The sequence below is a fragment of the Bythopirellula sp. genome (genome assembly GCF_041737835.1).
In the GTDB taxonomy this organism is placed as follows: Bacteria; Planctomycetota; Planctomycetia; order Pirellulales; family Lacipirellulaceae; genus Bythopirellula.
This window is the reverse complement of record NZ_JBGSQY010000021.1, coordinates 1-115343: the sequence shown is the minus strand read 5'-3', so window position 1 is coordinate 115343 and position 115343 is coordinate 1. Positions and strand designations below refer to the sequence as shown.

General features: G+C 55.0%; 101 protein-coding genes, 2 tRNA genes and 1 pseudogene (1 of these 104 running past the window's edge). 48 read left to right on the top strand and 56 right to left on the bottom strand.

Annotation, left to right across the window (positions count from 1 at the left end; translation table 11 throughout):
- Positions 1 to 1552: the 3' portion of an FAD-dependent monooxygenase gene (locus tag AC6T8Q_RS05205; RefSeq protein ID WP_500678061.1), read on the top strand. It extends 83 nt beyond the left edge of the window; only the last 1552 of its 1635 coding nucleotides appear in the window; the start codon falls outside the window, past its left edge; it ends in the stop codon at positions 1550 to 1552.
- A gap of 99 nt (positions 1553 to 1651) precedes the next feature.
- Here AC6T8Q_RS05205 and AC6T8Q_RS05200 read toward each other — a convergent pair whose 3' ends face one another.
- A complete protein-coding gene (locus AC6T8Q_RS05200; RefSeq protein ID WP_500678060.1) occupies positions 1652 to 1870 on the bottom strand; it encodes a hypothetical protein in 219 nt (72 codons plus the stop codon).
- Positions 1871 to 2231: 361 nt separating this feature from the next.
- On the opposite strand from AC6T8Q_RS05200, the gene AC6T8Q_RS05195 reads away from it, so the two are divergent.
- Positions 2232 to 2414, top strand: a complete 183-nt coding sequence (locus AC6T8Q_RS05195) for a hypothetical protein (RefSeq protein WP_500678059.1) — start codon at positions 2232 to 2234, stop codon at positions 2412 to 2414.
- 49 nt (positions 2415 to 2463) lie between these two features.
- On the opposite strand, the gene AC6T8Q_RS05190 is transcribed toward AC6T8Q_RS05195, so the two are convergent.
- Positions 2464 to 3168, bottom strand: coding sequence for a class I SAM-dependent methyltransferase (locus tag AC6T8Q_RS05190; RefSeq protein WP_500678058.1), 705 nt, complete (start codon positions 3166 to 3168; stop codon positions 2464 to 2466).
- 384 nt (positions 3169 to 3552) lie between these two features.
- On the opposite strand from AC6T8Q_RS05190, the gene AC6T8Q_RS05185 reads away from it, so the two are divergent.
- The 4 genes from AC6T8Q_RS05185 (at position 3553) to AC6T8Q_RS05170 (ending at position 8643) form a co-directional block, all read left to right on the top strand.
- On the top strand, positions 3553 to 4539 hold the full coding sequence (locus AC6T8Q_RS05185) for a PEP-CTERM sorting domain-containing protein (protein ID WP_500678057.1): 987 nt from the start codon (positions 3553 to 3555) through the stop codon (positions 4537 to 4539).
- A 582-nt stretch (positions 4540 to 5121) separates the two neighbouring features.
- Complete coding sequence (locus AC6T8Q_RS05180) at positions 5122 to 6948, top strand: 30S ribosomal protein S1 (RefSeq protein WP_500678056.1); 1827 nt, start codon at positions 5122 to 5124, stop codon at positions 6946 to 6948.
- Positions 6949 to 7324: 376 nt separating this feature from the next.
- On the top strand, positions 7325 to 8188 hold the full coding sequence (locus tag AC6T8Q_RS05175) for a sigma-70 family RNA polymerase sigma factor (protein ID WP_496919648.1): 864 nt from the start codon (positions 7325 to 7327) through the stop codon (positions 8186 to 8188).
- 104 nt (positions 8189 to 8292) lie between these two features.
- Complete coding sequence (locus AC6T8Q_RS05170; RefSeq protein ID WP_496919649.1) at positions 8293 to 8643, top strand: hypothetical protein; 351 nt, start codon at positions 8293 to 8295, stop codon at positions 8641 to 8643.
- Between the two features lie 23 nt (positions 8644 to 8666).
- Here AC6T8Q_RS05170 and AC6T8Q_RS05165 read toward each other — a convergent pair whose 3' ends face one another.
- The 9 genes from AC6T8Q_RS05165 to AC6T8Q_RS05125 all read right to left on the bottom strand — a co-directional run bounded on the left by AC6T8Q_RS05165 (position 8667) and on the right by AC6T8Q_RS05125 (position 18256).
- Positions 8667 to 11780: a POTRA domain-containing protein gene (locus AC6T8Q_RS05165; protein WP_500678055.1), complete on the bottom strand. Its 3114-nt coding sequence runs from the start codon at positions 11778 to 11780 to the stop codon at positions 8667 to 8669.
- Positions 11781 to 11939: 159 nt separating this feature from the next.
- The gene (dnaB, locus tag AC6T8Q_RS05160) at positions 11940 to 13361 is read right to left on the bottom strand and encodes a replicative DNA helicase (RefSeq protein ID WP_500678054.1); all 1422 of its coding nucleotides are present in this window, start codon (positions 13359 to 13361) and stop codon (positions 11940 to 11942) included.
- A gap of 114 nt (positions 13362 to 13475) precedes the next feature.
- Positions 13476 to 14012: a 50S ribosomal protein L9 gene (rplI, locus tag AC6T8Q_RS05155; RefSeq protein ID WP_500678053.1), complete on the bottom strand. Its 537-nt coding sequence runs from the start codon at positions 14010 to 14012 to the stop codon at positions 13476 to 13478.
- A gap of 77 nt (positions 14013 to 14089) precedes the next feature.
- Positions 14090 to 14539: a single-stranded DNA-binding protein gene (gene ssb / locus AC6T8Q_RS05150; RefSeq protein WP_500678052.1), complete on the bottom strand. Its 450-nt coding sequence runs from the start codon at positions 14537 to 14539 to the stop codon at positions 14090 to 14092.
- A gap of 44 nt (positions 14540 to 14583) precedes the next feature.
- Positions 14584 to 14988, bottom strand: a complete 405-nt coding sequence (rpsF, locus tag AC6T8Q_RS05145) for a 30S ribosomal protein S6 (RefSeq protein ID WP_496919654.1) — start codon at positions 14986 to 14988, stop codon at positions 14584 to 14586.
- A 47-nt stretch (positions 14989 to 15035) separates the two neighbouring features.
- Positions 15036 to 15692: an aminoacyl-tRNA hydrolase gene (gene pth / locus AC6T8Q_RS05140; RefSeq protein ID WP_500678051.1), complete on the bottom strand. Its 657-nt coding sequence runs from the start codon at positions 15690 to 15692 to the stop codon at positions 15036 to 15038.
- A gap of 67 nt (positions 15693 to 15759) precedes the next feature.
- Positions 15760 to 16389 carry a 50S ribosomal protein L25 gene (locus AC6T8Q_RS05135; RefSeq protein ID WP_496919656.1) on the bottom strand — a complete coding sequence of 210 codons (630 nt, stop codon included), beginning with the start codon at positions 16387 to 16389 and terminating at the stop codon, positions 15760 to 15762.
- 169 nt (positions 16390 to 16558) lie between these two features.
- Entirely contained in the window at positions 16559 to 17503 is a 945-nt protein-coding gene (locus tag AC6T8Q_RS05130; RefSeq protein WP_496919657.1) for a ribose-phosphate diphosphokinase, read from the bottom strand.
- 15 nt (positions 17504 to 17518) lie between these two features.
- Complete coding sequence (locus AC6T8Q_RS05125; protein ID WP_500678050.1) at positions 17519 to 18256, bottom strand: NTP transferase domain-containing protein; 738 nt, start codon at positions 18254 to 18256, stop codon at positions 17519 to 17521.
- 276 nt (positions 18257 to 18532) lie between these two features.
- Here AC6T8Q_RS05125 and argB point away from each other — a divergent pair, with 276 nt between their 5' ends.
- From argB to rph, 4 genes are read left to right on the top strand one after another with little or no spacing between them, the layout of a single operon-like run.
- The gene (argB, locus tag AC6T8Q_RS05120) at positions 18533 to 19381 is read left to right on the top strand and encodes an acetylglutamate kinase (protein WP_500678276.1); all 849 of its coding nucleotides are present in this window, start codon (positions 18533 to 18535) and stop codon (positions 19379 to 19381) included.
- Positions 19382 to 19435: 54 nt separating this feature from the next.
- Complete coding sequence (locus tag AC6T8Q_RS05115; protein ID WP_500678049.1) at positions 19436 to 20641, top strand: aspartate aminotransferase family protein; 1206 nt, start codon at positions 19436 to 19438, stop codon at positions 20639 to 20641.
- Positions 20642 to 20679: 38 nt separating this feature from the next.
- On the top strand, positions 20680 to 21597 hold the full coding sequence (gene argF, locus AC6T8Q_RS05110) for an ornithine carbamoyltransferase (protein ID WP_500678048.1): 918 nt from the start codon (positions 20680 to 20682) through the stop codon (positions 21595 to 21597).
- Positions 21598 to 21646: 49 nt separating this feature from the next.
- The gene (gene rph, locus AC6T8Q_RS05105) at positions 21647 to 22381 is read left to right on the top strand and encodes a ribonuclease PH (RefSeq protein ID WP_500678047.1); all 735 of its coding nucleotides are present in this window, start codon (positions 21647 to 21649) and stop codon (positions 22379 to 22381) included.
- Positions 22382 to 22406: 25 nt separating this feature from the next.
- Here rph and AC6T8Q_RS05100 read toward each other — a convergent pair whose 3' ends face one another.
- Positions 22407 to 26351, bottom strand: a complete 3945-nt coding sequence (locus AC6T8Q_RS05100) for a vWA domain-containing protein (RefSeq protein WP_500678046.1) — start codon at positions 26349 to 26351, stop codon at positions 22407 to 22409.
- A 479-nt stretch (positions 26352 to 26830) separates the two neighbouring features.
- Between AC6T8Q_RS05100 and AC6T8Q_RS05095 the strand changes: the two genes are divergently transcribed.
- Positions 26831 to 28003: a S1C family serine protease gene (locus AC6T8Q_RS05095; RefSeq protein WP_500678045.1), complete on the top strand. Its 1173-nt coding sequence runs from the start codon at positions 26831 to 26833 to the stop codon at positions 28001 to 28003.
- An 84-nt stretch (positions 28004 to 28087) separates the two neighbouring features.
- On the opposite strand, the gene AC6T8Q_RS05090 is transcribed toward AC6T8Q_RS05095, so the two are convergent.
- Entirely contained in the window at positions 28088 to 28450 is a 363-nt protein-coding gene (locus AC6T8Q_RS05090; RefSeq protein ID WP_500678044.1) for a hypothetical protein, read from the bottom strand.
- A gap of 284 nt (positions 28451 to 28734) precedes the next feature.
- On the opposite strand from AC6T8Q_RS05090, the gene AC6T8Q_RS05085 reads away from it, so the two are divergent.
- From AC6T8Q_RS05085 to AC6T8Q_RS05070, 4 genes and pseudogenes are all read left to right on the top strand, one after another.
- A complete protein-coding gene (locus AC6T8Q_RS05085) occupies positions 28735 to 29361 on the top strand; it encodes a hypothetical protein (protein ID WP_500678043.1) in 627 nt (208 codons plus the stop codon).
- A 190-nt stretch (positions 29362 to 29551) separates the two neighbouring features.
- Positions 29552 to 30340: a PEP-CTERM sorting domain-containing protein gene (locus AC6T8Q_RS05080; RefSeq protein WP_500678042.1), complete on the top strand. Its 789-nt coding sequence runs from the start codon at positions 29552 to 29554 to the stop codon at positions 30338 to 30340.
- A pseudogene (locus tag AC6T8Q_RS05075) lies at positions 30337 to 30540 on the top strand (type II secretion system protein); the annotation flags it as partial. The gene AC6T8Q_RS05080 and the pseudogene AC6T8Q_RS05075, both read left to right, overlap by 4 nt.
- A gap of 479 nt (positions 30541 to 31019) precedes the next feature.
- Positions 31020 to 31973 (top strand): PEP-CTERM sorting domain-containing protein, encoded by a 954-nt coding sequence (locus tag AC6T8Q_RS05070; protein ID WP_500678041.1) that lies wholly within the window; start codon positions 31020 to 31022, stop codon positions 31971 to 31973.
- Here AC6T8Q_RS05070 and AC6T8Q_RS05065 read toward each other — a convergent pair.
- Positions 31917 to 32390 carry a flavin reductase family protein gene (locus AC6T8Q_RS05065; RefSeq protein WP_496919668.1) on the bottom strand — a complete coding sequence of 158 codons (474 nt, stop codon included), beginning with the start codon at positions 32388 to 32390 and terminating at the stop codon, positions 31917 to 31919. The two genes, AC6T8Q_RS05070 and AC6T8Q_RS05065, sit on opposite strands and share 57 nt — an antisense overlap.
- A gap of 24 nt (positions 32391 to 32414) precedes the next feature.
- Positions 32415 to 32723, bottom strand: a complete 309-nt coding sequence (locus AC6T8Q_RS05060; RefSeq protein WP_500678040.1) for an MTH1187 family thiamine-binding protein — start codon at positions 32721 to 32723, stop codon at positions 32415 to 32417.
- Positions 32724 to 32917: 194 nt separating this feature from the next.
- Between AC6T8Q_RS05060 and AC6T8Q_RS05055 the strand changes: the two genes are divergently transcribed.
- Genes AC6T8Q_RS05055 through tsaD form a run of 3 tightly spaced genes read left to right on the top strand, consistent with a single transcriptional unit; the run spans position 32918 to position 35849 of the window.
- Complete coding sequence (locus AC6T8Q_RS05055) at positions 32918 to 34075, top strand: DUF1207 domain-containing protein (protein ID WP_500678039.1); 1158 nt, start codon at positions 32918 to 32920, stop codon at positions 34073 to 34075.
- A gap of 51 nt (positions 34076 to 34126) precedes the next feature.
- Complete coding sequence (locus AC6T8Q_RS05050; RefSeq protein WP_500678038.1) at positions 34127 to 34819, top strand: class I SAM-dependent methyltransferase; 693 nt, start codon at positions 34127 to 34129, stop codon at positions 34817 to 34819.
- A gap of 1 nt (position 34820) precedes the next feature.
- On the top strand, positions 34821 to 35849 hold the full coding sequence (gene tsaD / locus AC6T8Q_RS05045) for a tRNA (adenosine(37)-N6)-threonylcarbamoyltransferase complex transferase subunit TsaD (protein ID WP_500678037.1): 1029 nt from the start codon (positions 34821 to 34823) through the stop codon (positions 35847 to 35849).
- 248 nt (positions 35850 to 36097) lie between these two features.
- Here the strand turns inward: tsaD and AC6T8Q_RS05040 are convergent, their stop codons facing one another.
- The gene (locus tag AC6T8Q_RS05040) at positions 36098 to 36607 is read right to left on the bottom strand and encodes a thioredoxin domain-containing protein (RefSeq protein ID WP_496919673.1); all 510 of its coding nucleotides are present in this window, start codon (positions 36605 to 36607) and stop codon (positions 36098 to 36100) included.
- A gap of 551 nt (positions 36608 to 37158) precedes the next feature.
- Between AC6T8Q_RS05040 and AC6T8Q_RS05035 the strand changes: the two genes are divergently transcribed.
- Complete coding sequence (locus AC6T8Q_RS05035; RefSeq protein ID WP_500678036.1) at positions 37159 to 37815, top strand: hypothetical protein; 657 nt, start codon at positions 37159 to 37161, stop codon at positions 37813 to 37815.
- A gap of 58 nt (positions 37816 to 37873) precedes the next feature.
- Here AC6T8Q_RS05035 and AC6T8Q_RS05030 read toward each other — a convergent pair whose 3' ends face one another.
- From AC6T8Q_RS05030 to AC6T8Q_RS05000, 7 genes are all read right to left on the bottom strand, one after another.
- Complete coding sequence (locus tag AC6T8Q_RS05030) at positions 37874 to 38872, bottom strand: acyl-CoA desaturase (protein WP_500678035.1); 999 nt, start codon at positions 38870 to 38872, stop codon at positions 37874 to 37876.
- A 449-nt stretch (positions 38873 to 39321) separates the two neighbouring features.
- A tRNA-Pro gene (locus tag AC6T8Q_RS05025) sits at positions 39322 to 39396 on the bottom strand.
- Positions 39397 to 39598: 202 nt separating this feature from the next.
- The gene (locus AC6T8Q_RS05020) at positions 39599 to 40573 is read right to left on the bottom strand and encodes a ParB/RepB/Spo0J family partition protein (RefSeq protein WP_500678034.1); all 975 of its coding nucleotides are present in this window, start codon (positions 40571 to 40573) and stop codon (positions 39599 to 39601) included.
- Positions 40566 to 41312: a ParA family protein gene (locus AC6T8Q_RS05015; RefSeq protein WP_500678033.1), complete on the bottom strand. Its 747-nt coding sequence runs from the start codon at positions 41310 to 41312 to the stop codon at positions 40566 to 40568. The genes AC6T8Q_RS05020 and AC6T8Q_RS05015 overlap by 8 nt, the downstream gene beginning before the upstream one ends.
- 255 nt (positions 41313 to 41567) lie before the next feature.
- Positions 41568 to 42929 carry a DUF1015 domain-containing protein gene (locus tag AC6T8Q_RS05010; RefSeq protein ID WP_500678032.1) on the bottom strand — a complete coding sequence of 454 codons (1362 nt, stop codon included), beginning with the start codon at positions 42927 to 42929 and terminating at the stop codon, positions 41568 to 41570.
- 137 nt (positions 42930 to 43066) lie between these two features.
- On the bottom strand, positions 43067 to 44422 hold the full coding sequence (ahcY, locus tag AC6T8Q_RS05005) for an adenosylhomocysteinase (RefSeq protein ID WP_500678031.1): 1356 nt from the start codon (positions 44420 to 44422) through the stop codon (positions 43067 to 43069).
- 145 nt (positions 44423 to 44567) lie between these two features.
- Entirely contained in the window at positions 44568 to 45254 is a 687-nt protein-coding gene (locus tag AC6T8Q_RS05000; RefSeq protein ID WP_500678030.1) for a phosphoribosylanthranilate isomerase, read from the bottom strand.
- Between the two features lie 221 nt (positions 45255 to 45475).
- On the opposite strand from AC6T8Q_RS05000, the gene AC6T8Q_RS04995 reads away from it, so the two are divergent.
- The 3 genes from AC6T8Q_RS04995 (at position 45476) to AC6T8Q_RS04985 (ending at position 48046) form a co-directional block, all read left to right on the top strand.
- Positions 45476 to 46948, top strand: coding sequence for an ExeA family protein (locus AC6T8Q_RS04995; RefSeq protein WP_500678029.1), 1473 nt, complete (start codon positions 45476 to 45478; stop codon positions 46946 to 46948).
- A 27-nt stretch (positions 46949 to 46975) separates the two neighbouring features.
- Complete coding sequence (locus AC6T8Q_RS04990; RefSeq protein WP_500678028.1) at positions 46976 to 47704, top strand: polyprenol monophosphomannose synthase; 729 nt, start codon at positions 46976 to 46978, stop codon at positions 47702 to 47704.
- A gap of 144 nt (positions 47705 to 47848) precedes the next feature.
- On the top strand, positions 47849 to 48046 hold the full coding sequence (locus tag AC6T8Q_RS04985; protein ID WP_500678027.1) for a hypothetical protein: 198 nt from the start codon (positions 47849 to 47851) through the stop codon (positions 48044 to 48046).
- Between the two features lie 10 nt (positions 48047 to 48056).
- Here AC6T8Q_RS04985 and AC6T8Q_RS04980 read toward each other — a convergent pair whose 3' ends face one another.
- The 6 genes from AC6T8Q_RS04980 to AC6T8Q_RS04955 all read right to left on the bottom strand — a co-directional run bounded on the left by AC6T8Q_RS04980 (position 48057) and on the right by AC6T8Q_RS04955 (position 51829).
- Positions 48057 to 48314: a type II toxin-antitoxin system RelE family toxin gene (locus tag AC6T8Q_RS04980; protein WP_500678026.1), complete on the bottom strand. Its 258-nt coding sequence runs from the start codon at positions 48312 to 48314 to the stop codon at positions 48057 to 48059.
- Positions 48311 to 48508, bottom strand: a complete 198-nt coding sequence (locus AC6T8Q_RS04975) for a hypothetical protein (RefSeq protein WP_500678025.1) — start codon at positions 48506 to 48508, stop codon at positions 48311 to 48313. Before AC6T8Q_RS04975 ends, AC6T8Q_RS04980 begins: the two co-directional genes overlap by 4 nt.
- Before the next feature lie 290 nt (positions 48509 to 48798).
- Positions 48799 to 49824, bottom strand: coding sequence for a glutaminase A (glsA, locus tag AC6T8Q_RS04970; protein WP_500678024.1), 1026 nt, complete (start codon positions 49822 to 49824; stop codon positions 48799 to 48801).
- Positions 49825 to 49862: 38 nt separating this feature from the next.
- The gene (locus AC6T8Q_RS04965; protein ID WP_496919688.1) at positions 49863 to 50633 is read right to left on the bottom strand and encodes a MinD/ParA family ATP-binding protein; all 771 of its coding nucleotides are present in this window, start codon (positions 50631 to 50633) and stop codon (positions 49863 to 49865) included.
- A 49-nt stretch (positions 50634 to 50682) separates the two neighbouring features.
- The gene (locus tag AC6T8Q_RS04960) at positions 50683 to 51225 is read right to left on the bottom strand and encodes an FHA domain-containing protein (RefSeq protein WP_500678023.1); all 543 of its coding nucleotides are present in this window, start codon (positions 51223 to 51225) and stop codon (positions 50683 to 50685) included.
- A 118-nt stretch (positions 51226 to 51343) separates the two neighbouring features.
- Positions 51344 to 51829, bottom strand: coding sequence for a VOC family protein (locus AC6T8Q_RS04955; protein WP_500678022.1), 486 nt, complete (start codon positions 51827 to 51829; stop codon positions 51344 to 51346).
- Positions 51830 to 51912: 83 nt separating this feature from the next.
- Here AC6T8Q_RS04955 and AC6T8Q_RS04950 point away from each other — a divergent pair, with 83 nt between their 5' ends.
- The 7 genes from AC6T8Q_RS04950 to AC6T8Q_RS04920 all read left to right on the top strand — a co-directional run bounded on the left by AC6T8Q_RS04950 (position 51913) and on the right by AC6T8Q_RS04920 (position 58548).
- Positions 51913 to 52446, top strand: coding sequence for an RDD family protein (locus AC6T8Q_RS04950; protein WP_500678021.1), 534 nt, complete (start codon positions 51913 to 51915; stop codon positions 52444 to 52446).
- A gap of 92 nt (positions 52447 to 52538) precedes the next feature.
- Positions 52539 to 53141 carry a hypothetical protein gene (locus tag AC6T8Q_RS04945; protein WP_500678020.1) on the top strand — a complete coding sequence of 201 codons (603 nt, stop codon included), beginning with the start codon at positions 52539 to 52541 and terminating at the stop codon, positions 53139 to 53141.
- 94 nt (positions 53142 to 53235) lie between these two features.
- Complete coding sequence (locus AC6T8Q_RS04940; RefSeq protein WP_500678019.1) at positions 53236 to 53868, top strand: DUF2934 domain-containing protein; 633 nt, start codon at positions 53236 to 53238, stop codon at positions 53866 to 53868.
- A gap of 332 nt (positions 53869 to 54200) precedes the next feature.
- Positions 54201 to 55127, top strand: a complete 927-nt coding sequence (locus tag AC6T8Q_RS04935) for a hypothetical protein (protein WP_500678018.1) — start codon at positions 54201 to 54203, stop codon at positions 55125 to 55127.
- Between the two features lie 283 nt (positions 55128 to 55410).
- Positions 55411 to 57366 (top strand): acetate--CoA ligase, encoded by a 1956-nt coding sequence (gene acs, locus AC6T8Q_RS04930; protein ID WP_500678017.1) that lies wholly within the window; start codon positions 55411 to 55413, stop codon positions 57364 to 57366.
- Between the two features lie 130 nt (positions 57367 to 57496).
- Entirely contained in the window at positions 57497 to 57799 is a 303-nt protein-coding gene (locus AC6T8Q_RS04925) for a hypothetical protein (RefSeq protein ID WP_500678016.1), read from the top strand.
- Positions 57800 to 57906: 107 nt separating this feature from the next.
- The gene (locus AC6T8Q_RS04920) at positions 57907 to 58548 is read left to right on the top strand and encodes an SOS response-associated peptidase (protein ID WP_500678015.1); all 642 of its coding nucleotides are present in this window, start codon (positions 57907 to 57909) and stop codon (positions 58546 to 58548) included.
- 411 nt (positions 58549 to 58959) lie between these two features.
- On the opposite strand, the gene AC6T8Q_RS04915 is transcribed toward AC6T8Q_RS04920, so the two are convergent.
- A complete protein-coding gene (locus AC6T8Q_RS04915; protein WP_500678014.1) occupies positions 58960 to 59124 on the bottom strand; it encodes a hypothetical protein in 165 nt (54 codons plus the stop codon).
- Between the two features lie 202 nt (positions 59125 to 59326).
- A complete protein-coding gene (locus AC6T8Q_RS04910) occupies positions 59327 to 59542 on the bottom strand; it encodes a hypothetical protein (protein WP_500678013.1) in 216 nt (71 codons plus the stop codon).
- A gap of 186 nt (positions 59543 to 59728) precedes the next feature.
- Between AC6T8Q_RS04910 and AC6T8Q_RS04905 the strand changes: the two genes are divergently transcribed.
- The 4 genes from AC6T8Q_RS04905 (at position 59729) to AC6T8Q_RS04890 (ending at position 64589) form a co-directional block, all read left to right on the top strand.
- A tRNA-Ile gene (locus AC6T8Q_RS04905) sits at positions 59729 to 59802 on the top strand.
- Between the two features lie 322 nt (positions 59803 to 60124).
- Entirely contained in the window at positions 60125 to 60538 is a 414-nt protein-coding gene (locus AC6T8Q_RS04900) for a hypothetical protein (RefSeq protein ID WP_500678012.1), read from the top strand.
- Between the two features lie 12 nt (positions 60539 to 60550).
- The gene (locus tag AC6T8Q_RS04895; protein WP_500678011.1) at positions 60551 to 62125 is read left to right on the top strand and encodes a DUF7125 family protein; all 1575 of its coding nucleotides are present in this window, start codon (positions 60551 to 60553) and stop codon (positions 62123 to 62125) included.
- Positions 62126 to 62168: 43 nt separating this feature from the next.
- Positions 62169 to 64589, top strand: coding sequence for a hybrid sensor histidine kinase/response regulator (locus tag AC6T8Q_RS04890; protein WP_500678010.1), 2421 nt, complete (start codon positions 62169 to 62171; stop codon positions 64587 to 64589).
- On the opposite strand, the gene AC6T8Q_RS04885 is transcribed toward AC6T8Q_RS04890, so the two are convergent.
- Positions 64555 to 66060 carry a glycoside hydrolase family 16 protein gene (locus tag AC6T8Q_RS04885; protein ID WP_500678009.1) on the bottom strand — a complete coding sequence of 502 codons (1506 nt, stop codon included), beginning with the start codon at positions 66058 to 66060 and terminating at the stop codon, positions 64555 to 64557. The two genes, AC6T8Q_RS04890 and AC6T8Q_RS04885, sit on opposite strands and share 35 nt — an antisense overlap.
- A 271-nt stretch (positions 66061 to 66331) precedes the next feature.
- Here AC6T8Q_RS04885 and AC6T8Q_RS04880 point away from each other — a divergent pair, with 271 nt between their 5' ends.
- Positions 66332 to 67243 (top strand): carbohydrate kinase family protein, encoded by a 912-nt coding sequence (locus tag AC6T8Q_RS04880; protein ID WP_500678008.1) that lies wholly within the window; start codon positions 66332 to 66334, stop codon positions 67241 to 67243.
- Between the two features lie 74 nt (positions 67244 to 67317).
- On the opposite strand, the gene AC6T8Q_RS04875 is transcribed toward AC6T8Q_RS04880, so the two are convergent.
- Positions 67318 to 68043 (bottom strand): hypothetical protein, encoded by a 726-nt coding sequence (locus AC6T8Q_RS04875; RefSeq protein WP_500678007.1) that lies wholly within the window; start codon positions 68041 to 68043, stop codon positions 67318 to 67320.
- Positions 68044 to 68316: 273 nt separating this feature from the next.
- On the opposite strand from AC6T8Q_RS04875, the gene AC6T8Q_RS04870 reads away from it, so the two are divergent.
- Complete coding sequence (locus AC6T8Q_RS04870; RefSeq protein WP_500678006.1) at positions 68317 to 70743, top strand: alpha/beta hydrolase family protein; 2427 nt, start codon at positions 68317 to 68319, stop codon at positions 70741 to 70743.
- 33 nt (positions 70744 to 70776) lie between these two features.
- Here the strand turns inward: AC6T8Q_RS04870 and glmS are convergent, their stop codons facing one another.
- A complete protein-coding gene (gene glmS, locus AC6T8Q_RS04865) occupies positions 70777 to 72642 on the bottom strand; it encodes a glutamine--fructose-6-phosphate transaminase (isomerizing) (protein ID WP_500678005.1) in 1866 nt (621 codons plus the stop codon).
- A 188-nt stretch (positions 72643 to 72830) separates the two neighbouring features.
- On the opposite strand from glmS, the gene kdsB reads away from it, so the two are divergent.
- Together kdsB and AC6T8Q_RS04855 are read left to right on the top strand one after the other, a co-directional pair.
- On the top strand, positions 72831 to 73613 hold the full coding sequence (gene kdsB, locus AC6T8Q_RS04860; protein WP_500678004.1) for a 3-deoxy-manno-octulosonate cytidylyltransferase: 783 nt from the start codon (positions 72831 to 72833) through the stop codon (positions 73611 to 73613).
- Positions 73614 to 73649: 36 nt separating this feature from the next.
- Entirely contained in the window at positions 73650 to 74669 is a 1020-nt protein-coding gene (locus AC6T8Q_RS04855; protein ID WP_500678003.1) for an SDR family oxidoreductase, read from the top strand.
- An 86-nt stretch (positions 74670 to 74755) separates the two neighbouring features.
- Here the strand turns inward: AC6T8Q_RS04855 and asnS are convergent, their stop codons facing one another.
- From asnS to AC6T8Q_RS04840, 3 genes are read right to left on the bottom strand one after another with little or no spacing between them, the layout of a single operon-like run.
- Positions 74756 to 76165, bottom strand: coding sequence for an asparagine--tRNA ligase (gene asnS / locus AC6T8Q_RS04850; RefSeq protein WP_500678002.1), 1410 nt, complete (start codon positions 76163 to 76165; stop codon positions 74756 to 74758).
- A 19-nt stretch (positions 76166 to 76184) separates the two neighbouring features.
- Positions 76185 to 76706: a YfiT family bacillithiol transferase gene (locus tag AC6T8Q_RS04845; RefSeq protein ID WP_500678001.1), complete on the bottom strand. Its 522-nt coding sequence runs from the start codon at positions 76704 to 76706 to the stop codon at positions 76185 to 76187.
- Positions 76707 to 76761: 55 nt separating this feature from the next.
- Positions 76762 to 77808: a thioredoxin-disulfide reductase gene (locus AC6T8Q_RS04840; protein WP_500678000.1), complete on the bottom strand. Its 1047-nt coding sequence runs from the start codon at positions 77806 to 77808 to the stop codon at positions 76762 to 76764.
- 203 nt (positions 77809 to 78011) lie between these two features.
- On the opposite strand from AC6T8Q_RS04840, the gene AC6T8Q_RS04835 reads away from it, so the two are divergent.
- A complete protein-coding gene (locus AC6T8Q_RS04835; protein ID WP_500677999.1) occupies positions 78012 to 79748 on the top strand; it encodes a carbon starvation CstA family protein in 1737 nt (578 codons plus the stop codon).
- A gap of 4 nt (positions 79749 to 79752) precedes the next feature.
- Here AC6T8Q_RS04835 and AC6T8Q_RS04830 read toward each other — a convergent pair whose 3' ends face one another.
- The 7 genes from AC6T8Q_RS04830 to AC6T8Q_RS04800 form a co-directional block, all read right to left on the bottom strand.
- Entirely contained in the window at positions 79753 to 80106 is a 354-nt protein-coding gene (locus AC6T8Q_RS04830; RefSeq protein ID WP_500677998.1) for a hypothetical protein, read from the bottom strand.
- Between the two features lie 346 nt (positions 80107 to 80452).
- Positions 80453 to 81502 (bottom strand): flagellar motor switch protein FliM, encoded by a 1050-nt coding sequence (gene fliM / locus AC6T8Q_RS04825; RefSeq protein ID WP_500677997.1) that lies wholly within the window; start codon positions 81500 to 81502, stop codon positions 80453 to 80455.
- Between the two features lie 31 nt (positions 81503 to 81533).
- A complete protein-coding gene (locus AC6T8Q_RS04820) occupies positions 81534 to 82823 on the bottom strand; it encodes a glutamate-5-semialdehyde dehydrogenase (protein ID WP_500677996.1) in 1290 nt (429 codons plus the stop codon).
- Positions 82824 to 82881: 58 nt separating this feature from the next.
- Positions 82882 to 83814, bottom strand: coding sequence for a dihydropteroate synthase (gene folP / locus AC6T8Q_RS04815; protein WP_500677995.1), 933 nt, complete (start codon positions 83812 to 83814; stop codon positions 82882 to 82884).
- A gap of 58 nt (positions 83815 to 83872) precedes the next feature.
- Positions 83873 to 84409, bottom strand: coding sequence for an LPS assembly lipoprotein LptE (gene lptE, locus AC6T8Q_RS04810; RefSeq protein ID WP_500677994.1), 537 nt, complete (start codon positions 84407 to 84409; stop codon positions 83873 to 83875).
- Positions 84387 to 85781: a tetratricopeptide repeat protein gene (locus AC6T8Q_RS04805; RefSeq protein ID WP_500677993.1), complete on the bottom strand. Its 1395-nt coding sequence runs from the start codon at positions 85779 to 85781 to the stop codon at positions 84387 to 84389. Before AC6T8Q_RS04805 ends, lptE begins: the two co-directional genes overlap by 23 nt.
- A 395-nt stretch (positions 85782 to 86176) precedes the next feature.
- Positions 86177 to 86323, bottom strand: coding sequence for a hypothetical protein (locus tag AC6T8Q_RS04800; RefSeq protein ID WP_500677992.1), 147 nt, complete (start codon positions 86321 to 86323; stop codon positions 86177 to 86179).
- A 258-nt stretch (positions 86324 to 86581) separates the two neighbouring features.
- Here AC6T8Q_RS04800 and AC6T8Q_RS04795 point away from each other — a divergent pair, with 258 nt between their 5' ends.
- Both AC6T8Q_RS04795 and AC6T8Q_RS04790 read left to right on the top strand, forming a co-directional pair.
- The gene (locus tag AC6T8Q_RS04795) at positions 86582 to 87475 is read left to right on the top strand and encodes a type I restriction enzyme HsdR N-terminal domain-containing protein (RefSeq protein ID WP_500677991.1); all 894 of its coding nucleotides are present in this window, start codon (positions 86582 to 86584) and stop codon (positions 87473 to 87475) included.
- Between the two features lies 1 nt (position 87476).
- Positions 87477 to 88046, top strand: coding sequence for a hypothetical protein (locus AC6T8Q_RS04790; RefSeq protein WP_500677990.1), 570 nt, complete (start codon positions 87477 to 87479; stop codon positions 88044 to 88046).
- A 687-nt stretch (positions 88047 to 88733) separates the two neighbouring features.
- Here AC6T8Q_RS04790 and AC6T8Q_RS04785 read toward each other — a convergent pair.
- From AC6T8Q_RS04785 to AC6T8Q_RS04750, 8 genes are all read right to left on the bottom strand, one after another.
- The gene (locus tag AC6T8Q_RS04785) at positions 88734 to 90032 is read right to left on the bottom strand and encodes a hemolysin family protein (RefSeq protein WP_500677989.1); all 1299 of its coding nucleotides are present in this window, start codon (positions 90030 to 90032) and stop codon (positions 88734 to 88736) included.
- Complete coding sequence (gene ybeY / locus AC6T8Q_RS04780) at positions 90029 to 90538, bottom strand: rRNA maturation RNase YbeY (protein ID WP_500677988.1); 510 nt, start codon at positions 90536 to 90538, stop codon at positions 90029 to 90031. The genes AC6T8Q_RS04785 and ybeY overlap by 4 nt, the downstream gene beginning before the upstream one ends.
- Before the next feature lie 75 nt (positions 90539 to 90613).
- Positions 90614 to 92884 (bottom strand): HD family phosphohydrolase, encoded by a 2271-nt coding sequence (locus tag AC6T8Q_RS04775; protein WP_500677987.1) that lies wholly within the window; start codon positions 92882 to 92884, stop codon positions 90614 to 90616.
- A 57-nt stretch (positions 92885 to 92941) separates the two neighbouring features.
- Positions 92942 to 93886 carry a PhoH family protein gene (locus tag AC6T8Q_RS04770; RefSeq protein WP_496919739.1) on the bottom strand — a complete coding sequence of 315 codons (945 nt, stop codon included), beginning with the start codon at positions 93884 to 93886 and terminating at the stop codon, positions 92942 to 92944.
- Between the two features lie 269 nt (positions 93887 to 94155).
- Positions 94156 to 95067, bottom strand: a complete 912-nt coding sequence (locus tag AC6T8Q_RS04765; protein WP_500677986.1) for a phosphatidate cytidylyltransferase — start codon at positions 95065 to 95067, stop codon at positions 94156 to 94158.
- Positions 95068 to 97359: a glycoside hydrolase family 18 protein gene (locus tag AC6T8Q_RS04760; RefSeq protein WP_500677985.1), complete on the bottom strand. Its 2292-nt coding sequence runs from the start codon at positions 97357 to 97359 to the stop codon at positions 95068 to 95070.
- A gap of 233 nt (positions 97360 to 97592) precedes the next feature.
- Positions 97593 to 98336 (bottom strand): undecaprenyl pyrophosphate synthase, encoded by a 744-nt coding sequence (gene uppS, locus AC6T8Q_RS04755; RefSeq protein WP_500677984.1) that lies wholly within the window; start codon positions 98334 to 98336, stop codon positions 97593 to 97595.
- Positions 98337 to 98351: 15 nt separating this feature from the next.
- On the bottom strand, positions 98352 to 99668 hold the full coding sequence (locus AC6T8Q_RS04750) for an adenylosuccinate synthase (protein ID WP_500677983.1): 1317 nt from the start codon (positions 99666 to 99668) through the stop codon (positions 98352 to 98354).
- A gap of 128 nt (positions 99669 to 99796) precedes the next feature.
- On the opposite strand from AC6T8Q_RS04750, the gene AC6T8Q_RS04745 reads away from it, so the two are divergent.
- Together AC6T8Q_RS04745 and AC6T8Q_RS04740 are read left to right on the top strand one after the other, a co-directional pair.
- Entirely contained in the window at positions 99797 to 100342 is a 546-nt protein-coding gene (locus tag AC6T8Q_RS04745; RefSeq protein WP_500677982.1) for a DUF456 family protein, read from the top strand.
- Between the two features lie 93 nt (positions 100343 to 100435).
- Positions 100436 to 101770: a dicarboxylate/amino acid:cation symporter gene (locus AC6T8Q_RS04740; protein WP_496919745.1), complete on the top strand. Its 1335-nt coding sequence runs from the start codon at positions 100436 to 100438 to the stop codon at positions 101768 to 101770.
- Between the two features lie 4 nt (positions 101771 to 101774).
- Here the strand turns inward: AC6T8Q_RS04740 and AC6T8Q_RS04735 are convergent, their stop codons facing one another.
- On the bottom strand, positions 101775 to 102269 hold the full coding sequence (locus tag AC6T8Q_RS04735; RefSeq protein ID WP_500677981.1) for a TrmH family RNA methyltransferase: 495 nt from the start codon (positions 102267 to 102269) through the stop codon (positions 101775 to 101777).
- Positions 102270 to 102363: 94 nt separating this feature from the next.
- On the opposite strand from AC6T8Q_RS04735, the gene AC6T8Q_RS04730 reads away from it, so the two are divergent.
- From AC6T8Q_RS04730 to AC6T8Q_RS04720, 3 genes are read left to right on the top strand one after another with little or no spacing between them, the layout of a single operon-like run.
- Positions 102364 to 104241, top strand: a complete 1878-nt coding sequence (locus AC6T8Q_RS04730) for a peptide ABC transporter substrate-binding protein (protein ID WP_500677980.1) — start codon at positions 102364 to 102366, stop codon at positions 104239 to 104241.
- Entirely contained in the window at positions 104238 to 105155 is a 918-nt protein-coding gene (locus AC6T8Q_RS04725; protein WP_500677979.1) for an ABC transporter permease, read from the top strand. The genes AC6T8Q_RS04730 and AC6T8Q_RS04725 overlap by 4 nt, the downstream gene beginning before the upstream one ends.
- 4 nt (positions 105156 to 105159) lie before the next feature.
- Positions 105160 to 106419 (top strand): ABC transporter permease, encoded by a 1260-nt coding sequence (locus AC6T8Q_RS04720; RefSeq protein WP_500677978.1) that lies wholly within the window; start codon positions 105160 to 105162, stop codon positions 106417 to 106419.
- Between the two features lie 656 nt (positions 106420 to 107075).
- On the opposite strand, the gene AC6T8Q_RS04715 is transcribed toward AC6T8Q_RS04720, so the two are convergent.
- The 3 genes from AC6T8Q_RS04715 to AC6T8Q_RS04705 form a co-directional block, all read right to left on the bottom strand.
- Positions 107076 to 108773 carry a DUF7453 family protein gene (locus tag AC6T8Q_RS04715; protein WP_500677977.1) on the bottom strand — a complete coding sequence of 566 codons (1698 nt, stop codon included), beginning with the start codon at positions 108771 to 108773 and terminating at the stop codon, positions 107076 to 107078.
- Between the two features lie 891 nt (positions 108774 to 109664).
- The gene (gene rdgB, locus AC6T8Q_RS04710) at positions 109665 to 110285 is read right to left on the bottom strand and encodes an RdgB/HAM1 family non-canonical purine NTP pyrophosphatase (protein ID WP_500677976.1); all 621 of its coding nucleotides are present in this window, start codon (positions 110283 to 110285) and stop codon (positions 109665 to 109667) included.
- A gap of 142 nt (positions 110286 to 110427) precedes the next feature.
- Positions 110428 to 111624: a hypothetical protein gene (locus tag AC6T8Q_RS04705; protein ID WP_500677975.1), complete on the bottom strand. Its 1197-nt coding sequence runs from the start codon at positions 111622 to 111624 to the stop codon at positions 110428 to 110430.
- 323 nt (positions 111625 to 111947) lie between these two features.
- On the opposite strand from AC6T8Q_RS04705, the gene sppA reads away from it, so the two are divergent.
- The 3 genes from sppA to AC6T8Q_RS04690 all read left to right on the top strand — a co-directional run bounded on the left by sppA (position 111948) and on the right by AC6T8Q_RS04690 (position 115257).
- Positions 111948 to 113858, top strand: coding sequence for a signal peptide peptidase SppA (gene sppA, locus AC6T8Q_RS04700; RefSeq protein ID WP_500677974.1), 1911 nt, complete (start codon positions 111948 to 111950; stop codon positions 113856 to 113858).
- Between the two features lie 204 nt (positions 113859 to 114062).
- The gene (locus AC6T8Q_RS04695; RefSeq protein ID WP_500677973.1) at positions 114063 to 114473 is read left to right on the top strand and encodes a hypothetical protein; all 411 of its coding nucleotides are present in this window, start codon (positions 114063 to 114065) and stop codon (positions 114471 to 114473) included.
- A 145-nt stretch (positions 114474 to 114618) separates the two neighbouring features.
- Positions 114619 to 115257 (top strand): SHD1 domain-containing protein, encoded by a 639-nt coding sequence (locus AC6T8Q_RS04690; protein WP_500677972.1) that lies wholly within the window; start codon positions 114619 to 114621, stop codon positions 115255 to 115257.
- Positions 115258 to 115343 lie beyond the last annotated feature (86 nt).

Sequence of the window (115343 nt, the reverse complement as noted above, 5' to 3'; positions counted from 1 at the left end):
CACCTGCCGGCTGATCGACAAGGCTCCCGCGCCCAGCGACAAATCCAAAGCTTTGGTCGTTTGGAGCCGCACGCTCGAACTCCTGGATAAGTTTGGATTGGCCCAGACATTTATTAACGACGGCCTCAAGCTCAAAGGGGCCAGCATTCGTAACGAGGGGAAGCAAATTGTTCATCTGGCCATCACCGGGCTCGACAGCCCTTACTGCTTCCCCCTGATGATTCCGCAGAACGAAACCGAGCGATTGCTTGCCGAACATCTCGCCGCGCGAGCTATTACCGTCGAGCGCCAAGTCGAACTGGTCGCCTTCGGCGAGAAAGCCGACGGCGTGAGTTGCACGCTCCGCTTCGCCGATGGTCACGAAGAAACGGCCGACTATCCCTGGGTCGTCGGCTGCGACGGCGCGCACAGCACCGTTCGGCACACGCTCGGCGTGCCGTTCACGGGTGCAGCCGAGCCCAACGACTGGATCCTGGCCGACGTTCATCTGCACGGTAATATGTCGCGCGATGAAATTAGCGTCTTCTGGCATACAAAAGGGGTGCTGGTTTTTTTTCCGATTGGAGACACCCGATTTCGGATGGTCGCCGACCTCGGCATGGCCCAACCAGGGGGCAAACCGGCCGATCCCACGCTCGCCGAAGCGCAAGCCAAAGTCGACGAACGGGGGCCCGGTGGAATCACTCTCACCGACCCGATCTGGCTGGCCGGCTTTCGCATCAACGAACGCAAGGTCGATCAATATCGCCACGGCCGCGTGATGCTCGCTGGTGATGCCGCGCATATTCATAGCCCTGCCGGCGGCCAAGGTATGAACACCGGCATGCAAGACGCATTTAATCTCGCCTGGAAATTGGCCCTCGTTCATAAAGGCCAAGGTCAAGCGGAACCGTTGCTCGGCAGCTATTCACACGAACGGAGTAGCGTGGGCGATCAAGTCCTCCGCGGTGCCGCTACGATGACCACCGTGGCGACATTGCGTAACCCGGTCGCGCAGTTCATGCGGAATCACATCGCCCCGATCGTCACATCGTTTGGCATTGTGCAAGACAAAATCAAGAATGCCATCTGCGAACTCTCGATCAATTACCGCGATAGTTCGCTCTCCGCCGAAGATTGGCCCATGCTGGGAGGAGGCCTGCCCGCGGGTGATCGCCTCCCCGACAGCCCGCTCACTTCGGCCGTAACGGGTCAGCCGACAAGCCTCTTCACGGTGACAAAGGGGACACAACACGACCTGCTGCTGTTCCCCGCCGCAAACGACGCCACGGCAATCGCCACACTCACGCAACTTGCCGAAGACGTTCAGCAGGCGTTCCCGATTATTTTCGCCACGCATGTGATCTTCAAACCGACCGACAAACCCACTGCACCCGTCGGGGGCAATTCCCAGGTTTGGATCGACGTCGATGAACTGCTCGATAAGAAACTGAGCATCACGCACCCGACGGTGATCGTGGTCCGCCCCGACGGATACATCGGCTACCGCGGCCAACCCGCGGAGAGCGCGAAAGTGATGAACTATCTGCGAAGTTATCTAGTTGCTGGATAGTCGTGGCCGGACCGAGCAACGCGAGTTCCGGCAATGGCCTCATCATAAATTGCCGGAACTGCGTACGATCTAACGCAGGAAGGCTAGCGACAAACGGCGTCACGGCCTGGGACAGGATTTTCCCGAGTGAAACATCGTCCAAACTCCGTACACGAACAACACCCCTGCCACGCCATACATCATCGTGTCGTACGATCCCAACCAAGTGCCAACGACGGTTCCTCCCGTGAGAAACAACAGCATGCCCACATGGCAAGGACAGGTCAACGCCGCAAGATAGGCCCCCGCCTTATTCCGAGGAGTTAACTCGCGAAACATCGCTTTTTTCAATCCCTCCATCAATCGCCCCCCTATTTGCAGCATGCGATTCACTAAGCCTCAAAAGACTTCACGGATTGAGAAATCGACCTTCGCCGCATATTTAAGTGTACTGCGCTATTTGCAAGGGCCCTTTAGAGCACCTAAACAACTAGAGGCTTTGTCGAAATCGCCCTTCTATTGCTCGCTGCGCCAATCAGCCAAGGTCAAATTTGGTACCCAGTCGAAATGCCGTATATTTCCCGTGCTGAGCGTGACTTTAAGAACCAGAGCCGTGGCGGCTATGAGGAGATCGGCATCCCCACTGGGATGACCTCCCTGCCGAGCTTGACCGCATCGTTTACCAAGACTCCCAAATAAGATGGTCTTCTCCGATCATCCTGTCCAATGTCATGAACTTGATCGACAAACAGCACGTTTGGTTGAGAACTATCTGGTCCAAGGCAAAAAAGAGTCTGAATCGCTGGCCGCCAACAAGGCTTCCGTGACAATCTTTATCTTCAACCAAAAGTATGGCGGAGAACTCACGAAGGTCACTGTGTAAAGTCTTGCGAGAGCCAGCCCAACTTGAATTTCCAAAGTGACTGGAGAACCTATTGGATCTGGTTCCCCTCTTCCTTCTCAAAAAACATCAAATGCTGCCACGGCAGTTTGTCGTATTCCTCGACGAGCTTAAAACCGTTCGCTGGGAATTCTTTCATGATCTGCGCCTTACTCATTTTGTGCAGCGGCTTGATCGGCACGAGGGGATCCTCCTCGCGAAATTCTACGAGCGCCACCCTACCCCGCGGCTTGAGACTCGCATGTATCGCGGCGAGCATCTGCTCGGGATGCGAGAATTCGTGATAGACATCCACCAACAGCATCAGGTCGACCGACTCCGGTTCGAGCCGCGGATCGACGGGTGTTCCTAGCAGCGGCTTGATGTTCTTAATTCTGTTTTTGCGCATCTCGGCCCGTAGCATCGCCAGCATGGGGCTCTGAATATCAACGGCGAACACTTTGCCGTCTGACCCAACAAGCTCGGCTAGCTGGAGCGTATAAAAGCCGTTGCCGCAGCCCATGTCGCACACGGACTGTCCGGGCCGCACATGGAGAGCTTTCAGAAGTTGCTCGCAATCTTCCTCGCGCTGGCGAGATTCACGCACAAGCCATGGCGCGCCGGTGTAGTGCATCGTGACGGCAATCTCGCGCCCCATGTACTCAGTGAGCGCGGGAGGGATTGGTTCCTTGGCGACGGAGAATTCGCTAAGGCACAATCCCATCAAGCACACTGCTAAGAAGATCAATTTGTTCATAACATTAAAATTTGAATCGCTAATGATCGCTAATGAATTTCTGCTCTTACGCGTTTATTAGCGGCAATAAATCTATGGCATTGAATTGCTCGTCAAACCAATTGGACAAAGTACGAGAGGCCAAAGACGGTATGTTTAAATTGCTGCCGCGCTACTGGACTTTCTTAACCAGAATAACTTAACCGTCTCAGTTTTTTGCAAAAATGCCAACTTGTTTTTTATTTACTGCGTTGTCATAAAGAAAAACGTTTGTCTGGCAGGTTTCCTACTAAGAGAATTTCATTTCGAGATTCTGGAAAGGATGAGAAAAGGTTCCTGAAAGAAGGTGCAACTGTCACTGATATAATATCGCTGCTTTTCACTCTGAATGGGAGGACTCGTCTAATGTTTCAGACTTTTTCCAATTTACGTCTCGCCTCCTTGAGCCTCGTCGCTGGGGCCGTATTTGTCGTCGCTATGTATGCCGCGACTGCAAGTGCAGAACTACTTGTCTATGATCCGTTTGGGGTCAGTGGGGGTCCCGGTGATTATCTTCCGGGCAACGATTCCACGGGTCTTAATGTCTTAGGTGGTCAGAACCCGGTCGCCAGTCCAACTGCCTTCTACTCGTCCGGATGGATTCAAAGTGGTGGCGACGCTCAAGCAGTATTCGCGCTTCCTGCAGGTGGACTGCCCGTAGGTGTGATGAATTACCCTAGGTTTCCACGACAAGGAGGACTTGTTACCGACTCCGTACAGTTTAGCTGCTGCTCCTTCGGGCGCAATGGTCGTGAGATTGCTGGTGGACTCGGTGGTGGCCGCGTTCCTCAAACGATCTACCAGAGTTTCCTCGTTGACTTCGGGAATCAGGGCACTGATGATCCTACACAATTCGGCAAAAGAGGTCTGGAGTGGTGGAATGGTGGCATAGGGGACTCTTTTCTAGCCGTCGAATTGTTTGTCAATAGCTTTAGTGGCACAAATGATTTCCGTCTGGCTGTTACCACTGCTAGCGGTACCACCTTTGCTGATCTCAATGGTGGTGGACTCAATCTGTCCAACATGGCTGGTCCTCACTTGATTGTGATGAAGTTCGAGTTTGATCCTGCCTTGGCTGATACTGTGTCTGTCTACCTCGACCCCACTGATTCTGTCGAGAGCAACTACACTCCGTCTGCTGTGGTGTCAGCTCCAAACTCAGATCTGTTTATTTCTCACCATGGCGGGTTGGCCAATTTTACTTTCTCGGGAGCTGGTCACGTTCCTGGTCGGTTCGATGAAGTCCGTTGGGGCGATACCTTCGCAGACGTCACTCCTTTCGTGCCAGAACCAACTTCGCTCTCTCTCATGGGCCTGAGTCTGGCTGGTCTGCTATTGCGACATCGCCGTTAAAGTTTTCTTTTGATACGTCACGCTCTCGCGGTTCTTCCATCCGCGAGAGCGACTGACCAATTCGCTTAAGCACGGAGATAGACCGGCCAAAGATTTCGCTCGCAATTGGCCACTAAAATCACGACAATCAGTGCCTACGCACACCGTGCGGTGCCGCCGCTCGTATCAAGCTGGCAGTTTTGGAACACCACTCTTGTATCAAATCAACCAAAAGTCTCCCTATTTTGTCACATGCCGCATCGATTTCCCCTTTGTCTGACGAGAAATACGCAAAACAGGGGTGCCAAAACCGGGGAGTTTCGTCGCAAAAGTTGGGACCCCGGGCGACGTTCCAAAAGTCTGGCCAAAAGGTCGCCCAAGAGTCCGCCGCCCCGGTCAACTAACTCCAGACAGCGGGCCAACTTAACCCGATTGTCACTGGCCGCCTTCATCGTTAAAATGTTGGATTCCCATTCGCCGGATACCCCCACACAGATTGTCAGCGTTGGCAATCGAGTAGACGGCGGTCACCTCGTTTGTTTGGATCGAACTCAGCAGCCAGGGCAATCCGCCGAGCGACGTCCCCGATTGGTTTTTTAATTCATGGTCAACCGTAACTTAATTCGCGAATTCGACATTACTGATGAAGATTGGGAACTGGCCGTTGGTGAGCTCGCCGACGAGGATGCCGGTTGGTTAGATGCCACCGACGTCGATGTCAACCAAATCGTAGAAGGCAAAATCATCCGCATCGACGAAGAGTATGTGCTCGTCGACGTTGGCTATAAGAGCGAAGGCACGATCGCCCGCAACGAATGGGAAGAAGGCGAAGAGCTTCCCGAAGTGGGCCAAACGATTCGTGTGCTCGTCGAAGACGTGGAAGACAGTCACGGGTTGCTTGAAGATCGCGGCATGATCGTGCTCAGCAAGCGCAAGGCCGAGAAGATCGAAAAGTGGATGAAGGTCATGGAGACCGTCCACGAAGGCGACGTCGTCAAAGGCGAAGCGGTCCGCAAGATCAAGGGTGGTTTGCTGGTGGACATCGGCGTCAACGTGTTCCTGCCCGCGAGCCAGGTCGATATCCGCCGTCCGCACGACATTGGCGAATACATCGGCAAGACGATCGAGTGCATGGTGCTGAAGATCGACGAAGCCCGCCGCAACATCGTGGTCAGCCGCCGCAGCCTGATCGAAGCCCAACGCGAATCGAAGAAAACCGATTTGCTCAAGGAATTGCAGGTTGGCCAACTCCGCAAGGGTATGGTCAAGAACATCGCCGACTTCGGCGCGTTCGTGGACCTGGGCGGCATCGACGGTTTGCTGCACATCACCGACATGAGCTGGGGTCGCATCAATCACCCAAGCGAGATGGTCAAGATCGACGACGAGCTCGAAGTGCAAATCCTGCACATCGACTACGACAAAGAAAAGATCGCGCTGGGCCTCAAGCAGAAGCAAGCCAGCCCGTGGGAGAATGTCGCCGGCAAGTACCCGGTCAATTCCGTGGTCAAGGGCACGGTCGTCAACGTGATGAGCTACGGTGCTTTCGTGAAGCTCGAAGACGGCATCGAAGGCCTGGTTCACATCAGCGAGATGTCGTGGACCAAGCGTATCAGCCACCCCAGCGAATTGGTGAACATCGACGACGTGATCGACGTGGTCGTACTGCGAATCGACGAGCAGAAGCAGGAAATTTCGCTCGGCATGAAGCAAACTCAAGACAATCCTTGGGAACGCGTGGCCGACAAATATCCGACCGGCGCGTTGGTTAAGGGTAAGGTTCGCAACCTCACCAACTACGGTGCGTTCATCGAAATCGAAGAAGGCATCGACGGCTTGCTGCACGTCAGCGACATGTCGTGGACCCGCAAAATCAGCCACCCCAGCGAAGTGGTCGAGAAGGGCCAGGAAGTCGAATGCAAGGTGTTGTCGGTCGACCAAGAACGTCGCCGCATCGCCTTGGGCCTCAAGCAAATGGACGACGATCCTTGGGCCACCGACATCCCCAACCGCTATCAACAAGGTCAGCTGGTGAAGGGCAAAGTGACAAAGATAACCAATTTCGGAGTCTTTGTCGGTTTGGAAGATGGTTTGGAAGGCCTGTTGCACATCTCAGAGCTTTCTGAACACAAGGTTGAGAATCCTCAGGAAGTGGTCAACGTCGGCGACGACATCGAAGTGAAAGTGCTGCGAGTCGACTCCGAAGAGCGTAAAATCGGGCTGTCCCGCAAACGCGTGGAATGGGCCGAGGAAGACTTCGCTGCTGCTGCGGAAGCCGAAGCTGCGGAAGCGGCCGCAGCAGCCGCTGGCAAGGCCGATCCTTCGGAACTTAAGGGTGGTATTGGCAGCGAATCGGGGCCGCTTTTCAAGTCGGCCAGCGAAACCAATGGAGCCGCTGAAGAGGATGCCGTTGAAGCAACGCAAGAATAAGTTGCCTGGCAGTTTGAATGTGTCACAACTAGGGCACGGTGGAAACTTTCCACCGTGCCCTGTTCTTTTTAAAGTGATGCCGTGGCAATCGTTACGGTCGGCATCATGCGTACAGCCGATCCACTTCAACATCAGACGCCAAAATTGCAGGCACATTCCCCCCTACGTCGATACTTCTTGTGCAACAGGACGTAAACCAGGCGGGTGGAAGTTCGCTGGCTTTGTTGGCCAGAACCACAAACTCGGACCGGTTAAGAGTGGCGCCAAAAACCCTGCCCGCAACAGGACGTGGGGGGTGGTCTGCAGCCCCCAGGCTTGCGGATCACAGTGGAACGGCGAGATCGCATCCCCCACCCAACAACGGTTCAAGTTACCTATGGCAACTACGTCCAAAACCCGCCGAAGCTCCTCAGCCGTTCAGACCCCGCTGGAAACCTACCTGCGGGAGATCAATGAAACGGCCTTACTGAACGCCGCCGAGGAAAAAGAGCTCGCCGTGCGGATTGGCCAAGGCGACGCGACAGCCCGCGACCGCATGGTCCGCGCCAACCTGCGTTTGGTGGTGAACATCGCCCGCGGCTATTCGGGCAAAGGCTTGAGCCTGCAGGACCTGATCGAAGAAGGCAACCTTGGCTTGCTGCGTGCGGTCGAAGGCTTCGACCCCGCGATGGGCACTCGCTTCAGCACCTACGCCAGCTATTGGATCAAGCAGTCGATCAAGCGGGCCCTCATCAACACCGGGAAAACGATCCGTATTCCGGCGTATATGGTGGAACTGCTCTCCAAGTGGCGACGGGCGACGGCACGGTTGACCGAAGAACTCGATCGCAGCCCCACTCCTGAAGAAATTGCCCGCGTGCTTGGCCTGCCGAAGAAGAAGCTGCCGATCATCAAAAAGGCGATCAAGATTTACAACGCAACGCCGCAGACCGACCAAGCCGACGCGGGTTGGACGCTGGGCGACATGGTGATGGATGAGCGGCAACTGAGTCCGGACGATACGCTCGTCGAAAGCGACAGCCTCCGGCACGTGATGGAAATGCTCACCACGATGGACGAACGGGAAGCTACCGTTCTCAAGATGCGGTTCGGACTCGACAATCACGAGCCACGCACGCTTAAAGAGATCGGCGAGCAATTGGGACTCACCCGCGAACGCGTACGGCAGATCGAAACCGAAGCTCTCAATCGCATGGCCGATAGCCTGGAAGATCCTCGTGACCGGGTGATGCGGCACTAAGATTCACAATAAACATCGGGAATCTCGCGAAACTTGACGATCCGGAACGCACCTGCCTAGCATGGAAGTGGTGCTGATTCCCCCCTGTTTCAAGGATTTTCCGCGTGGCTCTGCGATTACTTCAAACCTGCTTGGTCGTGCTCGCTCTTGGGCTTGCCGTCGATGTGCTGGCTGAGGATACCGTCCCCGCTGTCTATCAGCGTAGTCGTGAAGTTGAATTTGTGAATCACGGCGGCGGCTGGCAGGGCGGACAACGTGGCTGGGGAAATTGGGGCGGCGGGTTCTATAACCCATGGTTCGGCCCGCAATTCTTTGCCGGCACTTGGTATCAGCGGCCTTATCCCGACCACTTGATCTACAACAACGTGAGATCCGGAATGCCGGGTGTGCCGGGGTCGATTGTGGCTGGCTCGGTCGCGCCCAACTGCCCCTGCGCTGAAACGCCAGTGCAATAAATCGCCTGTTCAATAACGCTGATCTAGCGACTGAACCCAAGGCTGAAGCTAAACATCTGTTCGTCGTCGAAGGGGGCTTTGCTGACGGGGAAGGCAAAGTCCAAAGCAATCGGCGCTGGGCCCATCGCGGGGACAGTCACACGCAAGCCAACGCCCGGTGCCACGCGGAAGTTGTCGATCGTCACGGTCGGCTCGACCGTACCGAAGTCACAGAAGACGACGCCGTGCAACATGTCGTCGGCAGTAATTGGGAACAAGTACTGCAACGAGTTGAGCCATTGGAAATCACCACCTGATTCAATCCAACGACCATTCACCAGTGTCATCGGCGATGCACCACGGAAGTCGAAACCACGCAAAGTGGAAAAACCACCCGCGTAGAAGCGGTCGTAAATCGGGGCGTCATCACCCATCCAGCCGACGTTGGTCGCATAGCTCAACACATGTCGTCCCGAATGGTCCGGCCGCTCGTGCAGCAAATAATACTTGCGGAAATCGGCATCAACACGAGGATACTGGAATTTGCCCGTAACGTATTCACCGCCAATTTCGAGATAGTGACCCTGTGTTGGCAAGAACGCGCTGTCACGTGTGTCATTGATCGCAGCGAGCTTGAACCCATGGAGAGCGTTATCGCCCACGACTTCGTCTAAGTCCGGGAATGCACCTGGAGCCGTCGCGATATTGCTGATCTCGACATTTTCACCTCGATAGGTTGCAACTGTCGACAAGTCGTTCTCCAGCCACTGATAGCCAAACGAAATACGGCCACCGAGACGCGATTCATCCCAGTCAGTATAGCTGCGATCGAAATAGGAAGCGCTGAGACCGAGATTCACCGGGCTATCGAACAAATAAGGCTCTTGGAAGCTCACCAAGTAGCGGTTCACTTCGCTACCCGGCGAGGCATCGATTCGAAAGCGCTGACCAGCACCGCGAAGTGCCGTGCCATTGCGAATGTCTTCCCAAGATCGGGGAAATCGCCGCCAATCGAAGTTGCGTTCATCGATCACGATGTTACCGATCACGCCTGCATCGGAGTTCACGCCCATGCCCAACTGCAACCGGCCGGTCTGAGTTTCCTGCCCATCAAAAATAATGTCGACGGTTTGCTCGGGATAAGGCTGCCCAGGGAAGCCAATATCGCCATTGGGATACACTTCGTAACCCGGAACCGGATTTGCGGTAAAGCCTTGAGTTGGCCCAAAGCTTTGCGCGGGTGGCGGAATTGACTCGGTGTATTGAACCGGCTGCACATTGCTGGGAGGTTTGACACTCGGATCGGTCGCACCAACAGCACGGCCACCATACGGTGAATTCGTTGATGTTGGCAGCGAAGCATATGCACTGTTGGGCACTACATCAGGAGTTTGACCGCGAACCGCTTGGTAGGCATTCGGTTGTGCATTTTGGGGAGCGGCAGCAGGCCGCACCCACCACCCTGATTCAGTGGACTCTGGGCTTTGGCCACGGATAATAATTTGCTCTTCAGTGCTAGGTACAGCAGGTGTCGTTAATGGCTGAGACCCATCTTCTTCGGGACTCGAAAGCATGCCTTCTTCTTCCAACCAACGCTCGTAATGTTCCAAGCTTTCGCATTCGACATGGACATCCATTTGAGTGTCCACAGTCGATTGAAATTGAGTCTGTGGTATGGCGGCAACAGGCGCTGGCAAGTTGTCTGCAAAAGATGGAGGCGCGATTACTCTCGGCCCCCAATTGTCGGGGCTTTGGCCACGAATCCCCGAGCCGCTCGCCTTCGCCGGAATTTTTGGCCCACGACGGGGAGCGGGATCACTCGTAAAGCTCGCCGCCATCACTTCGGATTCATCTGGAATACGGTAAGTGATTTTTGGACGCACACCGGTTGCCGCATCGGTATGGAACAAGCTGCTCGCCACAAGGCGACGTTCGCTCGCCCTCAATTCACGGATATCCATGATGTCGCCAGGACGCAGCGACATACGATTCATAGCCGTTTGAATTCTCGTGTGAGGATTATCACCTGCAATATGGACGATGATACGCCCGACGCGGAATCGCTCACCTTCTTCTATGTGATAGACGAGATCGACTTCGCCCGGTTGCTCAAGAAACACGGTTTCCGGCTTCACGTCGGCAAAGACATAGCCGTGGCTGCCGTAGAGATCCTGAATCCACTGGGCATCAGCACCCATTTTGGCCTGCTCGAACGCATGGCCTCCCTTAAGTTTGGCCGTTTCCGCCAGTGCGACGGGCTCAAACTTGCTGTTACCAATGAAGCGGACATCACGAATGTTGTAGCGAGGGCCTTCAGAGATTACGAACGTAATCTGCGCCCAGTTCTCACGAGGATAGTAGTCGACCTTACGGCTGACCTTTGCTTGGAAGTAGCCAAACGAACGGTAGTACGCCGTGAGGGAGTCGACGTCGCCATCGATCTGCTCGCGATTGACGTAACCCTTGAAGACTTTGAGTAGCGGCGGCTTCGATTTGATAATCGTCCGTAAGCGTCCTTCGCTTACGAATTCGTTGCCAACAAACTCGACGTTCCAAACTTTTTGCGAAACACCTTCGTTGATCAAAAAGGAAATGCCTTTGTCGGTCGGCTTGGTTCCTTCGAGAATCGTTACTTGGGCGTTGTTGTAACCTCGGCCTTGATAGTATTCCTCGATCTTACGCCGGGCTTCCTCGACGGCGTAAGGATCGACCGCCCCGCCCGCTTTTAATCCGGTTTCTTTCGTCAGTTTTTTATCGGTTACGCCTTCGTTGCCGAGAAACGTGACGTAGCGAATCGTAGGACGCTCGACGACCTGGAAGATCACAATTCGGCCTTGCGGCGTGCTTTCGTAGAGCGGTTTCACGTCGATGAACCAACCGAGATTGGCCAACCGACGAACGTCGCGCTGTACGACCGATTGATCGAAGGGTCGTCCAACACGAGTCGTTAAATGTCCGGCAATCTGCGAGGCAGTGATTGTTTCGTTACCGAGCACGCGAATTTCTTTAACCATATCCGCGGGATCTACGGCAATGTCGCCCGTCGGTGCAGCCATTTCTTGCGCCGAGACAATGACTGTTGCCGTCAAACAGCAGAGCAGCAAGCCGGCTGGAGCCGTGTATGCTACGAGTCGGTGAAGTCGCTCAAGGAAAGGCATGGGCAATTGAAATTCTTACGGGAGAATAGCATGTTGGCTGGGGGCTAAAACGCCATGGGCGCAGTGAGGCCCCCAGTTGGGCCGCAAAGAAATAGCGGAACCTTGGGGCTGAGACAAGCCGAGTTCTGTCTGAGATGACAAACCTGTCACAAAAAGATGCTAGAATTCGCCGCCGTATTGATCGAATTCTTCGTAAGTCTTATGAGAGAAGTTGCGAAAACGGGTAAAATCGTGAATCCAGGCAAGCTTCACGTCACCCGTGGGGCCGTTGCGTTGCTTGCGTACTAGCAAATCGGCCTGACCGCGGACCCGCTCCCGATCTTCTTCGTTCGACATATAGTATTCCTCGCGATGCACGAACATCACGACATCGGCATCCTGCTCGATAGCCCCCGACTCGCGCAAGTGGCTCAGCTGAGGCTTGTTGTCTTTCGATGATTCCACTTGTCGGTTGAGCTGGGCGAGACATAACACTGGAACGGTCAACTCGCGCGCTAGCCCTTTCAGACGGCGTGCGATTTTGGCGACCTGCTCCTGACGCGGATCACGCGAGTTATCCGGGTCAATCAACTGAAGGTAGTCGATGACGATCAATCCCAAGCCATCACGCCGTTTCAGGCGCCGAGCATTGGCCGAGATTTCCGTCATCGTTCGGCTGGGGGAGTCATCAATAAATAGCGGTGCCTTGCTAATCTCGCCAGCACACTTAACCAGCTTGCGGCGCTCTTCACTTGTGATCGTGCCGTTACGTAAGCGATGGCCGTTGACTTCAGCCACCGAACAAAGCAAACGGTCGCCAAGTTCCAACGCCGACATTTCCAAGCTGACAAATAACACCGGCACATTCATTTGTACGACAACGTGCTCAGTGATATTCATCGCGAGCGCTGTTTTTCCCATACTCGGCCGCGCCGCGAGAATGATCAATTCCGAATTCTGTAATCCACCCGTGAGCTGATCGTAATCATCAAAGCCCGTCTCGATCCCACCGCACGCATGTTGGTTATCCAGACGCGCATCGATTCGTTCCAAGGACTCGTGCAACACGTCGCTGATACTGCTTAAGTCGCCTGAGCCTCGCGATTCCAGAATGCCAAAAACTTTTTCCTCGGCACGACTCAATGCTTCGCGGGTATCAAGTGTGGGGTCGTACGCATCGTGAACGATGTCGGTGCCCGCGTGAATCAACGAACGCAGCACGGCCTTTTCGGCCACAATTTTTGCATAGTATTCAGCATGGGCAGCGGTCGGCACCATTTGCCCGATTTCCGCGAGATAAGCGGCCCCGCCGATCGCTTCGTATTGCTCGGCCCGGCGCAAGCTTTCGACCAACAGCATGGGGTCGATGCTTTTGCCGCCATCGTGCATCGCGAGCAAATGCTCGTAGATCGTGCGATTAGCGTCGCTATAGAAATCCTTGGCACGCACGACGAGCGCAACTTCGTCGAATACTTCGGGAAGCAGCAAAATACTGCCGAGGACCGATTTCTCAGCCTCAATGCTTTGCGGCAACTGGCGTTCAAAGGGGGCCGACGCAGTTGTCCTTAGCGAGCCGGCATGAGTCCGTTCAATCGTAGCCATGATGAGTCAGCTCCTTCTACGAACTCAAAGACGCACAGCCCCAACTACTGATCGCAATCAGTGGCGAGCATCGAAATCTACCGGCATGCACTGAGACTCGGGCGTTGACAAGAATTACTTGTCGTCGGCACCAACAGTCGGCACGACCCACACCTTCAGTTCGCCATCGACGTCGCTCGCGAGCTTGAATTTGACGGTGTAGAGGCCCAACTCTTTGAGCACGCCATCCAACCGAATCTGGTCGAGATTCAAGGTGATGTCGATTTTCTTGAGAGCGGCGACAATGTCGGCGGCACCTACGCTGCCGTACAAGTGACCGTCTTCGGTGGCGTTGGCTTCGATCGTGATGCTTTGCTTGGCAATTTCACTAGCCTTCTTACGAAGATTGGCTTGATGAACTTTTTCCAAAGCCTGCAATTTCACACGATGCTTTTCGACCATCCGCTTGTGATGATCGGAGGCCAAAGTCGCCATGCCGTGGGGAATAAGATAGTTGTAGGCGTAGCCCGGCTTCACCTCGACTACATCTCCTTGATGGCCCAAGTCCTCGACGCCGTGAATTAGCAGCAACTCGATCCCGCCGTGGGGACCGGTCGGCAAACGCTTAATGCGGTGAGGTTTTCTTTTCAGCTTTTTGGTATGGGCACTCATGTTTTCGTATCGCTATTGGTTATTAAGTTTTTTGGTGTTTTAGATAGGCGGCAAACTCATACGCCGCGATAGTTTTGCTAGAACGGAATTTCGTCGTCGGGCGGCATCATATCCATGGATGCGGAAGAATATTCATGAGGATCAGCACTGGCCGTGCGGTTCGATGAACCACCACTCTGGCCACCGCCACCTCCGCCGCCCCCTTTACCTCCGACCATTTGCATTCGCTCGCCAACGACCTTGAGTTTGGTGCGTTTTTGACCGTCTTTTTCCCAAGATTCCATCTTCAAGCGGCCCTCGATCAAGACGCTCGATCCCTTGGAAAGATATTCGTTGGCCACTTCGGCGGTACGCCCCCACAGGGTGATGTCGACAAATGTTGTTTCGTCGACCCATTGGTCGTTCTTTTTGACGCGATCGTTCACCGCCAGGCCAACATCGGTCACGGCCGTGCCGTTGCCGATGTAGCGGAGCTCGATATCGCGCGTCAAATTGCCAAGCAGCACGACTCGGTTAAAACTTGCCATGGGACAATCCTTCCGCGGTCACAATCTCAGACGGGTTCCATTACTCAGGTCGTAACGACTTCTTCTTCGACTTCCACAATGTCGTCGGCCACCGGCGTCACACGGACGACTCCACCGCTGCGGGCATGTTCCAGAATGGGTTCGACCAGGGCACCGGGCAGCCGGATAAAGAGCTGACGCAAAATGCCATCGTGAATTTCACACTGACGGGTGAGATCCTTCAAAGCACCCGTGGGGAGACGGAAGTAGGTGATCCAATAGGCACCCTTGCGCTGACCGTTGATGGGATAGGCCAAGCGGCGCTCTTCCCACAAACGGCTGACTTCGATCTGTCCGCCAGCTGCTTCGATGAAGCCGTTGATTTCGCGGGGCAACCCATCGCGATCCCGCGCAAACGCGTTGGAATCAAAAATAAACAGCCCTTCGTAAACTCCGATATTCCCGTCCAAAGTGATACTCCGATTAACGTGCCTAAAAGCTCTTTGCCACCTGAATTTTATTGTGGATCTGACGAATGCGTGTTCTCAGATTTTTTGGTTTCTGGTTTCTGGTCTTCGTTTTTTTTCTCGTCGAGTTTGCTCGCTTCGGGGCGACCGCCATTAAATTTGGTCATCGCCGCGGTCGTGCCCTGCTCTACCCAAGTGATCACGGCTTGCCGCGCGCGAGCCACTTGTTCATCAACGGCTTTGCGTTCCAAGGAAGTGAACTTCCCCAACACAAAGTCCGCCGCATTCCATTGCTCCGGCACAGGTCCAATTCCCATCCGCAGGCGTGCGAACTGATCGGTCCCCAATTGCCGAACTGTATCTGCGAGACCTTTTTGCCCCCCGTCGGATCCACTCGGCCGCAGCCGCAAAGTTCCTAAGGGGATGTTGAAGTCGTCGCAAACCAACAACAAGTCGTTTTCGCCGAGCTTATAAAAATCCTTGACCTGCTTGACGCTGCGCCCACTCAAATTCATGAACGTGTGCGGCATCAGCAGCAAGATTTTTTCCGAACCAACGAGTCCTTCTTGAAGGTGTCCTTCAAACTTAAGTCGTCCGGGTGCCGTCGAATATCTCTGCGCCAGCGACTGGATGACTTCAAAACCAATGTTGTGTCGTGTTTCGTCGTATTTTTTCCCGGGATTTCCCAGGCCAACAATCAATTTCATACGACGCGTTTTCCTTACTACTCTTTCGCCAGCGAACAATCAGCTCGCCAGCGAAAACGAGCAAGTATTACTCTTCAGCTGCCTCCTCATCGCTAGCCTTGCGACCGATGACTTCGGGTTCAGCACCATCGGCGAGGCCTTGATCCTCGGGGGCTTCGACCGGCTCGACGCAATGCACGAGCACCATATCCTGGTCGCCAATGACCTTGGCTCCTTCAGGGAGGTCGATAATGTCTTTGATTTTCAGCGAACCGCCCAAATGCAAGTGATTCACGCTCACGTGCAGGTGATCGGGGATGTGACCGGGATCGGTTTCTATCTCGAGGTAATGCACCAAGTGTTCGACCACGCCACCCTCGTGCTCGCCAGGGGCTTCGCCACGCAGCAACAGGTCGACTTCAATCGTAACGCGATCCTTGGCATCGACCCGTAAGAGGTCCACATGCAGCACGTGTTGCTGGAAAGTATCCCATTGAATTTCTTGCAGCAGGGCCTGCCCATCGGCGGCACCCTTGAGCTCTACCACCTTGGCTCCATGACGCAATGTGGCTTGCAGGCCCTCGGCAGTTACTGTCAGGCTAATTGGTTCTTGGCCATGTCCATACAATACCGCAGGAAGCTTACCCGTCCGGCGCAACCGGCCGTTATTGAGCTTTCCATGCAACTCGCGCTTGGTGACTTCCAGAACTTCCGACATGACAAAAACTCCAAACTAACCAGTATTGCAAAGCGCCACCGGGCGCTAGATTGACATACAAACCGCCAGCACTTCACCAGCCAAGGGCGGGAGAACAGGCGGAAGCCCTTGATTGTCGCCGATTTTGATAGAATTTCAAGCCCAGGAAAGCTCGAAGTTTGGGCCAAAATTAGTGAAATAACCGGCTGATCGACTCGTTGCGGTGAATTCGCTTGATCGCTTCGCCCAACAGCGGGGCGACGCTCAAAACCTTCATTTGCGGCAGAATTTGCTCCGGTTTCAGCGGGATCGAATCCGTGCAGACGATGCTCTTGAGATTGGCCCCGGCTAAGCGCTCGACCGCAGGCCCACAAAGCACGGCATGCGTGGTGGCCACATGAATTTCCTTGGCCCCCTTCTCGTGCAACACCTTAGCCGCCCCGCTAATCGAACCGGCTGTGCTGATCATGTCGTCGAACATCAACACAATTTTGCCCTCCACGGGCCCACCGATCACGTTTTCTTGGACCGTGGTGTCGGCACTTGTGCGGCGTTTGTCGACGATCGCCACCTTGCCCCCCAGACGCTTAGCGTGCCCCAAAGCTCGCTTGATGCTTCCTTCGTCCGGACTGGCGATCACCAAGTCCTCGCTAGGAATCTTCATTTTCAAAAAGTGATCATTCAGCACGGGGGCGGCATACAAGTGATCCACAGGCACGTCGAAAAAGCCCTGGATCTGGGCCGCGTGCAAGTCCATGGCCAATACGCGATCCGCTCCGGCTCGCGTAATAATGTTCGCCACGAGCTTCGCGGTGATGGGAACGCGGCCTTCGTCTTTGCGATCCTGGCGAGCATAGGCAAAATAGGGCATTACAGCTGTGACCCGTTCCGCGCTCGCTCGCTTGCAACTGTCGATCATCACCAACAATTGCATCAGATTTTCATTGGCAGGAGGACAAGTTGGCTGGATCAAATAAACGTCTCGACCCCGAATATCCTCGTCGATTTTGCACGATGTTTCTCCGTCGGGGAACGAGCCCAACGTAATCTGCCCAAGTGGAACGCCGAGATAGTCGGCGATCGATTTGCTCAGCGGCAAATTCGCCTTACCACTAAAAATCTTGAGGTCGGCCATAAATCTTCTCTTAGCTTAATCAGCTATTCCCAAGCGTTTCATTTCCACTTCGACTAAAGCCAGCTCGTCGGGGTTGTTGATACTTAGCGACTCACATGGCTGAAGCACCTTATCGGCTCCCACTTGCTTGCCTGCGGCCAACAAAATCGCCGGACAATCGGTAATGTAGTATTCGTGCTGTGCGTTTTGATCGGTCAACTTGTCGAGCGCCCACAGCAAATCCTGCGAATCGAACACGTACGTGCTGACATTCACTTCGCGGATATCACGTTGCTCGGCCGTTGCATCCTTCTCTTCGACAATTCCGACAAATTGACCTCCAGCATCGCGAACAATGCGGCCGTAACCCGTCGGGTTAGGCTTCTCGACGGTCCCCAACAAACAAGAGGCGCCCGCTGCGGTGAAGTTCTCAAATAGTTTCTTGACGGAAACCGTCTGTAAAAGAGGCGAATCCCCAGCAACGATCAGCACCGGCCCACGATGATCGGCCAGTTGCCCGCGGCACATCATCACCGCGTGCCCCGTGCCAAGCTGCTCGGTTTGCTCGGCAAACTCGACGCCCGGCTCGCCCGAGAGTTCTTCACGTACAAGATCAGCCCGGTAACCGACGACCACAATAATGCGGTCCACACCTGCCTGGCGCAGGGAATCGATCACGTAGCGGATCATCGGACGCCCCGCCACGGGCACCAGCACCTTGGGGAGCTCGGATTTCATGCGAGTCCCTTTGCCAGCCGCCAATACAATGGCCATGGCGGGTCGTTCTGCGGAATCAGTAGGCATAGGAATTCGATTTCGAGGTCAAAGGGGAATCCTTATCTTGCCACGAATGGCCATCGGCTTCCAGGGTCAGGCTTCCCAGAAAGGTCTTTCGCAGGCCAGTTTCCCGCCTTAAAATGCTAGATTCCACTGAATTGCAGGATTTTATCTGTGAGTACACTAGCCGCACCACCGCGGACCCGACGTTCGCCAGCGAGGAATCCCGTTTTGTTAGAAGCGATCCAAAAAGCCGATGTCCTGATCGAAGCCATGGGCTGGATTCGGCAATTTCGCGATAAGGTCACCGTGATCAAACTAGGAGGCAGCGTCATGGAAGATCCCGACGCCCTTCGCCACTTGCTGGTTGATATCGTCTTCATGGAAACCGTCGGCATGAAGCCGATCGTCGTGCATGGTGGCGGCGCGGCAATTAGTCGGGCGATGGCCGAGGCCAACATCGAGCCGCGATTTATCCACGGTCGGCGTTACACCGATGAAGCTACCTTGGAGATTGTCGAGAAAGTCCTCGCCGGTGAGATCAACGAGTCTCTGGCCGCCAGCATTGAAGAGTTCGGTGGCCGCGCGATGCCCCTCAACTTCAGCGGCAACAATAATAATGTGCTGTTTGGCGAGCGCCTCACGCTGTCCGACAAAGATGGTTCACCGATTGATCTTGGTCTCGTGGGGCACGTCACGCGTGTGGATCGCGAAATCCTCGACAATCTGACCTACGCCAACCAAGTGCCCGTAATCCCTTCGATGTGCGAGACGGAAACTGGCGAAAAGCTCAACGTCAATGCCGATACAGCCGCCACGGCAGTCGCCCAAGCGATGGGTGCCGAAAAACTAATCTTTCTCAGCGACGTGAACGGCGTGCGGCGTGATAAAGATGACCCCGAGTCGCTCATCCACTCGCTGACCGCCAGTGAAGCCCAGCGGCTAATCGACGACGGCAGCATCGAAGCAGGCATGATTCCCAAGGTTCAAGCCTGCTTGGAAACACTTAGCAAAGGCGTCCGCAAGATTCACATCATCGATGGCCGCCTACGGCACTCCTTGCTGCTGGAAATCTACACCAACCGCGGCGTCGGCACTGAAATCATCGCCGAACCTGTTTGATCTGCATCCAGTCTGTAAGGCAACTCATAAATCATCCTTCCCAAGGAATCCAACGTGACAGTGGCCGAAAAAACGCGAATTTCCCCGGAAACGGTCCAGTTATTCGATGAGTATGTGATTCCAAATTACGGCCGCTATCAACTAGCGCTCGTACGGGGGGAAGGCTCGCACGTTTGGGACGATCAGGGCAATCGCTACCTCGATTTCTTCCCTGGTTGGGGCTGCAATCTGCTAGGGCATTGCCCGCCCGCGGTGGTTAAGGCCGTGCAAGATCAGGTCGCCAAGCTGATTCACGTTCCTAACTCTTGGTATATGGAAGCCCAGGGGCAGTGGGCCAAATTGCTCAGCCAGCGCAGTTTCGGTGGACAAGCTTTCTTTTGTAATTCCGGCACCGAAGCCAACGAAGGAGCGATCAAGCTTGCCAGACTGCATTCCACTTCCGGCAAGTACAAAATCATCACCTTTGAAGGGGGCTTTCACGGACGGACTTACGGAGCCACCACAGCAACGGCTCAACCGAAATATCACGACGGTATCGGCCCGTTGCTCCCGGGATTTGTGTATGCCCCGTTTAACGACCTCGCAGCCGTGGCCGCAAAGATCGACGACGACACCACCGCGATCATGATCGAACCGATCCAGGGTGAGGGTGGTATTCGGATCGCTTCGCCGGAATTTCTGCAGGGACTGCGCAAACTTGCCGATGAGCGGGGCCTGCTCTTGATCTTTGACGAAGTACAAGCGGGTTGCGGTCGGACCGGCCAATGGTTTTCTTATCAACATTCCGGCATCGAGCCCGACATCATGACGCTCGCCAAGAGCTTGTGCGGGGGAATCGCTGGCGGTGCGTTGCTCGCCAAAAAAGAAGTTGCCAAGAGTTTGCGGCCTGGCATGCATGCCGCCACGTTTGGCGGAAACCCCATCGCCGCTCGTGCGGGCATCGCCACGATTGAAACTATCGAAGAACAAGGTCTCTTGGAACGAGCAACCCAACTCGGCGAGGCCTTCCGCACTCAGCTTGCTCCGCTCGTCGACGAATTGCCTTTTGTGAAGGAACTGCGCGTTCGCGGACTGATGATCGGTCTGGAACTGACCGTTCCCGGCGCACCGATTGTACAGCGCTGCTTGGACAACGGTCTGCTAATTAATTGCACGCAAGGCAATATCATTCGTTTGCTCCCCGCGATGACTCTCACCGACGAAGAGCTGGAAAATGGCTGCGACATTTTGATCGCAGCCCTCCGCGAGCACACGCCTTAAGAATTTTTCATTTCACCCTCCTACCACAAGTGGCCATCATGCGACACTTAGTCAGCCTCAACGACGTCACGAGCGATGAGATTCAACGGATCTTCGCTCTTACTGCCGACCTCAAAGCCAAACTTGAAAAGGGAATTCGCGAGCCGATTCTCCCTGGCCGCGTGATGGCTCTGTTGTTCGAGAAACCATCTCTCCGCACGCGCGTGAGTTTTGAATCCGGCATGGCTCACATGGGTGGTTCGAGCATGATGCTGGGCGACGACGTCGGCTTTGGCAAACGGGAACGGATCGATGACTTTTCGCGCGTGTTAAGCGAGTTGGTCGACGTGATTGTGATGCGCTGCAAAAAGCACGAGACCGTCGTTGACGTGGCGAAATACTCGACCTGCCCGGTCATTAATGGGCTGACTGATATGGAGCATCCGTGTCAGGCACTTGCGGATTTATACACGATCAAATGCCATGTCAAATCTCTCAAGGAAGCGAAACTCGCCTGGGTGGGCGATGCGAATAACGTTGCACGCAGTTTAGCGCTCGCCTGCGGTAAGCTGGGGGTACATTTCGCGGTAGCTACGCCAAAGGGTTACGGCTTTGCTGATGAATTCCTCGCCGAACTCAATAAAGAATGCCCCGGCATGAATTTGACTCTGACCAACGATCCCATCGCTGCTGTGAAGGGATCATCGGCCGTTTACACCGACGTGTGGGCGAGCATGGGTCAGGAAAGCGAACAGGAGCAACGGAAGATTGATTTTGCACCGTTCCAAGTGAACGGCAAGTTGATGGCGGCTGCTCCTAAGGATTCCGTCTTTATGCATTGTCTCCCCGCGAAACGTGGCGAAGAAGTCACCGACGAAGTGATGGACAGCCCCAACAGCGTGATCGTCGAACAAGCGGGCAATCGGATGCACGTGCAAAAGGGTATACTCGCCTGGCTGATGGCCGCTCAAAACTAACTTGCGGCTGATAGAATCACCCGTATTCCCGATCTAAACGAAAGTTGCCATGCCCACCCGAAGCGATAATCGCCCCGCCGACGCCTTACGTCCGTTCATTTTGGACCCTAGCGTTCCTGGCGCTGCCGCTGGCAAGGTGCTCGTTCGCGCGGGCCGCACGACCGTACTTTGCACGGCTAGCGTTGAAAACGACGTGCCGCCGTGGCTTGTCGGTCGCGGCAAAGGTTGGGTGACGGCCGAATATAGCATGCTCCCTGGTAGCACTTCCCCGCGAAAACAACGCGAACGCGGCGTCAAAGTCGATGGCCGGAGTTCCGAAATTCAGCGTCTTATCGGCCGCTCACTCCGCGGCGTGGTCGATCTCGCGGCACTTGGCGAGCGCACGGTAACCGTCGATTGTGATGTTTTAGAAGCCGATGGCGGCACGCGAACGGCAAGTATCACGGGCGGTTTCGTCGCGTTGGTAGCCGCGTTGCGATCGCTTCCCGAATTCAGCGGCGACAAAAAACTCCCGCTCACCGATTCGATTGCGGCGGTGAGTGTGGGAATCGTCGACGGCGTGCCGCTGTTGGATCTTGATTACACCGAGGACGTTCGCGCCGACGTCGACATGAACGTCGTCATGACAGGCCGTGGACGGTTTGTCGAGGTGCAAGGCTCCGGTGAAGAAGCGACGTTCGACAAGTCGGAACTGATGGCGATGATTTCCCTCGCGGAAAAAGGAATCAGCGAACTAAGCCGCCTGCAGCGCGAGGCGTATCACATCACACTGCAGACGGATTGAGTCTGTAAGAAATTGACAGTGGTACTTAGATACCACCACCTCCACCGCCAAACCCGCCACCACCACCGCCACCGCTTTGAACCTGTGTAGAAAATTCAAAGTTCTGGACGTTACCAATACTTGTGAACGACGGCGCGGGCGTGATGCGAACGTAGCGGCGATCGGCTGACACCACTGCCTGAGCTGTCATCTGAGCACCTTGTGGCAAAGTAATAATAACCGGTTGGTAACCTACAGCACCGATTTGCCCGTTGAGTCCTAGCCCTCGACCTACGCCCAAGTTTCCGCCCGGGCCACGAATTGGAGCAATCCGCGGATCAGAGAAATCGCCCATTCGTTGGGCCAATACGGATTGGCTGATCGCTTGCTGCCGCTGCAGCGCAACTTCGACTTGTTGAGCCTGCAATGATTGCAGCCTGCGTCCGTCTTCTAATTCAAATACGATCATCGCATCGCTGTCATCGTTTACTTTAATGTGCTGACGTTCGTGCATTTCACGCTCCGTGCCACGGTGCTTGTATACGTCGACGATGACTTTGCCAGCCACGACATCGCCGTAGATTTTACGGAGACGAGCGCGGTAAGTTCCAGGGAAGGCTTGAGCGTTAAGATATTTTTCGCTCAATGCCTGCGATTTGTCGCCCGTATCTTGGCTAGCAATGTCCCCCGTGCAGACGCCACCTCCAGTCGTGCGAGCTTGTTGCAAGGAACAAACCGTGCCACCTGGCTCTTCAACGATCAAATCAACGTCTGCATCACCGGTCCAAGTGACTTCAATGACAACGTCGCGCGACAAGGCATTTTCAAGTTGTGAACGATATTCGGCAGCTAGTGGATCCTTGGCGGCTTCCATCGTTTCAAGCGTCGATTTTGCCACTCGGAAGGCCGTGTCGTAAATCTCCTGCTGTTCCTTCGGCCAGTCGTTTCCAAGAATACCAACCGTAGCCCAACGGATGCCTGCGGCATCTTCAGTGCGCTGTGCGGCACGCAATCCCAAGGCATAGGCTTCAGGATGCAAACCTGGCAACTTGGTCACTTGGCGATAAACGTCGAGAGCACGGTTATCCAAACCGATGTGGGACAAATACTGAGCTATCAACTGCAGCTGATCAGCTGAGGTGCTAAAGTCGCACGCCGACATCACTGCCCGCTCGATATCTTCCTTCGAGCGGCCATCAAGCTCCATGGCAATACCCAAGGATTCGTACATCCAAGGCTGCGATTGGCCATTCTGGATCGCTGCTTGAATCAGTTCGATGACTTCAGCCGGCTGATCTTGCTTCATCAGGTTCCGAACAGATTGGCGCACATGAGCCGGATCAAGCTTTTCATTGGCAAATCGCTCGGTCCAATTCCCTTGTTGGGTTTGTAATTCGGCGGGAGTTTGGCTCACGCTGACGGGTTGAGCTTTCGTCTCTCCCTGTGGAGCAGGTGCAGCTTCGGCATCGGCTTCTTCAGCGACATTAAACATGCCACCACCACCACCACCACCCATGCCACCACCGCCCATACCACCACCACCACCCATGCCACCACCGCCCATGCCACCGCCACCCATGCCACCACCGCCCATGCCGCCACCCATACCACCGCCGCCCATTCCGCCACCCATACCGCCAGTCATACCGAGACTTTGAATCGGCAGCACCAGGTCGGCCACAGGATAGACCTTCACTTTGAGGGCTTCATTGGCTTTTTCTTCGGTGGTGATCATCAGGACTTCGTCGTCAATGGTGTAGGTCAAGTCTTCGAGACCGGGTTGACGCAGCATCAAATTAAGTGCGGAACGCAGCGAAATATTTCGCAAGTTAACCGTAATCTCGGTGTCGGGGCTGATAGCCACTTCATCGAGAGCCGCGTTGTCGAACACGATGGGAATATCGTAGATCTCTTGAAGCTCGTTGATGATTTCGTTCAACGGCTGCTCATCGTATTGCAGCGGAGCCTTCAGCGGTTCACGCAAAGCCGATTGAATTGCTTCTTCTGCCTTACTACGAGCACTCAAATCCACTGAAGCATACTTCTTGCGACGTGCGGTAAGAGCCTCCCACTCCTCGGCATCGGGATAAACAATCGGCGGATTGTCTGGAAATGGGATGTGAGAGATTTCGTTCTGGTACATCGTTTCCCAGAAGTTCTGCCAACGGGCCGCTCGGGTGACTTGCTGCAGATAATTGTGACGTTTGAAACTCGCCCACAAGCTAGCCACTCGCGGTGTCACACCGTTGGGATCAATCTCTTCCACAACCTGTGCAACCTCCACAGCTTCGAGGAATCGACGTTCGTCGATCAAAGCGTTAAACCGCTCCATCAACTGTTTTTCTTTCTCAATTCGCTGTTCCAGACGTTCGTTGATCAACTTGCTTTCGCGTGCCGCAGCCAACTGCTGTTCGCGCTGACGATCTAACTCATCTTTCAAGAAGGCTTGATGACGGGCTTCCTTAATCGCAATTTGGAGTTTATCGATCAACTCGGCACGTTTTTCTGGTGACAAATCCGGGGCACGGTTCACGCTGTCCAAGGCGAGCTTCATATCCTGAATCGCGACCTGAGGATCAGCCGACATCGTACTACGGGCATTCAGAATCGTGTTCTGAATTTCCTTGCTGAGCATCTCGGCGTAAACGCGACGTTCTTGCTCGACCTGATCAAGGAAAGCACCGTCGCTCGCCTCGGGGGTCATGACATCATCCGCGGGACGAACCAACGAAATGTCGCCTTGAGGTGGAACAGGAACCGTATTAGAAGCAGCGGCTGCCGGGGCTGATTCAGCGGGAACGGCCTTGCCGGCAATCACGTTTTGCACCGTACGCGCTTGTAAATTGCCTGGGTCGCCTCGGAGCACCGCCTCCGCAATACGTCCGGCCGATTGCTTGTCGCCGCTCGCAGCGGCACGTTCGGCCATTTTGGTAAGTTGATCCATTTGCACGCCGATCAAACGCGCCACTTCCGCCAAGCCCGCCGATCCAACGGTCGGGAGCGAGGCACCGTCATCAACTTTCGCGATCTCGATGACTTCCGTCAAAAAGGCGTGATCGTCTGAGGGAGCTTCCGGAGTGACCGCCCAAGTGAACTTTTCCTGTTCGGCACCAGAGGCGGCGTCGATCTCGAGATTCAACGATTTGGGTAATGCCTCTTTCGTGCTGCCGATCAAAATCGTGTCGCGATCGGCACGCAAAGGTGGCGTCACGGCGGGATAAACTTGTCCCAACGTGCCAGGCAAATTTACAGCGGTGGGCCAGAGAACTCGCCCACGGACTGCGGAGACTAAATCTTTGCCCGCCAGTTGAGCATTACGTAGGTTATCACCTTCGGCTTGTTGGATGGTGATATTGCCGCCGGATTGGTTGGCGAGGCCTGCGAGCAAATTCACGTCAAGGCGAGGACCCACGGCAAAGCTGGAAACGCTTGCGCGGGCGTCGCGCAATTCAGCCAGAGTTGCAGCCATCGTTTCCTTATCGAGCAAATTCGCCGTGCTAATGCCATCGCCGATGTAAACAATCGTGCGTTGGCCTTTGTCTGTTTTAGAAAGCTCGGCGACTGCAGCTTTTAACGCAGCGGCCATGTCGGTCGAACCCAGCGGAACTTGCTTACGCAGTTCGCTGATCGCGGCTTGGATTTCTTCGCTTTGAGGACCCGTAAATTTGGAGGTCACTTGATTGACTTTCAGATCGACGCCCAGAAGCTCAACTTGATCGTCCGCCTTCAGGCCCGCGAGAAGTGTATCGAGCGCCGCAAACGCCGCTTCGCGATATTCCCCCTGCTGGCTCGCCGAAGTATCAAACAGAATCACAACGGCAGCTTGAGGAACTTCCTTCTCGGGCACATCAGCCATCAAGCTGAGGGCGTAGTTTGTCGTCCCCTCGTGCTCGTAGGTGATCATTCGCGAAGAGTCGGCGGCCCGACCCTCACTCGTGATAGCCAAAGCGGCGACTAACATGCATGCTGCAAACAAACGATACTTACGCATTGATGCGCTCCCGTTCTTCCCCAAAAAAGGTTTGCCTAACCTGTTCCTAAAAAGCACTCCGCGCTAGCGCCGGGAAGACCCGCCGCAGCCGCTGAGTTTCTGTAAAGCTCCAGATACTATCAGTTTAAGCTGGTCGAAATCGGACTGCCACAAGATTTCGCCAGATTACCAAGCCAGTTTGCGTCGAAGAGGAGCTTTACGAGCCCCTTTTGCTCGGGATTTTGCGGTTTTTCCCATAAAACCGCCCGTTTCTCGGTCCGGAAGCCAGTTTGTACGGGGATCGACACATCCGGCGTAATCGGAACACGAAAGTGAAGTGTCCCTCAATTCATCCATCGCAGTCCAAACCTCGCTTGAACGTGAACGAATGTTCGGCAAGGATCGTATACCCATCATAAGACGATATTTGTCTTGCGCTGGCGAACTTATCTAAGACGATTGACCGTGCAAAAAATAAGATTCATAGGAGTCATCAAATCATGAAACGGGTTTTAGCGCTGTGTGCCATGACTGGATTGCTTGGCATTGCCGTGGGCATGGGGTTAGGGCAACGCGAAGCAGAATTTCCCTCCGCAGCGGGAACTGCCTTCGCCGTGCAACCTGCCGCGAACGTCGCCCTCAATGACCCCGCCCCTTGGGCCAACCAGGCCGGCGAAGAACGTCCACTGACAACAGAAGAGCAAACCAATGTCTATGTTTACGACCACGCCAACCCCAGTGTCGTGAACATCGATACCCGCAGCGTGCAGATCGATCACTTCTTCGGCTTGCAGCGCGAAGCAGAAGGAACCGGATCGGGAGCGATCCTGGATCGCGCAGGCCACGTAATTACGAACTATCACGTGATCGACGGGGCTGATCAGATTGAAATCACGCTAGCCTCTAGCAAGAGCTATCCTGCCACCGTAGTAGGTGGTGATAAGGAACAAGACATCGCTGTCTTGAAGGTCGACGCCCCCGCAGAGGAACTGACTCCGATTACTCTCGGCCATTCCGACAAATTGCGTGTCGGTCAACGGGTGTACGTTCTGGGGAATCCTTTTGGTTGGGATGGCACGCTGTCGACGGGCATCGTTTCGAGCCTTAATCGCGATCTCCCTAGCCGCGTCCCTGGTCGCAACATGGAAGCCCTGATTCAGACCGACGCTGCCATGAATCCCGGCAATTCCGGCGGACCGCTCTTGAATACCAGCGGGCAAATGATCGGCATGTGCGTGGCCATTGCTACGAAAGTCGGTCAAAGCGCGGGCGTAGGTTTTGCGATTCCTATTGATCGAATCAAAAGCATTGTCCCCGAATTGCTCGATAATGGCCGGCTCGTTCGCGCGGACATTGGGATCACGCACGTGATGGAAACAGAGACAGGATTGGTGATTGCTCGGCTCGATCCTCAAGGACCCGCGGCTCAAGCAGGTTTGGAAGGGTTTCGCCGCGTGGTTCAGCGACGGCAGCAAGGGCCGCTTGTTTATGAAACTGAGCAGATCGATCGCAGCCATGCCGACCGTATTCTGGCCGTCGATGGCGAGCCAATGAAAACGGGCGTGCGATTTCGCGACAAGATTTGGGAACACAAGCCCGGGGACGTGGTGAAGATTACGATCCTCCGTGACGGCAAGCAGCAAGACGTTGATGTCAAGCTGGCAGCCGACTGAGATTCACCTCAAAGACTATTCACAAAAAAAGCCCGGGGACCAACTGGTCCTCGGGCTTTTTGAATTTGTCGACCTAACTACTTATTACGGAGCAGCAGGTGCTTCGGCGGGCTTAATGGCATCGGCCGCATCTTGAGCAGCATTTGCGGCATCTTGAGTGACATCAGCAGCGCCCTGAGCAGCGTCCGCGGCAACTTCCTGACCAGCTTTAGCGGCGTCTTTCGCGGCATCAGCTGCGGACTCGGCAGCGGCCTTCATATCCTCGGCAGCTTTTTCCGAGGCGGCTTTTGCATCAGCAGCGGCATCTTCAACAGCAGCCTTTGTTTCGTCAGCAGTTTTTTCCATGTCGGCAGCGGCCTTCTCCATGGTTTTCTCGGCTTCGCTCGGACCGCAGCCCACAATGGCCAACCCAATCGTTAACGTGACCAAAGCGTGTGTAATTCGCATGTTCGCACCCCTATTGTTTGCAGGGAAAGGAAATCGACGCGGTGGCACAGTTGCCTGGTGAACACCCACCACGAGTTCATCAATCCTTAATGATAGCCGCGCCACTAAAACCAGTACCAGAAGAATGAACACATTCTCCGTTAATATAAATGTAGTTCGCCAACGAACGGCCATAATTGGACCGGCTTATCTCACCGAAAAACTCGCGGCCAATTGACCCGTATTATCGCTACGACTAAACTCAGTGATTCCCCTGAAACGAACGCCGTTTGGCGAATCTTGCCGTGAGACAGCCCCAAAGTCGCCTGATTTGCGATTTCCTGCTTAAATTTGCAGGGGTGTTGACTGCTGTCTCGATCGCGATTGCGACCGTCGGAATTCCCGTGGACCTTCCCTTCGCCAAGGAAATCCGAGAGTTCTTCCCCTGTATGAATTGCGGCTGCGGCTGCGTTAATGCTGAGATGTGTTGGCGAGATTGCTGCTGTTTTACAAACGCACAGAAATTGGCTTGGGCCCAAGAAAACGGCGTATCGGCTCCCGCATTTCTGCTAGAGCAAGTTGCCGTGGAAACGCTTCAGGACTCTGAATTGGCCGACATGAAGCCCTGCTGCCGAAAGCGCGCCTTGGCTGCTCGCAAGACAACGAGTTGCAGCCGAGACAACCCAAGCTGCGATTCGGAATCCGAATCCGATTCTCAAGAATATGCGCCGGGAATAATTGCGATCAACGCGTTGAAATGCCAAGGGAATTCCCTGTCGCTCTCCTTGCTCCCACCCTCGATTCCCACCGACAAAATCGGCACCGACTTGCCGATTCTGCCCGGCGAGGAAGTCTTCATCGCCGAGAATCTTTTCTATCAACCGCCTTGCTTTGATGCGGTCGTACCACCCCCAGAATTTGCCGTTCTGTAAATCTCTAACGGCAAATTACTGAATTTCTTTTTTCCAATCGTATCGCAGACCGATTCGGTGCTGCGCATTCGATGGTTTCATCTTTGTACGACGACACAAGAAAGGTTTTGATCTGATGTATTTTAAAAATTTTGTATGCGCATGCGCACTTACATTGGCAGTACAGGCTACCTATGCCCACGGGCCTCAAATGCAGGTCACGGCTAATGACGGCAAGATCGTTACTCGTAGCATTCTCAACGATGTTTACGAGCCACTCACGTCGCCCAAGACCGTGTACGTGATGGAAGTGTTGGACTATCGCAACGTGTGGTACGCTCGTCCAGAAACGAAAGTAAATCCGCCCGAGCATCCCACGGCCCCAGGACAACCGGTTTATTATTCTGGCCCTGGATTGGCCTACGGCGTGGATCAAACCTTCGCCGTTGGCAGCAGCTTTTCGATCAATTTCCTGACCGGATTGCAGCTTTGGAACGGAGCAAGCTTCGGCGATGCTGGATCTGCGGAACTGCAATACTACCGCGGTGGCTCGGTGGGTGGTGATGGTCAACTCATCAACCCGACCGCGTCAATTACCACGGTTGATAACACTTCGTCATTAAACTTGACATTTCCTGCGATCGCTGCCGGATATGATGGCGAAGCTCATTCGACAGCACGCTTGCGTTTCCTGGGCGATGGCACCACTTCACCCGCAGGGAGTGGTCCTCAAACAGGCACCGTTTCCAGTGAACCTGCCGACGGTATTTATCTCGCGAGTTTGATACTTTCCAGTAACGATTCCTCGCTAGAAGCTTCTGATCCTTACTACTTTGTGATGCACAAAGGAGTCCCCTGGTCAGATGTTGCGGCGGCCATCGGCGCGCTGAATGTGCCAAACTCGGCGGTTCAAGTGCTCGGTGTTCCCGAGCCTTCGACACTGGTGTTGGCGGGCTTGGCTCTCACCTTGTTCGTTTCCCGACGGAGAATCCAGTCGTGAACCGTCAGCGAGCATTTACCCTCGTGGAGCTCTTGGTCGTGATCGCGATCATCGGCGTCCTCGTGGGCCTGCTTCTCCCTGCAGTGCAGAGCGCGCGGGCCACCGCGCGCTCTGCCAACTGCAAGAACAACCTGCGCCAGATTGGACTGGCCCTCCACCAGTATTGCGATACTCACGATGGCGAGTTTCCCGATTGGTCGCATACGGCCGGTGCTGATAAATCGTGGATTTATACACTGGCGGACTACTTTGAAAACGTCGATGGCCTACGAATCTGTCCCGACGATTTGTTGTGGAAAGAACGACTCGACGCGCGAGCCACGAGCTATGTGATCAACGATTACATAGCGGCTCCCACGATCCCCGATGCTGTGCGGAACATGAATAAGGTTGCCGCCACCAGTAGGACGATGGTGATTTTTGAAATTGCCGACAAACAAGCAGCGAGCCCCGACGTCGAACATGCTCACTGCTCCCAGTGGTTCGACCAAATCAACATCGACTGGGACCGCGTCGAGTCCAAAGTTCGGACAGACATCCAACTCGAACGGCATGCCGATGCCGCTCACTACTTGTTCCTCGATGGCCATGTGGAATTGATCCCTGCCGATCAGATTATCACGTGGATCGACGAGGAATTCGATTTTGCCAAACCTGATGAGATTTGGAGTTCTCCCTGATGAATATTCGTATCTTCTTTTGCATAACTCTCGTTTGCCTCACGGCGAATCATGCGTTCGGTCATGGCACTCCGCTCGATATCTTCGTGGAATCCAACCGTCTTGTGGTGAAACATCCGTTCGACCAAATATTCGCGCCACAGATTTATGGGCAGGCAGATGAGTACGACGATTTTTCTGGCGTCGATAGCTTCCCTGGCATTGGAAACGTCGTTCTGTGGGATATCCCTGGTTTAGATATTCACGACATGACGGGCACAGCTAATCTGTCGCTGGAAGTTCTAGCACGTCCCGTGATTGATTCTCCCACGGCTGAGCACCGCGTGTTGTGGTATTGGAATCCCGAAACGGAAGCAGTGGAAGAATCTCCCGCCGAGTTTCATTTGTTTGGAACGGGTGCGCGAACTCTCACGCTCAAACCCGATGCTCAGCAATCGCCGCCTCCGTTTTTACTAGCCAATCAAGTGGCTGGGCAAACGGGCTATCACAATCATTCCTTGATCTTTTACGGCTTGGATGACGACGCAGTCGCTCCGGCGGGGGTCTATGGCTTTATCGCTCGATTTACCTCAAACGCTTATGCATCGAGCGATCCGTTTTTGATTATTTTCAATTACTTCACCGACAATGAAGAATTGTCTGCCAATGCGCTCGCCATTTACGAAGCGGCCACATTGCCCGGCGATTTCGATCTCGACGACGACGTTGACGGTCGCGATTTTCTGCTGTGGCAGCGGCTGGCGGGCTCCACCTCGCGCACCGTGGCCGATGCTTCACTCAACGGAATTGTCGACACGGCTGACTTACTCATCTGGCAAAACAATTACGGCACGGTCTTTGGCGAAACCATGCCAATCGGTGTGCTACAAGTTCCTGAACCGACAAGCCTCGTTGGCTTAATAGTTCTTGCCGCTCTTGCGAATATGCACCATCGGCGCCGCTTCACCCTGTAGCCCGCCACGCACGACCTTGGCCAGGAATATCCGATGATCGCCTGAATCGAAATGCGACACCGGCTCGCATTCCAGATGCCCCAGGCAATCGGTGAGAATGGGCACGGCTCGCGCACAATGACGAATGTTTAAGCCCTCAAATGCTGGCTGATCTGGTTCAAAGCCTTTGCCAAAATGTTTAAGTAGGTCGAATTGTTTTTCCGCCACAAGATTCAGAATGAACGGATCGCCGCGGGTGATCCAGTCTTCGACATAGCGCCCCTTTTTGACGGCAATCGTCACCATCGGTGGTTCAAAGCCGGCTTGCATGACCCAACTAGCGAGCATTCCCGTCGCCCGTTCACCCGAGCCCACGGTGAGAATGAAGATACCGCTCGGTACGCGTCCCAACACGGGATCAAAATCTGCTTGGCTCATCGTGAGTTCCTTCTCGTTGATTTCTTATCGCTTGATGGATCGACCCAATTTTTGCTCGACGCTATCGACCTTCGCCGTTAAGCGACCGCTCTTGCCGCGACGGTAATCGAGCTTTGCCGAGCAAGTGACTCGATCGGAATGCTTGGCCATCCGTTCGATGCAAGCACGCATGAGATCGATAACCTCATCAAGCTCCCCTTCGACAATCGTGCCCATCGAATGCACTTCGTAGGCGAGGCCACTTTTATCGACCAAATCGACGCATTCCGCGACGTATTGGCTGACACTTTCACCAACGCCCATTGGCACGATGCTCATCTCTAACAGGACCATAACGCCTCGTCCTTCCATCTTGCTTGCTAGCACTGCGACTGCATTTTACGGAGTTTTGTGACGCTGTCGACCTGGTTTGCTAGCACGTAAACTCATGGACTAGCCACAATTTGGGCGATAACTGCCCATATCGCCCTTCGCTGAGCGAACTCAATTCAATACTCTCCACGCCGAAATTTCGCACATCGCAACTTGTGTTTAGTGCGCTAACGACCCAACCACCCGCCAACGCTGCGACTTACTACACCATGGCTTCGCGAATCGTATTCGCACTGTTGTTCACCGGCTTCGCACTCTGCGATTGCTTGTGTTCGCGCGCGGATGCTCAATCGGTTGGCGGTCGCAACTCGAACTGGTCGCCTTATCGCCAATTGCACATCGCGCAAGATGTCGAGCCCGAAGATTCCGAACCGATCATCGAGCCTTCGCAATACATCGATTGCGAACCTTGCCCACCTGAATGCAACAGCATGAACGGCTACTGCGTGCCAGCGGCCGTCGCGCCGCAGCCGATCTATGTCGAGCAAACAGCAGGCACTCCCTTCATGTCGACTCATGCCCCCGCAGCCAATTGCGGTTGGGGCTGGGAAATCTTGCCGTCGGACGTGATCTGGCATTCCTATTGGGCGGGTCCCAAAGAACCACGTATGTCGGGCACGTTCTTCAAAGACGTTCACAATGAAGTCTCGCTCCTTGATGTTACTCTGGGTGGCCGTGCTTCCATCGTGCGTTATGGCACACGAGTTAATAATCAGCCTTATGGTTGGGAACTGCAAATCGAAGGCGCTGCCATGCCCCGTTTGAATCTCGATGAAAACTGGGATCTTGATTCGTCGGACTTTCGATTCGGTATCCCGCTGGTTTATGGGACTGATTTGGTTCAATTCAAATTCTCGTACTATCACCTCAGCTCGCATCTGGGCGACGAATTTATCCAGCGCGAAAACTTCCCGCCTGACGATCGAGTGAACTATTCTCGTGACGTACTCGTTTTTGGTACCTCGTTCTTTCCGCGTCCCGCTTGGCGGTGGTACGCCGAAGCGGGTTGGGCCTTCTATGCAGACGAAGGCGCCGAACCCTGGGAATTCCAATTCGGCGTTGACTACGCTCAACCTGGTCCCACCGGTGCGGGTGGCACTCCTTTCTTCGCGATCAACGGCCTATTGCGGCAAGAACTCGACTTCGGTGGTAGCTTGACCGCTCAAGCGGGTTGGCTCTGGCGGGGTAATACCGGTCGCGTCTTCCGTACTGGCGTGCAATACTTCAACGGCAAGAGCGACCAATACGCATTTAGTGGCCCGCTGCTGCAATTCGAGCAGCAGATCGGTGTCGGTCTCTGGTACGACTTTTAGGTCATCTCCTTTCGGGTAGGCACTCCCCTGTTGCGGACATAAAATACGTCCATGGGAGCACGTTTCAAAGAATATCAGGTCTTTTGGCGGGAATTTCGTCAAACCTTTCACACCACGGGAGCGGTGCTCCCCAGCGGTCGTAATCTCTGCAAAGCCCTGGCCAGTCAAGTCGGCCGCGACGAACTCCCTCGCCGCGTCCTCGAGGTTGGCCCCGGCACGGGTGCTGTCACCACCGAGATCATTCGCCGCCTCGGTCCGAACGATCGACTCGACTTGGTGGAGCTCAACGCACGCTTTGCGGCAACCTTGCGTGATCGGCTCGCCAGCGAGCCCAACTGGCAAAAGGTCGCCAATCGTGTTCGTGTTCTCGAAATGCCCATCGAACAACTCCCCAACGACGAAAAATACGAGTGCATTGTCTCGGGTTTGCCGCTTAATAATTTCTCATGTGACTTTGTCGAACAAGTTCTCAGCCACTTCCACAAGCTCGCCGCCGAAGGTTGTACGCTCAGCTTCTTTGAATACGTCGCGATTCGCAAAGCCAAGGCACTCGTGAGTTCCTCGTCGGAACGCACTCGGCTGTTGGGCATTGAAAAACTACTCAACGACGAGTTCGCCAATTGGGAATTCGCCCGCCAATGCGTACTCGCCAATGTTCCTCCCGCCTGGGTTCATCATCTCCGTTTCGCCAAGACGTTGCCCGCCACTGAAACCGTGCCTCAAATTCAACCCGCCGTAGGCTAAGATGGTCCGCATTCTCACCCTAGAAACCACCTGCGACGAAACCGCCGCGGCCGTCGTTACCGACGAACTCGAAGTCCTCGGCGCGGTCGTCGCTTCGCAAAGTCATCTCCACGACAACTACGGCGGCGTCGTTCCCGAGATTGCCTCACGCGCTCATGTCGAACGTATCTTGCCAGTGATCGAGCAGACGCTCGCTCAGGCTAATCTCAAACTCGGCGATCTCGATGCCATTGCGATTGCCAATCAACCCGGCTTGTCGGGGTCACTGTTGGTTGGCCTGATCGCCGCGAAAACGCTCAGCTTTGCTCACAATCTGCCGCTGATCGCCATCGATCACTTGCAGGCGCACATCTATGCTTGCCGCATCGATAGTGGCCGCGATGTGTTTCCCTGCATCGGTCTGATCGTCAGCGGCGGGCACTCGAATCTCTACCGCTGCGAAACGGCCCTCGACTTCACGCCCCTCGGGAGCACCATCGACGATGCCGCGGGCGAAGCCTTCGACAAAGTCGCGAGCATGCTCGGTCTGGGTTATCCCGGTGGACCAGCCATTCAGCGAGCGGCTGAAAAAGGCGATCCCCAAAAATTTCATCTCCCACGGCCACTTCTTGATAATAAGGACCGACTCGATTTCAGCTTCAGCGGCTTGAAGACCGCCGTCCGCTACGAACTCTTTGGCCCCGGTCGCCCCGAGATGGGTCAGGCGGCTCAGCTCGATCCGCAACTCGTGGCCGACATGGCGGCGAGCTTTCAGGAAGCAGTCATCGATTGCTTGCTGGCCAAGGCCGATCTCGCGATGAAAAAAACCCAGTACACGCGGCTCTGCGTCGGCGGCGGCGTTGCTGCCAACTCACGCTTTCGCGAGCGAATCGAAGCCCAAGCCAAACAAAACGGCTACGAACTGTTCATCCCTCCTCTCAGACTCTGCACCGACAACGCGATCATGGGAGCGATCGCCGTCGAGCGTTATCAAGCCGGTTTGTTTGAAGATCTGTCGCTCGATATTTCGGCAGGGCTTGTAAGGCATTGAGAAATACTCCGGGCGCTCACGCTGACGGCTCGCCCTACATTTATTCCGATAAAACTTAGCCCCGGGTGATCGAGAGGTCCTGCCGACCACACACCCGGGGCAGCGGCTTTCTCTGGTTCGTGTATTTCGCGCCTTTCGTAGTACCTTTCCCAACATCCGCGCAACAAAAAAAGCAGTGCGGCCTGGGTCAGCCGCACTGCTTCAAATTCTCGACATATCGTCGCGTAATTTTTTCTAACAAACGTCTCTTACAAACCCTGTGCCTTGCGTTGGCACGAAGGGCAGTACGAGGGGCTCTTCACCGAGCTATCGACATCGCCACGGAAGAACGACGTTTGGATCTTGCTCACCCGTTCACCATTTTGATAGGTGGCCAGCGTAGCTTGCCATTCTTCGTCGCTCACCTTGCCGGTCTTCTTGCACAACACGACCGAACCGGTCTTGTCGATGATCGCGGCAAACGGAAATTCTTCGGCCTTGAAGGCGTCAGCCACCTTCTTGCCGTATTCTGTGCTCACGTCGACGTGGCAGCATTCGTAAGCGTTAAGCAATTCTTCTTGCTCGCCTTCGGCGGTGAGTTGCTCTTCTTCAGCAGCTGCTTGAGGATCGCTCGGGTTGTCGAGCACGATCAACAAAGGACGGGCTTCGGCCCGCGAGGCTTCCAGGGCTTGGCCGTAGTCTGATTGCCACTCAACCGAATCGACGGAAACGCCCAAAGTCGAGAACGCAATCACGGTCATTGCCAAAAATTCAACCATTTCAACTCCTTTCGCGGCGAGGACGACGCTTGCGCGGATTCCTCGTCCAAAAAAATAAGTCGACCAGCGACACACTGGTCAGGCTCTTAATGGGAAAGCATGAGGCAGGGAAAAGGCGATTAGTCGTTGAACAGGCTCAAATGAGAAACGAGCCTTCGCAAGTCATCCTGACTGTTCGCCCAAAAAATAGAGGAAGGAAACTCAAGGTGGGAAATCACTCCCCGCAGGCAAACTCGTTCTGCCTCGCGGTGCTCCATTCCGAAGGAGCATGGGCGAATCTTAACGGGCCTCGCGTCGAATTCAAGTCGCGCGGTGGCAAACCCACGACATTTTGCGCGAATCAACCTGATTTGTTGCTATCATGCCGACTGCACTCGCAAGCCATAACCCCTTACCCAAAAACAACTTGACGCAATTCCGTGCGGATTGTCGCAGAAACTTTATTCCATTGAAATCGACGCGTGCAGTTTTCCACCCTACAATCGCAGCTTCATGCCTGCTCTTCGTCATGATCAAATTTCATTGTGATCGACATCTAAGGGATAAACACTATGCAACTGTTGTTTAGAACCGTTTTGGTACTCACGTTAGCAACGGCCTTTAACAATGCATTGCATGCGTATTTGATTGTCGGCACCGAACCAGATGGGAACGGCGGCTATGGGGTCGGCTTCAGCTTCGATCCTGAAGTGAATCTCATCATTGGGCAAGAATTCACGCTCAACCAGGCGATCACACTTGATGGAATCCATGTGTTCCTCAATGGCAATGGCACCGGCGGCCCACAAAGCGATTTCACGCTGTACCTCACCGACGCAATCGGCGACACGGCGACCGCCGCAAATGTCCTGGCCACGATGACGGGCACTTTTCCCGACAATCCCCCCGGCACGCATGCGCCCGTTTCGTTTTACGGATTCGGACCTTCGCTCGATGCCGGCACCTATTATCTGGTGATCACCTCGGACGGTGGCGCGGGCTCCGGCTGGGGATCGGGGGCTCCGATTATCCCGACGACTTACGGCACGGTCGGCAGCGCGTTCGTGGGAATCGTGGGTGGCGGCGCGGTCGGCGACTACACGAATCTCGATCCTGGGAATCCCCAAGCGGGCAACGTCAACTTTCAGTTCACACGCATCCCAGAACCGGCAAGCATCATACTGTTGGCCGCTTTCGTGTTCGTGGGGATGAAAGTGCGAAAGCGTTAATAGATGGCCGGGTAGGCTCCTGTTGATCTTTTCGCCAAGCAGTAAGCCCTGGTCCTTACTATTGCATGGACCCGTCGGAACTGGCTACTTCCACAATCTGTCCGCCGTCAATGTCGGGTGACCTCGTTCGTCGATGTCGTGCGATGGGTACGACGTCGGTTGCCAGCCCAACCGACTCCAAGCCTTTTATAAAGTAGTAATTCAGGTCAAATTCCCACCAGCGGGTTTGTAAAGAAGCGGCTGCTTGATCGGCGTGATGGTTGTTATGCCAACCTTCGCCACCGGTAATAAACGCCACAAACCAATTGTTGCGGCTGTGATCGCTCGTTTCGAAATTGCGATAGCCGAAGATGTGCGACAACGAATTGACGCTCCACGTGATGTGCCAAACATACACCGTGCGAGCAAAAACGCCCCACACCAACACGCTCATCGCCAATTGCAAGGCGGCCCCGTTGTCTTGTAGCACAAGATAAGAAATTCCCCAACTCACGAGGAAATAGAGCGATGCGTGCAGCAGATAAATCCAGGCAAACGCGAGTCGCGAACGCTCCAGATACATATAGAACGGATCTTGCAAGATATCGCGGGCGTATTTTTCGTAGAACGACAGCGGTGTGCCGCTTTGTTTCTTTACGCAGAGCCAGCCGATGTGCGCCCACAAGAAATTTACCAACGGCGTGTGTGGATCTTCCCGCTCGTCGGAATGGACATGATGCCTACGATGCCATGCCACCCATTTGGCCGGCGTTTCTTGAGCGCTGCACAAAGCAAAAACGACGAAGGTGTGTTCAAGCCATTTCGGCGTCTTAAAGCTCTTGTGTGTCAGTTGCCTGTGGTAACAGACGGGGATGCCCACTTGGCCGAAAATGATGACACCCACCCAGAAGGTAATCACGCCGGTCCAACTAAAAAACCACGGGAAAAAAATTCCCAGGGCTAGAATGTGCATCACGACAAATGAAATGATCGAATCGCGCTGCAGCGTCGTTACGTCGACGAGAGTCGGTAATGGAAAGGCCGGAGCAACAGGTTTAGAGGCGGTAGGAGCAGGCAAAGATTGACCACCTAACGGTAAAAGTCGAGTTGTCTCTAACCGTGACAATCTAAAACAATTCAGCCACCGTATTCCCAACGCAAAACGCGAACACCACGTACGCATGCTGGGCCAATAATTAGAGAGCAAATTAAGTACCGCACTTGATTAATACTGCAATAAAATTTGCCTGCCGTATTCAAATAACTTAAATTTACTATTTTTTATATTTATTCCTGATAACCCAAGCAGATGTCTTGTTAGTTGATCTCAACTCGTGTGAAAGTCGGATGATCAGACTGCAAGTGCCTGCACCATCAACGTTAGTGATTTAGTACTACTTAGCGATTTTAGAGAAGCTGAACTTTACCAGCTTAGCCGCTTGATTCAGGAAGAAACCTTTGGAGAACAAAAATTCTTGCCAAGGCTCATGTGGATGCGGTGCTAAACCGCGTGAAAAGAGAAGAAAGTCGGGGCGACATGATTCGAACATGCGGCCTCCTGCTCCCAAAGCAGGCGCTCTAGCCAGGCTGAGCTACGCCCCGTGACGCACGGACCGCGTTGCGATCCGGCTAAGATTGAGTATGGATATTACAGATCGGCCACAGGTTCGGCAATGCGAACGTGTAAGTATGTACACAAATCCGCCGATTTTGGCTGTAATTTGAGCAAATTCTGCACTGCTGATCAACGCTTCGCCATGGACAAAATTAGCGAATATTAGCGTGTATCAGCGGTTCGTCCGACCTAACCCACTTCCCGGAACATCGTGCTTTCGCCAGTCAAGATTCCCTTGAGCCGGTCAAACTCATCGAGATTTCCAAAGTGGATCGTGATCTTCCCCTTCCCCTTGGCCGACTGACGTAGCTCGACTTTGGTTCCCAAAGCGAGCCGAAGCTGATCTTCCAGCTGGGAGAGGTGACCACTTACGGACACGTTGGCGGGCGCAGAAGTTCCCTCGCCGGAGAATACTTTCAGCGGCTCGCCGTCGGCACGTTGGATATGTTCCGACACAAGCTGCTCAGTTGTCCGTACCGAAAGCGATTCGGCGGCGATCCGTTTGGCAAACATTTTTTGTTCTTCTTCATCGCCCAGCGGCAACAGCGCCCGGGCATGACCCTGAGAAATTTCTCCCGCGGCCACCAGTTGTTTCACCTGTTCAGGTAGCTCAAGCAAGCGAATCAAGTTGGCCACCGTAGAGCGGTCGACATTCACCCGGCCAGCGAGCTCTTCCTGGGTGCAACCATATTCTTGGATGTAGCGTTGGAAAGATGCCGCTTTTTCTAAGGCGTTGAGATCTTTGCGTTGGACGTTTTCGACAATCGCCAGCTCGGCCATCTGCCGGTCATCGACTTCGCGAACCAGCACAGGGACCTGATTCCAGGCGGCAAGCTGCGCGGCGCGGAAACGGCGTTCACCTGCGATGATTTGAAAACGTCCCATCATGGGACGCACGACGATCGGTTGCAAAAATCCGTGGGTGCGGATGCTGTCGCATAAATCAGCGATCTCAGCTTCGTCGAATTGTTGGCGAGGCTGATACGGATTGCGATCGATCATGACCAGATCGATCCATTGCTGCCCCGCGGAGTTGTCGCCATGCTCGAATTGATGCGATGGAGCTTGAGGTTCGCCCGCAAAATTCTCGCTGCCCACGGGGGCCTCATTCGAGAAACCCAACAGCGCTTCCAAACCACGGCCCAAGCGGCGTTCTTTATTCACGGTCCATTACCTCCAAGCAAAGTTCCACGTAAGCCCGCGCACCCCTCGATCGCGGAGCATAATCAACCACCGAGCATCCATGACTCGGCGCTTCCGAGACGGCAACGTCCCGGGGAATCACAGTTTGAAACACGACTTCGCCAAAAAAGTCGCGAACCTCGCGGTCGACTTCGGCCGTGAGCTCAAGGCTCGCGTCGTACATCGTCAGCAAGATTCCGCCAAATGAGAGCCGGCTGTTGGGCCGCTGCATCACTTGGCGAATCACATCGATCATTTGCGTCAGTCCTTCCATCGCGAAATATTCGCATTGGATCGGCATCAGCACTTCGCTCGCGCTTGCTAGCGCGGTCCGCGTCAATTGCCCGAGCGACGGCGGGCAATCGATCAGCACCGCGTCGAACGAGCCCAAGCTCCCGGCCAAATGCGTCGAGAGCATGTTCGATTGGCTGTCCGACGAATGGGCCAACGCGTCGACGTCCTGAAAGCTGCGGGCTCCCGGGAGCAGCGACAAATTGTCTTGTGTCGTGGCGACAAACGATTCCCGCAACGGCCGGCTATCAATCAAGGCATGCCGCTCAGTGGGTCGATGGCCCAGGCCGCTCGTAGCGTTGCACTGCGGATCGAGATCGACCAACAAAGTCCGTTGCCCGGCGAGTGCTAGCAGCGCCGCCAAATTGAGAGCGGTGGTCGTTTTGCCCACGCCCCCTTTCTGATTGGCAATGCAGATCACGCGGCCCATGCACAAAATCCTCTGTCGATGTCACGCCCAGGGATGGCAGTCCCATGGGCTTTATTATCGGCGCGAGGGAGCCGCGGAGGTCGTTTCACGTGAAACATCCGGACGAGTCAGCGCGTTTCACGTGGAACGCGCAAATTGCCAAGTCGCGCTGCTAGCACTTTTAGGGAGAATCGTTTCACGTGAAACAAAGGAAAGGGGGAAGGCGGAGTGCGGAGAATATTCAGTCCGCCTTCCGCCTTCCCCCCTCCGCCATTCTTACTCCAGCGGATTAAACAACAACCCGCTGAGCAGCTTTGGATAGAAATAGGTGCTCTTGGCTGGCATCCGCTCGTTGGCGTTTGAGATCGCGCGGATGTGTTCCACCGTGGCCGGCATCACCATCGCGGCGAGTTCGAAGCGGCCACCGCTTCCCATCTGGCCTGTGTGGTCACGACCCGCGGCGTCGCCATGCTGGAGGCCTTCGACGACTTCATCAATCGCGCGCACGTATTTCGGTGCGGGAAGATTGGGCTGGTCGAGAAGTGTATCCATGACCAGCCGATGTAGAATGCTCACGCCGAGGCCTTGCCAGTCGGCACAGTGATCGGAGGCAACTTCGGCCATTCTTTTCTGGCCTGCCATGTTCAGGCGTGCAATCGTCCAGGCTTGATCCTCGGCCGTGAAGAACGCCAAAGTCCCCTGCTCGCCTTCCATTTCAATCTCTTCCCACAGGCCGGGGGCACGTTCGGCACCTTGGCCGGCGTCTTCAAAATCGAAACAGCTCGCGAGCTTTTCTTTCAACTCGGCGGCAGTCATCTTGGGCAAGCCACGGAACAACCGGTGCGTCGGCAACACGATCATGCCGGGGTCGCTCATTGATACGCACATCATCATCACGAAGTTCGCGGGATGTTCGGCATCGAGCTGTTCGCCACGTTCGGCCATCTCGGCGGCTAGTTCATCGCGATAGTTGCAGGCGGTCTCGTAGCGATGATGGCCGTCGGCAATGTAGATTGGCAGCCCCCCCATGGCCCCGCTCACTTGTGTGCTGACATGGATGTCGACCACGGGCCAAATGCGATGCAGGACTCCCAGGTGGTCGGTCGCTTCGAGCGGTGCCACACCACGAATCGCTTCTTCCAAGATCTCTTGAGCTGTGTTTGCGTCGTCAGGGTAAAGGCCAAATATCTGGCTGCAGTTCGCCTTCAAAGCTTTCCACAGTTTGAGTCGATCAGCCTTCGCCCCACCGTGAGTTTCTTCGTGAGGGTAGATGTTCCCCTCGCCAAAGCGTTCCAGGCGCACGCGACACATGAACCCGCGCCGGGTGAACTCCTGGCCGCGTTCGGTGAAGACTTGGTGGTAGACGTAAAGCGCGGACTCGCCCTCGGTGAAGAGCACCCCTTCGCGGAGCCAGCCGCGCATCGTCTTCGCCGCGCGTGTGTAGCGGTTGTTGGCTTCGTCGTCGCCTTCTTGGTCCTGCCCGAGAATGATCCGCACGCAGTTGGCGGGGTGCAGGTCGTAGAGCTGTTGCTGCAGTTGGCTGTCGATGACATCGTAAGGCGGAGCGATCACATTGCTCAGCGAACCAACTTGGGCGAGGTCATAGCGAATACCGGGAAAGGCACTGATGTTGGGCATAGCGGGAGAGAGGGTTCAGGGGCTAGGGGTCGGAGGTGAGAACTAAGCGGGTCAGTGTACGAAATGTGGGCGCAAAAAAAAACCGCCGGCTTCCGCCAGCGGTTCGTTAGGAAATCTTTGCTAAGCCGCGAGCGGCATTAGTACCGGTAGTATTCCGGCTTGTAGGGGCCTTCGACCGGGATACCAAGGTAATCGGCTTGGGCCTTGGTGAGCTTGGTGAGCTTCACGCCGAGCTTGTCCAAGTGGAGGCGAGCGACTTCTTCGTCCAGCTTCTTGGGCAGTACGTGCACACCGAGCGGGTAGTTGTCGGTCTCTTGCCACAGGGCCAACTGAGCAAGCACCTGGTTCGTGAACGAGTTGCTCATCACGAACGAGGGATGGCCCGTTGCACAACCGAGATTCACCAAACGGCCTTCGGCCAGGATGATGATCGAGCGGCCACTCTTGGTGAAAGTGTACTTATCGACGGCACCCACTTCAGCCGGCTTGATGCGATCCTTCGTGGCACGACCAGCCTTCACTTCACCGTTGAGCCAAGCCATATCGATTTCGAGATCAAAGTGACCGATGTTGCAGACGATTGCGTCGTTCTTCATCTTCGACATGTGCTCGCCGGTGATGATATCGCGGCAGCCGGTTGTGGTGACGAAGATATCGCCTTGGGTGACGGCGTCTTCCATCGTGGTGATCTCATAACCTTCCATCGCGGCTTGCAGCGCGAGGATTGGGTCGATCTCGGTGAGAATCACGCGAGCACCCAAACCCTTCATCGACTGGGCCGAACCCTTACCAACGTCTCCGTAGCCAGCGATCACAACCACCTTGCCGGCGACCATGATGTCGGTGGCACGCTTGATGCCGTCGGCGAGCGATTCGCGGCAGCCGTACAGGTTGTCGAATTTGCTCTTCGTGACCGAGTCGTTCACGTTGATCGCGGGAACCTTGAGCTCGCCGCGCTCGTGCATCTGATACAGGCGATGTACGCCCGTGGTGGTCTCTTCCGACAGGCCGCGGATGTCTTCCAAGAATTCGGGATAGCGAGTGTGAACCATTGCGGTCAGGTCGCCACCGTCGTCGAGGATCATGTTGAGCGGCTTGCCCGAGGGGAAGAACAAGGTCTGCTCGATGCACCAATCGAACTCTTCCTCGCTCATGCCTTTCCAGGCGTAGACGGGGACTCCCGCTGCGGCGATCGCACAAGCGGCGTGATCCTGGGTCGAGAAAATGTTGCAGCTGCTCCAAGTCACTTCCGCGCCGAGATCGATGAGCGTCTCTATGAGAACGGCGGTTTGGATCGTCATGTGCAAGCAGCCGGCAATCCGCGCTCCGGCGAGCGGCTTGGTCTTGCCGTACTTTTCCCGCAAGGCCATCAAGCCCGGCATTTCGTTTTCAGCCAGTTCGATCTCTTTGCGGCCCCAGCTGGCGAGGCGTTCAAATTCGGCGTCGGAACATTTAAGGACTTTGTAGGGAAGCCTGGTTTCAACTTGGGCCACGTTCGGAAATCTCCATTAAGAATACTGATAGAAAGATCAAGGCAGCGGTCGATTCCTTGCCGACGTACTAACCGCCCGATTTTAACAACTTTAACGGTTGTATGAGTTTATCCCGCAAAGGGCTGGGCTGACAAGCGACAGGGCCCTATTCGCGGCCGATTTCGGCAAATCCGCGCTTCGCAGCCGCGATGAAGGCCCGCACTTTGTCGGGGTCTTTCTGACCGGGACTCGACTCGACGCCGCTGGCTACATCCACACCGTAGGGCCGAACGACCCGAATCGCTTCGGCCACGTTCTCCGGCGTCAGCCCACCCGCCAAGATCAGCTTCATGGGCTCTGGTCGATCAAAGTTCAATATCTCGATGCGGTCACCCAAGCTATCCCAATCAAGCCGGCGACCGGTCCCTCCATATTCCCCCGGCGCGACGGCGTCGATCAACAACGCCTCTGGGACGCGGCCAAACTTTTCGCACATCACGAGGTCGGCTTTCACTTTGATAAAGCCAGATTTGCCAATCCGAAAGACACGCAAGATGGGAAAGCTCGGCTCGACGTCTAATAAATAAGCCGGGGGTTGATCGCCATGTAACTGCACGGCATCGAGCCCCACACCGCGCGCGATTTCATTCAAATCATCCGCTGATTGCGTGACGAACACGCCGACTTTCAGCGAACGATTTCCCACGGCGTCGGCAATCTTTTTTGCCTCGACAAGCGGCACGTAACGCTTGCTGCCAGCAAAGTAATTCAGACCAATCGCATCGGCGCCAGCATCAACAGCAGTCAACGCATCAGTAGGATTCGTGATGCCACAAATTTTGATGCGGAACATGTGCGTCTCGCGTGGATCGTACGGCTAAACAAGACATTACCGGTTATGCATTGTCCCTGTTAAAGATTGAGGGTCAAGCTGAGTCGAATTGACACCCCAGAGGTGCAGGCCACGCGTCGGCATTGCCGATGGTGGAGAATGAGTGTCCCAGGCAGATTCCCTACGCATTGTTCACTCCGTTACCTAGTGAGTTCGCTATTGTGAACCAGGAAGTGCGCACCATGGAAGAGAGTTCCCCCATCGACACCATCGAGAGACCCTTTGTCGCGGCCCCCGATCCGGATCGCTATTTCCCCGCCACGGTGATCGAAGAGGCACGTCGTCGGCTTTCGCGCTGCATCGAGCGCGGCGAAGGCCCGGCCCTGTTGATCGGCGGCACGGGAACCGGCAAGTCGCTGCTGTTGGAAGTCCTCGCGCGCCAGTTCGAGAATAAGATGACGACCGTGCTGCTGGCTGGTGCTCAGCTTTGCACCCGCCGCGCGCTGCAACAATCGATCCTGTTCCAACTCGGCTTGCCCTACCGCCAGTTGGAAGAAGGAGACTTGCGGTTGTCGCTGCTCGAATTCTTGCGTCCGCTGGAAGGCAAGCCCCGCAAGTTGTTGCTACTTGTCGACGAGGCCGACTCGCTCCCCACGCGATTGCTGGAAGAACTCCGCGCGCTTACGAATATATCGTATAAGGGAGAACTGCTTGTTGGCCTCGTGCTGGTCGGCTGTGCCGCGCTGGAAGAGCGTTTTGCTGAACCAGAACTCGAGGTGTTTTCACAACGATTGGCTCATCGCTGCTATCTGGCTCCGTTGGGTCGCGAAGAAACCTTCCAATACTTACGGGCCCAAGTGGCGTCCGTCGGTATTGATCCGGCCAAACTTTATGCCCAAGACGGCCTCGAAGCGATTTTCACCGCCACCGACGGTGTGCCCCGGTTGATCAATCAAATTGGCGATCAACTTGTGTGGCTGGTAAGCGAAACTGGTTACGCTCCGATTGATGCCGACATAGTGCAACAAGCCTGGGCCGAGCTGCAACAGCTTCCAGCCCCTTGGAATCTAACAGCGACCGAAGAACTCAACAGCCCCGTCGAGTTCGGTGAGCTGTCGCTCAGTGCCGTGGAATTCAGTGCGCCTGCCATTGAAGAGAGTGACGACGAACTCCCCGCTTCGATCCCCATCAACGGTGTTCGTTTTGGAGCCTACGGCGACGGGGATGAATTCTTCGATTCGCTCCCCAATACCGCAGCCATCACAGACGAGTTCAAGAATCTCGGTACGATTGCCCAAACCTACACGGCCCCGCTAGCCAGGAATCCGTTCGAGGAAGATTTCGCTTCCGAGGAAGTGGTCTTCGATCAATACATGGGATTCGAGGATCAAATGCTGGCCGTCGCCCCCAAGGTGATCAACCGCATCGATACGGCCTTTGCCCAACAACTCAAGATGTGCGAGCTGCAAGCAGAGTCAGAAGCACTCTTGGCGCCGGTCAAAACGGAACCAGTCACTCGGCTCGAACAAGTGGCATTGAAAGCGGAGCCGGTTGCCTTCGCGCAATTGGAAGAAGAAGTGGAAGCAGCGGATTTCGGTGACGTGCTGATTGTCGAAGATGAACGGACCACCGGGCCCACGATCGTTTCCAGCCGCAACTTCCGTCAGTTGTTCAGCAGCCTCGAAGCAAACAACAAGCCCCATCGGGTTGGTTAACGCCCAGCGGACGCTCGCCACACGCTCATGCCAATGGTTGATCCCGCCGCGGTGTTGATTGGCTTGGCCACTTACAATGAGTTGGACAATTTGCCCGGACTGGTGGCGCTGATCCATACGATCTTGCCCGAAACCCAGGTGCTGGTCGTCGACGACAATTCGCCCGACGGCACGGGGGCATGGTGTCGGGAGTTCGCGGAGAAGGAAGAATGGTTCTCGTGCATTGAGCGCCCCGGCAAGCTGGGGCTTGGCTCGGCGATCACGTTGCTCATGCAAACCGCCATTGAGCGCGGGGCCAGCCATCTTGTCACGCTCGATGCCGATTGGAGCCATCCCCCCGACAAACTGCCCGCGCTGCTGCAAGCGGCAACCTATGCTGACGTGGTGATCGGTTCGCGTTACACCGCGGGGGGGCAAATCGTCGGCTGGCCCATGCAACGCCGGGTCATGAGCAAAGTGATCAATTCACTTTCGCAAAAAATTCTTGCTCTTCCGATCACCGACTTCAGCGGCAACTACCGCGTGTACACCACCCGCCTGCTCGCGGGGCTGCCCTGGCAGGAGATTAACTCCTCGGGCTATGCCTTCATCGAAGAAGTCTTGTGGCATCTAAAACTTGCCGGGGCGAAGTTCGCCGAGGTGCCGATCACGTTCACGAACCGCACCCGCGGGAAATCAAAAATCTCGTGGCGCGAAAGCGTCGGTGCCGTGCGGATGCTCACGCAGCTGGCGGCCAAACGATTCCGCAAGCGTTGATTTATTGACGGTTGTAACGATTAGCATACCGAGTACTGTGAAGACACTGCTGGGCAAGCCAGCAGTGGCACCCAATGTTCGCTGCTTCAGATATCGTTCTATACTTTGAGTGAGACCTTTTGCGGCAATTCAGCGAGAACGATGATGTCTAGAAACAATAACGATCTGCCAGAAGATTTCGATGACTCGGTCGAGGACGAACTCCCCTGCGAGTTGAAGGCCAAGATCGATCAAGCCCTGGCGGCGGATGATGAGATCTACACCAGTGGAGACGTTGAGATCAACATTGAGTTGACACTCGAAATCGCCGAAGCCGCGGCGGATGAAGCGTTGTTGGATTAGGGAGCAACGTCTAGCTTTGTAGCAAACGCTCATATTGGTCGTGCGGGCCGATCCAGAACCAAACTAATCCTTCAGAACGTTCCTTCGCAAGCGCACGATAATTCAACCCCACACGTGCGGACCAATATACTCCCACTTTCTTTAGACGTAGCGAAGGATGATGCGGGTCCTGCTTGAGCAAAGTGAAGTTTTTATCCGCCAAGTTACGCATCTCGTCGGGAAGCTGACGATAGTGAGCCCAGAATTCTGGCGTGGCCAGATGATTCATAGTGGCCTGCACCGTCCTGCCTCAAAGTCGGCATCCGCTCGCTGGCCGACAGAGTCAAGTCGCCCTGACAGAATATCCTGTTCAATTTGGCGATCCCACTGATCGGCGCGATATTCATCGAACCATTGCGCAAAACGAGCCATCTCCGTCGGGGAGAGTTGCGTGATGGCGTTTTCCAGTTCGTCAACGCTCATAGAATAAACCCCTACATGCGGAGGGATGTCAATTGTTTACAAGTCAATTCTACCACGGCAACCAATGTGAGTCAGTTCAAATCTTTTGAACTGAAAGGGAAAAGCCGGCAGCAAGCTGCCTCTCAACTGCAATCTGTGCTACAACACCGGTGAAATCGAGAGAGTATCCTGCATTCGTTATTGTTCCTGGTTCCTGGCCTAAGCCGACGTTAGCAAAAGCGTGGAAATTAACGTCGAGTTGACACTCGAAATCGCCGAAGCCGCGGCGGATGAAGCGTTGTTGGATTAGCTTAGCGCGATCGGCGTAGCCGAAACTGCTCTTGCAAGATTTCGCCCTGAAAGCCGACTTCGAATACGTGCAAACCAAATCGTTCGGAGAGTTCGCGGCATACTTTGATGCCACGCACGCTGTTGCCGCGTTCGTCGAGTGGCGGTGAAAAAATGCCGATGCCGCACACGCCCGGCACGACCGCGCAGATACCGCCACCCACGCCGCTTTTAGCCGGTAGGCCTACGCGATAGGCCCATTCGCCGGCGTAGTCGTACATGCCGCAGGAAAGCATGATACTCAGGATGTCTTTGACATATTCGTGATCGATCGCACGCTGCTTGGTGACGGGATTGACGCCTCCGTTGGCCAGGGTGGCTCCCATGACGGCTAAATCATGGGCGTGCACCAAAATGCCACACTGCTGAAAATATAATTCCAACGAGTCTTGAACCTGCTCCGTGACCATCCCGAAATTTAGCATCAAATGGGCAATGGCACGGTTGCGATGCCCCGTCGTCCGCTCGGAAAGAAACACCGCGTTGTCGACGTGCAAATCGCGCCCCGCGTAGGTGCTGAACATCGCCAGGATCCGTTTGATGCGATCGGCAAAGTCTTTGCCGCCGACGAGATCGGTCGTGGCAATCGCGCCGGCGTTCACCAGCGGATTAAACGGGCGATTGGAAACTTCATCCAGCACCACCGAGTTAAACGCTTCGCCGGTGGGTTCGACTCCCACTTTCTTGAGCACCGCCTCGCGGCCATGATCCTCGAGCGCCTTCCCGAAGACAAAGGGTTTCGACACCGATTGAATGCTAAAGAGCTGTTGGCTGTCGCCGACTTCAAAGATATCGCCGTCCACCGTCACAACGCAGATACCAAACCACTTGCGATCCGCGAGGGCCAACTCAGGAATGTAGCCGGCAACTTTACCTTCATCCAGTTCGCGATACTTGGCGTGGATCTCCTGCAAGGTCTTGCGAAACGGAGCGACTGAAGTCTTGAGGTTGCCAATCAACCCTTGGATCGGGTCATCAGAGTCGCTCATGGACATTGCCGGCTCGATTGCTAAATTCTGTTAAGGGATCAGGCCATGATCCGTGCGGCCACTTGCTGCAGCGCAAGCGTCATCGGATGGTCGGGAAAACGATTGACAAAAATTCCACTGCTCGCCAGACGGACGATTTCGAAGTTCATCGGTAAGAGCGCCGCCACTTCCGCCTGATAGGTGGTTTCTACTTTCTCGCGGAGTTGGACCGTATCCATGCCGGGCGGCACTTTATTTACCACCATCAACATGGTGGGGATATCGAGCCTGCGTGCCAGTTCGGCCGTGACGGCCGTCCCTTGAAAATCTTGGCTGTCGGGACGCATCACTAGGAGCAGAATATCGGAGATGGCAATCGAAAGCAGGGTTTCTTCGTTTACGCCTGGATGGGTATCGATGAACAAGTAATCAAGCCGCAAATCTTCGAGCAATCTTTGAAAACCGTCGTTGAGTTTGCCCACGTCGTAGCCGTCGCGCAGGATCTTGCTAATTTCGCCCGTCTTGATGCTTGAAGGAATCAAAAAAATGCGGGGACGTTCCGCGTCAGGCTCCGCCGTGCCAATCGCCGACTCGGTCACGTCGTATGCGGCCTCTTCGATTGGGCAGCGTTCCCACAGGTAGTCATTTAATGCCCGCACGATTCGGGACTCGGGCAACTGAAAGATCACATGGATGCCAGGGGATTGAATGTCGGTATCAATGACGCCCACGCGGTTCCCAGCCCGCGCCACGAGGACCGCGATATTGGCCGTCGTATTGGACTTGCCCGTGCCGCCGCGAAAGGAGTGTGTGGAAATAATTTTTGGCAAAAGACAATCCTTGGAGACGAGTTGAAACCCTTGCGGAGAAAGGGATGCTTTAGCTTGGCGATTCTCGCCTACGAGCTTTCATAATCTGCGATTGCTCCAACAGACCTTGAAATAAGGCGTCTTCGGTAATGTGGCGAACTTCTTCTTGTGTCCGGGCCTCGTCAACCGCCAGCATCGCAATCATGCTCGGATCAAAATTACTTATTGTTTCGGTGCGCGTCGGCTCTGCCTCGGTAAGTCTCACGCGCAGCATGGGTCCGTCGGTTCCCAAGCGAAAGATTGTTTGGTCGGTCAGTTGGAACTCCGAGACAAGGTGATTGTCGATCACCGTGCCGTTGCGTCCCAGCGAAATAAGCTGCCAGCCGTTCTCCTGCCAGACCAACTTGGCGTGTAGCCGCGAAACTTGCTGATCGGCGATGGCAATATGATTGTCTTCGGCGCGACCGATCGTGATCGAGGGAAGATTATCGAAACGCCACGCTTGAATAGGACGACCCTGCGCGGAGTCCAGCAATTGAATGAACAGGCTGCGCGGGGATTGAGGGTCAGAGTCGTTGGTCATCACGCCCAACACTTCCTTCCCGCCTACCATCCATTAAGTTGTCGTCGAGGGATTTGCCTTTCCCACGGTGACGATTCTAAAGGACCGTTGGTCGCAATGCAATCAGTTCGCCGCATCCTTTTGGATCATTGTCAAAGTACTTAATTTCTTACCTTGCCCCCGCAACCTGCACTTCAATGCCGTCCGGATCGGGAAAGTATACCCGGCCGCCCGTTTCGCGAGGATTGATTCCCTCCGCACGCAGTTTCGCCACGGCCGAGGCAGTATCAAAATTCTTGATGCCGTAGCAGTAATGATTTAACTGCGGCTTGTCAGCACGAAACAACGTCAAAAAGAATTCGCCATCCGCCCCCATGAACAGGGCATTGTCATCGCCATTGGTGACGCGCAGTCCCAAATGCTCGGCATAAAAGTCGCGCGAACGCGGCACGTCGGTCACATCCAAGGCAATGTGGTGCAGGCCCGTGGCCTGAAACGTCGGCGCTTTGGATTTCGTGTCTTCTTGCGCTAGCGCGTTGTCCGCCGTCATGGCCATGGCGGCTCCTAGCCCCATCAATCTTGCCACGAGTTGCCGGCGCGTGATTTTACCGGCTTCAAAATCAGCAACAAGTTTTTCCGCGAGATTTGTGTTCATAGGAATTTCCTGCTAATTGCTAGATATGAGTCGTACACATAAATTCGCTATGCGTCGTCGCTAGACGACTGTATAAGTACGCTATGACATACGCTACTTTTTGGCAACGACTGTTGGCAGTTCTTATTGATGGGCTCGTTCTCTTTCCACTGGTTATCCTGTCGTGGTGGCTGGAGGGATTTTCAAAGCCCTCGGCTTATCTTGTTAATTTAGTTCGCTTTGTCATTCTGAATGGCTACCAAGTTTACTGTCATGGACGTTATGGCCAAACTGCGGGCAAGTATGCGATTGGCATTCGTGTCTTACAACTCAATGGTGAAAAGATTACTTGGAAACAGGCATGGCTACGTAGTTCAGCGGATATCCTACTTGGTGGCATAATTCTTTTTGGTACGCTTCACACATTGTCTATTATGCCCATCTCCGATTTTTATTTGGGCTGGTACGATCGAGGTAAAATCATCAAGCAGTTGAAGCCAGACTGGCTAATTATTATGATCCGGATTGCTCAGGTCTGGACTGTATGCGGTGCGGTTGCAATTTTATTGAGCAAGAAACGACGTTCACTCGACGACCTTATTGCTAAAACTTTAGTGGTCGATTTGCAATCAGGATGAGGAGTCAAACCGAGCCAACCATCCACTGTGTGCTACAATTCAATACTAAGGATTCAAACTCCACGAAGATCCATTGATCTCGAGGTTTGAAAATGGGTGCTTATCGCTATCTGGTGTTTCCACGACGTCAGCAGCCGACGACGGACGAGGTGGCCGAATTTCAAACTTATGCGATGCTGCTCAAACGTCGCTATGCGATCGGTCGCGAGAGCAAAACGGATGCGCTCGTAATTGCCTTTGAACAAGAGGTGTTCGACCAAGCCTTATCCGCGGACGAAGGTTTTGAGTTGCTGATTCGCAAGTGGCAAGTTCACGGCTGCGAACTGGTCGACAAGCTGAAGTTTGTGAAAGATCCCGACGCGCTTAAGCCAACGCGTGTCCATCCGCTCGAGCGTCATCCTTCGCCGGCAAAAATCCTGGCGGCGAAACAGCAATTGGCTCAGGAGGCCATCGCGAAATCACTGCTTAACGTCGAGCAGACTTTGTCGCGGATGACATGGCTGCAACGCGTGGGAAGAAGTGTCCCCTACGCTCTGATCGCGCTAGGAACAATCGGAATGATTGCCATGGGGTTTGCAGTCAGCAGTCGCCTCGAAAGTGCCGGCCGTGAGCGACGTCAAGACACCTTTGAACGAGTTTCGACCGATGCCATGCAAGAAAAACTAGAAGCCGAAACCGCCTTGGCCACAGATTAATGGCTAATATCGCTTGGCATTCAAGTTGCACTCTTTTCAAGGAACCCGACACTAGCGCGTTGCGGCTCAGATACACTTCAGAGAGGATCACGCCATGGAACACTCACTAGCAACGGCGGAAGTCATTAGCAAAATGGCTTATCGCATTTGGGAAGAGGCGGGTAAGCCCGCAGGCACTGGCGAAGCGGATTGGCTCGAGGCAGAACGGCTTTACTGCGCGCAGCATCATTGCGAAGATGATCCCACGGTCGTCGGCGTCGTTCAGGAAGCGTCCGAGGAGTCGTTCCCCGCGAGCGATGCCCCCGCTTGGACCGGCGCGGCGGTGACAGGAACCGTGAATCCCATCAAAATCCCCGAAAGGATCCCAACTATGCCTAAAATTACAGTCGACGGAGTCTGCAGCGTCGAAGTCCCCCTGGGTAAACGACTCGTCCTGGCGTTGACCGAAGATGCGGGCATCGACCAATTGCATGCCTGCGGCGGCAAGGCACGCTGCACGACTTGTAAAGTCGAATTCGTCGACGGGGAACCCGACAAGATGACCGTGGCCGAACGCGACGTCCTCGCGGCGAAGGGACTTACCGGCGTGCGGCTGAGTTGCCAGATCCTTTGCGAACACGACATGACCGTGCGGGCCACGAGCCGCTTTGAAGGGAGCGGGCGCAAAGATGCCGGTAGCCCCGTGGCAACGGAAATCGAACCACCTGCGGAGTGGATCGACAAATAATTCTTCTCGTCAATCTTCTCTCAGACGTGAGGATTAATCCACGGTCTGCGTAAGTTTGCTATCCAACGTATTGCTGTGGCTCGTGTCGTTCGGAATTTCCGGCATGACGCGTTGACGATTGCGCCCATTGGTCGAGTTACAGCGGCAACATCAAGCAGAGCGCCGTCTTAGCCAGAAAATATGGCCTAGAATTCACTGGCTTTTCGGCTCGCCAGTTTTGGCGGCACACAACTTTTCCTTGGTGATTCTCATCCACAAACGCACATGTTCGTGCGACTTCCCGCGGAGAGGGATTGCCACGGAATACCACACAACTTTGGGGGGGATTGACTATGTCTTGTTTGAATTCACGATTGGGCGTTGCGGCCACACTACTGGTGTTGGCAACCTTGATTGCCAGCCCTGTTTTTGCACGGGGTGGCGGTGGTGGACGAGGCGGTGCCGGTCGAGGTGCCGGAGGTGGCGGGCGACAAAGCGCAGCTCCACGTGGTGATCGCAACTTCCGCGACCAGGGGCAGATCGGCAACGGCAATAGACAGTTCCAACAGGATCGAGCGATCCAAGGAGACGCAAATAACGCGATCGATACCCGCGGTTTGGATAACCAAAATCTATCGAATGCCTTCAAGCAACAAGGATTTGACAACCGCAATGGTCAAGTTCAACAAGCGGCTCGCGATCGGGCGAACAACTTCCAGAATCGGAATCAGCCCTTTTCGCCTGCTTGGTATGCCGACCATCCGCAAGCTTGGCGATACGCCAATCCTCGTGCTGGCGTGATAGCGGCTGCCAGCATCGCCTCCGTCGGCGCATGGATCAGTGATGATTACTATGTGCCTGTTGATGACACGGATGACACAATTGGCTATGAGGAAACTCCTTCGGAGACATACGCACCTCAGCAGACGATGGCAAACGTTGCCCCGGATACGCAAGAATGGATGACCTTAGGAACATACTCCTTATCGTCCAATCAGAATTCGTCTCCCTCGGTGATGCTGCAATTGGCGGTCGATCATGCGGGCGAACTTCGTGGGGTCTACTACGATTCGTTCACCAATACGACGCACAACGTGGTTGGCACATTGAATCCCAAGACCAAGCACGTTCAATGGTCGTTCGATACCAATCAGGATGTGACATTTCAAACGACAATGAATCAACTGTTGCAACCCACGGGTAGCGTCGCCGTAAACTTCGCCACGGGCCAACAGCAATGGCAACTCGCACGAGTCGACCAGACGGCGCAGGGGAATTAACGTCGTTTCACCTTTCGTGTAGTCGACAATTTGAGAAACGCCCGCGTCAAAGGGATTTTGGCGCGGGCGTTTTTGCATTTCGGGCATCGCTTTAGAAAGATCTGTAAACCGCTTATTATCGCTAATAAAACGCTCATGAGATTAGCGATTATTAGCGTTAATCAGCGGTTTACTTCTGTTACGGTATCTCGCTAAACGGCTGGAAATCGCAGTCCGTTTCTGTAAAATCGAAGGTTCTCATTTCCAGACTTTTCCTTCGCTTTTCAGACCGGGAGACTTGTCGATGTCGGCAGCCAGCGGGCAGATTGATACCGTTATGCACGAAACGCGGCTGTTTCCGCCGAGTGCGGAATTTTCAGCCCAGGCACGGATCAAATCACTTGCCGAATATGAGCAGCTCTGGAACCATGCGAAGAGCGACCCCGTCAAATTTTGGTCCGACCTTGCTCGCGAAGAATTACATTGGTTCAAGCCGTTCACCAAAGCTCTCGAGTGGAACGAACCGTTCGCCGAGTGGTTCGCCGATGGCGAAACGAACGTGTCCTACAACGCGCTCGATAAGCACATCGCTGAAGGCCGCGGCGACCGCATGGCAATTCTTTGGGAAGGTGAGCCCGGCGACGAACGCAAACTTACCTACACCGATTTGCATCGCGAGGTCTGCAAGTTCGCCAACTGCCTGAAATCGCTCGACATTCAAAAAGGCGACGTTGTTTCGATTTACATGCCGATGGTTCCCGAGCTCGCCATCGCGATGCTCGCCTGTGCGCGAATCGGGGCGATTCATTCGGTGATCTTCGCGGGCTTCTCCGCCGAAGCGATTGCCGACCGCAATAACGACGCGAAAGCCAAGCTGCAAATCACGGCCGATGCCGGTTGGCGGCGCGGCAAGGCGCTACCGCTCAAGCAAACTGTTGATGAAGCGCTCGCCAAATCGACGACCGTAAAACATTGCATTGTGCTCGACCGTGTGAATGAAGCGATCCATATGGAAAAAGGACGCGATCATTGGTGGCATGAAATGATGGCCAAGGCCTCGGCCGATTGCCCCGCCACGCCGCTCCCTAGCGAAGCACCGCTGTATATTTTGTACACGAGCGGTTCGACCGGAAAACCCAAAGGGATCAAGCACACCACGGCGGGCTACAATCTGTTCGCCAAAAAGACGTTCCAGTGGGTCTTCGATCATCGCGACGAGGACGTCTATTGGTGTACCGCCGACTGCGGCTGGGTCACGGGGCATACCTACTTCGTTTACGGTCCACTCAGTGCCGGTGCAACGTGCGTGATGTACGAAGGGGCCCCCAACGCCCCCGATGAAAGCCGCTTCTGGCAGATCATCGAAAAGTACAAAGTCACGATCTTCTACACGGCCCCCACGGCGATCCGCGCGTTCATCAAGTGGGGCGACCATCACGTCGCCAAGCACGACCTCAGCAGCTTGCGCCTCTTGGGCACGGTGGGCGAAGGAATCAATCCCGAAGCATGGATGTGGTATCACCGCGTCATCGGCGGCGAGCGCTGCCCGATTGTCGATACTTGGTGGCAAACAGAAACCGGCGGCATCATGATGAGCCCACTTCCTGGGGCGATTGCTACCAAGCCCGGCAGTTGCACCAAGCCTTTGCCAGGGATCATTCCCGAGATCGTCGACGAAACGGGCAAGCCCGTTGGGATCAACCAAGGGGGATGGCTTACGATCGCTCATCCTTGGCCGGGCATGCTCCGTGGTATCTGGGGCGACGATGAACGCTATAAGGAAGTCTACTGGAGCAAAGTCAAAGGCAGGTACCTCGCCGGCGATAATGCGCGTTGCGACGACGATGGCTATTACTGGATTATGGGCCGCATCGATGACGTGCTGAACGTCTCAGGTCATCGGCTCAGCACAATCGAAATCGAAAGCGCGCTCGTGTCGCATCCCAACGTCGCCGAAGCCGCGGCGGTGGGTCGCCCTGATGAGCTCAAGGGAGAAGCGGTCGCCGTGTTTGTGACGCTCAAAAATGCCGTGCCCAGCGACGAACTCCGCAACGCCCTCAAGCAGCACGTGCGCAAAGAAATCGGCGCACTCGCCCAACCCGACGACATCCGCTTCACGGGCAGCCTTCCCAAAACTCGCAGCGGCAAGATCATGCGGCGGTTGCTCAAAGACATCGCCGCCGGCAAGGAAACGGTCGGCGATACCACGACGCTCGAAGATTACAGTGTCCTGGCGAAGCTCAAGGAAGACGACGAGTAGCCTTTCACCCATCCGGGGGGAGGGAAAATCTCCACTCTCTCTTGGAAATGTGCGGCTCCGCCGATTAGACTACGCTTTCAAATACCATTGCCTGATCTCTCTTTTCAATTGCCTGAAAGGTAGGCGTGTCATGGAACAACTAGTTCCTCTGTTGATTCAATTGATTGGTGGCGGAGCGGGTGGCAACATTGCCGGCACGCTGCTCAAGAATATCGATTTGAGCAAGCTGGCCCAAACGATCATCGGCATCATCGGCGGTATCGCAGGTGGTCAGGCCATCAATTGGATGGGCGTACTGGAGTCGATTCTGGGAGCCGGCGGAGCGGGCGAAATGGCTGGCCAAGCTGGAGCTTCAGCCATTGGCGGCGGACTCCTGGTCGCGATCATCGGCCTGATCAAAAAAGCTATGGCCGGCGGCGCAGCGGCGCGCTAAGCGTTCGCTTCATTTCGTGTAAGCGAAATCAACTGCGCTGGGTGTGCGCGCGGTGGCGAAATTTGGGCCGCGTGTACTCCCATTCCTGGCTCTGCTAAACTTCTAGCATGTGCCACCATTTTTCTCTTGTTGCCGACGAAGCGCTTTTGCTCAAACAGTTTTATGCGGCCACCCATCCTGGCCATCAATCATTTCCCTTTGGCAGCTTCTATCCCTTGAGCAAGATTCATGTGATCCGACTCAACGATCGGGGCGAACGTGAGCTGATGCCCATGGAGTGGGGACTGCTGCCGCCATGGTGGAAGCCGTCGGGTCGGAAGACGGCCCGCAGCGGCTTTCAGCGGGGGTGTTATAACGCTCGCAGTGAAGAGATTCACGAAAAGCGCTCGTACAAATCACCGTTCGCGCGGCGGCGTTGCTTGCTGGTTGGTACTGAATTCATGGAAGGGGATCGCTATTTTTTTCTTCCTGACAAACCCCTGTTGGCGTTTGCGGGCATCTGGGAATTGTGGCGCTCAGCAGAAGAACATGTTTTCAGTTGCTCGATGCTGACGACCGCGGCCAATGCCGAAGTGCTGGAGGCAGGTAACGATCGCATGCCTTTAGTACTGGAAACTGACGACGCTCGCGCGCTGTGGCTAGATCAAGAGATCGTCGAACGCAGCCCGCTGGATTCGCTCATGGTTCCCGCGGCCGATGGCACGTATTTGTCACGCCCCAAAGAAAACAAGCAGAAAGCATTGTTTTAATTGCCAATAAGCGACATTCCCTACAGCCGCATCAACTGCTCACGTACGGTTGCCATTCTGCCCCTCGTCCGCAATACTGGAAAATTCTGGTCAACTCGCCAGCCTTGGTCCGGTAGCTCAGTTGGTTAGAGCAGGGGACTCATAATCAGAATGGTTAATTTGCACCAATCTACAATAATCACCGTATTGCACGATGATTCTCGTCTGTGCTGATGATTGTCACGCAATAGTAAACCAAAGTAAATCGAAGTAAATCGGTGTGAAAAGAGCAGTCTACACACGTTCTACAATGCGACTCCGTGATGACATTCTAACGCACTGAACGTCCTGGCCCCATGATTGTGCGGAGCGTGATATGCGAACGCGGCACAGGGCAGATTTCGAGGCGTGAGCGGCCCTTGCGAAGATGGCCTATTGGCCCTGTTTGCCCACGATCACGGGATTGCGATTCTCTCGCAACATGCGTGCATAGAAACGCCTGGCTTCGATGGCGTTCGGCAACACCTTGCGGACACGATTACCGCGACTGTCATATTCCACAGTAACGGGATTTTCGTTGATCGCTTTTCTGTCCATTGGGAACATGCATACAGTGTAAACGCACTACTGCACGCTCGCAAGCCTAGAGAAAGCCCTCGGCCATCAGTGTGACAGCCGAGGGCATAGTTTTAATCTAGAAATGCTTCTGGCACATCCAAGTAGGTAACATTGTCACTATCGACCTCACGCAAAATTATGTTGCAGAGCGACGCTGCACATTCCTTTTCGCAGACGATTCTCAACCAGCCGATGAAAGCGTTGCAACAGTCATCGAACTTCTCATAATCCTCACGGCCAGAGCCTGCTTCGTGTGTGTGATGTCGCCGTAGTCGCACTGAAAGACGACTTTGGCGTTGGCGTCATATCCCTGCAAAATGTCGATCAACTCCTCGACCGTTAGGGCCTGATCGAGCAATTGGCTGATCTCACGCGGGATGTTAGAATTGGCCTTCATGACTTTCTCCTTCGTACAAAAGGGGACTGTTTAGCCTCGTCACGATGTTGACGCATCGTGCCGGGGCGACTTGTTGTGGTGAACACAAGTTCACCAACAATCATTGTAGAAAAGTTTGTAGACTTTACAACAGAGGATCACTTAGAATGGGGTAAATGCCCTTAATCCTCGAAGAAAACGACCAATGGTCCGGTAGCTCAGTTGGTTAGAGCAGGGGACTCATAATCCCTTGGTCGGGGGTTCAAGTCCCTCCCGGACTACTTTTCATTTATCCTGGTTTGCCATGATATCAACGGCTCCACCCGATTATGGGGACGAGCCTGCATTAAACCAACCAGCTGGGTAGAATACAGAAGCGCGGTATCTTGGGCGACCCTCAACGCACTTAGTGAGTTCGTCCCCTTTCCGCGTCCACTTGGCTGATTACTCGCCACCTTGATCGCAAAGAGTTCCAATCCTAACTGCTCTGCGCGGTTATGAAGGAAGCTCTTGGGATCGCTTTTGATCAACATCTGTTCGCCAAAAATCCAGCCTTTAGGGTATCTTCATTGTGTTGTTCTATCTCGCTGGTACAATCTTGACTTGGATAAACCCCAAGAATTCATGAGAATCGTGGCCCAGCGATTACTGGTTGCGGAAGCAACCAATCGCAATTCTGCGGATGCGCATCTCCATGAAGCAGTACGCGTCTGCGAAAAGCTGCGTATCGCGATGGTGCGACTCATTGGATTAGATGGCTACGCCGCCTTGTTGCGACGTGCGCTGGCTCTGGCACGAGTTGAAGTCCCTGAACTTGAGCGCGTAACAGTCGGTTCCGACGGTTGCATGCATGGACTTGAAGACCTCGCGACTGATAACACGAGTGGTGGAATCCAAGCGCCGACCGTGGTCACTGCCCATCTGCTCGGACTCCTAGCCACATTCCTTGGCGAAGCACTCACTCTGCGGTTGGTTCGCGAATGTTGGCCCGCTGCGACTTTGGATGATAACCCCTGAACCGAGGCTGTTATGAGTATTTGCCCCGCGATTGATGAACGCCCTGCCCCGGTGGAAATCCAGCTTATGTCCACCGGAGTACCTGGCTTGGACGAAATCCTGGGCGGCGGTCTACCTGAGTATTCCTTCAATATCTTAGCTGGCTCGCCCGGTAGCGGTAAAACCACTCTGGCGCACCAAATGATGTTCACCAATGCTAGCCCAGAGCGACCCGCGTTATACTTCACCGTACTCGGTGAGCCGGCTATCAAGATGCTGCGCTATCAGCAGCAGTTCTCGTTTTTCGACGGTTCCAAAATTGACAGCGCAATCCGTTTCGTCAATCTCAGCCAAGCTGTCTTACAGAACGACCTTGGCGCTGTGTTGGACGAAATCATCAAGGAGGTGGAAAGCTCCAACGCCAGGATTGTCGTCGTCGATTCTTTCCGGACCGTCGTTCGCCGCGCACAGGCCGAGTCCAGCGATTTCGGGATGGAACTCCAGGGCTTCGTACAGCGCCTGGCTTTGCACCTTACCAGTTGGCAAGCCACTTCATTTTTAGTGGGCGAGTATTCCGACACCGAGTTGCGCGACAACCCGGTGTTTACCGTTGCCGACGGTTTGTTCTGGCTCTATCAGTCGGTCGAACGAAACTCGATCGTCCGCAAGATGCAGATCATGAAGATCCGGGGTCAGGCAACCGTGCCTGGATTGCACACCTTCCGCATCACCCAGGATGGATTGCAAACTTTCCCGCGCACGTTTGGACTCGTTGGCAGCGACGGGCATGTCAAAGGCACCCGTCGTCTCTCCACCGGCATCGCCAAACTTGATGAGCTGCTTCATGGCGGTATCCCCGAAGGCGAGAGCCTGCTCCTGGCTGGTCCATCGGGATCGGGCAAGAGCACGGTTGGAATGCAGTTCATCGACGAGGGACTCCAGCAGGGAGAACCGGGCATCGTCGCCATATTTGAAGAACTCCCCGGGGAACACGTGCAGCGAGCGGCGATGTTCGGCATTGACTTCGACACGCCACAAAAAGAAGGTAAGTTAAAGTTGATCTATCTGCGGCCGCTCGACCTCTCGGTCGACGAGACGGTTTACGAGATCGTCCAAAGTGTCCGCGAAATCGGCTGCAAGAGGTTGGTGATCGATTCCTTGGTCGGCTTCGAAATGGCGCTGGCTCCGGGTTTCCGCGAAGACTTTCGCGAATCGCTCTACCGCATGATTGCGGCGCTCACGCGCCTGGGTGTGACAATCATGAGCACAGTCGAGGTCGAAGAAGAATTCACTTCGATGGTCTTCTCGAAGTACACCGTCTCGTTCCTGGCCGATGACATCGTGCGCATGCGCTACGTGTCGATCAACGGGCAATTCCGCAAGATACTGATGGTGGTGAAGATGCGTCGCAGCGCCCACTCGATTGACATGCATGAATACCAGATCACCACCGACGGGGTGCAAATTGGCGAGCCGCTGCGCGGCTATTGTGGGCTCACAAGTGGCATCCCCGCACCCTGGTCCGCGAATGCTGGACAGAATATGCCGGAATTGAGTGTTGATACCCCCTCGCCTCCTCAGAAAAACCCTCTGCCCGACGCACGCTAGCGCTGGGGCAAGAAAAATCTCTACGAAAGATGCTGATTAACCCGTGGACATCGAACAAAAACTTCGCGAGGTGAACGAAGCGCTGCTGATTTCATCAGTTCAGCAACATGAACTGACTGCGCAGGCACAGCAAGCCGAGGCCGCAATGCGGGCGAGCGAGAATCGCTTTCGCACTTTGTTCGACCTTGGTCCCGTGGCTGTGTACACCTGCGACGCTGCGGGCAGAATCATTGAGTATAACCGCCGTGCGGTCGAGGTGTGGGGCCGCGTACCCGCGATTGAAGATGACAATGAACTCTACTGTGGCTCATACAAAATGTATCTCCCTGACGGAAGTCCTATGGCCCACAAGGACTGCCGGATGGCCGAGGTGCTCCGGGGCGCGGTCCCACAGATCGTGGATGCTGAAGCAATCATCGAACGGCCCGATGGCTCGCGAATCACTGTCCTCGCCAATGTTCGTCCGCTCAAAAATGAACAAGGAGAGATCACCGGAGCGATCAATTGCTTGCACGATATCACCGAACGCAAGCGGGCATTGATAGAATTGCAGGAGAAGAGAGACCTCCTGCAGGCGGTAAGCGACGGGATACCCGACGCAGTGTTTGTCAAAGATCGAGACGGTCGCTACCTGCTGTTCAACCGGGCAGCAGCCGATTTTGTCGGTCGGCCAATTGACGAGGTGCTGGGGCATGACGATACAGAATTGTTTAATCCGATCGATGCTCGTCGGGTGATGGAACGTGATCAACGAGTAATGACAACCGGGAAAATGGAAACGGATGAGGAGGTATTAACAGCCGTCGGGGTGACTCGAACCTATCTCGCCACCAAGATCGCTTACCGAGATGGGCTAGGGAACATCGTAGGTGTCATGGGTATCTCCCGAGACATTACGGACCGCAAGCGAGCAGAAGAGGTTCTGCAACTACGCGATCGGGCGATCCAAGCAGTGACACAAGGCATCTTGATTACTGACCCCGGCCTGCCGGACAACCCGATTATCTATGCCAGTCCCGGGCTACAAAGAATGACGGGCTACACAGCGGAAGAAATCCTCGGTCGGAACTGCCGGTTTCTCCAAGGTCCAGATTCCGACATCGAGACCATTCATAATCTTCGCATGGCCGTTCAAGAAAGCCGTCAGTTGACGGTTGAAATACTCAACTACCGCAAAGACGGCACGTCATTCTGGAATGAATTGTCAATCTCGCCCGTGATGGATGCCAACGGTCGATTGACAAATTTTGTCGGCATCTCGACCGATGTCACCCAGCGGCGTCAACTCGAGGAACAGTACCGTCAATCACAGAAGCTCGAGGCGATCGGGCGACTGGCTGGAGGAGTTGCCCACGATTTCAACAACCTTTTGACTGTCATTCTTGGTTATTGCGATGTCTTGCTCGATTCCTCGCCAGCACAAGACGAATCCCACGAACATCTCGAAGAAATCAAGCGAGCCGGAGAGCGAGCAGCAGGCCTCACTAACCAGCTCCTCCTGTTCAGTCGTAAGCAGGTGCAAGAAGCAACCCAATTGGATCTCAACGACCTTGTGCGTAACACAGAGAAAATGCTCGGCCGCGTCATCGGAGAGGATGTTCGCTTAATTACAAATTTGGATCCGAGGCTCGGCAGCGTCAAGGCTGTGTATGGACAGTTGGAGCAGGCCTTACTTAATCTGACGGTCAATGCCCGCGATGCCATGCCCAATGGCGGCAAGCTCGAGATCGAAACAAATCATATAGATGTTGACGAAGAATATGCTGCAGCTCATCACACGCTTCAGCCTGGCTTGTATGCCATGTTGAAAGTAATCGATACAGGTGAGGGAATTCCAGATGACATTCGCGAGCACATCTTCGAGCCCTTCTTCACGACCAAAGGGGTAGGCCAAGGGACAGGCTTGGGCCTGCCCGTTGTTCATAGTGTTGTCAAGCACAGCGGTGGTCATATCGAGGTCGAAAGTCAACCTGGCAAGGGGGCTTCGTTTAGTATTTACTTGCCATGCGTTAAGCAACTAGAACAATGTACAAAAATTTCGCGAGTCGAGGAACTGACTCCGTTGGGAGTGGAAAGCATCCTCTTGGTGGAAGATGAACAATCCGTGGCCACCCTGGGCCAACTTATCTTAGAGGAGTGCGGTTATACCGTGTTCACGGCAGGAAACGCCGAAGAAGCTCTGGCGGTCTTCGCAACCCAGCCATCGACTATTCAGCTACTCGTGACGGACGTTGTGTTACCAGGACTAAACGGGCGTATGCTGGCCGAGCAGCTACTGGAGCTTAATCCGCAGTTGAAAGTCCTGTATGTATCGGGCTACATGGATGACGATGTTCTCCGGCGAGGCATCGTGCAAGATGGGGTGGCCTTTTTGCAAAAACCCTACTCGCGAATTAACCTCGCCAAGAAAGTGCGGGAAGTGCTTGAAGTTACCAACGGTGCACTGCAACGATCAGAGTACTGACGAGTAGCAACATGAGGCCTGTCGGTTCTGGGACGCCGAGAGGGACAGCTTGCAGTGCGCTAATACTGTAGTTTGCTTGCCACAACTGCAAATCGGTCGTCGAATGCGGGTTGGGCGAACCCCCGCGTTGCCACATGAGAAAGTCGCGGCCGTTGACATTTCCGTCTCCGTCGAAGTCCCCCGCTGTCTGAGCGAAAAGCGTGACGCTATCGATGAACACGCTCCCACCATCGTAGGATGAGGGTTGGACAAAGACGAACGCCAAGCGAGCTTCCACCGCATTGAGTGGTGCTGACTCGTTGATTTGCCTGTACGACCATGCATCTTCAGGCGATTCGCCGTTGGCCAAAGTAATAATCGACTCGCCCAAAAAGTATTGTGACCCATAGGGGGCACCGAACTCGCTGTAGAACTCCAGCTTCATTTCAACCACGTTAAGCGTGTCGGCGATCGAATCTTCGGAACGCGTCAGCGCGTGCGCACCGGCCACGATATGCGATCCCCCCGTGATCGGCACGCTTTGATAGGCACCCGAAACATTCGTCTGGCCGTTGAATTGGCCGAAGAGTTTGAGCGAGCGCTCACCATCGAGAGGCGTCCCATAATCCGAAAGCACATTATTAATGCTGCTGCCAAATACGCCCCAATTGGCGAGAGATCCGCCAGCTTCCTCGAAGCCTGGGTCGGCGATTAACGATGTTGGCGGCGCGCTAGGTGTAGGACGCTGCCAAACGCGCACATAATCGACCTCGAACTCGGACGGGAAGGGGGTCGTTTGGTCGGGATAGCCGGAATAATTACCGCCGACCGCTAGGTTCAGGATTAGGCTTTTGGGAGTATTCGGAATCCCCACGTCGGGTTCATACAGTCGCATGTGCTCGACGCCATCGACATAGAACCGAACCGTGCCCGTTTCCCATTCGACGGCAAAGTCATGAAAGTCGGCCTGAAAATTCGCGCCGCTCTCGTACCACTCCGAACGATACTGTCGCGAGTTGAAGTCCCATCCCCAGTGGAGCGCGCTGCTCATGCCATAGGGTAGATCGCCGCGTGCTTCCATGATGTCGATCTCGCCCCCGGCCGGCCAGCTCGCATGACGAGGAAGCAACCAAATCGCGGGCCAGAATCCTTGGCCGTGCGGGAGCTTAGCGCGAACTTCAAAGCGGCCATGACTCCACTCTTGCCATGTCCGCACGAGCCCAGAAAGGTAAGGCTTGCCATAGGTGTAACTTGGATCGAGGTCGGCCCGCAGATGCAGCAGATCGTTTCCGACCGAAACCTGGCTGGGATGATAGTACTGAGCTTCGCCGTTGGCTTCGTTGGCACGATGAGCGACTTCCCACACACCCGTGTTGATGCCGCTCCCCGCGAAGTTCTCTTGAAAGACAGGACTTCCCCAGCCCGGCACAATCACGGGACCTGCTTGAGCACATTGCAAGCCCTGGTTGGCAACAATAGCCAGGAGGCACAAGATGAGCGCCTGGAAGAAATATTTTTGACACACAGGCACTTGCAGTACCCTTGTAACAATGAGAGGAAAAGCCACCTTGGCGAGAAGGTATTGATGTTTCCAGTATAAAGATTGGGGGCGAAATTTCAAACTAATTGAGTTGTACTGACGGGAAGATGGAGTGAGCCAACCCATACCTGTTCGCCAGACCAGCGAATGACCTTATAATTCCCTATCAGAACAAGCCTGAAGTGCAATATTGCAAGATACTAGCGTCGGGGGAGATTTCATTTTGACGAGTCCGCTGATTGTCGTTGGATTGGGTGAGGCCCTGTTCGATTGTTTTTCCGATAAGCACATCGTCCTGGGAGGCGCGCCGGTGAATCTCGCCGTGCATGCTCATCAGCTTTTGCAATCGCGGGGGCGCGGCGTGGTGGCCAGCTCAGTGGGTCGCGACAACCTAGGTAGCAATTTGCTCGCTGGACTCGCTGAGCGCGGGATGACGACCGAGTACGTTGCGGTCACCGAAAGCTACCCCACGAGCACGGTCGAGGTGGAGATCGATTCCACGGGCGAAACGCAATACGAAATCAAGCAGGGCGTAGCTTGGGATCATCTCGAGTTCAACGAAAAACTCGCGGAACTGGCGACAAAATGCTCGGCCGTTTGTTTCGGCACATTGGCCCAACGTGAGGAAGCAAGCCGCGCGTCGATTCGACAGTTTCTCACCACGGCCAAGTCCGCGCTCAAAGTCTGCGACGTCAATCTTAGGCAACGATTCTATTCGCAGGAAATTTTGCGAACGTCGCTGGAACTGGCCGACGTGGTGAAACTCAACGAGAACGAGCTGCCCATTGTGAGCGAGGCGATAGAGATGCCCCCAGCGATCCTTGTTGATGAACAGGCGCTCCGTCTCATCGCGAAGTATAACTTAAAGTTGCTCGCATTAACGCGGGGCGAAAAGGGGACTGTCCTTTACTCGGCAACACAGCGAGTGGAAGGAAATGTTCCCAGCTATCCACGCAAACCGAATGCCGACAATGTCGGCGCTGGAGATTCTAGCTGTGCGGCGATCATCGTTGGCGTGTTGCTTGACAAACCGCTGCCGGAGATCGTCAAACTCGCCAATCGCGTGGGTGCTTATGTGGCGGCTCAACCAGGCGCGACGCCAGTCCTGCCTGGAGAGATTCTCGAACAGGTGTGAGTGCCGCCCTATAGCTCAGCTTTCAGCAGAAAGTCCGTAGCCGAGTAGGCGCGACTGACGTCGGCACTCAAGATCTACCGCCAGGGATAGACGGTCCAGTTAAATATCCTGAGCACTTTGAGCATCTTCTTGAGTTCCGTGAAGTCAGCATCACCGCGAGCTTCACGATAGGCTCCAAAGGCCACCGGCAAGATATTGGGGGCAATCTTTGCGTAGCGTGAAGCTCCGCTCAGAAACAACCAAATCTCACGCGCCTGTATCGAGGCGGGGCTGAGATGCGAAACGTCCTCTTCAAAGTCGATAAAGCCGATCTCACCACCATTGGTCACAATAAAATCATTGATCTTGGCACGACCGTGGCATTGCCCCGCTGTGTGCAACCGAGCAAGTTCCCGGCCGCAGGCACTGATCACGTCGCGAACGCCGTCCGCTGATATATTCGTCTGCTCAGTGAAATGACGGTCCACCGTCAAACCTAAATCCGACAAGACCAGCCACTCGTCAAAACGGGCGAGCACTTCGGGAACAACAAACCCCGCCTTACGCAATTCGGTAATGCGTCTTGCTTCGTGATGCAATGCCGCGGCGCCACCCGTGGTAACAGTCGGGCGAAAACCTTCGATGGGAATCAATCGGCAAAGGACTTGCTGAATCTTGTGAAAGATTGTTGCCTTAGGGCGCGTCGCTCGTTTAATCCAGACTTTGCGCCCATGCCATGCCTCGCGTCTGACGCGCAGGGGACTGAGAACATTGGCCACATCTGTGAGGCTCTGTGGATTTTCGGCGCTAATCGTTAGCATGGTCACGTGTCTTTGCTTGCTTGCATGTGGGCTGGCTACCTAGACTGTGAGGTCGTCGTAGGCAGATTTTTAGTCCAGCACTCGTGATGAGAGAAGAGCATTGAAAGAGCGATCAATGATGCTGATTCATCTATCTTCGATTGATTTCCAGGGGATATTTAGTAAAACCCCTCGCAATGGGTACAATTGGCTTAAGGAAATGTAACCTTGTTTTGGGTGAGCCTTTCATCTGAGATTGAATATCAAAATCCTCTACGCCTGATTGATTGCTGGATGTTTAAGCCTCTTTGTTTATCGCTGCTAATTGCCACCTCATTGCTAGGCGGCAAAATCCCCGCAGCGCAAGAGTTTACCGGTGATCAGCTTGTCGTCGACGAGTTCCTGGTGCTGCCCCGAGTAGGACGCTACGGCCGGGTTCCGCTTCACGTCGATCCACTGCAAGCAGAATTGGCCAGCGGTGATTGGCGCCCCCCCACCTTGGGGTCTGAAGTGTCCACCTACGATGGCAAGAAAGTCACCTGGCAGGAGTTCCAAGCCGGCGAAGAAGGTTGGCTGGAGCATACAACGCTATGGGGCGGTTATGCTTATGCCCAAGTCAAATCTGCCAAACGCCAGGTTGCTTTACTGGAAGCGTCAGGCCACGCGATGGTCTTCGTCAACGGTGAACCGCGCGCGGGTGATCCGTATCTCACGGGCAGCACAGTCTTGCCCATCATGCTCAACCCCGGCACCAATGAACTGTTGTTTCATGCCGCAGCTGGGAAGCTCCGAGTCAAACTCTCAAGGCCCACTGAAGATGTGATCTTCGATCTGCGTGATGTGACCAAGCCTGACTTGGTACACGATGAAACGGAACCGGTGTGGTTGGGTGTAGTCGTTGTGAATTGTCGCGAACAAACACTTAGAGATGCACAAGTCAAAACAACCGTTGCCGGTGGCGGAGACTTGACGGCGAAAGTCGATACGGTACCGCCATTGAGCGTTCGCAAGGTAGCCATTCCGGTTTTGCCAAACTGGAAAGCCGATAGCGCCACATCCGACAAAACCAACGTCGAGTTTGCCTGGAGTGATTCTACAAACGGCAAACCAGCGAAGATCGAACTTAGTATCGTCGAAGCAAGCGAACAGCAGACGCGCACCTTTCGCAGCAAACTCGACGGCAGCGTGCAGGCTTATCGTTTATTACCTGCCAAAGGTAGCAATGATGAAGCTGGGATGTTGGTTTCATTGCATGATGCTGACGAAACACCAACCAATCTTCTATCAAAATTACAAGCTGCCGCAGGCGTGCATTTGTTGGCGCCGACGGGCCGGCGGGTCGAAGGGTGTGACTGGGAAGATTGGTCAGCTCGAGATGTCTTGGAAGCTCTGGATGATGCGGCGAAGCATGTGAAGTACGACCCACGGCGAACGTGGCTACGTGGCACCAACACGGGTGGGCATGGCGTGTTGCGACTCGGCGGGATCGCCGCGGATCGTTGGGCCGCGCTCGCGCCGCGTGATCCTTGGCTCGAATATGGGGGCGACGAACAAACCGACGTCGACACGCCCGTCGAGGAAATGCTGGAGCGCGTGGCATGGTCGAATCGACTCACACCGTTGCTGCGAAACACGGTTTCAAGCGCTCTGTTATTGGAAGAAGACAAATCGAACCCGCTTACTCAAGAGCTCATCAAATTGTTCCGCGCGTTCCATCCGAAATTTGAATCGCGCACCCTCGACAACGAAACACCGGAGCAGAATCTCACCGAGGTACTGAAGTTCGTGACCAAGCACCTATCGCCCACCGATTCCGAAGTCGAGGAGGCCGATTGCGTGACGTTCAGCCCAGGAGTGAATTCGCAAAGCCGTTGGCTGACGATCTTGGGCCAAGAAGAGCAATGGGCGCTCAGCCGCGCCGCGGTGAAGTTCGACCGTGCTCGCAACCTGTTCTTGGGTCTCACGGTCAATGTCAAGGCACTTTCGATCGAAACATCCCAACTGAAAAGTGATACGGTCGTTGAAGTCGCCCTCGATGGCGAGCCAGTGGGCGAATTCGCCGTCGATGGCCGACCGCTCACCTTTTTGCGGCACGATGAGGCTTGGCAATTGGTCCCCAGCTTGCCCGCTTCTTTCAAACGCCCCGCGCGTTATGGCGGACTGCGAAGCGTGTTCGAGAACAATGCGGTGCTAGTTTATGGCACAAACGGCACACCCGCAGAAAGCCAATGGGCACTGGCCAAGGCCCGTTACGATGCCGAGACAATGCTCGTGCGGCTCAACGGTTCCGCAGAAATTGTCGCCGACAAGGTTTTCAAACCGGAAAACTATCGCGATCGCAACGTCGTGCTCTACGGCAATGCCGACACGAATCTGGCGTGGCCCGTGCTGCTCTCGACATCGCCGGCGCAAATGCGTCGCGATGGCGTGTGGATTGACCGTCGTCCGGAACTAGGCGACGATTTGGCTTGCGTATTTGTTCATCCCCGCCGTGGCAGTTCTAAGGCGGTCGTCGGCGTGATCGGGGGCACGGGCATTAACGGCATGCGAACGACCGACCGCTTGCCGGTGTTTGTGAACGGCACGAACTTTCCGGACTTGTTGCTTTATAGTTCCCAAAGCCTTATGACCGGGAACGACGACGTCCGGGCTGCGGGATTCTTTGGCATCGCCTGGACGGTGGAGCCGGGCGAGATCGTGTGGCGGGATGCGGCGCTTTAATGGCCCCAACGGCATCGGGACGAAGCTGGCTAACTATTCCACCGTGACGCTCTTGGCCAAATTCCGCGGCTTATCGACGTCGCAACCGCGGACAACGGCCATGTGGTACGCCAACAGTTGAAGCGGTACCGCGGCGACAATCGGTTGCAGTAACTCCGTCACGGGGGGAATGTAAATCACGTCATCGGCAAGTTGAGCCACGCGCGAATCATCGTCATCAATCACCGCGATGACTGGGCCGCCGCGGGCTTTGATTTCCTCGACATTTGCCAGCACTTTGTCGTATACCGGACCTTGAGGAACGATAAACACGCTAGGCGTATGTTCATCGACAAGCGCGATGGGACCATGCTTCATCTCAGCCGCGGGATAGCCCTCGGCATGGATGTAGCTGATTTCCTTGAGCTTGAGGGCCCCTTCCAAGGCAGTGGGGAAATTGTACTGCCGGCCAAGATACAAGAAGTTGTTGCAGTCGGCATACTTCTCGGCAATCCGCCGGGTCACTTCGTTGGTTTCCAACGCGCGTTCCACTTGGCCTGGAAGCTGCTCAAGCTCTTCGATAATTCGCAGTCCGCTTTCGTAGCTCAAATGGTGCAACCGGCCGAAATACAACGCCAGGAGCGACAACACCACGCACTGCGCGGTAAAGGCCTTGGTCGACGCCACGCCGATTTCTTGCCCGGCATGCAGATAGATGCCGCCGTCCGCTTCACGGGCAATGCTGCTCCCCACGACGTTGCAAATCGCCATCGTGGGATGCCCTTTGCGCTTCATCTCGCGAAGCGCGGCCAAGGTATCAATTGTTTCGCCACTTTGGGTCAAGGCAAAAAACAGGGTCTGATTATCAAGCGGCGGATTGCGATAGCGCAGTTCGCTGGCATATTCCACTTCGACGGGAATTCGCGCCAAGGCTTCAATCATGTACTCACCCACAAGCGCCGAATGCCAACTCGTGCCGCATGCCGTCAGCACAAACCGCTTTACCGATTGCAATTGATTTGCCGTGAGATTTAACCCGCCAAACACTGCCGTGGCCGAGTCTTTGTCCAAACGACCGCGCATCGCGTTGCGAATCGTTTCGGGCTGCTCATAGATTTCCTTGAGCATGTAATGGGGAAAGCCGTTGAGATCCATGTCGGCCGCTTCGATATCGAGGGCTTGCACGTCGTGAACCACGTCGCCTGAATCGCGGTGAATCACGCGGATCGAATCAGAGGTGACCAGCGCGATCTCATGGTCGGCCAGATACACAATCTTGTTCGTGCGACCCGCCAAGGGAGAACCGTCGCTCGCGATAAAGTTTTCGCCGTCGCCGACGCCAATCACCAGCGGACTGCCAAGCCGTGCTGCGACAATTACGTTTGGCCAATCGCGAAACACCATTGCGAGGCCGTAAGTCCCGCGTAGCTTGGCCAGCGATTTCTGCACTGCGGTAATCAACGGGGCATAAGGATCTTCGCTTTCCAGCACGGTGTCAGAAACTTTATCCAGCTCGTAAGCCACTAGCTGTGCGACCACTTCGGTGTCAGTGGCCGAACGAAATTCGCAGCCCTTCTCGATGAGCCGCTCTTTGATCGCACGGAAATTTTCGATCACGCCGTTGTGAACCATGGCCAACATACAGTCGCCACCCATGTGCGGGTGAGCATTTACATCGTTTGCCGGGCCATGCGTGGCCCAGCGGGTGTGACCGATGCCAATTGAACCTTTGTGTGCGTGCCGCTTCAGCAGGTTGGCCAACTCGTCGACTCGGCCAGCGGCTTTATCGATTGCTATCTCGCCATCTTCGAGCGTGGCGATGCCCGAGCTATCGTAACCGCGATATTCCAAGCGGCGCAAGCCTTCGAGCAAGTACTCACTCGCGTCCGCGAATCCGACGTAACCGACTATTCCGCACATAGAACGACTTCCTTCCAACGGTCGTAGACTGCTAGCAACCATGCCAGCAGTCGTGGCGACATTCAAGATAGCATTTTGGGCGAATTCCGGCCACGGAGATAAGAAACCAGCCCACGGACTGACGTGGAGCTAACGCGGCAGTTTTGGTATTTAGGAGCCGCGATTTTTGGCCCTGCCGGAGAAATTCTATGTCATGTCCCATGGAAAGTGAAAAGTGCTTGTTGGTGATCCCCGCTCGCCGCCGTTCGACGCGGCTGCCGGACAAAATGCTGCTCAAGGACACCGGGAAAACGGTTCTTCAGCACACCTATGAAGCCGCCTGTCGGGCAACATTGCCAGAGGCCATTCTCATCGCCACCGATGATCGCGAAATCGCTCACGAGGTTCAGCGCTTTGGCGGGCGCGCGATTCTGACCAACCCCGACTGCCCCAGTGGCACCGACCGGGTTGCCGAAGTGGCCAGATTCATTCCGTGGGCGGAAATTATCGTTAATTTGCAGGGAGACGAGCCGGAAATTGATCCGCGGGCCATCGACCGCTTGGTTATGCTTTTGCAGCAGAATCCTGCCGCCACGATGGCAACCTTGGCCACGCCGATTCGCAGTCGCGAAGCTTTGGAAGATCCCGCGTGCGTGAAAGTGGTCTTCGATAACGCCGGGCGGGCCATGTATTTCAGCCGCAGTCCGATTCCTCATCCCCGCGAATGGCGGGACGACATGCTCACATCCTCACCAGCCACTTTTTTCCAGCACATCGGCATCTACGCCTACCGCCGCGACCTGTTGCTGCGGTTTGCCAGCCTGCCGATGGGCCAGACCGAGCAGATCGAAAAGCTCGAACAACTCCGAATTCTCGAGCAAGACGAAACGATCCTGATCGGTGAGATCGCCCAGCCCACCCGCGGCATCGACACCCCGGCCGATTACGCCGCCTTCGTCGAAAGACAACGCCGCCAGCGGCTCGCGGCCTAGATGACGTTCGCCGACGGCATGGGCTATAATTAGCCCATGCGTGAATCGAACGAATTCCCCCTGCCCTTGCTGATCACCGGCATTGCCGGCGTGCCGGGTTACAATGCGCTCGCCTATTTTCAGCAGCGTTACCCAGGCCAGGTTATCGGCATCCGGCAGGAAGACAATTGGCCCCTGTCGGGGCCAGGAATCATCGCCTGCAACGCCGAAGACCGTGCTGGACTTGAGCGATTGTTCGATCAGCATCAATTTCGCGCCGTGCTGAACTGCGCCGGCAATTGTGCTTTGAAATCGTGCGAACTCGATTCGCGGCTCGCCTGGCGAACGAATGTCGAAGGAATGATCACGCTGCTTTCGATTGTCGTTGAGCGGCAAGTTCGACTCGTGCATACGTCAATCGATCTTGTGTTCGGTGGTCGCGATTGCAAGCCCATCGATTGGCCCGGCCATTTTGAAACGGATCGCACCGATCCTGTCACCGTCTACGGCACGACCATGGTAGCCGCCGAGCAGCTTTTGTTTGACTGCGCTCCCGCGGCCTGCACGTTGCGAATTTCGCTCCCCATGGGCGTGAGTTTCAATGGCCACGCGGGGGCCATCGACTGGATTCAATCCCGGTTTGCCAAGGGCCGCCCCGCCACGCTTTATTTCGATGAAGTTCGTACGCCCACCTACACCGATTGCCTGAATCATGTTTACGAAACATTACTCAGCAACGATCTTGCTGGCCTCTATCACGCGGGAGCGCCACGACGGTTATCTCTCTATCAAATCGCGCAGGTCATCAATCGTGTGGGCGGGTACGATCCGCACTTATTGATGGGTTGTCCTCGAATTGAGGCGGGCCCTATTCCCCCGCGAGCGGGCGATGTTTCAATGAATTCTACTAAGCTCGCGCAAGCCTTGGGCTATCAACCATTTGATCCCTGGCCACTGGAAAACGATTGGGTTCCAACCCACGACAAGTGGCACTACGAACGCGATGGCTTTCGCGGCTCACCCGAGTTGCTGGCCGAGGTGTTGTACCGCAATCCCCGGCGCGTGAACGCGGCGTAGTTCATCCAACCACAAAGGCACGAAGTACACCAAGTAATTCATTTTTGCTTGGTGTACTTCGTGCCTTTGTGGTTTAACCCCTCTTCCTAAAACTCCGCGTTCCCCGGTGTTCTCGGAAACGGAATCACGTCCCGAATGTTCGCCATACCGGTCACTGCTTGAACCATGCGTTCCAGGCCTAAGCCGAAACCCGAGTGCGGCACCGAGCCAAACTTTCGTAGCTCGATGTACCACCAATAATCGTCAGGGTTGAGCCCCTGCTCGGCCATCCGCGCGAGCAACACATCGAGCCGATCTTCGCGCTGACTGCCACCGATGATTTCACCCACCCGTGGCACAAGCACATCCATTGCCCGTACGGTTCGGCCCGGCACGTCGGGGGTTTCGTCGTTCACTTTCATATAGAACGGCTTAATCGCCGCTGGATAGTCGTGCAGGATCACCGGCGCTTGCAGATATTTCTCGGTGATGAATCGCTCGTGTTCGGCCTGCAAATCGGTGCCCCAGGAGATGGGATATTCAAACGTCTCGCCGGACTTCTCCAGGATCTCGATGGCTTGGGTATAGCTCAGCCGCTGGAAATGTTTGCCCGCGATTGTCTTAAGGCTATCGAGCACCGTGTTGTCGATTCGCTCGTGGAAGAATTGCATATCCTCGTCGCAGTCGGCGAGTACGTCGTTGACGATCCGTTTGAGGAACCGCTCGGCGAGGTCCATGTTGTCGGTCAACTCGAAAAAGGCGGCTTCCGGTTCGATCATCCAAAACTCGGCCAAATGCCGTGAGGTGTTGGAATTCTCCGCGCGGAACGTGGGCCCGAAGGTATAAATCTTGCCGAGTGCCGTGGCGTAGATTTCACCTTCTAACTGCCCCGACACGGTGAGATACGCGGGACGATCAAAAAAATCCTGCTCGAAATCAACCGCGCCGTCCGCTTTGCGCGGCACATTCGCCGGGTCGAGCGTCGTCACGCGAAACATCTCGCCGGCCCCTTCACAGTCGCTCGCCGTGATGATCGGCGTGTGAATGTACAGAAAACCTTCTTCTTGAAAGAAATCGTGAATCGAACGGCAAATGCGATTTCGCACGCGCATCACCGCGCCAAAGGTATTCGTGCGCGGCCGTAGATGGGCCCATTCGCGGAGCTTTTCCATCGTGTGCCGCTTCTTTTGCAGCGGATACTCGTCGGGATCGGCCCAGCCGTGAACAATAATTTCACTGGCATAGAGTTCGGTCGCCTGGCCCTTGCCGTTGGAAGGTTTGATCTCGCCACGAACCGAAACGCTTGCCCCCGCGCCAAGTTTTTTAACGTCGGTCTCGTAGTTTGCGAGCGTGCCGTCGGCGATCACTTGGATATTGTTCAAACACGTGCCGTCGTTAATCTCCAAAAAGCTGAAGCCGCCGCCACTATCGCGACGTGTGCGAATCCAACCTTGGATCAAGACGTTTTGTCCTACCGACTTGGCATCACGCGCTTCGCGTACCGAAAGTTTTTTCATGGATCCTTCCCAATCGTAGTTACCAGCCGTGCTGCTGGCGGAGCCAAAGAATTTGTCCCGTGTGATGGCGGCTATGCCACGGATAATAGCAAAGGGCTGATTTCAATGTGACTTGCTGCGACGTCTCGGGATGGATGAACGACTTCTCAAAATCGCCGTAGTCCATCGACTTCAAAAGCTGTACCCAACGAGCATGAATCGCGTCGAACAACGCGAGCGGCGCCGCTATCTCGCCATGCTTGGAATCTGCCAGTGCGACCCAGCGATCTTCAAAATAAGCCTTGATCGTGGGTTGATCCTCGGTCAAAGCCCATTTGAAGCGAATGTAGCTGTTCACATGACTGTCGGCCAAATGATGGACAATCTGCCGAACCGACCAGTTGCGATACAGCGTGTCGAGTTGAGATTCCGATAGCCCGGCAACAGCCTTCCGCAGTTCCGCAGGGGCCGAAGCAATTTGCTCGATCAACTCCGCGATGCGAGCGGGACTACATACCTGCTCGGCAACATATTCTCCTACCGGATTAAGCGGCGCATCCATCGTCGATATAGCGATTGTCCATCGCCCCTTTGAGGACTGTGAATACTGAATCGCTCTACAGACCCTTCGCGGCCAACCAACGTTCGGCATCCAATGCCGACATGCATCCCGACCCGGCGGCGGTCACCGCTTGGCGATAGTAGTCGTCAGCTACGTCCCCCGCAGCAAACACGCCTTCCACGCTGGTATTCGTGCGGAACGGCACGGTCCATTTGAGGTACTTCTTGGGGGTCATCTCGAGTTTGCCTTCGAGGAACCTCGTATTGGGTGTATGACCGATCGCCATGAACGCGCCGGCGATTTCTTTTTCCGTTTTCTTGTCGTCGATGGTCGAAACCAGCCGCACGCCGGTCACTCCGTTTTTGTCGTCGCCCAGAATTTCCTCAACGGCGCTGTTCCACACGATATCGATCTTCTTGTTGTTCTTGGCTCGCTCGGCCATGATCTTCGAGGCCCGCAATTCGTCGCGGCGATGTACGAGGTGAACGACGCTGGCGAACTTGGAAAGATAATCAGCCTCTTCCACGGCCGAGTCGCCGCCACCGACAACCACCACCGGCTTGTTACGGAAACGTGGCAATGCACCATCGCACACGGCACAGGCACTCACGCCAGCGTTCTTGAAGCGTTCCTCCGAGGGCAAGCCAAGATAATTCGCCCGGGCCCCCGTGGCGATGATCACTGAATAAGCTTCGATTTCTTGGCCTTCAAGCGATTTGAGCTTAAACGGTTGACCCGTGAAATCGACGTCGACAATATCATCTGTCATGATCCGCGTGCCAAAATTCTCGGCCTGCTTACGCATCAGGTGCATCAGTTCAGGTCCCGAGCAGCCTTCCCCATGATGCAAATCGGCAAGCCAATGATGCTCTTCCGGCAAGGCCGAACGCAGATAGTGGCTCAAGTCGCCCGCGGGAAAGCCGGGATAATTTTCCACTTCGGTCGTAAGAGCGAGCTGCCCCAGCGGCATGGTTCCCTGCAACCGGTTAGCTTCCGTGATCGCCCCCTCAAAGAGCACAGGTTCCAAGCTCGCGCGGGCCGCATAAATGGCTGCTGTCCAACCCGAGGGTCCACTTCCAACGATGACAACTTTTTCCGGCAAGATAGTCTCCTCAACTTCTGAAATCCCAAGATGCCGGGCGACTCACCGTCTCGAATTGTGCAGCTCCCTCGGCAGCGAAGATTATAGGCCAGCCACTGAAAACCGTAAACCAAGCCAAATTGCGACGTTTCTACCCGACGGGCTATGATGTAGAGTAGCGGCAACTTTTTGGCTGCGGTTTCTCGCGTTGTGAAAGCTTCTCCATGAATCTGCTCTATATCGTGCTTCCGTCGGCGGTCGTGTTGACGGTGGCCTATCTCACCTACGGCCGACTGCTGGGACGGCTCTTGCAGCTTGATCCCAAGACCAAGACACCTGCCGTCGAATTGCGGGATGGCATCGACTTCGAGCCGCTCTCCTCGTCGGCCCTGTTGCCCCAGCACTTTTCAGCGATTGCTGCCGCGGGACCTATCGTGGGGCCTATTCTCGCTGGGATCACCTTCGGCTGGCTGCCGGCTCTGCTTTGGATTTTGATCGGCTCGATCTTCGTCGGCGGCGTCCACGATATCACGGCCCTGGTTGCTTCGATTCGCCATAAAGCCCGTTCGATTGCCGAAGTCGTCCGCGAGCACATGTCGCGGCGATCCTATTTACTGTTCCTTTCGTTCATTTGGATCGCACTCATTTACATCATCGTGGCGTTTACCGACGTCACTGCCGCGTCGTTTGTAGGTGCGGCCACCGCGGAAGCAGGCGGCGTCGGGGGGGCAGCGATCGCTAGCTCATCGCTCATATACTTGCTGCTCACGCTGATCATGGGCCTCGCGATGCGCTATGCAGGATTGTCGCAAAAGTGGGCATTGGCGATCTTTTTGCCGTTGGTTGCGGGTGCAATTGTTATTGGCCCGTATATGCCCTTTGATCTGGCTGCGATGACAGGCCAAGACGACAACGGTGCCCGAAAGACTTGGGACGTGATTCTTCTCGTCTATTGCTTGATCGCGGGGGTGATGCCCGTCTGGCTGCTCCTGCAACCGCGGGGGCAACTGGGAGGCTGGTTTCTGTACGCGGCACTTGCCGCCGGCGCGGTGGGTCTTGCCTTCGGCGGTGGAACTGCCGAATATCCCATGTTTCGCGGCTGGCAAGTGACGGGAGCTGACGGCATTACGACCAATTTATTCCCCTTACTGTTCATCACCATCGCCTGTGGTGCGTGTTCCGGGTTTCACTCGCTCATCGCGTCGGGCACAACATCCAAACAACTCCGCGTGGAAACCGACGCCGTCGTGGTCGGCTACGGCACAATGCTTCTGGAAGCGATGGTGTCGATCATTGCCCTTTGCTGCGTGATGATGTTTTCAGCCGGTTCGCCGCAACTCAACGGTGGGCCGAATCAAGTCTTTTCCCAAGGGATCGGCAAGTTCCTCGAAGTCATCCATCTGCCACGAGCCGTGGGGATGACTTTTGCGCTCATGGCCTTCACGACGTTTGTTTACGACACGCTCGATGTTTGCACGCGATTGGGCCGCTATATCTTGCAGGAACTCACCGGCTGGCACGGCCGGGGCGGTCGTGCGCTCGGAACCGCGCTGACCGCAGGAGTGCCGCTCTTTTTCTTGCTAGGGCATAGTGATCCCAATGTGCCGGTTTGGCGTATTTTTTGGAATCTCTTCGGCGCCAGCAATCAATTGCTCGCCGCTCTGACATTGCTCGGCGTGACGGTCTGGCTCTGGCGAACACGCGGGGCCTGGTGGGTTTGGATCGTGACCGGTATTCCAACTTTGCTCATGTATCTCACGAGCACCTGGGCGCTGGCCTCGATGACGCTAAGCAAGTTTCGCTCGGCCGACGGAACGTGGCACATGTCGTCCGATATCGTCGGTTGGATCGGAATTGTGCTCATACTGCTCGCCGCCATGATGCTCTACGAAGCGGTGATCGCGCTGTTGGGTTCGCGTGAGCCGTCAGAACCTGAGCCTAAACCTGCTCTCGCTCAGTAAATCGTCACCACTGCTGCATAAAGGCGTGACACTTAGGACACTTTGCGAACCACATCGGCACTTTTTCACCGCATTTGCATTTAATGTGGTGACGGATTACTGACGAGCCCAGCATGCTGCCGCTGGTTTCGGCGGAGGGTTCTTCCGGATCATCGAAAACAGAAGACCCACTCGGTGAGCCGCCATGTTCGAGGCGCACCGCGCGCAAGGCGGCCGTTTTGAGTTGATCCGACGAAGTTGCATCCGGCACGCGAACGACGACTTGCCCGGGGCAAAAAGGACAAACACCTTTTTTGCCGGCGTATTTATCTTTGACCTTGAATTCGTGCCCGTTGGGGCAAACAACCGAGATCCCCATGTGCATGTCTCCTCACAGGTTCGCCGGAAATATTTCCCGACGCGAGTGTCGCTATTGGCAACCATTGCGTCGCTTGATTGCGGCGCACGGTCTAAATCAACAACTCAACTGAGACAAACCACAGGCCATCGCGCTGTGCAGTGTTCCCTGCACGCGTGCGAGAGTCTGGCACTCTTCTCGTTCTGCGTTCTCAAAAAAATCGCGAACAGGCAACATTCGCGACAAGCACGGCAGTCACATCAAAGATAAGATAATGAAAAGATGTTGCCTACAACTTGTATTCTTTCCGCGAAGCAGGCCCGGTGTCAATTGATTCGTCACCAGATTCTTACGAACTCGGCCACGCTCAGCCTGCGGTTTTGGCCTGAGCCGCTGCGTTTTTCGCGGCGTATTGCAGATGGTGTTCTTCGCAAAGCCCCAGCACTTCAATGGCTTTGCGCCCTTTGTGTTGCCCAGGCTTGGCGAAATACTTGGGTTTTCCCTCGACCGATACCACCAACGGTTCGGAAATATCCTTTTCCGTCGCGATGATATCCCCCACTCGGAGGTTGATCAGGTCCGCGGTCGAGATTGTCGTTTCGGCAAGCTCGACCACCACCTCTACGGGCGCATCGGCGATGCGGTCGCTGATCAATTGGATCGATTCTTGCGTCGGCGGACGCTTGCTGTAGCTCACCCAGCTATTGGAAGTCAGTTTGTTGCTGATGCGCTCAATCGAATTAAACGGAATGCACAGGTTCACCATGCCACGCGTTTCGCCGACTGTCAGTTCAAAGCTGATCAGCACCACCACTTCATTAGCGGGAATGATCTGCACAAGCTGCGGGTTGCTCTCCACTCGGTCGACCGCGAGCTCAAACTTCAGAACATTCTCCCACGTATGCTGCATTTCCGCGAGGAACAAGCTTGTGATCCGCGAGACCAGCCGCAGCTCGATCTCGGTCAGCGGCCGCCGCACCGAAGCAGTCGACATCGTGCTGCCACCCAGCAAGCGGTCGATGATCGGAAATAAAATCGACGGATTAATATCGAGGATCAACTGCCCTTCCAGCGGCGGCGCGTTGATCAGATTGAAACACGTCGGATTCTCAAGACTAAAAACGAATTCGCTGTAGGTGAGTTGATCGACGCTGGTGAGCTTCACTTCTACGATATTGCGGAGTAAGGCCGAAAGGGCCGCACCAAAGTTGCGACCAAAGCCTTCGTGCATCGTTTGCAAAGCGCGCATTTGCTCTTTGCCGACGCGCTCGGGGCGTTTGAAGTCGTAGACCGAAACCTTTTCCTTCGGCCTGAGCGTCACCGGCGAAGCAGACAACGACTGCAACTCTTCCGGCTCGGCCTCCAAGGCACTTAGCAGGTTCTCGACTTCTGCTTGACTTAATACATCGCCACCCATGCCGCACTCCATTGCGCTCAATGTGTTGTGACTATTTTCTGACCTGTCCCTGTCCGAAAACCACGTATTTGTAACTGGTCAGCTCTTCGATGCCACAAGGCCCGCGAGCATGAAATTTGTCGGTGCTGATCCCGATTTCGGCACCCAGACCAAACTCCCCGCCGTCATTAAAGCGGGTACTCGCATTGACCATCACCGCGGCGCTGTCGACGGCCGCCGTGAATTTCTGCGCGGCAAGCAAATCGTTCGTCACGATGGTGTCCGTGTGCCCTGAACCGTAGCGATTAATGTGCGCGATGGCCGCATCGACTGATTCGACGACGCAAGCCGAGATAATCGCGGCCAGAAACTCCGCCGCATAATCTTCTTCGCTCGCCGGGACGGCGAAATCGACAAGTTCGCAAGTCCGTTCGTCACCGCGAAGTTCAACTTTGTGCTTAGCCAACGCCGTCGCGGCCAAGGGCAAAAATTCGCCGGCAAGGTCGGTATGCACCAGCAGCGACTCAGCGGCATTGCAAACCCCCAGCCGATGGCACTTCGAGTTGATCAAAATCTCCACAGCCATGTCCAGATCCGCCGCTGCGTCGACGTACACATGGCAATTACCATGAAAATGCTTGATCACAGGCATCTGGGCTTCCGCCACAACGCGGCGAATCAATCCCTCGCCACCGCGCGGGATCGCCACGTCGATATATTCGGGAAGCTGCAAGAAATGGCCCACCGCGGCGCGGTCGGTTGTTTCCACCAACTGCACGGCATCGAGCGGCACACCCGTTTCACGAGCCGCTATCTTCATCAAATCAACAATCGCTTGACTGGAGTGAATGGCTTCTTTGCCGCCACGCAAAATGACCGCGTTGCCACCTTTAACACAAATCGCTGCGGCGTCGGCGGTCACGTTGGGGCGTGATTCGTAAATAAAGAACACCACCCCCAACGGCACACGAACCTTGTTGATCACCAGCCCATTAGGCCGCACCGTGGAGTGCATCACTTCGCCAATGGGGTCGGGCAGCATGGCGACATCGCACAGGGCCAAGGCTATTCCTTCGATCCGCTCGGGGGTGAGCCGCAAGCGGTCGATCTCCGCAGCGGTAAAACCATAACCAGGGGCCGCCGCGAGATCGCGTTCGTTGGCTTCTTGAATCGTATTGCTGTTCTCACGCAGCAGTTCCGCCGACCGCTTCAGCCAGGCGATCTTCGTCTCGCCCGAGAGCTGCGCGAGTTGGGCCGAGGCTTGCTTAGCTCGTCGCGCAACCTGAGTGCAATACTCGGCGAGATCACCGGTCGCGACTTCAGACTGTTCGATGGTAGCCATGACGTTTTGCCTTGCTCAGCAGTGTCCAATGAGCAGACACTATCTCCGTAAGTATCGTTCATGGCCCAGGATGGGTCAACGTCGATGGGTTTGCTAGCTCGAGCGCCACTCCGTCGATTCCGCCGGTCGCGGCGAATGCCAGCAATGCCTCGCGGACGGGCCGCACGTCGTGAACGCGAATCACTTGGACACCCTGTCGGGCAAGCGACAAGGCACTCCCTACGGTGGCGGCCGTGCGATCCTGCTCCGCATCACCGATCACCTTGGCCAAGAAACCTTTCCGCGAATGCCCCACCAACAACGGGCAGCCCAATTCATGAAACTGCCAGCAGTTGGCCATCAGCGTCAGATTGTGCTGATGCGTTTTGCCAAAGCCAATTCCCGGATCGAGGCAAATGCGTTCAGGCGTAATTCCGGCGGCGAGCAAGGCATCGCGCCGTGCCGCCAGATAACTATGGATGTCACGAACGACATCGTTGTAGCGCGGATCATCCTGCATCGTCTTTGGCGTCCCTTGCATGTGCATTGCGCAGACGCCGACTTGCGATTTCGCCGCCAAAGGCAGCATCGCCGGATCGCCTTCTAGTCCGGTGACGTCGTTGATCATTTCAGCACCCGCCGCGATTGCTGCTTCGGCAACAACGGCCTTACTGGTGTCAATCGAAATCGGCACGCTGACCGCTGCGGCGAGAGATTCAATCACCGGCACAACGCGGCGGAGTTCTTCGTCGATGCTCACTGGATCGGCATAAGGTCGAGTGCTTTCCCCGCCGATGTCGAGAATGTCCGCCCCATCGGCCACCAGGGCAAGCGCATGGTCAACGGCAACTTGCGGGTCAAAAAATTTCCCCCCATCCGAAAAGCTGTCGGGCGTGACGTTCACAATCCCCATCAGCAAAGGCAACCGCCCAAACTCAAGTGTGCGGGAGCGTAATTGCCAATGGGCCGCACGCTGGGGATATCGCTTAGCAAGAGAAGACTCGAATTTCATCCCTTGAGCTTAACATGAAGCGCCAATGCTTGCACCGCATACGACTTTTTAGCCAACACTACCAAGGCTCTTCCATCGTCGAAACAATCTGCTGCGCCAGCCGCTCGATCGCTTGCTGCTGAGATACCGCGACCGACTGGCCACCTTCAGGAATCAACTGGGCCGTCTGGCTCACCGGCAGCAATTCCGGCGGCAATATCACCGTGGACGGCAAACGCAACGGCTCGCGGCGGCGATTGAGCCACGAAATTTCGGCGAACATCCCCATCTCGTTCACGCGGGGATCGTCGTTCTTGTTTTCGACGGTCACACGCTTGGTGTCGGCGATGAGCCTGGCCGAGAGAATGCTATCCGCATCGGGGGTGCCCACGACTTTGAACGGCGTTTTGAGTTCGATTTCCTTGACGACCGCTTCTGTCAGCCGTTCGCCCAAATCCCGGCGGAAACTATCGGACTCGATCATCGGCACGTAGACGGTTTGCACGTCGGGGGCATACAGCGATTCGCTCCCCATCCGGTACGAAGCGCAGCCCAAGCAGAGAACCACGGCGAGCAAACTCAGACCCGCACGCTTAGCGATAGACGGTGTTGCCATCGGCTTGCACACCTTCGGTTTGCGGTCGCGTAGCCATTTGAACGTCAGGCTGTTGCTCCAAGAGCGGCACCTGCTGGAGCATTTTGCGCTCGGCATTCTCAGGCCACATCTTCAAAAACCAACCAACTTGAGTCGTCGGATGATCGGGCAAACTGAGAATCTGATCATATCGCTCGCGAGCCTGTGTCCCCAGCGACGAAGTCGGATACTCACGGGCAATCTTGGCGTAATAGTATTTCGCGCTGCCAAAATGCTCGGTTTCGTCGTAATACTTGGCCACCACGAAGTCACGTTCAGCCAAGGCTTCGTTCAACTGAGCCAGCTGCGTATTCAAACGTTCGCGTTCTTCGGCCGATAGGTCGACGTTAAATTGCAGCTTGATTTGCTTGACAAGTTTCTTCGCCTCTTCGAGCGGCGTGCCGTCATAGTTCGGACCTTGGTACTTGCGAATCTTGCTTTGCAGCCCCAGCAGATGAGCCTCGAATTGATGCTCGCTCTGTGGATATTCGGTTCGCAGCAAGTTGTAGTGATAATCCGCGTCGCTGTAGCGACCCCTCAAGAAATACGAATTCGCCGTCGCCATGATCGCATCGTCGGCCAGCGGCCCCGTGGGATCTTTCAAACGAATGTTTTCGTAAGTTTTAATCGCATAGCCCAAGGTGTCGAACCAGGGCCGCGTGTCGTCGAATGCGTTCGGCGTCATGACCCAATGAGGATCGTACTCATGATGCTTTTCCCAATAGCGCGCGATATCGAACTGCCTACGCACGACTTTGTCGAGATGCTGCGAGTTGGGATACTTTTCCAAGAGGTCACCATATTGGGAAACAGCCTTGGAATATTCGTTGGCGTAGAAATAACTCTCCGCCAGATAGAACATCGCATCTTGTTCGATGTCGGAATCCGGATCGCGGTCAACGGCTTCGTCGAAAGCTTCCGCGGCGTCGGCATACTTTTCTTGCCGGAATAATTCTTCGCCCTTGGCAAAGGCCGCGCGTGCGGCGGTGGCGTCGGGGCCCATGCCGAAGGTTGTTTTCACTTCGTCCATGGTTTCGATCATAGCGACGTCGTTGAGCAAGCCCCCGGCCCCTTTGGGCTTCACGACTTTGGCGACTTTCGCCTGAATGGGCCGGCCTTCCTGATCGAAATAGCCTTCTTGGCCAGCCACGCGAAAACCTTCGCCCGGCACGAACTCAGCTTTTTTCTTGTGCTTCTTCCACCACGCCTTGGTGCCCACCTCTTTGGGATCGCCCCCGCCGGTGGTCGGCAACTGCCAACTCGTGGGATTAAGGTCCATGCTCGCGCAGCCTCCTAAGAGGAGTGTGGCGATGGTCCACAGAATCGCGATCTGCTTGCCTGGCTTACTGAGCATGCTGCAGCGTGTGTAGGTGAAACGGCATTCCAACCACGCAACCAGCGCGCAATCGGAGAACAAGTGACGCGGAACCGTACAGGCCAAAGGGGAACGCGGTCAAGGGCTGTTTGCGTGCTCTGCTAGCAGCGCGAAAAGAAACCACGAAACACACCAAACACACGAAAAACTTTAGCCCCGGGTGATTTGTCGGTCCCGCCGACGATACACCCGGGGCGGATGGTTTTCGTTCATGATTTGTCAGTTTCGAGTTTCGAGACACGAGCTTCAAGAACTTCTCGTTAGCCGCGACGCGCCGCGAAGCAACACGGAGCAGGTCAAGCGTTATGCAGGCCGGAACAAGCCGAGGTGGAAAAAAGGGGGCGGGAGTTTTGCCCCCTTTTCTTATTCCTTTTCTATTTCGGACTTCTTTCATACGAATTTGCCAACTGCTTTTGCAGGCCAAGCCAGCAGTAGCGAATCGTTCGCAACTTCGGGACGAAGACGCCATCGACGGTGAGCGCCGTGGCATATTGCGAATCCCCTTCGTTAGTCGGGGCCATACTTCTTAGGCAGAGTTGGTGACGTTTTCACGTTCGTCACCGACTCACCCGACTCAAAGAGCGATGCGGTCAGTTTTGAAGTTTCCTGGTTCGCGGTTGAACATCGACAACCGTGGATTGTGACCGTCAGTTGTTGATCGTGCAGTCACCCCGCATCGCATTTTTCTTTTGTCAGCCAACTGTCTGCTATCCCGACATACACGGACTACCGGTCCTCTGCCATTCTCGTCACATTCGGGGGTGGCCGAGATTTTATTGATGAGTGACTTATTTACTTTGGCAAGTGTGAAGTTTAGATTATTTGCAAATGGTCTTTTCTCTTTAACTTCGTCGCCAGGGGTAGTAATGGTAAAGATACCAGCCAAAGTCAACCAACGTATCGTTGCCGGCATCAAACGCTTTCAGCCGATTCTTGCTTCTGCGAAGACGCGAGACGTGGGTGAGTCTGATACCGTAACCATCATCAACGACATGCTGGCCGAAATCTTTGGCTATGACAAGTTTCTCGAGATTACTTCGGAGTATGCAATCCGTGGTACCTATTGCGATCTGGCGATCAAGTTAGAGGGCAAGCTGGAAATGCTGATCGAAGTCAAAGCAATCGGACTCGACTTGAAAGAACAGCATGTCAAGCAGGCAGTTGATTACGCTGCCAATCAAGGCGTCGATTGGGTCGTGTTAACAAACGGTGTTAGTTGGCGAGTCTACAAAGTTATCTTTGGAAAACCGATCGGCCAAGAACTTGTGATCGAGTTGGAGATATGCAATCTCTCGCCCAAGAGTACCAAGGACGTTGAATCGCTATTTCTATTCTGCAAGGAAGGCTGGATAAAATCGGTCCTTGGTGAATATCACACCCAGAAGCAAACGCTCAGCCGCTTCTTTCTTGGTGCCATGATACTGACCGATCCCGTATTGCAGGTGCTTCGTCGTCAACTCAAACTCATGTCTCCGGACGTCCGTGTCGAGATCGAAGAGATTAAGACGGCACTTGCAGCCGAAGTTATCAAGCGTGAGATATTAGAAGGTGACAAGGCCACCGAAGCGAAACGAAAAATCGCTCGTGCCGCAGGCAAGCAGTTGAAAGCAAAGGTCGAAAAAGCCAATGGTGATGAGGTCGTTGCCGTTGTCGAGGTCGAAGAAAGGAATTGATATGAATTGGCTCCAGTTCTTTGGGTTAGATAGATTGCTGCCAAAGCCAGCTCCAATGACACCAGAGACCGCGGATCCGATAATTGATATTGTCGCGGCAGCTTTACAGGAAAATGACGGGCTTCCTTATCATCCACTGTCGTCACTACAGGGATTTGATGTACTACAGATTGACACGGCACTGAAGTTATGGATTGCTAATCAGTTTCTTCTGCTTTCGTTGAGTGAGAGAGAGGCAGAATTGGACGAAATAGCCGCGGAATTTGCAACGACACCCCAACTAGTCGCCACGCTTTTTGTTGCGGATGAGGAACGCAACAAGTTGAAGTCTGTCCTTAAAGGCTCGCGTGAATTTTCAACGCTACAATTTGAAATGATGCCGTCCTATCTAGATGCCGATGGAAAGGTGAAGCCCGAGTTTGCGTCACTCGAAACGTTGCCATCTTTTGCGAAGTTTTGCCGACAGGTTGGTGCAGCAGACCCCTTATATTGGCAAAATGTTTATACGCGAATAGGACTGCCTTACGAAAAGAGATGCCCTCAAGGCAACAATCCAGTTTTTATCAATTAACAATTGGGCGCAGACTATAGCGCATTGGGGCTCAATATTCTCCGATGCAATTCTCCTGACCTCCGATATCCTTTTCTCTCATTCTTATTCGTGCTATTCGACCGATTCGTGGTTGCCTTTCCTCCGTGTTCTCCGTGTCCTCTGTGGTTTAATATCTTCACCCCGGCCAAGAATTGTTGTGGCGAAGCGATTCTCAATCGCGATAATGGTGTTCGCCATTTGCTAGGCATGTTCTTTAAAAACTGAATCCGCAGACAGTCCTTTTGGAACACGCTCGCCGTGCGTTTTGACCAAAAGTCGACTCGTTTTGGCACGTGTGATTTTCGCAAGGGCTTGGACTATCAAGACTTGCGATTTGACCAAGTGACAAAACCCAAGAGTTTCGTCACCAAAGTTGGGACCCCAGCGCTCGCGCGAAAAGGCAGGTTGGCAACATTTATGAGACCGCAAACCAAGCAAACCTCGCAAAGCTCGCAAACCTGAAGAGATGTTTTTGTAGGCCGGAACAAGCGGTGCGCCGTTCCGGCATGGCTTACTTAACACTGTTCTGTGCCGGAACGGCGCGGAGCTTGTTCCGGCCTATACCCAACACATGGACAAACCGTGTGGATGTGTAGACTAGATTCTTCGGCTCGCCGTGATTTCCCTGCGGGAGTTTATGGCTCGCCTCAGAATGACCTGATAAACCTACGCGCTTTCGCGTTGGTCGTCGGTCAGCCGCTCGATGCGCACTCGTTCGACGCGGCGTTTCGAGGCTTCGAGCACGCGGATTTGCACCTGCTCCTGCCACGTGAGCGATTCACCAGAGACCGGCACGCGGCCTAGTTCAGAAAAGACAAATCCGCCGATCGTCGTGTAATCACCATCCTCAGGGAGTTCGATGCCTAAGCGTTCGTTGATTTCGTCGATGCGTGTTTTGCCGAGGGCTTCGCAGATGTTGTCGTCGATCATGTGGATTTCCTCGACGACTTCTTCGTCGTATTCATCGACGATCTCGCCGACGATTTCCTCGAGAACGTCTTCGACGGTGACCAGTCCCGCCACGCCGCCGTATTCATCGAGCACGACCGCGATATGGGTCCGCATTTTTTGGAACATCTGCAACAGATCATGCACTGGCTTGGTTTCGGGCACAAAGACCGGCTTACGCAGCAGTTCTCGAATCGGAGTTCGCGATGCTCCATCGCTCGTTGCCAACTCGGGGAGCAAGTCCTTGGTGTACAGGATGCCGATGATGTCGTCGCGGTTCTTTTCGTACACAGGGATCCGCGTGTGGCCCGTCTCAATCGCTGCGGCAATGAGGGCATCCCACTCCAGCCCGATCGAAAGCATGTGCATGTCGGTCCGCGGAGTCATTACGTCCGCTACATCGGCCTCGCCGAGGTCGATCACCCCTTCGATCATTTCCCGGGCTTCTTCTTCGAGCAAACCTTCGCGGTGCCCTTCGCTGACAATCGTCCGGATTTCTTCCTCGATCCGCTCGTCGTCTTCGTCGTGTTGCTCGCGGCCAGCTATGCGGTGGAACAGCACGTCCAAGAAATGCGCCCCCCAACCTAGCGGCGTCGTCAGCACAGCCAGCCCCCGCCACAGCGGCCAAGTGCGAGACAGAAACTCTTCGGAGAACACACGCGCGATCGCGCGGCTGATCCAAACGATGCCGATGATCAGGACCAAAGCACACACCGCACCCGTGGCGAGAAGCGTGCTCCAATCTTCGTTGTCGGCCAACTCCCAACGCATGTCGACCCAGGCGGTGATAATCACCACGGCAAACGCGGCGAGCAGCACGGTCAGTATTTCAGCACCCAGCCCCACGTGTTCGTGTTCTTGCAAGACTTGGGAAAAACGATCTGGGTTGCCGCGGCGGCGGCAGATTTCTTCTAAATCGTGCCGAGAAAAGTCTCGCAACGACCGCGCACCGAGATTGGCCACTATCGCGGCTGCGAGTGTTACCAGACCCGTTATGAGCAATGCCGACAACGTCACGATGACGAATCCTTTCCAAGAGCATCCTGCCAACGTGACCGGTCAGCTGGCAGGGCGATTCCCAACTGTCTCAAATAGTGTGCCTCGGCCGCGTACATTTCTCGCTGATCGGCCGGTTCGTGATCGTCATAGCCCACCAAATGCAGCGTGCCATGAATCACGTAGAGCAACAATTCGTCCAGCGGCGACCAACCTGCTTCCTGGGCTTCCCGCACCGCCGTGTCGGAGCTGACGATCAATTCCCCTTCGACGAGCTGCGGCGTTTCCTCCAGAACAAAGCTTAATACGTCAGTGGGATAATCGTGCTGGAGATACTGCACATTGAGTGCGTGGATCGCAGGATCATCAACCACGGCGATGCTCACCATGGCTTGGGAATAATCCGTGTCGGCCAGAATGGCGTCCACCGCGGCGACTAATCGCGCTTCGTCGATGGTTAATGTCGCTTGTTCGTTGGCGACAAGAATTCGGTAAGCCCGTTTCGCAGGGTCCGATTCGCTGGGCATAGGGGAAGACGTGGGTGGGGGAACTTTGTCCAAACGGTGTTCGTGCATATCGTTCACGAGGTGGGAGAACAAACGCTACGCCGTTTCTTGCTCGGGGTATTTAACGCGGCCATGATACACGGCGGTGAGCGATTTTACCAAACTTTCACCAACTTTGCGCACCTCTTCCAAAGTCAGCCCACTTTCGTCAAATTGGCCGTCCAAAAGCCGCTTCATCGCCAAATCTTCGACGATTCCTTCGATGCGCGAAGGAGTTGGCTCCTTAAGTGCCCGGCTGGCACTCTCCACCGCATCGGCCAGCATCAGCACGCCGGCTTCTTTAGACTGCGGTTTCGGGCCGGGATAGCGGAACGAGCTTTCATCGACTTCGGCGCTGTCGGGATCTTGGTTCCGCTTCTCATTGGCTTGGCGATAAAAATACTCGACAAGGGTCGTGCCGTGATGCTGTTGAATGAAGTCGATTATCGATTCCGGAAGTTTATTCTGGCGCGCGAGGTCAGCCCCATCTTTCACATGGGCAATGATCACTAGCGTGCTCATCGCCGGGACCAGCGTATCATGGCGGTTCTGACCAGGGGTTTGATTTTCGATAAAGTAACCCGGCTTAAGCATTTTGCCGATGTCGTGGAAGTAAGCCCCCACGCGCACCAACAAGCCGCGGGCACCGATGGATTCCGCCGCGGCTTCGGCAAGCGATGCCACCGTGATCGAATGGTTGTAAGTTCCCGGTGCTCGGCGAATCAATTCTTGCAGCAGCGGATGGGCCGGGTCGCCCAATTCAATGAGGCTCAAATCGGTCTGCACGTTGAACACACGTTCCACGGCTGGCAAAAGTACCGTCATCAACGATCCGGCAATCACTGACCAAAGCGCCAGTGTGAGCCCATTGATCCACAATTGCATGTGAGGTTGACCGTAGAGCGTGCCAACGCCGACCGTCGTAAAGAGCGCCACGACGCCCGCGACGGCACCGACGGACAGGAGTTTGCCGCGGGTGCGAACTTGTTTCAAAACCAGAATCGCCCCTGCCACCGTCGCCAGCAGCACGAGCGATTGCTGCATATCAAGCCCGATGGCCACGGTAATCACCAAATTGACGCTGGCCGCGATAATCAGTGCCATCTCTTGTTGATAGGCGATGGCGACCGTCATTCCTAACAGCAATAGCGGAATGACTTCAGTGCCCCACAAGTAATGACTTACTAAGTCGGCAAGCAATACCGTAACGCAGCATAACGTGACCAGCGAGACAAAGCGGAAAAGATCGTTCAGGGCGCGAGGTTCGCGTGCGTAGATGTAAAATCCACAAAGTGTGTAAAGGGCGACATACATTCCCAAAATCGCCAGAGCTCGCCGCACTTTCACGCCGAAGCCGCGCTCGGCGAGTCGCGAATCGTATTCGAGTTTCAGGAGTTTCAGCGTGTCGGCATCAATCGCCACGCCCCCCTTAGCGAGCGTGTTTTCGCCCGTGCGAAATGGTTTGGTCACTTCGGCCACCGCCGCGGCTGCGGCATCTTGTGCTTTGAGCGTTGCGGCAAGATTTAATTTCAGCGTCGGCAGCAATCGCGGTCGCAACCAGGCAAACACTTGTTGCGCTAGTTCCACCGAAGAAAGCTTCTCGTTGAGAGATTGCTGCAGTTTGGCACTGGCATTCTTGATTAGTACGTCGGGAACATCTCGCCCCGCTTCGGCGGAAAAGCCTTCCCCTTCGCGGGTGCGGACGAAGATTTTCTCCAAGTTGCCGTCGTGTTCCTTAGGCAGTTCTTCCAACAGACCCCATTCTTCAAGTGGAGCCATCGATTCGGCAACCTTGGTATTGAAAGCATCCAGAGCCGTCTCCGTGGCGAGGGATTCTTTCAACCGTTTGAATTGCTCGGCGCGCTCTTCGTCGGTCGGGTCGGGCGTGCCTTCCGCCAGCGGCGGCTGAAACTGCTGCCAGAGTTCGGGATCAACGTCTTCCCAGGTTTCGGCCGTGAGAAGTTTGCCGATTTCCAGCCTTAATTGAGCTCGCAGCTGTTCGAGTGGCGCAGGGTCTTGGTCGTACACGGCCACCGTCAACCGGCGGGACAAGGTGCGAGCTTCTGCAGTCGCGGCTTGGTCGGGCTGCTCGAAATCGACGCTTGCCACGATGTTCCGCTCGGGAACTTCGTTGAGCCGATAGCGGAACGGCGGATCCCAGCCTCGGGTGAAGATCAGCATCAAAATCGCGGCTAGTGCGCAAATGGCCAACCGCAGCAAGATGGAACCTCGCTGTAGTTGCCCCCACAAATTGCCCAACAGCCCAGGTGGCAATTCGACGACAGCCACGCGTTGCTGTCGAGTTCGTTTTTGAGGGATATTGGCCATAACAAAATAACTCACCACCCCAGCGCAGTTTTACCGCAGGGGTGAGTCGCTGAAATCTCAGCGTTTCTTTTTCGAGCTCTCCTCATACGCGCGGACAATATCCTGCACAATCCGATGGCGGACGATGTCTTCGGTCGAAAGATGAATCTTGGCGAAGCCTTCGATATCCCGCAGGCGCGACAACGCATCGATCAATCCGCTCTTGGTGTGCGGGGGCAAGTCGATCTGCGTCGTGTCACCCGACACAACAATTTGAGACCCTTCGCCCATCCGCGTCAAAAACATTTTCATTTGTGCGACGGTCGTGTTTTGGGCCTCATCCATGATGATGAATGCATTATTCAGCGTCCGGCCACGCATGTAAGCGAGCGGCACGACTTCGATCACGTCCTCATCCATATATCGCTGGACCTGATCGCGGTCGATCATGTCACCCAGCGCATCCAACAGTGGTCGCAGATAGGGATTGATCTTTGCCTGCAAATCACCAGGAAGAAAGCCGAGGCTTTCGCCCGCTTCGACCGCAGGGCGCACCAGCACCAACTTCCGCACCCGGTGAGCCCGAAGGGCTTCCACGGCGGTGGCCACGGCCAAATACGTTTTGCCCGTACCAGCGGGACCCGTACAGAACACCAGCGCGTTTTCGCGGATGGTGCGCAAGTAGTCGGCTTGGCCGCGAGTGCGGGGGTGAATGAGTTTACCGCCACGGACGCTGATCGGTTCAGCGCGTGGCATTTTTTCGCCCGTCGTGACGCGGCGGATAACTTGCTGCACTTGATCATTATCAAGGGGCAAATCGCGCGCGAGCAATGTGCGCAATTCTTCCAACACGCTCGTGGCCTGTATCACGGCGTGTTCGTCGCCATGGATATAGATTTTGCCGTCACGCGTCGAGATATGCGCGGGAATTGCTTCGCGTATCTGTTTAAGATGCTGATCCTTCGTCCCCAGGATGAGTACCAGACTCTCTGGATCCCCTACCGAGATGCTTGCTTCAATCATGCAGACAGGGGCGCGTGGTAAGCGTCCGTATTGCTATAAGGAGTCATCGCCGGGTCTCCGTCCTTCGGCGCCGCAACGAGCGATGTCACTTCATAAATATACTCAATCCCTGCCAGCAACGGCCACCCAATCGCCCCCTGCCGGGCCTAAATAGTGACTGGCTAACGGTTTGTAGGGATTCTGCCACGGAACCGGTCGGCGGCAGACTATACCACAATTGGCATTCTGGGAACTTATCGCTCGCCTGAAACGCCTCTCGTGCAATGTCATTAAACGCTCACAACTCCCAATATCCAAAGCAAATAAGCCACCGGTGCGGCCAGCAGCAGCGAGTCGAGCAAATCCAACACGCCGCCAAAACCGGGGAGCCACGTGCTGGAGTCTTTCATTCCCGCATCACGTTTGAGCAGTGATTCGGTCAAGTCGCCGATCATGCCGGCGATGCTCACACAGACGCCATAGGCGATGGCCCCACCCAACCAAGGCAACCACGCTCGCTCGCTTGGCACGCTCATGAAACGGGCAAACGGGCCCAACATTAGAAACGCCATGGCGGTGCCCAAGGCCAAGCCGCTGGCTGCTCCTTCCCATGTCTTTCCGGGACTGATGACGGGAGCCAACTTGTGTTTCCCCCATTTCTTCCCGCCAAAGTACGCGCCGATATCGGTGAATTTCACCACAGCGATCATCGAAAAGAGCGCGACCATGCCACCGTGAAAACGCTCGCCGTCGATGGGGAGCAAACGGAGTTGCACCAAAAATCCCAACAAGCCGCCAACATAAACCACGGCCAACGTGGCGAGTGCAATTTGGGTGATTGTTTTGCCAGGAGCCGTATAACGCCACATCTCGGCAATGACATTCACAATAAATCCAGCAGCAACGGCCAATCCTAAACAGCCAAGCCGACCGACAGTGGTATTGCCGGTGCCATCGGACCAACTCAATGGCAAGCTTGCGCCGATAAGCGTCACCAATGTTGCCACATGAGTGGCCAAGTGGTGTGGTTCATGTCCCACGGCTCGAAACATGGCGAGCAGTTCTTCCGTGGCGAGCACACACACCAAGGCAGCCAAGGGAAACAAATACATACCGGGCCGAGGACCATGCACATCGAGCCAGCAAAGCCCCAATAACAAAGCCACCAAGGCCGTTCCGATAATGAGTCGCCAGCGAAGCACTTAAGACTTTGCCCCCAAAGCCGAATTGCGTCTTGTCAACAGAAATGCGATGGGCAGCAGCAGAACGATACTGCTTGGCTCGGGCACGGCCGTCACGGCAATCGATGGGCTCTCGTATCCCGCTTGCCAATCAGCTAAGTCGCCGGAACTGAATGGAACGGGTGATTCGCCCCGCTGCCAAGCCAAGAAGTCTCTTCCGTTAACCACGCCGTCGGCGTTGAAATCGCCCGGCACGCTGAAGAAATCGGCAGCCGAACCGACCATCACACTGCTCACCGTGTAGTTCGCCTCAAATAAGCTGGTGAACTGCAAGTCGGTGATCGTGGGGTTGAAGCCAGTGCCGCCGTCGGCGGAGAGCATCCACTGGAAATCCGGATCGGTGAAGTTGCCTACGGTCGAGCCGGTGGCAAATAGCGACGCCTGCAGCTGGTTGGCGTCGGTGCCGTTGCCAGAGATTTTTGCCACAAACAAGAATGTCTCATTCGCAGCGAAGCCGTCCGCCGTCACATCTTCGCCAAGTGCGTCCGTCTGACTGCGAATGCCGAAGTCGGTCTGCTGACCGAAGAACGCGAAATCATACGCTGCTTGGCCGGCGGCGGTTTGGAGTTCCAATGTGATGGTGCGATTCGGCGACGCCAACTGGGCAGCGGTCAGCCCTGCCGTGTCCTGCCGTACGAGAAAAGTAAGGTAGGTTTCATCGTTTTCGGCAAGGTTGATTGGCGTTGCCAGCGTCGTCTTCATCTTGCGGGCCGCGGTATTGAGCCCGTCAAACGCCTCCGCGCTGTTCTGCTGACGAATCGTGACAGCTGTTGTACTGAACTTTTCCGCGCCTACGCCATCAGCGTCAAACGAAAGATAGCCGGGATCACGCTGGTTGAAGTTGCCCGTCTCGACGAGTTGGTTGGCCACGTTCCGCTCCGCCTGCCAGCGCCCATTGAGGCCCATCGTGGTGCCCAGTTTCTCGAACGTGCCCGTGTAAGGGAGCCGGTCCGGAATGGCCACGCCAAGCGTCGTAAACCGTGCGGCCAGCCAATCGGCGTCTGCCTGGTTGACGAAGCCGTTGCCGTCGCGGTCGCCCTTCTCCCAGTTCCCCCCAATATAAAACGCCTCCATACGCGCCGGCGTGTTCGTGCCGGTCCAGCCGGGCACGCTCCCCATATTGTCCGCCAGGGCGTTCGCGTCGACCGCGTCGACCTTGCCATTAAGGTCCAAATCCGGGATACCTTGCTTAAACATGGCGTAGTGGTGTGCCACTCGGTGCAGGCTCATCGGCCCCACAGCGTCGTAGTGTAGAGTCCAGAACATCACCCCTGGCTGGCCGCGATCGAGCGCGAGTTGAACATTGTCGCGCACCATGTAGCGGCTGTTAATTGTCCACGTGCCAGTGTGCGTGCCGTTAAAATCGGTGAGGGTGCCCGTGTACGACGTGGCGTCGGCAGGGAGATCAGGATTCGCGGCCACGATCGCCTTGAGGCTTTTGGTCGCCGGACCGTCCGTGCCCCATGTGCCGATGCCGATGACAATCTGCTCGTCGGTGAACGCCTTCTCGACCCCCTGCCCCGTGAGATTCATCTTCCCATTTGCAAAACCCGCCTGTGACGACGCAGCGTAGTGATAGGCCATCATCATGATTTGGTCGTACACTCGCGCATCGAACAGCGACGAGTCATCCCACCTCGCATCAGTAGACCCATAATCGTCGACGGAAATCTCGACGCGATGCTCCTGTCCCGGGGGATTGAGCGCCGTCCCAAGTTCTCTCGCAAACTGCGTATAGTTGCCCCATTTCGTAGCGGTGTTGGGACGTTCCCAGTCGAGGTTGACCCCCGCTAGTCCCCATTGATCGACGATCGTCTTGACGTTGTTCACAAACGTCGCGCGAATGGAAGCATTGCCGGTGATCGTCGTCCAAACCGAATCGACGCTGCCGCCGTTGGTGTCGAACATGTCCATCATCAACCGAAAGCCATACTGCTCGGAATCGGTCTTCAACTTGCCAAGATTGGCGTCCGTCCGGCTGTGCTTAAACAGCGTACCATCGGCCCTGGGGTGGTAGCCGGCATGATAGATTACGTCCGAAACGTGATTGTAAACGCCGTCGCCGGCGAACGTGTTGATCTGCGATGTCTCGGTCCAGTACGGCACGAAGCTCCAGATGCGAAAATCCGCCGCGTCCCACGACGAGACGGAGCTTTCCTGGGCACGGGCGACTGTCGACGCCGCGATCAGCGCAGTCAACAGCACTAATGCGACAGCAGGCAGGCGGAGTATCTCGCGACGACGAATGCGCATGATCTAAAGTGCCTTTCGATGTTCCTGTGGTCCTGGCTTGTCCCGAATGTAGCCTTAAGATACCTCGGATATCTTAATCACAAACGACGCTCTGGTACAGCAAAACGGCGCGTATCGGCTTGTCGTTTCGTTTATCTCTCTGGGGAGTGCCGCGCGCCAGACTGGCTAGTAACGTGTTTGAATTGCCGGCCACAGCACTCTGCGGAAACACCAGGCATTGCCAAAAAAATTCCCTACATAAGCCCGCCGAATTTACGATTTCTTTGGGCAAAATCTGCCATTGCTTCGTGAAGCGTTGTTTCATCAAATTCAGGCCAACACTTCTCGGTCACCCAAATCTCGGCATAGCTGATTTGCCACAACAGAAAATTGCTGATCCGCATCTCGCCCGCGGTGCGAATCAGAAGATCGGGATCATCCGACCCCGCCGTGTACAGGTGGTCGGCGATGATGGATTCATTGACCTGTTCAGGCGAGAGTTCACCCGCCACGATCTCGCGGCCGATCGCTTGCATGGCGTCAACCAGCTCAGCACGGCTGCCATAGTTGATCGCCAAATTGAGCCACATGCCATAGTTCTCGCGGCTCATGGCGACGGTCTGGTCGAGTTCTTTGAGAACTTGCTCGGGGATGTTCGTCCGCCTGCCGACCATCCGTACCCGCAGATTGTTCTCCATGATCGTCGTGCGTTCTTCGATCATGTATTGCTCGAGCAAGTGCATCAAAAAATCGATCTCTTGCTGTGGGCGTTTCCAATTCTCGCTCGATAGGCAATAGAGCGTGAGCTGTTCCAATTTGAGCCGGGCGCATTCCTCGGTCGTTTTGCGCACGGAGTCAACGCCCCGGCGATGCCCATCGATCCGCGGCAAATTCTGACGCTGAGCCCAGCGACCATTGCCGTCCATAATGATGGCGATGTGCCGCGGCCAACGGTCACGGGGAATATGAGCAAGCAACTCTGGGATATGCTCCGCCATCATGAACATCCGAGATCAGTGGGTGGCGGTGAGGGAACGGCTATTGAGCACGGGGATCGTCTGGGCGCGATCAGGACCAACGGAAACCATTTCCACGGGAACACCAATCAACACGCCGATAAGATCCAAATAATCGCGTGCCGCAGCTGGCAGTTCGTCGAGCGAACGGACCCCCGTAATATCTTCCTGCCAACCTGGTAGCGTTTCGTAAATCGGTTTCACTTTACGAATATCATCGACGTGACTGGGGAAGGTCGACGTACGCTTGCCGTCGATTTCATAGGCCGTGCAGATTTTGAGTTCTTCCAGCCCGCTCAACACATCAAGCAGCATCACACAAATCGAATCCACACCGCTCAGCCGCGAAGTGTAACGCAAGGCCACGGTATCGAGCCATCCGCACCGACGGGGACGGCGAGTCACCGTGCCATATTCATTGCCCTGATCGCGGATGCGCTGGCCGATTTCGTTGTCCTGTTCCGTCGGGAACGGTCCACCGCCGACGCGAGTGCTATAGGCCTTCACGATGCCGATCACTTTGTCGATGTATTTTCCTGGCACGCCGGAACCGTTGGAAATTCCGACGCCCGAGCTATTGCTGCTCGTCACGAATGGATAAGTCCCATGATCGACGTCGAGCAATGCCCCTTGGGCCCCTTCAAACAAAATGCGCTTGCCATTCTCGGCGGCGGAGAGCAAATACTCCGTGGTGTCGGCCACATACGGTCGCAACCGTTCGGCAAAGGCGTGATATTGCTCGTAGATTTCTGCCGCGTTGAGCTCTTGAAATTCCTCAGCGGGTAACATCGCTTTGAGCAGACGGTTTTTCTCCGCGGTAATGAATGTGACCTGTTCGCGGAATGTGTCGCGATACATGTCACCCAGCCGAATCGCGAACGAACGGCCCACCTTATCACGATAACAAGGCCCGATGCCGCGACCGGTCGTGCCAATGTTTTCGCCATCGGATGTGTTGCGATCCATCGAGCGGTCTTCGGCGAAGTGCCAAGGGAAGATCACATGCGCGCGGTCGCTGAGCTTGAGATTGTCGTAGTCTTCGACGTTCCGTGATGCGAGTTCATCGAGTTCTTCAATCGCTTTAGCAGGATTGATGACCACGCCCCCGGCAATCACGCACGTCACACCCGCGGTCAGCACGCCGCTCGGGAGCAGCGACAATTTGTAGACTTCGCCGCCGACGACAACGGTGTGCCCGGCGTTCGCCCCCCCTTGGTAACGAACGACAATGTCGTGGTCGCGGGTCAACAGGTCGACGATCTTTCCTTTGGCTTCGTCGCCCCATTGCAAACCAATAACACATGTCCCAGGCACGTCATCTCCTCCGCGGCAACGGGGCGCAGCGCACTTGCGTACTCTTTCCCCAGGTCTACGATAAACAAACGACCCAATTGTAACGAACCTCAAGCCCTACCGACACGGGGTGCATCGAAATCGAGATTATGGACTACCTCTATCTAACAATCGAGATTCTGCTGCTGCTCTTTGCCATGGGTTTTGGCTGGTTGCTGACGCTGCTGGCTTTGCCGGGGATTTGGCTGATGGTTGGCGCGGCGGCTTTGTATGCCTGGCTGGGTCCGCAAACAGGTGTTACGAACATGACCTGGAATACCGTCATCGCGATGCTAATTTTAGCGATCATCGGCGAAATTGCTGAATTCTTGGCCGGTGTAATCGGAGCCAGTCGGGCGGGAGGTAGCCGCCGCGCGGCAGTTTATTCGTTGATGGGATCACTTATTGGCGCCATCGGTGGCGCGAGCGCCGGCATTCCGATCCCCGTAATCGGTTCGGCCATCGGTGCGGTCGTGGGTGGTGCTTTGGGGGCGTTTGGAGGCGCAGCCTACGCGGAACACTCATTGGGCATGGAAGTCCAACAATCGATGAAAGTTGGCCAAGCCGCCTTCTGGGGACGCCTGTTGGGCACTGGAGCGAAAACCGTGTTCGCTTCGATCATCGCCGTCATGGCCGTCGTCGCCCTCTGCGCGTAAGCGATTTCTTCCCGCGCAGATTCTGCTTTGCGTTTGCGGCCAGACCCTTTAGACTGGTCCTGACTCAGCCCCAAAGTTTCATAGGTGCCGCGCATGTCCGAACCGCGTAAACCCCTACCGCTCCATACCAAGATTCTGTTGGGGCTTGTTATCGGGACGACGTTGGGACTTACGGCCAAAGCGCTCGCCATCCCTCCTGAAGACGCCGCGGGAGTAGAACCCGGCTTTCGTACTTGGCTGGGCGAGAATCTCACGTTCATCGCCACGCAGATTGCCGAACCCATCGGCAAAATCTTTTTGCGGCTCATCATGATGATGGTCATCCCGCTGGTGGTGTCGGCGCTTGCGCTTGGTGTGTTGGAATTGGGCGACGTCGGTAAGCTGGGGTTGGTTGGGCTCAAAACGCTCTTTTACACGCTGATTCTCTCGGGCTGCGCGGTCGCGATTGGCATTGGGCTGGTGAATCGTTGGCAACCCGGCAACACACTTTCCGAAGAACAGCGCGAAATATTAGCTGAGCGATACAACGCCAAGGCCGCCGAATCGATGGCCAAAAGCAAAGCGACCAAGGGGCTCAAAGATACTCTACTGGACATGATCCCCGAGAATCCTCTGCAAGAAGCCGTGGGGGCGCTCGATGGCACCTCCAAGGGGAACGGAATGATCGCCGTGATGTTCTTCGCGCTCATTCTGGGGGGAGCGCTTTCGGTTTCGGGCGAGCGAACCAAAACGCTGGTCAGCTTGCTCGAAGGATTCTTCGATGTTTCGATGACCGTCATTGGCTGGGCGATGAAGATTGCGCCCTACGGCGTCGCATGTTTGTTGTTCACCATCACTTCGCAGGTGGGCTACGACATTCTTAAAACACTCGGATGGTTTGTGGCGACGGCTCTTTCGGCGATGGCGATTCAAATGCTTGTGGTCTATCCCCTGATGATCCGCTTTGTTGCCAACCGCAATCCCTGGCAATTCTACAAAGATATTAGCGATGCTCTGGTCACCGGCTTTGCTACGTCAAGTTCCAATGCAACGCTCCCCACTGCGCTACGAGTCGCCGACGAAAAGCTGTGGCTCCCTAACGAGATTTCGCAATTCGTACTTACGATCGGCGCCACGGGCAACCAAAACGGCACAGCGCTTTACGAAGGGGTCGTCGTGCTGTTTCTCGCGCAGGTGTTTGGAGTCGATCTCACGATTTCGCAACAAGCAACCGTGGTGCTGATGTCGATGCTCGCCGGCGTCGGCACGGCAGGCGTACCCGGCAGTTCGATTCCCTTGATCGTACTAGTGCTGCAATCCGTGGGAGTGCCGGGCGAAGGGATCGGCATTATCCTCGGCATCGACCGCATCCTCGACATGTGCCGCACGGTGCTCAACGTGGGCGGCGATCTCGTCCTCGCGGCGTGCGTGGCGCGGAAGTCGACCTAGCGCATTACCCCGCTGGCCACTGCCGGCAATATTCGTACAGTGCCATCGCCGTGGCCGTCGCGACGTTGTAGCTGTAAGGCAACCCCCACACGGGAATCTCCACCACATCATCCAGCAGCGCCAAGACATCGTCGGTGAGTCCGGTACGCTCATTGCCAATTACCAGCGCGGTCTGGCGATGGAACTGATAGTGGTGCATGTCGACCGAGTCGGTCGTTTGTTCGAGCCCCACCAAATGATATCCGTTTTCCTTGAGTCCTTTCAGCACGGGAGGCAACGTGCGGTGAGTCACAATCCGAATCGTGTCGGCGCCATCCCGCGCGATACTGCGTTCGAGTTTGGCGGGTCCCGTGCAAATGATCTCGGTGAGTCCACAGCAACTGGCCGCCCGGGCAATCCGCGAGAGATTGATGTTGCTCCGCATGGGAGCGCAAACGAGCAACAATTGCCGAGGTTCGACCAATTCACGCGGGGGCTTGTGGCGTTGATGCTCGAACAAGTTGGTTATTCTCCTTTGAGGATTCGTACGCAAAGATTAAGCTGAAAGAAAGCCCGCCCCACTCGTTCCGATTTGAGAAGAGTTTCCCGCCTGCATGCCCACCAACCGCCGCACATTGATCGCTTGGATACTGCTCTTGGGCGCGGGGGCGGGCATCGCTTGGTCGTTCTTGGGAAGCGACCTACCGCCGGCTGATTTTACCTTTATCAACCCGAGCGAAGTCAAGAGTGTCGATCCCTCGTTGATCACCGGCCAGCCGGAGGGCCGCATCGCGATGGCGATACACGAAGGTCTGCTGCGCTATCACCCGGAAACGCTCGAACCGATTCCCGCCATTGCGAAAAGCTGGGAAATCTCCGACGACGGTCTCGTTTATACGCTTCACCTGCGCGATAACGCCAAGTGGTCCAATGGGGATCCGATCACGGCCAAAGACTTTTACTACTCCTGGCGAAGACTGCTCGATCCCCGCACGGCTGCCGAATACGGCTATCAAGCGTGGTACCTCAAGAATGCGAGGCGTTACAGTATCGGTGGCAGCGGCATCGAACCGGGCGATCCGGTAGAAATCGAGCTGAATCTTCCCACCGACGCCATCAACACGTTGCGGGGGGAAGTCCTACACGGCAAGTTGGTTCGCATTGAGGAACGCGGCGAAGACGAACGGACCTACATCGTCGAGCGCGATGGCAAAGAAATCGCCTATTGCCCCACCGATGACAAAACAGCCGCCACCGAAAAGCCCCCCAAAGATTGCCACTGGTGCCGGCAAGTGATTCTCGACTTCCGCGAAGTCGGTCTCGAAGTCGTCGACGATCACACGCTGAGGCTCACGCTCACGCACCCCACGCCCTATTTCTTAAGCCTATTGGCGTTTTATCCCTTCAGCATCGTCAATCAAGAATGCGTGGAGACATTTGGCTCGCCCCAATGGACGGCGGAAGAAAACATTGTCTCGGCAGGCCCATACAAAATCGACTTTCGCCGCATTCGCGACCGCATTCGGCTTTCCAAGAACGAGCATCACTGGGACCGCGACAATGTAAAGCTTAACACGGTCGACGTGCTGGCTGTGGAATCGCTGACCACGGGGCTTAACTTGTTCATGACGGATGAGGCGGATTGGATCACCGAAGTCCCACCGCCCGCGATGCGGGTGTTGCTCAAAGAAGAACCGCCACGCGACGATGTCAACCCGCACCCTTTTCTGTTGAGTTACTTCTTCTATTTCAACACGACCCGCAAGCCACTCGATGACGTGCGGGTTCGCAAAGCGTTGTCGCTGGCACTCAACCGCGAAGAGATCACCAAGCGATTGCTGCCCGCCGGTGAGTTTCCGAGCTACAGCCTCGTGCCACCGGGAATTCCAGGCTATGTCGAACAAAAGTGTGCACCGGAAGATGCGGATGAAGCCCGCCGATTGCTCGCGGAAGCCGGTTATCCCGAAGGACGCGGCTTTCCGCGGATCGATATTCTTTACAACACGCACGAATCGCATCAGGCCGTGGCCGAACTGATGCGCAAACAATGGCAGCGCGAACTGGGAATCTCGGTTCGCACGCGCAACGAGGAGTGGATGTCGTATCTCTCCAGCTTGCAGCAAATGCAATACAACATCGGCCGTCGAGGTTGGATCGCCGACTACAACGATCCCAACACGTTCATCGATATGTTTATTTCCGATGGCGAGCAAAATACCACTGGCTGGAAAAATGAGAAGTACGATCAGCTGGTGAAGGACGCCAGCATGGAGCTCGATCCCGACAAGCGTTTCCGCATGTTGGAGGAAGCCGAGCGAATCATTATGGAGGAGCTACCCATTCTTCCAATTTATACGTCCGTCTCCAAGAACATGGTCAAACCGCACGTTCGCGGTTTTTACAACAACGTCCGCGACGAGCATCCCATTTGGGCTATGTCGATCGACCCCGACCTCAAGGGCCCCAATGAATTCATGAAAGGTGAGAAATGATCTCTTTCATGCTCCGCCGGTTGGTTTGGATGGCCGTCACGCTGTGGATCGTCTTTACGATTTCTTTTTTTCTTATGCGGGTCGTTCCTGGTGGACCATTTGACCGCGAACGCGCGTTAGAGCCCGAGATCAAAAAAAACATCGAAAAGCGATACAATCTCGACAAACCACTCTACCAACAGTATCTAATTGAATTGGGCAATGTGACACGCGGCGACTTGGGCTACAGCTTTCGCATCAGCGATTACACCGTCAACGAAGTGATTGCCGAAGGTCTGCCAATCTCGGTGGCACTCGGCAGCCTGGCACTGATCTTCGCGACAACATTAGGACTCTTTGCAGGTGTAACTTCCGCCGTGTTTCGCGGGACATGGACGGACGCTGGTTTGATGCTTGTGGCCACGCTGGGGATCGCGCTTCCCAATTTTGTGATTGCCGGCATCAGTATCATTTTGTTTGTGTTTCTGATTCCCATTTTCCCAGCCGCCGGCTGGGGCGATTTCAATCAGCTTTTGCTCCCGGCATTTTGCTTGGGAGCCCCTTACGCGGCTTATGTCGCCCGAATTGCGAGGACGAGCATGCTCGACGTGCTTTCCCAGGACCACATCCGCACGGCCAAGGCTAAGGGAGTGGGCCCCGTCCGAGTGGTCATTGTCCACGGACTGCGCGGCGCGCTGCTCCCTGTTGTGTCGTTCCTCGGGCCGGCAGTCGCGGGGATCCTTACCGGATCGTTGGTGGTCGAACAAATCTTTGCGATTCCGGGTCTCGGTTCGCACTTCGTTCGAGCCGCTTTGGACCGCGATTACACGTTGGCCATGGGGTTAGTGCTCCTCTATACCGTGCTGCTGTACGTCATGAACTGGATTGTCGACCTTTCGTATGCGGTGCTCGATCCGCGGGTGGAGTTGCAATAGCCGCATGTCGAGCGACATTATCAAAACAATCGAAACGCCAGCCGAGCCGATTCAAGCCGAGCCCATCCAAGCCGCCGTGGGAATGTCGCTCTCGCAAGATGCCTGGCGACGGCTGCGTAAGAACCATGTCGCCATGGTCTCGCTGGCCGTGCTGGTCATGATTTGCGTCTTCGCATTCATCACACCGCTCTTGCCACTTCAGGCCCCCGACCAGGCTCAGACAAGCTTGCAGTATGCCGAGCCGTTATTGTCGCCGTTTTGGCTACACACGTTTGAACTCGACACAAAGGCGATTGCCAAAACACCTGACATTGTAAATAAGCTCCAGTCGGAATTGGTTGAACTTGAACAAAATTTCGCCGCTGCTCGTGATAAGTCCGATGAAGAATACCACGCGACACGGGAAGCCTTGCGCCGCAAGGAAGCCGAGATCCAAGACACAATCCAAGCCCCTTACCGCAAGTTGGGATTTCCCAATCTCGGCATTGTGAGCCGCTGGATGGTTCGCACGCGCTATGCCATCTTCGGCAACCGCAGCGTCAATTCGCTCTGCGGTCGCGACGTGTTGGGCCGCGATAGCCTTTCGCGCGTTTTTTGGGGATCGCGGATTTCCTTGCTGGTGGGGCTCGTGGCGACGATCGTGTCACTGGTCATTGGCGTCACCTACGGGGCCGTATCCGGTTATTTTGGTGGTTGGGTCGACGACGCGATGATGCGGTTCGTTGACGTGCTGTATTCGGTTCCCTTTATTTTCGTCGTGATCTTTCTGCTCACGATTTTGGGCGAAGAACGTGTCGCCGATGAGTTGGCCTATTGGGGCATCAATCGCATCACGGTCTTCTATTTGGTCGTAGGTGCCATCTATTGGCTCACCATGGCTCGAGTGGTACGCGGACAAGTGATGTCGCTCAAGCACGAACTGTTCGTCGAAGCGGCCCGTTCACTTGGGGCCAGCCAATTCCGCATTATCTTCTGGCACTTGCTGCCCAACCTGCTGAGCGTCGTGCTGGTTTATCTCACACTCACCATTCCCCGAGTGATGTTGTTTGAAGCCTTCTTGTCGTTCCTTGGCTTGGGCGTGGAACCACCCGACGTGTCGTGGGGGTTGCTTGCCAACGAAGGGATCAAAGTCATCACTCCCGTAAAAATCTATTGGTGGCTGATTCTCTTCCCCAGCATGGCGTTGGGCACAACCTTGCTCGCACTCAATTTCCTGGGCGACGGGGTGCGCGACGCGCTCGATCCCCGCTTGCGGGATGCGTAATAGCGGGCTGTTAATCTGGGCAATTCCAAATCCCGCGAATTCCCGTCTTTCCAAGAGACCCTTTGACGCACGGCCCCAATTCGCTACATTAACGTCCATACATCTGACCGCACTCTTTCATTGAGCCGTTTCGAATTTTATCAGTTCGAAACGGCTCTTTATTTTTGGTGGTCTCATTTTCTTTCTACAGTTCTGTAGCCGACCTCTGTGAGGTCGGATTTCTGCTTTGCCAGGTTGGCCAGCTTTGCTTGGTTTGCAGTTCCCCGAGCACGCAAAGCTCGATTTTTCGCGAGAGCGCTGGGGTCCCAACTTTCTCGCCGAAAGTCTTGGGTTTTGTCACTTGGCCATATCGCAAGTGCTGAAAGTTCAAGCCCTTGCGAAATTCGCACGTGCCAAAACGAGTCGACTTTTGGTCAAAACGTACATCGAGCGCGTTCCAAAAGTACGTCCCATGGTTTCAGTTTTCAAAGAACATGCCTCACAATGGGCGAGCCCCATTATCGCGATTGCGAAGCACTTCGCCACAACAATTTTTGGCCGGGGGGGAAGTGATTAGGCCAGAGAGGGCACAGAGGAAATCAAGGATGCCACTGCTGGATTGTCCAGCAGTGGCATCCGGCGATCGACTATCCGATGATCCACATGTCGGCGTGATGCTATCGATGACGCCGTAAAGCGAATGCAAGTAACGAGCTTGTGGCGAGCATGATGGAAGTAGGCTCGGGAATTAGCGAAACACCCAGAAGTGCTGTAGTGCCATCTTCAAATACCGCGTGAAACACAAACATAGAATTGCTGAGATATTGGGGCGCTATGTACTGAATTCCATATTGTCTGATCGTGCGTGAATCTCCCTGACTAAGAGCGATTAATGATCCCTCCGTGGCAATTAGCTTTGCTTGTCCATCTAGATCGACCAGCCAGTAACCCTGTTTGATAGTAGATGGGTCTGTTAAAGTACGGTAACTTGCATGCACAACAATTTGGCCTCGCTCATTAATGAGAGCGGGGTCATCAAAACTTGCGAAGGTAGCACCGCCGTCGATTCCTGGAGCAGGACTTCCAGAAAGGAGCAACATTTCGATATCGTCAGGGGTACCTCGCCAAACACTACTGCCAAACGAGCTGCCAATTTTTAATGGAATCGAAAAGGCAAACTGTCCATCTGCATTAGGTGCGGTCACAAGGAGATTGGGATTGGGAGAGAAAATCGTATCAGGGCCCAGGCCTGGTACTTGGGCACCCGATTGAACGACAAGCTTAAAATCGTTGCCATTGTAATGCCAAAGGCCAGTTTCAGATGGCGAGTTACCTTGTCGGTAAGGAGCATAAAAGAGTGCTTCTCCTTCCTCTCCTATTGAAAATTCGCCAAACCAAGCCGAGCCAGCGAACTCCAATCCTGGACCGGCGGAAGCGCCATCAAAGATGAGAGGCTCTAGAGTTCCGTTAGCTTGAGACACAAACGTTGCAGATTGAACACTCCCGTTAAGAACTGGGAGTGAAAACCAGCTTTGGCCTTTGTTGTTGAGTCCTATTATACGAGCGTCAAAAGCGTCTAACATCGTTCCGAATGGTGCAAACTCCCGCCCTAAGGTAGCCTGAGGGCCGAACTCGGGCGTAGCCTGCCCTTCGCGCGCGATAAGATGAAGTGAACCACCCGCTGTTGACCAAAGCGATTCATCATTGCCAACGTTCACATCCGGACCATCCAGTAATGCGAAGAAAGCGCTCTCCCCTTGATCGTTGAAATCGGCACCAGTGAACAAGGCAGTACCGGGATTATTGTAAGAGAAGTATTGGCTATTGACTCCGAAAATTGTTCCCGCAGAGGTATTCGGGGCGCTATCAAATTCCTTGACCTCGAAGCTACCGTTCAAGCTCTTCAGAAAACGTCGCTGAGACGTTTCGTTGGTAGTCCCTCCAATGACGACATCTCCCATTTCATTTAGTATCCCGCCACCTAGTCGTCCAAATTGAATAGCCGAATACGGGCTGGACGACACCGCATCGGAGGTCGCCGCGAGCCTGCTTAACACACCGCCTTCCCACATCCAGCTTGCTCCACTTGGATTCAGTGAACTGTATGTGGGAAAGTGTGTAGTAAACAGAACCTGCCCACTATCATTCACGTTAATATGGCGGCCACCTACACCACTCAAGTGCGAGTCCAGACTAAAATCACGTAATATTCCCAATGTTCCATCGGGAAGTATGCTGTCGGCCACTTGCCAGTCAGAAACAGCAATCGGAAATACTTCGACAGCATGCGCGGATTTCGTTGTTAATAGTAACGAAACGATGATCACACTCATCAAGGAATTTGATGACCAAAGCATCGATTGCATACGAGTCATGATAGATTCCAATTGCATGGTCCTGAAAGCAAAAGCACTTAGGAACAATAGATATATTTCATCCACCAAACAAAAAAACGGCTAACACCAACGCAAAGGTTTGCATGGTATTGGCCGTTTATGTTAATGGCAGCAGTAGCGACTTTCTTTCAGAATTTTTTTGCAATATAACTAGAAATTTCACTGCGGTCAAGCTATTCAGCTGCCAGCTCTTCCCATCGCACTAAAATATTTACCCTTCTATCTTCTCAATGGGGTGTCTTCAAATTCATTAGCGTTAGCAGATGATGGGGTTTGTACCAGTGAGTAAAAACAATTAAACCTTCTAGGATCGCGTGGCGATCCGGCTATTAAGTCCACACACCGCTTCGATCATCCCGTTCGGTCGTGTATACTTTCGCCACGGCGGTAGGTTCGTAGCGTTGGTAAAGAAAGCGGTCCGCACACTGGATAAATCGAAAGAGCCCTCACTCGATACCAGACAAATCTCCCCTAGTTCCTCTCAAAGCACCGGGAGGGAGATTGATTCGCCCCCATTGCTACCCGAAGAGGCGAGCGCTGTTACCTGCCCAAAATGCCATTCGCCGATGGTCTTAAGCACGGCCAAGACGGGCGCGAATGCCGGTTCGCAATTCTGGTGTTGTAGCCGATTTCCCGGATGTCGCGGGACGAGAGAGAAATAGTCTTTTCGAGAATGGGTCTCTTTTCGAGAATTACGAAGACTCAGCGGCTGGAAGCCACCGTTACGGATCCGACCTCACAGAGGTCAGCCACAGGACTGGGCACATGGCCCCTTACTCTTATTCGTGCTATCCGTTTGATTCGTGGTTGCCTTCTTGCTGCCCTCCCCTAGCCCCTCCCCGAGTACCGGTAGGGGGATAAAAATACCGGCTACCACTCGCCATTGGCAACCAACGCCAACATCTGCGGCAAGATCGTCCGCATTGCGCGGGCGCGGTGGCTAAGTGCCGCTTTTATGTGTGGGCCGAGATCACCAAACGTTTGGTGGTATTCGCGAATCTCAAAAAGGGGGTCGTAACCAAATCCGTTGCTGCCCGAGGCCGTCGTGCGAATCACTCCGCGGCATTCGCCGCCACTCTCAGCGCGGATCGTCCCCGCGGGATCGGCCAATGCCACGTGGCAGTAGTAACGGGCCCCCCGCTTTTCCCAGGGGACATCAGCCAGTTCCACTAACAGCTTGGCGTTGTTATCAGCATCGATCCCCGTGCCGGCATAGCGGGCCGAATAAATCCCGGGGGCACCACTGAGCGCATCGACTTCGAGGCCACTGTCGTCGGCCAAAACCCATTGGTTGAGATGCTGCGCTTGAAGAGAGGCTTTGAGCCGCGCGTTGGCCGCGAAAGAATCGCCGCTCTCCTCCACGTCGAGCGGATTCGCAAAATCCTTGAGCGTGCGGATCTCAAAACCGTAGGGCTCGAGCAGTTCCGCCAGTTCTTGGGCTTTATGGGCGTTCGACGTGCCGATGACAAGTTGGTGCGCAGCATTGTTCATGCTTCGCGTTATAACGAGTCGGCCGCCAAGTCGCCAGCCGCCAAAACTCTGAGCCCAAACGCGCTAGCTTGGGGTTGTTCGATGCGGCGAAATATGAATTCTCAGAACCCGCGGCTAGCGCCTTGCGGCTCAAGTATCAGTCCTAGTTTCTCGCGTAAGTCGAACTGATCGACTTCTTCGGCACGTAAACCGGCTCGGGGATAATATCGAATGGCAAGCCGACGAATCGCTTAGGGTGCAAGCCGGCAAATGTTTGACCATGTTGAGAGAACAGATTGCTAAAGCGTTGTTTTTGCAGCTCTTCCAATTGCTGATCTTGGGCGGCGGGCTTCTCGAAAATATTATTGGGGGTCGCGGCACCGAAGGTGTTCACAATCGTCTGAGCTTCCGAGCCAGCCAGAGCAACACTGCCATCTTCAAACTGTTGCCCATCGTCGAATGAACCGACCGTTACATAGCTTTCGTGACGGTCGTGGAATTCATAGGCTTCCCAACCTTTTTCACGTAGCGCGGCGGCTAAGAGGTGGGCATTCTTCGCGGCTTCAACGAGAGGGTCTTTTTCTTTCGCAGCCCGAGTCTTATTATTTGTCTGCTCATCTTCGCCGGTTTGAAACATAATCCGACCACGGAACGTCGCCACACGGATTGAATACTTGCCTGGGCATTTCATCAACGAATACTCCAAGCCCTCATTCCATTTGGCGACTTCATTGTCGACACCTTGAGGCACAAAGTATTCCTTAGGCAGAATTGGGTTCCGCGTCAAAAAGGCGTGCCCCATCGGACCGCGTTTCTCTTTGGGATTGATTTGTTCCCGCACCATATTTTGAAATTGACGAATCCCTGCCAAACTTTGTGTGTTCTCTTCGCCTTGTTCAATCTTCAAGGTTTCGGGAGTGATTTCTTTGATTTGCTTAAGCAGTTTTTGGGCTTCAGCATCGTCAATCGTCGGAAACTCACCAACCATGACGGCATGCTCGACAACGATGTTACCCCGGTTATAGCGCTTCTTGATCGGCGCGCCGTGCTCATCGATGCCTCGTCCAGGATTGCCTCCCTCCATCTCGAAAGTCATGCCGTAGTAATAGGCCGGCAGTCGGAACTTACTTCGCAGTTCCAGCACCAATTCACGCGCTTGAGCCTCGCCTTCGTCGCCGGAGAACGAAGTCGCCATCACCAGCCATGGTCCGTTGGTGTCGCTCAAATTGTATTGCTGGTTGGGATCCGCTGGGACTGCTTTGCGCGGCACGAGTTGCTCCCAGACCTTGGGGGCAGCCGGGGCCAGTGAAGTGGAGAAAATTGTTAAGGTCAGCGCTAAAACAAATTGCGTGTATCGCATGGATCGCAGACTCCTCGGAAGGCGAGAAACACTCTTGCGGGATGCCGGTAATGGCATTCAGGGGCGGGGAAAATAGCAAATCTGGCCGCTGCCATCCAGGGCGATCCTCAGCCATTTCCTGTCGCAGAAACGGCGAAATCGGACGGTTTTTCCGCCACTAAGCGGTTTTCCTCACAAGATGTGCTAGCCCCCGGCGAACAACCCTGCATTCCGCCGTATAATCTTTGTGTGGTCGCGGGGAGCGGCCCCGCTTATAAATTAAATCGTTGAACAGACTTCGCTACGGCATTCTCGCCGAGTTGGTTATCAAAGAGGGAAAACCCATGCGTCATAATTTTTTTTCGTTGGCATTTCTTGCAACGCTGCTAGCACTTGGCAGCATCATCCACCCCGTCACAGCCGCCGAGGCTACCGTAGATAAGCCGAAAGCTGAAGCCGCTGACAAGGCTGATAAAAAAGCGGACACCGACAAAGCCGATAAAAAATCTGACGCGAAGAACTCCGAAGAGAAGGACGCCAAGGAGAAGGAACCCGAACAGAAACCGACCAAAGTTCGCCTGGCCCTAATCAAGATCGAAGGCGACTTGCCGGAGTCACCAGGACAAATGTCGCTCTTTGGTGACTTGGGTATCGACCTCCGCAAGATGATTGCCCGGCTCGACAAAGCGGCTGACGACAAGAACATCGACGCCATCATCTTGGAACTTGGCAATGCCAACCTGAGTCGCGGCAAACTCAACGAACTTCGCGATTCGATTCACCGCATTCGTAAGGGTGGCAAAAAGATCTACGCGCAAATGGAATCCGCCGACGGCGAGCAATTGCTCCTGGCGAGTTCTTGTGACGAAATCATTATGCCCGAAGCCGGCATCATCTTGATTCCCGGCGTGCAACTGGAAATCGCTTACTACAAAGACCTGCTCGAAAAAATCGGTGTCGAAGCCGACATGCTGCACGTGGGTGATTCCAAAGGCGCGGCCGAGCCCTTGATGCGCCGTAACATGAGCGACCCGGTCCGTAAAAACCTCACGGCATTGGTTGACGATTTATTTGACCAAATGCTCACCACGATCGCCGCGGATCGACAGCTGCAAATCGAAGAGGTTCGTAAAGTCGTCAATCAAGGCTTGCTGACCGCCAACGAAGCGAAGAAGGCCGGGCTGATCGACCGCGTGGAATACTTCGATGAATTTCGCGAACAGCTCACGAAACAATACAAGGCCGACAAACTGGTTTATGTCGTCAACTACGGCAAGCAGGAAATCGACACCGACTTTTCTGGCCCCATGGGCATGATGAAATTGTTCCAATCGATCCTGGGCGCCAGCACCAGCGGCGATGGTGTGACGGGCCCTAAAATCGCACTCGTCTATGCGGTCGGTCCGATCATGTCGGGCAAAAGCCAAAGCGGCTTCGGCGGCGAAGCGATGGGCTCGGAAACCATTGTCGAAGCCCTGCACAAAGCAGCCGCAGACGACGAAGTGAAGGCTATCGTGCTACGGATCAATAGTCCCGGCGGTTCGGCCTTGGCGAGCGACATGATTTGGCATGCCACGCAGAAGATCGACAAGCCCATCATCGCCAGCATGAGCGACGTCGCCGCCAGCGGTGGCTACTACATCGCAATGGGCGCCGACAAAATTTATGCCGAGCCAGGCACGATCACCGGCTCGATCGGCGTTGTCGGCGGCAAGCTGGCAATGAACGGTCTGTATAGCAAGCTCGGTATTACCACCGACGCGATTCGCCGTGGCGACAATAGCACGATCTTTTCGGCCACTGAGAAGTTCTCCGAGGGAGAACGCAAAGTCGTCGAGAACATGATGCAGGACGTCTACCGGCTCTTCACGACCAAAGCGGCTGAAGGGCGGAAGATGAAGCTCAAGGACTTAGAATCGCTGGCCAGCGGACAAGTTTACACGGGCCGCATCGCCAAGCGGAAAGGGCTGATCGACGAAGTCGGCAGCCTCAAAGATGCCTTCCACGCCGCCAAAGTCGCCGGCGGGCTCGATCCCGACAAGAAGTATCAACTCTTGGTGCTGCCCGAGCCTGTCAATCCGCTGGAAGAGCTGTTCGGTGCCGACTTAGACAAAGAACGTGAAACCGAAATCCTCAGCGGCTTGAATTCTTTGATACCCGAGATTGCGACCCCGTTGGTTCACGCCCTGCAATTGCGCGAGCTGATGCAGGATCCGGCGATGGTGCTTATGCCCTTCTGGGTGGAGGTAAAGTAGCGGGTAGAGGTGAAATAGTTGTAGGCCGCGAATAAGCCGTGCGCAGTTCCGGCAATGAAGAATGCTGCCGGAACTCGTACAACGCGTTCCGGCCTACGAACTGAGAATTTGCCGTGTGTGCCAATTCGCACGGCACATCCAGAGAAGTCGCTCAATTCTCGGCTTTGTGCGCTAGGAACAGCGTTTGCCCTTTGAATGAGTTGCATGGTTTACTCGATGCAACTGGGGGGCACGAAAATGTACACGTCACACGCTTGGTCAAGGATTTTAGTGATCGCCGGGCTGATGAGCATGATCATAGGAGCCATCGACCCACTCGAAGGCTGCGTCGTCATTCTGGCTGGAATCGCTTCAGCCGCGCTAGGTGCGTACTTGGGCCAAACGCGACATCGGAGGTTTCTTTACTGGGGTTTGGCGTCGGTCGTCTGCGGCGTTGCGGCGATGATCATCCTGAGCGATCTCGGCGGCATCGGCGGCCGCAGCGGACACTCGCTTTGGTGGGGTCTGTTGATGGTCCCCTACCCCGTGGGCTGGCTGTTAGGACTCATCGGGGTTGGATATGCGCTTGTCGAGTTTTATCGATTAAGGTCGCTGCCGAAGAATGGGTTGCAATAGAGATTAGGGAATCTCGTATTGAATCTATGTAAGTTTAATTGGCACTCATCCAAGCATACTCTCCGGAGAGAGTACTTGCTCTCGCTGAAGTGTCGATCCAAAATAGGATGGACCAATCCTAAAAGTTTTGACAAGGGCCATAGTTATGAATTTACGCTTGGAACCATTCCTTACTAAACACTATTGCTCAACGCTGCTTTTGAATTTTGCCGTATTCTTCCTTTTATATTTTTCTTGTTCCGATACTGTAGCGGCAAACGAACTACGCGAATGGACTGACAATACTGGCAAACACAAGATTACGGCAATCCTAATTGAGCACAAAGACGGCCAAGCAAGGCTAAAGCTCTCAAATGGAAAAATTGTTTCAGTACCTGTTGCTAAGTTGAGTCAAGCTGATCAAGAACACTTGGCGCAACTGGTACAGGCAAATAAGCAAAACGCACCTCAACACAAAGATGTTGACACAATTACCAGTAAGATTAACGGCTTGACTGAGGAATATAACGCGGCCTTCAAAATATTCAGCACTTTAGAAGAGAAAAGAACTGCCGGGGAAGTTGTAACTAAAACGGAAAGAACTAAGTCCGGCCAAGAATTGCAAAAAGAATACGAACAGTCTTTACAAAGTGCTGGCCTAGCTACTGAAAGCGTTGGTATGCCTGTTGGGACGGATTTTTCTCCTATTGAATTGCCACAGCCTGGCCGCGATTACACACCTTTTGATAGGTGCGATAGCCCAGGACTTTCGGACAGCGGCGGGCCAGTTTTTCTACGCCGCTAATGCCGGGGCGTTTTCGGCTTCGAATTGTTCTGGGGTTTTGTAGTCGAGCGACTGGTGGAGCCGCTGACGATTGTAAAAGATTTCGA

Excerpts from the sequence above, each read along its gene's own strand:
- AC6T8Q_RS05190 (WP_500678058.1), bottom strand. The coding sequence starts at position 3,168 with ATGAACAAATTGATCTTCTTAGCAGTGTGCTTGATGGGATTGTGCCTT.
- AC6T8Q_RS04820 (WP_500677996.1), bottom strand. The coding sequence starts at position 82,823 with ATGGCTACCATCGAACAGTCTGAAGTCGCGACCGGTGATCTCGCCGAG.
- AC6T8Q_RS05040 (WP_496919673.1), bottom strand. The coding sequence starts at position 36,607 with ATGGTTGAATTTTTGGCAATGACCGTGATTGCGTTCTCGACTTTGGGC.
- AC6T8Q_RS04950 (WP_500678021.1), top strand. The coding sequence starts at position 51,913 with ATGACATACGCTACTTTTTGGCAACGACTGTTGGCAGTTCTTATTGAT.
- AC6T8Q_RS04835 (WP_500677999.1), top strand. The coding sequence starts at position 78,012 with ATGAATCTGCTCTATATCGTGCTTCCGTCGGCGGTCGTGTTGACGGTG.
- tsaD (WP_500678037.1), top strand. The coding sequence starts at position 34,821 with ATGGTCCGCATTCTCACCCTAGAAACCACCTGCGACGAAACCGCCGCG.
- AC6T8Q_RS04985 (WP_500678027.1), top strand. The coding sequence starts at position 47,849 with ATGTCTAGAAACAATAACGATCTGCCAGAAGATTTCGATGACTCGGTC.
- AC6T8Q_RS05195 (WP_500678059.1), top strand. The coding sequence starts at position 2,232 with ATGGTCTTCTCCGATCATCCTGTCCAATGTCATGAACTTGATCGACAA.
- uppS (WP_500677984.1), bottom strand. The coding sequence starts at position 98,336 with ATGGCGGAGCATATCCCAGAGTTGCTTGCTCATATTCCCCGTGACCGT.
- ybeY (WP_500677988.1), bottom strand. The coding sequence starts at position 90,538 with ATGCCCAGCGAATCGGACCCTGCGAAACGGGCTTACCGAATTCTTGTC.
- AC6T8Q_RS04805 (WP_500677993.1), bottom strand. The coding sequence starts at position 85,781 with ATGCTCAGTAAGCCAGGCAAGCAGATCGCGATTCTGTGGACCATCGCC.
- AC6T8Q_RS05090 (WP_500678044.1), bottom strand. The coding sequence starts at position 28,450 with ATGCGAATTACACACGCTTTGGTCACGTTAACGATTGGGTTGGCCATT.
- AC6T8Q_RS04695 (WP_500677973.1), top strand. The coding sequence starts at position 114,063 with ATGGTTTACTCGATGCAACTGGGGGGCACGAAAATGTACACGTCACAC.
- AC6T8Q_RS04730 (WP_500677980.1), top strand. The coding sequence starts at position 102,364 with ATGCCCACCAACCGCCGCACATTGATCGCTTGGATACTGCTCTTGGGC.
- AC6T8Q_RS04935 (WP_500678018.1), top strand. The coding sequence starts at position 54,201 with ATGTCTTGTTTGAATTCACGATTGGGCGTTGCGGCCACACTACTGGTG.
- AC6T8Q_RS04915 (WP_500678014.1), bottom strand. The coding sequence starts at position 59,124 with ATGGACAGAAAAGCGATCAACGAAAATCCCGTTACTGTGGAATATGAC.
- sppA (WP_500677974.1), top strand. The coding sequence starts at position 111,948 with ATGCGTCATAATTTTTTTTCGTTGGCATTTCTTGCAACGCTGCTAGCA.
- AC6T8Q_RS04945 (WP_500678020.1), top strand. The coding sequence starts at position 52,539 with ATGGGTGCTTATCGCTATCTGGTGTTTCCACGACGTCAGCAGCCGACG.
- AC6T8Q_RS05095 (WP_500678045.1), top strand. The coding sequence starts at position 26,831 with ATGAAACGGGTTTTAGCGCTGTGTGCCATGACTGGATTGCTTGGCATT.
- asnS (WP_500678002.1), bottom strand. The coding sequence starts at position 76,165 with ATGAAAAAACTTTCGGTACGCGAAGCGCGTGATGCCAAGTCGGTAGGA.
- AC6T8Q_RS04770 (WP_496919739.1), bottom strand. The coding sequence starts at position 93,886 with ATGATTGAAGCAAGCATCTCGGTAGGGGATCCAGAGAGTCTGGTACTC.
- AC6T8Q_RS04870 (WP_500678006.1), top strand. The coding sequence starts at position 68,317 with ATGTTTAAGCCTCTTTGTTTATCGCTGCTAATTGCCACCTCATTGCTA.
- AC6T8Q_RS04940 (WP_500678019.1), top strand. The coding sequence starts at position 53,236 with ATGGAACACTCACTAGCAACGGCGGAAGTCATTAGCAAAATGGCTTAT.
- AC6T8Q_RS04875 (WP_500678007.1), bottom strand. The coding sequence starts at position 68,043 with ATGCTAACGATTAGCGCCGAAAATCCACAGAGCCTCACAGATGTGGCC.
- AC6T8Q_RS04775 (WP_500677987.1), bottom strand. The coding sequence starts at position 92,884 with ATGGCCAATATCCCTCAAAAACGAACTCGACAGCAACGCGTGGCTGTC.
- AC6T8Q_RS05200 (WP_500678060.1), bottom strand. The coding sequence starts at position 1,870 with ATGTTTCGCGAGTTAACTCCTCGGAATAAGGCGGGGGCCTATCTTGCG.
- AC6T8Q_RS05015 (WP_500678033.1), bottom strand. The coding sequence starts at position 41,312 with ATGGGCCGCGTGATCTGCATTGCCAATCAGAAAGGGGGCGTGGGCAAA.
- folP (WP_500677995.1), bottom strand. The coding sequence starts at position 83,814 with ATGAAATTCGAGTCTTCTCTTGCTAAGCGATATCCCCAGCGTGCGGCC.
- argF (WP_500678048.1), top strand. The coding sequence starts at position 20,680 with ATGCGACACTTAGTCAGCCTCAACGACGTCACGAGCGATGAGATTCAA.
- AC6T8Q_RS04855 (WP_500678003.1), top strand. The coding sequence starts at position 73,650 with ATGCGTGAATCGAACGAATTCCCCCTGCCCTTGCTGATCACCGGCATT.
- ssb (WP_500678052.1), bottom strand. The coding sequence starts at position 14,539 with ATGGCAAGTTTTAACCGAGTCGTGCTGCTTGGCAATTTGACGCGCGAT.
- rdgB (WP_500677976.1), bottom strand. The coding sequence starts at position 110,285 with ATGAACAATGCTGCGCACCAACTTGTCATCGGCACGTCGAACGCCCAT.
- AC6T8Q_RS04975 (WP_500678025.1), bottom strand. The coding sequence starts at position 48,508 with ATGAGCGTTGACGAACTGGAAAACGCCATCACGCAACTCTCCCCGACG.
- AC6T8Q_RS04925 (WP_500678016.1), top strand. The coding sequence starts at position 57,497 with ATGGAACAACTAGTTCCTCTGTTGATTCAATTGATTGGTGGCGGAGCG.
- AC6T8Q_RS05065 (WP_496919668.1), bottom strand. The coding sequence starts at position 32,390 with ATGAGCCAAGCAGATTTTGATCCCGTGTTGGGACGCGTACCGAGCGGT.
- kdsB (WP_500678004.1), top strand. The coding sequence starts at position 72,831 with ATGTCATGTCCCATGGAAAGTGAAAAGTGCTTGTTGGTGATCCCCGCT.
- AC6T8Q_RS04715 (WP_500677977.1), bottom strand. The coding sequence starts at position 108,773 with ATGACTCGTATGCAATCGATGCTTTGGTCATCAAATTCCTTGATGAGT.
- glmS (WP_500678005.1), bottom strand. The coding sequence starts at position 72,642 with ATGTGCGGAATAGTCGGTTACGTCGGATTCGCGGACGCGAGTGAGTAC.
- AC6T8Q_RS05180 (WP_500678056.1), top strand. The coding sequence starts at position 5,122 with ATGGTCAACCGTAACTTAATTCGCGAATTCGACATTACTGATGAAGAT.
- AC6T8Q_RS04920 (WP_500678015.1), top strand. The coding sequence starts at position 57,907 with ATGTGCCACCATTTTTCTCTTGTTGCCGACGAAGCGCTTTTGCTCAAA.
- AC6T8Q_RS05035 (WP_500678036.1), top strand. The coding sequence starts at position 37,159 with ATGCAACTGTTGTTTAGAACCGTTTTGGTACTCACGTTAGCAACGGCC.
- AC6T8Q_RS04725 (WP_500677979.1), top strand. The coding sequence starts at position 104,238 with ATGATCTCTTTCATGCTCCGCCGGTTGGTTTGGATGGCCGTCACGCTG.
- AC6T8Q_RS04895 (WP_500678011.1), top strand. The coding sequence starts at position 60,551 with ATGAGTATTTGCCCCGCGATTGATGAACGCCCTGCCCCGGTGGAAATC.
- lptE (WP_500677994.1), bottom strand. The coding sequence starts at position 84,409 with ATGGCAACACCGTCTATCGCTAAGCGTGCGGGTCTGAGTTTGCTCGCC.
- glsA (WP_500678024.1), bottom strand. The coding sequence starts at position 49,824 with ATGAGCGACTCTGATGACCCGATCCAAGGGTTGATTGGCAACCTCAAG.
- AC6T8Q_RS05130 (WP_496919657.1), bottom strand. The coding sequence starts at position 17,503 with ATGGCCGACCTCAAGATTTTTAGTGGTAAGGCGAATTTGCCGCTGAGC.
- AC6T8Q_RS05070 (WP_500678041.1), top strand. The coding sequence starts at position 31,020 with ATGAATATTCGTATCTTCTTTTGCATAACTCTCGTTTGCCTCACGGCG.
- acs (WP_500678017.1), top strand. The coding sequence starts at position 55,411 with ATGTCGGCAGCCAGCGGGCAGATTGATACCGTTATGCACGAAACGCGG.
- argB (WP_500678276.1), top strand. The coding sequence starts at position 18,533 with ATGGGCTGGATTCGGCAATTTCGCGATAAGGTCACCGTGATCAAACTA.
- AC6T8Q_RS04845 (WP_500678001.1), bottom strand. The coding sequence starts at position 76,706 with ATGGATGCGCCGCTTAATCCGGTAGGAGAATATGTTGCCGAGCAGGTA.
- AC6T8Q_RS05135 (WP_496919656.1), bottom strand. The coding sequence starts at position 16,389 with ATGTCGGAAGTTCTGGAAGTCACCAAGCGCGAGTTGCATGGAAAGCTC.
- AC6T8Q_RS05050 (WP_500678038.1), top strand. The coding sequence starts at position 34,127 with ATGGGAGCACGTTTCAAAGAATATCAGGTCTTTTGGCGGGAATTTCGT.
- dnaB (WP_500678054.1), bottom strand. The coding sequence starts at position 13,361 with ATGGCTACGATTGAACGGACTCATGCCGGCTCGCTAAGGACAACTGCG.
- AC6T8Q_RS04960 (WP_500678023.1), bottom strand. The coding sequence starts at position 51,225 with ATGGTAGGCGGGAAGGAAGTGTTGGGCGTGATGACCAACGACTCTGAC.
- rplI (WP_500678053.1), bottom strand. The coding sequence starts at position 14,012 with ATGAGTGCCCATACCAAAAAGCTGAAAAGAAAACCTCACCGCATTAAG.
- AC6T8Q_RS04690 (WP_500677972.1), top strand. The coding sequence starts at position 114,619 with ATGAATTTACGCTTGGAACCATTCCTTACTAAACACTATTGCTCAACG.
- rph (WP_500678047.1), top strand. The coding sequence starts at position 21,647 with ATGCCCACCCGAAGCGATAATCGCCCCGCCGACGCCTTACGTCCGTTC.
- AC6T8Q_RS04760 (WP_500677985.1), bottom strand. The coding sequence starts at position 97,359 with ATGCGCATTCGTCGTCGCGAGATACTCCGCCTGCCTGCTGTCGCATTA.
- AC6T8Q_RS05000 (WP_500678030.1), bottom strand. The coding sequence starts at position 45,254 with ATGTTCCGCATCAAAATTTGTGGCATCACGAATCCTACTGATGCGTTG.
- AC6T8Q_RS04740 (WP_496919745.1), top strand. The coding sequence starts at position 100,436 with ATGTCCGAACCGCGTAAACCCCTACCGCTCCATACCAAGATTCTGTTG.
- AC6T8Q_RS04800 (WP_500677992.1), bottom strand. The coding sequence starts at position 86,323 with ATGGCCCCGACTAACGAAGGGGATTCGCAATATGCCACGGCGCTCACC.
- AC6T8Q_RS04790 (WP_500677990.1), top strand. The coding sequence starts at position 87,477 with ATGAATTGGCTCCAGTTCTTTGGGTTAGATAGATTGCTGCCAAAGCCA.
- AC6T8Q_RS05175 (WP_496919648.1), top strand. The coding sequence starts at position 7,325 with ATGGCAACTACGTCCAAAACCCGCCGAAGCTCCTCAGCCGTTCAGACC.
- AC6T8Q_RS04830 (WP_500677998.1), bottom strand. The coding sequence starts at position 80,106 with ATGGGGATCTCGGTTGTTTGCCCCAACGGGCACGAATTCAAGGTCAAA.
- AC6T8Q_RS04795 (WP_500677991.1), top strand. The coding sequence starts at position 86,582 with ATGAGTGACTTATTTACTTTGGCAAGTGTGAAGTTTAGATTATTTGCA.
- pth (WP_500678051.1), bottom strand. The coding sequence starts at position 15,692 with ATGAAATTGATTGTTGGCCTGGGAAATCCCGGGAAAAAATACGACGAA.
- AC6T8Q_RS05165 (WP_500678055.1), bottom strand. The coding sequence starts at position 11,780 with ATGCCTTTCCTTGAGCGACTTCACCGACTCGTAGCATACACGGCTCCA.
- AC6T8Q_RS04955 (WP_500678022.1), bottom strand. The coding sequence starts at position 51,829 with ATGAACACAAATCTCGCGGAAAAACTTGTTGCTGATTTTGAAGCCGGT.
- AC6T8Q_RS05010 (WP_500678032.1), bottom strand. The coding sequence starts at position 42,929 with ATGCCCAACATCAGTGCCTTTCCCGGTATTCGCTATGACCTCGCCCAA.
- AC6T8Q_RS05060 (WP_500678040.1), bottom strand. The coding sequence starts at position 32,723 with ATGGTCCTGTTAGAGATGAGCATCGTGCCAATGGGCGTTGGTGAAAGT.
- AC6T8Q_RS04720 (WP_500677978.1), top strand. The coding sequence starts at position 105,160 with ATGTCGAGCGACATTATCAAAACAATCGAAACGCCAGCCGAGCCGATT.
- AC6T8Q_RS04980 (WP_500678026.1), bottom strand. The coding sequence starts at position 48,314 with ATGAATCATCTGGCCACGCCAGAATTCTGGGCTCACTATCGTCAGCTT.
- AC6T8Q_RS05080 (WP_500678042.1), top strand. The coding sequence starts at position 29,552 with ATGCAGGTCACGGCTAATGACGGCAAGATCGTTACTCGTAGCATTCTC.
- AC6T8Q_RS05185 (WP_500678057.1), top strand. The coding sequence starts at position 3,553 with ATGTTTCAGACTTTTTCCAATTTACGTCTCGCCTCCTTGAGCCTCGTC.
- fliM (WP_500677997.1), bottom strand. The coding sequence starts at position 81,502 with ATGGGTGGCGATGTATTAAGTCAAGCAGAAGTCGAGAACCTGCTAAGT.
- AC6T8Q_RS05125 (WP_500678050.1), bottom strand. The coding sequence starts at position 18,256 with ATGGCCATTGTATTGGCGGCTGGCAAAGGGACTCGCATGAAATCCGAG.
- AC6T8Q_RS04910 (WP_500678013.1), bottom strand. The coding sequence starts at position 59,542 with ATGAAGGCCAATTCTAACATCCCGCGTGAGATCAGCCAATTGCTCGAT.
- AC6T8Q_RS04995 (WP_500678029.1), top strand. The coding sequence starts at position 45,476 with ATGGAAGAGAGTTCCCCCATCGACACCATCGAGAGACCCTTTGTCGCG.
- AC6T8Q_RS04745 (WP_500677982.1), top strand. The coding sequence starts at position 99,797 with ATGGACTACCTCTATCTAACAATCGAGATTCTGCTGCTGCTCTTTGCC.
- AC6T8Q_RS04990 (WP_500678028.1), top strand. The coding sequence starts at position 46,976 with ATGCCAATGGTTGATCCCGCCGCGGTGTTGATTGGCTTGGCCACTTAC.
- AC6T8Q_RS04705 (WP_500677975.1), bottom strand. The coding sequence starts at position 111,624 with ATGCGATACACGCAATTTGTTTTAGCGCTGACCTTAACAATTTTCTCC.
- AC6T8Q_RS05100 (WP_500678046.1), bottom strand. The coding sequence starts at position 26,351 with ATGCGTAAGTATCGTTTGTTTGCAGCATGCATGTTAGTCGCCGCTTTG.